The organism is Rodentibacter mrazii, assembly GCF_001998825.1.
Lineage (GTDB): Bacteria > Pseudomonadota > Gammaproteobacteria > Enterobacterales > Pasteurellaceae > Rodentibacter > Rodentibacter mrazii.
This window is the reverse complement of record NZ_MLHG01000020.1, coordinates 1-84,994: the sequence shown is the minus strand read 5'-3', so window position 1 is coordinate 84,994 and position 84,994 is coordinate 1. Positions and strand designations below refer to the sequence as shown.

Genomic DNA, 84,994 nt, shown 5'->3' with positions numbered 1-84,994 from the left:
ATCGGCAAAATTGACCGCACTTTGAGAAGATATTGCCCGATTATTCAAGATAATCCGCTTGTAATTGAAGGATTTCCGCACGACTGATACCAAGCTGTTGTTCGGCATAGTATTGAATTGAACCATATTGTCGCTCAATGGTATTGATCGATATTTCAATAAACTCAGGTTTGGTATCAATGAGCGAGTAAAGATAATTCAATACTTCTTGATCTTGAGTGATTTGACGATAAACCGCCATTTTCTGTCGATTGCGTTCTAAGCGATTGATATGGGTCAGCATATAATCATCAATTATTTGATTCTTATCGACTCCTAAAACCCCTAACAGTAACATTGCCCCAAAACCGGTGCGATCTTTCCCTCCACGACAATGCTGTATAAAAGCGCCACCTTTCAGATTAGCGGCAACTTTTAACATTGAAGCAAAAGCCTGTTGGCATTCCGGCTTTTCCACAAAATTTTTGTATTGCCTCATCACAATATCATCATAATGTACCAAACTACCGTTTTGTTTCTGCTCAATGATTTTATTCACTAAATTTTCATCTTCGTTTTCCTTTGATGAGGTGAATTGTGCTGCCAATTCTGCCGTATGGGCATTGGGATCAAATTGGTAAATTTGCTCCGTTCCAATAATCTTATTGGGGTATTTGGCAATTTCATTGGGGCTACGATAGTCAATTACCGCCTGAATGTTGAGTGGTTTTAACATTGCTATCCCATTTTCGCTCGTATTGTATAAATGATCGGAACGATAAAGCCGTTGCCATTTGACTTTTCGATGATCCCGTGTGAGATACCCACCCATATCACGAAAGTTATTCATTCCTTCTATGGAGAGGGTTCGTAATTGGGCTTGCTGTTGTAAATTTGCCGTCATTTTACTAATACTCCCAAATATACGAGGGCGATACAGAGTAGCATTGTGCCGATAATTAATGTGGCGGCATATTTACCATTGGTTTTCTTCAGTATTGAATAAATCCCCACCGTCACTAATAAACTGAACAAACCGGGCATCACTTTATCAAACATTTCTTGGAGTTTGATCGTATTTTCACCGACACTAAATTCGACACCGAATTTCACCCTCACAACCGAAGCGATTAAAGCGCCAATCACCATTAGCCCCACAACATTCGCCATATTGCTGACTCGTTGTAAAACATTGCTGTTACCGTTAATCATATCCATACCTTTATGGTAACCATAATGGATGCCGTAATATTTAGACGCAACATTCACAATATTGTAAAGCAGGAACATTAAAATTGGGCCTAATACGCTACCATTTAGTGCTAGTGCTGCACCGATACTGCCACAGATAGGTAACCAAGTGAATTTCAAAATACTGTCGCCTAATCCTGCTAGCGGTCCCATTAAACCGGTTTTTATTGCAGTGACCGTTTCTTTTTCACTTTCTTGGGTGGACTCTTCCACCGCTGCGGCAATACCTAGAATCAGCGCATCTGAATTGACATGGCTATTAAAGAATTTTAGGTGACGCTTCATTGCCTCTACTTTCTGTTCTTTAGGCTTGTCTTGATAGAGCCGTTTTAAAACAGGGATGAAACTTGATAGAAAACCGATTGCCTGCATAGATTGATAATTGTTGGTGACATTGAGTAACTGCATTCGCCAGAAGACTTTGTTTAAATCTTGTTTCGTAATTTGGTGTGACGTTTGTTCGGTCATAGATCATAATCCTCATCATTAGTATTTTGATTAGAAACTATCGCTTGAGTATTTTTATGAATTGCTAAGTCATAAATTAATGCTAACGGTAAAGCGATCAGAGTAATCGGCAAGACGGATAATTTAAGGTAAACGGCTAACGTAAAACCCGCGACTAAGAAAAGCCAAAGTTCTGCTTTTTTCAACATCATTAACATGAGTAAACCAATGCCTATAGAGGGAATGATTTTGCCGGCAACATTCAAACCGGTAATGATTTTATCCGGTAATTGCGCCACGATTTGTGCAATTAAATCCGCACCGAAATAGACGGCTAAAAAGGTAGGTACAGCTCGAATCAAGAAAGCGATTATCATCGGAATATATTGAATCCGAAAAATCTTATCGAAATCCCCTTCTTCTACCCAACGTTCTGCAATTGGATTTAGAGCCACAATGCCGGAACGGTATAAAATCAAGAGCTGCTGAGCAAGTAACGACGTTGGAACGGCAAGAGCGATAGCTGCTTCCGTACCTCCGGCGGCAATCCCTAATGCGGTGCCAATTGCGGTGCCTGAAATCATATCCGGTGCAGAATAAGCTCCAACATTGCCTACCCCCATCCACATCACTTCTAAAGTTGCACCAATTAAAAGTGCGGTTTGTAAGTCGCCCATAATCAAGCCGACAACTGTTGCGATCAATAGTGGTCGTCTAATCATTTGCGTACCAATATCGTCAATTGCACAAATGCCCGCCCATAATGCAACGAAAAGTGCAGCTATCATTTAATCACCTCCGTCAAGTTGATTTTTTCATCGTTCGGTACCATTTGAATAGTAACCGTAACCTCTTTATCCAACAGTTGTTGGAAAGCAGAACGCTCTTCGTTAGTCACCGATAAAGCTTTGGTTAATTGAGTTCTCCCCTCTTGAAAACGCATTCCGCCAACATTTAGTTCATTAATAGGAACGCCGGCATTGACGGTTGATAACACATCAATGCTGTTAGTGAACAACAACATTGTGCGTCTGCTGAGTCCTTTTGTTTGATAAATTTCTGCAAATTTTTCAATCGTAAGTACGACGACTTTGATACCTTGCGGTGCTGCCATGGTCAAAATATTTTTTTGGGTTTGATCTATCGCTAATTTATCGTTTAGCACCACAATTTGTTCCACTTTGAATAGATTGACCCAAGTTGTGACGACTTGGCCGTGAATCAAGCGATCATCAATACGACTAAAGCAAATCATCTTCATCCTCCTGTTTTTGTAGGTCATTGAAATCTCGAATGGTTAATCCGTTTTGATAGGCGTTTTTAATGAGTGATTTCATTTCATCAAATGGCAAATCACGATTCATGAGTACATCTAACAATAGTGGTAAATTTAAGCCACAACAGACCAAGATGTTTTCTTTCGTGAGTAAGTGAGAGGCCAAATTCATAGGGGTACCACCGAGAATATCGGTTAAAAAGATAATCCCCGATTGTGTATCTAATGCGTCAATTCTTTCTTGTAGCTCTTGTTTTAAATGAGCTACATTATCTACGGTAAATACTGATAAGGTATCGAAGTTAGTTTGTTTCCCTACAATTAACTCCGCACTTTCTATTGCAGCCTTAGCAAAATTTCCGTGGCTCATTAACATTAGGGCAATTTCTTTCGGCATTGTATTTTTCTCCATAAGTTTAAGTATTGATTACAATGTAGGAGAAAGTTGCTAGAGACTCAATTTTTAGCATTGCACGATATATCGTGCAAACTAAATCTTGGTGACAGAGAATGCAGAGTAGATTGAGAAATAGCTAATTGCCTTAAGTTGGTACAACTTTGCCAATAAAAAGAACTTGATGGAATCGTTGCCCAATATAATATTCTGTTCGCAATGCTGAATGAATGCTCTTAGCACCAAACAAATTTTCCTCATAAATAAAAGAAACCAAGTAGCCAGCATAGTCCATTAGAAATGGTAAACGTCCACCAAGTAAATAAAGTCAAGGCTTAATATCCCTCAAAATAGGGTTTTGCATTGAAATCAGTGTTTCGGTAGATTGAATTTCATCAATTAATTGAATTTTCGTGGCGAGAACAGAATGTAATTCAGCAATGGTGTGGGTCATGACTTTGATGAAAATTGAGTAATTTCCCGTTGTATAATAGGCTTCTACTACTTCATCAAAGGTTTCCAGCTTTTTAATCACTTTCTCATAATCCTTCGCACTTTTTAAAATGATCCCGATAAAGCAGCATACGTCATAGCCGAGTTTCCGTTCGTCAATAATCACTTTGGTGCCTTCAATAATGCCGGATTGTCGCATTTTTTCTACACGGACATGGATTGTGCCAGGGCTGACACCAAAATTTTTTGCCATTTCTGCATAGGGCGTGCGCGCATCTTTAGTCAATACGCGGAGAATTTGTTGATCGAGATTATCAATATTGTGCATAAAACAGCCTCCTTTAGAATTATTCTAATAAACTACAAATTAATTAGATATTATTCAAAGTTATTTGAAATGTAAACAAAATACTTGAAAAATAATTATGATTTATTGAATAATACGCAAAATTTTACTTATTGTTAAATAACAGGCGGAAAATATGAAGAAAACATTTATTTTACAGCAACAAGAAATTAGTTTTGTTAAAAATACCTTTACTCAAAACCTAATTGAACAACTCGGTATTATTGAGGTTCAAGGGCCAATTCTTAGTGAAGTGGGCAACGGAATGCAAGATAACTTGTCAGGTATTGAAAAAGCCGTTCAAGTAAATGTGAAATGTATTCCAAATGCCGTATATGAAGTGGTTCACTCTTTGTCAAAATGGAAACGCCATACTCTTGCCCGTTTTCACTTTAAAGAAGGAGAAGGGCTGTTTGTTCATATGAAGGCTTTGCGTCCCGATGAAGACTCTTTAGATCCAACCCATTCTGTTTATGTTGATCAATGGGACTGGGAAAAAGTAATTCCTGCCGGCCGACGTAACCTTACTTACTTAAAAGAAACCGTCAATTCTATTTATCGTGCCATTCGTTTAACAGAACTTTCGGTGGAAGCTCGTTTTGACATTCCTTCAATTTTGCCAAAACAAATTACCTTTGTGCATAGTGAAGATTTGGTAAAGCGTTATCCGAACCTTACCAGCAAAGAACGGGAAAACGCAATCTGTAAAGAATACGGGGCGGTATTTTTAATTGGTATCGGTGGTAAATTATCTGATGGCAAGCCACATGATGGGCGCGCACCGGATTATGACGACTGGACAACAGAATCCGAAAATGGCTACAAAGGTTTAAATGGTGACATTCTTGTCTGGAACGAGCAACTTAATACGGCATTTGAACTTTCCTCCATGGGAATTCGTGTCGATGAATCCGCACTTCGTTTGCAGGTAGCGTTAAGCGGCAAAGAAGATTGTTTAAAAATGGATTGGCATCAAGAGTTGCTAGATGGAAAATTACCTCTCTCAATTGGTGGCGGAATCGGTCAATCACGTTTAGCCATGTTCTTATTACGTAAGAAACATATTGGTGAGGTTCAATCGAGCGTATGGCCAAAAGAAATGTTAGAGCAATATCAACACATTCTTTAATTTGATAAAAAAAGTGCGGTTAAAATTAACCGCACTTTCATCTCAATATCTAATACAGCACGCGCGCACGGATTGTGCCATCAATTTCACGCAATTTAACCAATAACGGTTCTGCATTTTCGGTTTCCACATCCACCACGACATAACCAATTTTAGGATCGGTTTGTAAGTATTGTGCGGCGATATTAATATTGGCTTCCACAAAAATTTGGTTAAGCTTGTTCAATACGCCCGGACGATTTTCGTGAATATGCAATAAACGTTTGGTGCCTGCGTGTTCCGGCAAGGAGACTTCCGGAAAATTCACCGAGGATAATGTTGAACCGTTATCGGAATATTTCACAAATTTTCCCGCCACTTCAAAACCAATATTTTCCTGTGCCTCTGCCGTTGATCCGCCAATATGCGGCGTTAAAATCACATTATCAAATTCACGTAATGGCGAGACAAACTCTTCATTGATTGAAGCCGGTTCAACCGGGAACACATCAATAGCCGCCCCATGAATTTTGCCCACTTTTAAGGCGTGGGCAAGGGCATCAATATCGACGACCGAACCGCGTGCCGCATTGATTAAAATAGCCCCTTGTTTCAGTTGTGCAATACGTTCCGCACTCATTAAATTACGGGTCGAAGGTAACTCCGGCACATGTAAAGAAATCACATCACAAGAACCAAGCAATTCTTCTAAACTACGCACTTGTTTCGCATTACCGAGCGGCAATTTATTTTCAATATCATAGAAATGCACGTCCATCCCTAAGGATTCGGCAATAATACTTAATTGAGAACCGATATGACCATAACCGACGATGCCTAATTTTTTACCCCGAACTTCGTGCGAACCGGTGGCGGATTTATTCCATATACCGCGATGTACTTCCGCATTGGCTTGCGGAACATTACGCATCAAAAGCAAAATCTCACCTAAAACCAATTCAGCAACCGAACGGGTATTTGAGAATGGCGCATTAAATACCGGAATACCCCGCGCTTTTGCCGCATTAAGATCAACCTGATTGGTACCAATACAAAAGCAACCGATAGCAATAAGTTTTGGTGCGGCATCAATCATTGCCTCGGTTAAATGCGTACGCGAACGCAAACCGATAAAATGCGCGTCCTTAATCGCTGCTTTTAGTTCATCACCATCAAGGGCTTTTTTGTAATAATCAATATTGGTATAACCCGCCGCATGCAGCGTATCCAGCGCACTTTGGTGCACGCCCTCCAGCAATACAAATTTGATTTTTGATTTGTCGAGTGAAACTTTATTTGTCATATTTGCCTTCCTTACATTTATTTCTATAAATTATTCGATAATTTTTGCACCTTCAGGCGTACCGACAATCACAATATCTGCGCCACGTAGGGCAAAAATACCATTTGTTACCACACCGGCAATATTATTTAATTCTTTTTCCATTTCTAGCGGATTTAACATCGCAAAATTATGCACATCTAAAATCACATTACCGTTATCTGTCACCACACCTTCACGATATTCCGGCGCACCGCCAAGTGCGACTAATTTTCTCCCCACCTGCGAGCGTGCCATTGGAATGACTTCCACAGGCAATGGGAAAGTTGAACCTAACACATCGACTTGCTTACTTTCATCGACAATGCAAATAAATTTTTTCGCCAATGCCGCCACAATTTTTTCCCGGGTAAGTGCCGCACCACCGCCCTTAATCATCATTTTTTGTGGATTAATTTCATCTGCGCCATCCACATAAATATCCAATCCTGAAACCTCATTTGCGCTAAAGACTTCAATGCCTTGTTTGCGTAGCAACTCTTCCGACGTTTTCGATGCTGCCACAGCGCCTTTAATTTGATCTTTCATCGCTCCTAAGGCTTCAATAAAGCAGTTTACGGTAGAACCGCTACCCACTCCGACAATCGTATCCGCTTTCACATACTGTAAGGCTGCTTTTGCCGCCAATTTTTTCATTTCTAATTGATTCATTATTCTGCTCTTTCTTTTAAAAAGTAAACGATTGCGTTACTTTAATATGCACGCATTAAATAAACAAGTGCAAATTTTGATAAGTCATTATGAAAAAAATAACACTAATTAGTCTTCCGCTAGAAATAGTGTGAGTAATTCATTTAAAAACAATTTGCCGTGTTCGGTAATCTGCCAATATGCTTCGGTTTCTATGATGTAGTTCTGTTTAAGGGCAAAATCAATCTGGTTTTTGACCGCACTTTGCGGTAATCCGGTATAGTATTCAAATTCCCTTTTCGGTACAGGTTCCAATAAACGAAAACGGTTCATAAAGAATTCAAAAGGGCGGTCAATTTCAGGGACGTTTTTTTCTTCATAAAGATACTCACCCCGCAAATATCCCCGAGGATGCTTGGTTTTAGAAAAACGCCGAATCCCGCCGTTTGAAAAAGTTAATTTTCCGTGCGCCCCACAACCAATCGCCAAATAATCACCAAAACGCCAATAATTCAAATTATGTCGGCATTGAAAACCCGGTTTGGCATAAGCGGAAGTTTCATACTGTTGATAGCCTGCCGCAGTGAGAAGTTGATGGCCTTGCTCAAAAATAGTCCAAAGTTTGTCTTCATCCGGCAATTTCGGCGGGCGATAAGCAAACATCGTATTGGGTTCAATAGTCAGTTGATACCAAGAAATATGCGGCGGTGCCAGCTCAATGGCTTGGCGTAAATCATCTAAGGCTTCGGCAAGGGTTTGATTCGGCAAGCCGTGCATTAAATCCAAGTTGAAACTTTTGAGACCGGAAACTTTCGCTAAACCGACCGCTCTTTTGGCTTCCCGCACGTTGTGAATTCGCCCTAAGCGTTGCAATTTGTCATCATTAAAACTTTGAATTCCCATAGAAATACGGGTAACCCCAGCCGTTACATATCCCTTAAACCGCTCTGCCTCCACTGTACCGGGATTGGCTTCCAAAGTAATTTCGATATTATCTTGAAAAGAAATATATTTTTTTATTTCACTTAACAAATAAGCAATACTATCCGCTGAAAACAAACTCGGCGTGCCGCCACCGATAAAAATAGAATGTAGTTCCCGATCCTGAATACTTTCCTGAAAACGTGCTAAATCCGCTTTCAAATCCTGTAGCAAATGGTGAATATACTCTTGTTCGGGAATATCACTTTTCCGAGCATGGGAATTAAAATCGCAATAGGGGCATTTCTGTACACACCAAGGAATATGGATATAAAGAGAAAGTGGAGGAAGTCTAAGCATGATAATTAATAATTCAGAAGATATTTTATGCCATTATAAAATACAACGGAAAAATTTTTAAAGGATTGCTCTTTTGGTTATCGCTTTAATTTTGAATCAGTTAGAGACAGAGGAATGTTTTATTAGGAAAATAATAGGCTCTGTATTAAGAGCCTTATTATCGATAGTAATTTCAATATGCCGCTGAGTTATGGCGTTGAAAAATAAGTAAATGAGCCTGGCCCGACCGGTAAACCAAACACAAAAACCCAGAGGTAGAAAAGCGTTACCCAACCGACGATAAAAATAAATGAATAAGGAATCATCATCGCCATTAACGTACCCACTCCCGTATCTTTTTTGTAACGAACCGCCACAGCCATAATCAAGCCAAAATAACTCATCATCGGCGTGATAATATTCGTTGTTGAATCACCAATACGATATGCTGCCTGAATCACTTCCGGCGCATAACCAACCAACATCAGCATTGGTACAAAAATAGGCGCAGTTAATGCCCATTGTGCTGACGCGGAGGAAATCATCAAATTGATAAATGCACAAACTAAGATAAAACCGACAAAAAGCACAGGTCCTGTTAAGCCAAGATTAATAAGTAAATTAGCCCCTTTTACCGCAACAATTGAACCTAAATTTGTCCACTTAAAAAACGCTACAAACTGTGCCGCAAAGAATACCAGTACGATGTACATCCCCATTGAAGCCATACCCTGCGACATTGATTTTACGATATCTTGAGAAGATCTCATTGAACCGGTGACTCGTCCATAGATATAACCGGGAATGGCAAAAAAGATAAAAATAAAGACTACAATACCATGTAAGAAAGGGGAACCCGCTACAAGCCCTGTTTTGGTATTACGCAAAATGCCGTCTTCGGGAACAATGGTCCAGGCAAGTAGTAAGGAAAAAATTAACATTGCTATGCCAGCCCACATCAAGCCCTTTTTCTCATTAGGTGCCAATTTTTCCACTTTATGTTTAAGAATTGAAGGATCATCCGCTGCTTGGGGATCATAATTTCCTAACTGAGGTTCAACGATTTTTTCTGTGACCAAATAGCCCAAAATGCTCACTAAAAATGTACTAACAAACATAAAATACCAGTTTGCTTCAGGTCCGACGACATAATTTGGAGCAATTAAACGGGCAGCCTCTTGCGTAATTCCCGATAAAAGCGGATCTACCGTACCTAATAACAAATTAGCGCTATATCCGCCGGAAACACCGGCAAATGCAGCTGCAAGCCCAGCAAGCGGATGACGACCAAGTGCATGAAAAATCATTGCAGCAAGAGGAATTAGTACCACATAACCAAGTTCAGCCGCTGTATTTGAAATAACACCGGCAAATACAATAGTGAAAGTCACCAGTTTTTTCGGTGCGCCAACAACTAACCCTCTCAGCGCCGCAGAAATCATACCGGAAGACTCGGCAATAGATACTCCGAGCATTGCCACTAAAACAGTACCAAGTGGCGCAAAATCTGTGAAGTTTTTAACCAAACTGCTGACCATATAAGCCAGTCCTTCTTGGCTAAGCAGATTTTTCACGATAATGTCACCGGAGTGATTCGGGCGAGGATCCAAAACACTTACACCAAAGTAATGCAAAATGGCTGAAAGTACGATCAAAATACCGCACATCAACATAAATAAAATAATAGGGTGCGGCAGTAAATTTCCAAGCCATTCCACCCCTTTTAAAAAATGCCGAATTCGGCTGTTTTTTTGAGAAACTGTTGATGACATATGCACATCCTTTTGGATTGGTTAAATAATGAACTTCATATTCGCACATTTTTACCAAATACCAAAACAAAAATTTCATTTCAAAAACAACAGCATTACATTTTTTTAACCTTTGTTTGAATTGCCAAAAAATCAGAATTTAAAGCGATAAAAAAGGGCTTGTTTCCGCAAGCCCTAAAAAATACTCAATTAATTGACCGCTCTTGTTGTTTTCGTGACGGCTTTACGACGTGGTGTTTTGGGTTTGGCTTCCACCTTGACAAACTCCACGCCTTCCGGTGGATTTTCTAATGCCAAACTTAATACTTCATCAATAGTTTCCACTGCATGAATGGTGAGGTTTTCTTTCACGTTATCCGGAATTTCTTCCAAATCTTTTACGTTATCTTTCGGGATTAATACGGTTTTAATACCGCCACGGTGCGCCGCCAAAAGTTTTTCTTTTAAACCGCCGATTGGCAGCACTTTACCGCGTAAGCTGATTTCCCCTGTCATTGCCACATCCGCACGCACCGGATTGCCTGTCAAACAAGACACAAGAGCGGTACACATTGCGATACCCGCACTTGGCCCGTCTTTCGGTGTTGCACCGTCCGGCACGTGAATGTGAATATCGCGTTTTTCGTGGAACTCAGGGTTAATGCCCAGTTTATCGGCACGTGAACGCACCACTGTCATTGCCGCTTGAATGGATTCCTTCATCACATCACCAAGGGAACCGGTAAAAGTTAATTTACCCTTGCCCACCACAGATGCGGTTTCAATGGTAAGTAAATCGCCACCGACTTCCGTCCACGCCAAACCTGTCACTTCACCTACTCGGTTTTGCGTATCCGCTTTGCCAAACTCAAAACGTTTCACGCCAAGATAATCTTTTAAATTATCGGCATTTACCGTAATGGATTTCAGTTTAGGAGCCGCTAATAAATTTTTCACCGCTTTACGGCAAATTTTGGAAATTTCACGTTCTAAATTGCGCACACCGGCTTCTCTGGTGTAATAGCGGATAATATCCAAAATGGCACTTTCTTCCACCACTAATTCACCTTTCTTCAAGCCATTACGCTCAATTTGTTTTTGTAACAAATGACGCATAGCAATATTGAGTTTTTCATCTTCCGTGTAACCAGAAAGGCGAATCACTTCCATACGATCAAGTAACGGTCCCGGGATATTCATGGAGTTTGATGTCGCCACAAACATCACATCAGAAAGATCATAATCTACTTCTAAATAATGATCGTTAAATGTGGTGTTTTGTTCAGGATCAAGCACTTCTAATAAGGCAGAAGCCGGATCACCCCGCATATCCGATGCCATTTTATCGATCTCATCAAGCAAGAATAATGGATTTTTCACCCCGACTTTTGCCATTTTTTGAATGAGCTTGCCCGGTAATGCACCGATGTAGGTTTTGCGATGACCACGAATTTCCGCTTCATCACGCACGCCACCCAGCGCCATTCTCACGTATTTTCGACCGGTTGCATTGGCAATCGACTGACCAAGAGAAGTTTTCCCCACTCCCGGCGGTCCAACCAAGCAAAGAATCGGCCCCTTAATTTTATTGAGGCGCGCTTGCACCGCAAGATATTCTAAAATGCGTTCTTTCACCCGATCCAAGCCATAATGATCGGCATCTAAAACTTGTTGTGCTTTGGTAATATCTTTTTTCACTTTCGTGCGTTGATGCCATGGTACTTGGAGCATCCATTCAATATAGCTACGCACCACGGTGGCTTCTGCTGACATTGCCGACATCATTTTGAGCTTTTGCAGTTCGCTTTCCACTTTCTCACGCACTTCTGCCGGCATTCCTGCGGCATCCACTTTTTGACGAAGTTGTTCCACTTCATCAATGGTATCTTCATTTTCGCCATCGTCCATTTCTTTGCGAATCGCTTTAATTTGCTCGCTCAAATAATAGTTACGTTGGCTTTTTTCCATTTGTTTTTTGACACGACCACGAATGCGTTTTTCTACTTGTAGAATATCCGCCTCCGACTCCATCATCCCTAGCAAATATTCCAAACGTGCTTGCACATCAGCCAGTTCCAACACACTTTGTTTATGCCGAACACTCACCGGCAAATGCGCCGCCATGGTATCTGCAAGGCGATCCGTATCATCAATACGTTGTAGAGCGCCTAACACATCAGCCGGCACTTTTTTATTTAAGGTCAGGTAATTTTCAAATTCGGACAATACCGCATTTTTGACGATCTCTAATTCTTTTTCATCACCTCGGACAGTATCAATCGGAGTGATTTCTGCAGAGAAAAATTGCTCCCCTTCTTCGAGATGATTGATTTTTGCCCGTTGCTGCCCCTCGACAAGTACTTTTACTGTGCCGTCAGGCAATTTTAAAAGCTGGATAATATTGGCAATGGTGCCCACATCAAACACATCATCAACACTCGGTTCTTCTAAATCCGCCTGTTTTTGTGAAACCAAGAGAAGCTGTTTATTTTCATTCATCGCTTCTTCAAGGGCATTAATGGATTTTGCACGCCCCACAAAAAGCGGCATCACCATATAGGGGAAAACCACGACATCACGTAACGGTAGTACGGGCATCGTGCGTTGTGTTCTTTTGGCGTTCATATCTTCTCTCTAATTCTATTTCAACAATTTGGGATAATATGGGGATGGGTTTGATGAATTCAAGGGAATCGGGTTAATTAGGACATAAAGTGCGGTCGTTTTTCGCCGCACTTTTAGGAAAAATTAAAGAATCTTTAATAATTGACCAAAATCATCAAATACCCAATCCGGATTCGATTCGCTAATTGGAATATTGTAATTATAACCGTAGGTTAATCCGACAACAGCACAACCGGCAGCATGTGCTGCGATAATATCGTTTTTAGAATCCCCCACAAATAATACTTGTCGAGGCTCAACTCCAAATTTACCACACAAATAATAAAGCGGTCCCGGATGCGGTTTAATTGCAGGTAAAGATTGTCCGCCCAACATTTCGCTAAATAGATGATCAATGCCAAATGCCGACAACACCGGTTGAACGTGTTTAGTCGGTTTATTGGTAACCACCGCTAACGTATAACCTTTCGCTTTTAATGCTTCCAAGGTTTCTTTTACATTCGGATATAATCGGCTCACATTGCAAAGATTTTCGCCATAATAATAACTAAAGCGATCTTTCAATTTTTCTACATCCGCTTCACTTAATGTTTTACCGGTTTGTTCTTTTGCCCAATCCAATGCTCGAGCAATCAATACCGGCGCACCGTTACCAATCCAAGTTAAAACAAGGGCTTCCGGAGCTTGTGGCAAACCAAATTCTGCCAATGCCGAATTTACAGATAAAGCTAAATCCGGTAAGCTATTGACTAACGTGCCGTCTAAATCAAAACCAATGAGTTTAAACTGTGTTTTCATTAACGCTCTCTTCTCCATACTACAAAATGAGGAAATCCAAGATAAATTCTATCCTTGGATAGCCGCGAGTTGATGTCTCATTTGATCAATCACTTGTTTATAATCCGGTTGATCAAAAATTGCCGAGCCCGCCACAAACATATCCGCACCGGCAGCGGCAATTTCCGCAATATTATTCACTTTTACACCGCCATCCACTTCTAAACGAATATCAAAACCGCTGTCATCTATCATTTTTCGTGCCTGTTGTAGCTTTTTCAATGTGGCAGGAATGAAGGATTGTCCACCGAATCCCGGATTCACAGACATAAGTAAAATCACGTCCACCTTATCCATCACATAATCCAAATAACTTAGTGGTGTTGCAGGATTAAACACCAACCCCGATTTACAACCATGATCACGAATCAACTGTAAAGAGCGGTCAATATGCTCGGAACTTTCCGGATGGAAAGTAATATAATTCGCCCCGGCTTTGGCAAAATCAGGGATAATCCGATCCACAGGTTTCACCATCAAATGCACGTCAATCGGTGCGGTAATACCGTAATCACGTAAAGCCTGACAAATAGCGGGCCCAAAAGTCAAATTTGGCACATAATGATTGTCCATCACATCAAAATGAATCAGATCTGCACCGGCATTAAGCACATTTTGAACATCATCGCCAAGACGAGCAAGATCGGCTGAAAGAATGGAAGGGGCAATAAGGTAAGGTTTCATCGTCATCTCCTAGGGGTTTTCACCGCTCTAGTTTACTACGTTAAAACAGAAATTGCCTTGATTATTTATAGGAAAATTTCAATATTATGTAGCAGTTGCACAAAGTTGTTTTTTCTCTTGTAGGGACACACCGCGTGTGTCCAAATTTTAACCTATTGAAATAATTTGATTTTTATAACGGACACACGCAGTGTCTCCCTACGTTCTGTTAAAATTTCTGTTTTTGTGCATTTGCTACACATAATACCGGAAAATTTTGAAAAAAATAACCGCACTTTGAACATTCTTTTAGTAAAGAAAACAAAGTACGGTCGATAATCTCTCTTTATTTGCCTACTTGACTACCGATTAAACCACCTAATGCGGCACCACCCAATGTTGTTGCGGTATTACCTTTAATCATATAACCGGCGGCACCGCCAATTGCTGCACCGACAGCCGTATTTTGTTGAGTGCGGCTCATATTACTACAAGCTGCTAATGAAATAACTGTCATACCAATAACCAATGATTTTGTTATTAATTTCATAAAATCGCTCCGTATAAAATTAAAAACTATCCATCGTGATAGCACCTTATAAGACTGATACCACTGAATAAAAGTTCATTTTGAGAGAGAATCTTACATCATAATTAACGATTTCTTTGATCTAAAATTTCGGTGATTACTTTTAAATATTCGATAGCAAGATGTTGTTGCTCCGCACTAGCATTATAGACAAGATCTTCTGAAAGCACGCCACAAGGCTGAGTTTCCGGAATCTCACCTTTTTCATAGGCTTCAGAATCTGCAAGCCAATCGCCGTTAAAATAATAATGTTCCAAACGTTTCATTTTCGGTAAAAAGGCTTGCCATTTTTCAAGAAACGTCTCAACCTCTCCTAAAAATTCATTGGCTTCGTTCAGAATACTTTCCATTTCGGCTAATTGCGCTAAACGTGTTTGAGATAACATTTTTCTCTCCAAAATAATGTAAAAAGAAACCGCACTTTGCTTAAAGTGCGGTCAATTTATCCTAGATTTTACCTATTACACATCATAGGTTGTAGAGGCTGTGTTACCGCCACGCCCTGTCCAGTTAGTATGGAAAAACTCACCACGTGGTTTATCAGTGCGTTCATAAGTATGCGCACCAAAATAATCCCGTTGAGCTTGTAATAAATTAGCCGGCAAACGGGCAGACGTGTAACCGTCTAAGAAGGTGATCGCTGATGCCATACATGGCATTGGAATTCCTGCCTCAACGGATTTTGCCACTACTTTGCGCCAGTCGCTCATTGCATTTTCTAAAATGCCTTTGAAATAAGCGTCTGAGCCTAAGAAAATCAAATCCGGATTGGCTTCATAAGCATCGCGAATGTTACCTAAGAAACGGCTGCGGATAATACAACCTTCACGCCATAACAAAGCAGTGTTGCCGTAATTGATATTCCAATTAAAGTTTTCCGACGCTTCGCGAATCAGCATAAAACCTTGTGCGTAAGAAATGATTTTAGACGCCAATAATGCTTTACGCACGGCCTCAATCCAGACTTTTTTATCACCCTCTACTTTTCCGATCGTTTTATGGAATAATTGGCTTGCCGCCACACGTTGATCTTTAAACGCAGAGACACAACGGGCAAAGACCGATTCGGTAATTAAGGTCAATGGAATACCGAAATCAAGGGCATTAATTCCCGTCCATTTTCCGGTACCTTTTTGCCCTGCCGTGTCTAAAATTTTATCCACTAAACGTGTGCCGTCAGTATCTTTATAGCCTAAAATATCCGCCGTGATATCGATTAAATAACTGTCTAATTCGGTTTTGCGCCACTCATTAAAAGTCGCTTCCAATTCATCGTCGGATAATCCCACGCCTTCTTTTAAGAATTGGTAGGCTTCACAAATTAATTGCATATCGCCGTATTCAATACCGTTATGCACCATTTTGACAAAATGGCCCGCACCATCTTTACCCACCCAATCGCAGCAAGGTTCACCTTGTTCTGTTTTAGCGGCAATGCCTTGTAAAATCGGTTTCACAAATTGCCATGCTTCTTCGTTACCACCCGGCATAACGGAAGGTCCGTGTCTTGCCCCTTCTTCACCACCGGAAACACCCGTACCAATAAAACGGATCCCTTTTTCTCGCAATGCTTCTACACGACGATTGGTATCCGGATAATTGGAATTACCACCATCAATAATAATATCGCCTTCTTCTAAGTGCGGTAATAATGCATCAATAAATTGATCCACCACTTCGCCCGCACGCACCATTAACATCACTTTGCGCGGTTTTTCCAATTTAGACGCTAAATCTTCCAGGGAATATGCCCCAATAATGTTCGTTCCTTGCGCCGCCCCTTGCAAAAACTCGTCCACTTTAGATGTAGTGCGGTTATACGCCACCACTTTAAATCCGTGGTCATTCATATTTAAAATGAGGTTCTGACCCATTACGGCGAGTCCAATAACGCCGATATCGCCTTTTTGTGACATTTTTTTCTCCTGCTGGTGAGGTGCAATTTATGAGTTACACCGATTGAGTATAAACTTAGTGTTTTGGATTATTTTGTAATAAATCCTTTTCAGAAATTTGTTGTAAAGAAAATTGACGTTTTCCCACAATTTCTTCCACTTTATCAGCAGATAATCCTGCTTGTAATAGTTCTTGACGTAATCCATCAAGTGAACGATTAAAGGCTTCCCGTGCTCGTTGCACACCTTCTACAATAAATTGCGCATTAAAATCATCTTTTAATTCGTAAAACTGAATATTGGAAGCGCAGTGATAAAACCATTCAAATCTTGCGGCGACCTCTTGCAACGCAAGCGTGCCATGAGCTTGCTTAATACCTATATCGCTCAAATAAACCGTTCCTTGAATATTGCTAAAACCATGTTTTTTTAAAATACGTTGAATATCCGAATAAGCATTACGCCAACTGGAATTATGATAGTTTTCTTCCAAACAATGGGTATCCATATCAAAAACAATTAATGTACGATCCATTTTTTCTCCTTGTAAAGATATGATATCTCATACTTACTCCACCACAACCTCACTCTCGAATATTGGTAAATGCCAAAAGCCACCGCCAACACCTTTACATAATCCGCTTGTCCACTTTGAAGTGCGGATAAAAATTTTGCCATTCCAAACTGCCTTCTGACCAAACCAGCAATCACCAATTCCACGACCTTTATAAGATCCATTAACGGTTAAAAAATCTTTCTGTTCATCATAAAAGACTTCATTATATTGATGGGCTAATTGCTGTTCGACTCGGGTTAATTTATCATCCATCACCGCATAATAAGCTCCCTCTTGATAAGCGCCCATCCAACAAAGAGATTCTGCCAATACCTTACTATTAGTCAGCGGGTAAATGGTAATCCCATCAAGCCAATTATCATCCTGATGCAAAACAGGACAATAGCCATCGGATTATTCATCCGTGCCATTAGCTTGACGTAAAAGTGCCATTACTTCATCAAATTGTTTTGTTCCCTTTTTCAGGATATATTCTTGACGGTTTGGAATAGCTATAGCCGTAATTTTAGGCGCTGGGCGTGGGGCTAACACCGGTTTTGTGCTATTTCCCTTGCGTATCAGGGCTGAAGGCGTATTTAATCTCTGCTGAAATTCATCCATACGCAACATTGCCGCTGCCGCACCTTTATCCGATAATTTACCTTTAAACTCACCGGAAATAATCTGAATTTCGGTATCTTTTTTCAATGCGTTAAGTAGTGTCGTTATTTGGGTGTCCGTGAGAGAATATTCGGTGTGAATATCATCAACATTTTCTTTTTGCATTTTTCCTAAAGATTGCCCATTTATCAAAATTTCGGCAAATTTACCAATAGGAATGTTCTTCTCTTTTTCCTGATCGTATGCCAAAAAAGATAATTTCCCTGACACCTTTGCATTTTCCCCTGCCGGACGGGTAAATAAAACCGAAACGGGCATATCATCCCAATCATCTGATTGATAACCTGACATATAACAAGTGCCGGTATTATCACAAACTAAATCCCAATCTTGGTAATCTTCATTAATGCCCTTAATCGATGAAGCAAAAACACTAATCGGTAATAATGTAAACAATAGCAACCATTTTTTCATTTATTTCCTCCTATAATGAAAACTGCACTGCAATCTGCAAAACCAGCGCTAACACCGCCGGCAACCCTTGCTTTACAAAAATGCCCTTATTAGCGGTAATTGAGCCAAAAATTGCGGCAATTACCACACAAACTAAAAAGAAATAAATCACTGCTATTTGGTTTCACATAACCGAAAATAATTCCTGCTGCCAGAAAGCCATTGTATAGCCCTTGGTTGGCAAACATCACCTTCACTTTTTGCTGGGCGATAAACTCACCCGTTAAACCGAAAATGCGTTTGGCACGTTTTCCCTCAATAGCGAACATTTCTAAATAGAGAATGTAAAAATGTTCCAGCGCCACAAGTGCGGTCAAAATATGGGCTAAAATTTCCACTATAACAATGCTGCCGCCGCTTTATCCAAATACCACTCCGTTACGCCGTTTTTAGCTTTAATTTTCGCTGCCGGATAAGGTAGATTTTCAGCCGGTGTCGTTTGGATTTCTTTTAAAATGCCCGCTTTTCCTTCACCTGTCACAAGATAAGTGACGCGTTTTGCCTGTTCGATCATTTTTGCGGTTTTGGAAATTCGGATTTGCCCGCTTTCCGGATGTTTTGCAATAACTGCAAGATTTTTATTCTCAAAATTGGTTTGATGTGGAAATAGCGAAGCCGTGTGTCCGTCCATGCCCATACCTAAAATAATCCAATCAAAAACACCGTTAGGAATGACCGTACTTAGTTCCTCTTGAAAACGTTCCAGCTCAAAGTGCGGTTCATTTTCACCACAAATTCGGTGAATATTCTCAGTGGGTATTTGAATATGATCGAATAACAATTTTTTCACTTCACCATAATTACTTTCAGGATCTTGTGGTGAAACCATTCGCTCATCCCCCCACCAGAAATGCAGATTTTCCCAATGAACTTCCGTATTGTAAGGCGGTTCAGCTAAAGTTTTAAATAATAATTTTGGCGTGCTTCCGCCTGATAATGAAATATGAATCGGGCGTTGTTGTTCACTATATATTTTTAATTCTTGTGCAATTTTTTCAACCGCTTGTTGGACTGTATCAAAGATTATTGTGTTCATCAATTATACCTTTTTCTTCATCAATCCACTCGGTTTACGCCATACCTTGCCTTGTCTGGCAATGAGTTTATCCGCTGCTACCGGTCCCCAAGTACCGGCTTCGTATTCATGAATCCGTCCACCGTTGGCTTTGTAATCCAAAATTGGTTGAACGAATTTCCATGCGGCATGAACGGCATCCGTACGGGCGAATAGGGTTGCATCACCTTTCATCGCATCTAGCAATAAACGCTCATAGGCAGTCAAGACTTGTGCGCCGGCAAGATCCGCATAGCGGAAATCCATTGATACTTCTTTGGCTTCAAAGCCTGCACCCGGTTTTTTCAAACCAAAACGCATTGAAATGCCTTCATCCGGTTGAATACGGATAATGAGTTTATTTTCCGGTGCATTTTGACTGAATACCGGATGTGGTGTCGTTTTAAAATGAATCACAATTTCAGTCACACGAGCAGGTAAACGTTTACCCGTACGCACATAGAAAGGCACTCCGGCCCAACGCCAGTTTTCGATTTCACAACGCAGTGCCATATAAGTTTCCGTGTGTGAATCTGCCGGTACACCTTTTTCTTCTAAATACCCTTTCACTATGTTGCCATTCACTTCACCGGCAGAATATTGCCCAAGCACTAAATTATGCTCCACATCTTCTTGTGTGAGTGGGCGTAAACAGTGCATCACCTTTGCCACTTCATCACGCATTGAGTCCGCATTAATGATTGCCGGTGGTTCCATTGCCACCATCGCAAGCACTTGCAATAAGTGATTTTGGAACATATCCCGCATTGCACCGGAACCATCATAATAGCCGCCCCGCTCTTCAACACCAATGGATTCAGCACCCGTGATTTCCACGTAATCAATAAAATTACGATTCCAAAGGGGTTCAAACCAGCCGTTAGAAAAACGCAATACGAGCAAGTTTTGCACGGTTTCTTTACCAAGATAATGGTCGATACGGTAGATTTGATGTTCTTCAAAGAAACGGTGAATTTGCACATCCAACACTTGTGCGGTTTTTTCATCGTAACCAAAAGGCTTTTCTACGATAATACGTTTCCAGCCATATTCTTCTGTATTTAAGCCATGTGCCGCCAAACATTCGGGAATCACGCCGTAAAGACTTGGCGGGGTGGACATATAATAGAGCGTATTGCCGCAAGTTTGATATTTATCGTGTAATTCGTCCAAACGAGGGACTAATTTGCCATAATCATCGGCATCTGCCGTATTGACGGCTTGGTAATAAAGATGATGGCAAAATTCATCAAGGGTTTCAGGTGTGGTATCTTCATTCTTGATTAAAGCTTCACGCATTTTTGTACGGAAAGTTTCATCATTAAGTTCCGAACGCGCCACCCCAAGCACAGAAAAGTTCTCACCCAATCTTCCGATTTTGAAAAGATTATAAAGAGCCGGAATGAGTTTTCGGTGGGTTAAATCACCGGATGCGCCAAAAATGACGATACAGCTGTTCTCAGTTTGCATAATTATCCTTATAAAAATACCGAGTGAAATGACGGGCTATTCTAACGAAAATTCCTCCTCTAACCAATCAATTAAATCGAAAGATAGATGTCCAATTTATTGATTTATCCGCCACCATCACAAAAGCTGGATTAATTAAGGTTTCACGTTGGTTGTACGTCAACGGTGCAAATTGCGGATCAAAAATTTGCCCGTTCGTTTCCCCCAATAACACTTCCGCCCCTGCTGTATCCCATTCGCCGGTTTGCCCCAAACGGACATAGCAATCTACAATACCTTCCGCCACTAAACCGCTTTTTAAACTGCTCGACCCCATCACAACAAATTCACAAGGCAAATCTTTCGGTAAAATTGACCGCACTTTTTCCTGCGAGGTCGTTGCTCCCACTGCAATGCGTAATATTGGGGAACAAGAAGTGCGGTTAAAATCTGTGGTGTTTTTAGCCAATTTTTTGACTTGTTCACCCTGTTTTTTAAACGCACCAAAATCCTCCATCGCATAATAAGTGAGAGATAAAATCGGTGCATGGATAACGCTTAACACGGGTTTATTGTTACGGACTAGAGTGATTAAAACGGAAAATTGCTCGGTGCGATTAATAAATTGTTGCGTGCCATCGAGAGGATCGATGAGCCAATATTCTTTCCAGGTTTGGCGTTCCTCAAAAGGAATATGGCAGTTTTCTTCGGAAAGCACCGGCGTTTGGGGGAAAAGTGCGGTCAGTTTTTCCGTTAAAAATTGACTGACGAAAAGATCCGCTTCGGTGACCGGTGTATTATCTTCTTTAATTTGTACATCAATATGCTGCTGATAAAAACGTTGTAGATGCTTACCGGCTTGGTAAGCAATCAATAGAACTTGATTCAGTAAATGTTCATTGAGTGGCAACATAAAACCTCCCTACAAAATTTTTGATTATCATCATGATGATTTTGTTTTAGGCAATAGCCATGGCAATACAAATAAGGCATAAAATACCATACCGCAAGCGCTTAATATTCCTAATGTTAAACCGCCTTCGGTAAGCCATTGCCAAAATGAAGCGCCCTGCTCGCTCATAAACAATGAATAGAAATAGGAGGCGATATTACAATAAAAAACACTAATCAATGATGAACATAATACGATGGCTGCAATATTATGACGAATATAGCGAAACCTTGCGGCAACTAGGGCAATCAGAAAAGCCGGAATAGTCGCAAGGAAAAATGCAACCGTAAAATATCGACTAAATGGTGTCGGCTCTAAATCCGCTCCTAACAACCAAAATAGTGCGGTCACCAATCCTTGTGAAAGGAGAGGAAATAAAATTAATGCTTTAAGATAAGGTTTCATAAAAAATAGGCTATCGGAAAAGATAGCCTATTTTAAAGGAATTTTAAGGATTAATCAGATTTTTTCGCACGTAATACACGAGAAGCAAAAATAATGATCCCGGCAATAAATACCGTTAAACCTAATATTTCACTAATGCTACCCCAATTTTCAAGGTTAAGCGCCAATGGTGCTTCAGAACCGCCGGATGTGACGGAAGCCGCAATAACAAAGGCGAGAATCACTCCCATGAGACTTTCACCCACGATCAATCCTGCCGAGAAAAGCGTACCAAAACGTTCTGCTTTAGCCGAGATTTGTTTATCGCCGGTGCGTGCCGCATAGTTTGCAATATGGCGATTAATGAACCAGGCTAAGAATGCCCCAACAACAATCGGTGTATTAATAGACGGCGGTAAATAAATACCAATCCCTACCGCTAATACCGGTAATGCAAAGGTTTTATTACTCACTTTTTTCAAGAAGGCATCAATAATAATTAACACCGCACCTAAACCTACGCCGGTTAAGATATACGTCCATTCTAATTTATTAGTAAAAATACCTTGCGAGATCGTCGTCATAATCGTAGCTTGTGGCGCGGAAAGTGCTTGGGTTGGATCCATATCAGGACGTGGCAACGCACCGCTGAAACCGTAAGCGTGATATAAAATTTCCAATACCGGCGCAATCACCAATGCACCGACAAAACAGCCGATAATCAATGCCACTTGCTGACGCCACGGCGTGGCTTCAACTAATAAACCGGTTTTTAAATCCTGTAAGTTATCGTTAGAAATCGTCGCGGTGGTGAGGACAATAGATGCGGTAAAGAGCGTCAGTGCGGTTAAAAATTTCTGACCATCTGCCGTTTCAAATAGTCCCGTAGCATTACCAATAGAAACCAATGCGAGAGAAATCACAATCACTGAAATAATCCCGATACCGGAAATCGGACTCGATGATGACCCCACTAACCCAGCCATATAACCGGAAGCGGCAGCCACAAAAAAGCCGATAAATACCGCTAAGAAAGTACAAACCACCACCAATAAAATAGAAAGCTCCGGTGAAATAGGTGCTGCCGCAATAAAGTGATGTAATGAAATTACGATCAATACCACAGTAGCAATAAGGATATAAATCATGGTTTTTGGTGAGAGATCAATATCAATACGATGCTCCGATTCTGATTGACCGCTTTTCAACATACGGAACGAATGCACCATGCCTTCTACCATAGGTTTCATTAAAACCAATAATGTCCAGATTGCGGCAATACCGATCGTCCCTACACCAATAAAGCGAACTTTGGTTTTCCATGTACTCATGGCAAAGTCGATTAATCCCATATCTGTCGGCATATCACCTGACATGGTAAAGAACGGAACCGCTACTCCCCAAGTCAGCACCAAACCAACCAACATAGCGATACCGCCTACAATACCAATCAAATAACCTGCACCCAATAATGCAAGAGAGAATCCCATTGGTAATTGGAAAGCGGCTTTACTAGTTTGAATCCATGCACTCGCACCATCCGCCATGACACGTAAACCATTGGTTAAAAATGCGACAACACCGGCTAATAAACCACCATAAGCAATGTCCTTTACTCCTGTATCACCTTTATCATGATTTCCCGCCTTTAAAATTTCAGCAGCGGCCACGCCTTCAGGATAAGGTAAATCACTATTCACGACCATCGCGCGACGTAGTGGAATTGTAAATAATACGCCTAATGTTCCACCGGAAGCGCAAATTAACATGGTTTGCCAAAATGGAAAATCGTTCCAGTAACCCATCATTAACAAACCCGGTAAAACGAAGATAACAGAAGATAAAGTGCCGGCAGCAGAAGCCTGGGTTTGCACCATGTTATTTTCTAAGATACTGGAATCTTTAAAGAATTTTAACACCGCCATAGAAATCACAGCGGCAGGAATGGAAGAGGCAAAAGTCATTCCGACTTTTAATCCCAAATAGACGTTAGATGCGGTGAAAATCACCGTAATTAACGCCCCGAGAATTATCCCACGAAACGTGAGTTCTTTTAAATTTGAATGAGGCATAATTTTTCCCTAGGTTAAATAAAAAGCCCCTCACTTTCCCAAGAAACAGCAAAAAACTCAAGAATTATTTGAACATTTATGCAATTAAATTAGAAAATATTTAATAAATACGCTCTTTATTGGAAAAATTATTAATATCTTATTATCTTTGGCAGTTCAAATAATCTCTCAACGCATAAAGTGCGGTCAAATTTCTCGCTTCATTGAAATCGGGATTAGCAATTAATTCATCTAATTTATTCAAAGGAAAACGAACCAATTCTAAGGGTTCGGGTTCATCCCCTTCGAGCTTGCAAGGGTAGAAATCCCGCACAATAAAAATATGCATTGGGTTACGCATATAACTTGGACTGGTAATGACCGTGCGTAAAAAATAAATGTACTTTGCCCCAACGCCAATTTCTTCTTTCAATTCGCGATTAGCCGCTTCCTCCAGCGTTTCCCCCACATCTACGCCCCCCTTAGGAAACCCCAACTCATAACGTTCCGTACCCACAGCATATTCCCGAATCATTAAAAGCTCATCACCGTCAATCGGCACCATCATCACCGCCTGATGAGCACCCGGTTTAAAGCGTTCATAGGTTCGCTTTTCACCATTGCCAAATGCTAAATCCACAGCCTGAATTTCAAATAATTGTGATTTTGCAACAGTACGGGTGGAAAGAATTTGGGGTAATGGTTTTTGAGTGTCTGATAACATCGGTTTTCCTTTATTTTGTGATACTATGGGCACAAACTGTATCATAAATTGAGCAAAGAGAAATCGCAAATGGAAGAAAAAGACGTTCGCCTTGATAAATGGCTATGGGCTGCCCGTTTTTATAAAACCCGCAGTCTTGCTAAAGCTATGATTGAAGGGGGAAAAGTACATTACAACGGACAACGGGCAAAAGTCAGCAAAATTGTAGAAGTAGGTGCTATCTTAAAATTACGTCAAGGCAATGAAGAGAAAGAAGTTGAAATCTTGGCGTTAAGCGATCAACGCCGTGGCGCGCCCGAAGCACAGTTGCTTTATCGTGAAACGAATCAAAGTATGAAAAAACGGGAAGAAACGGCATGGGCAAGAAAAAACAACGCTCTTTCTATGCCTCACCCCGAACGCCGCCCGAATAAAAAAGAACGTCGGGATTTGTTGAAGTTTAAGCATCAGGAATTAAGTTGAATCTATTTTTGAATTGGATATAACCATGCCCATACCAAAAAAATCTCAAAATATCCTTGTCATTTCCTATTCCCAAACAGGACAACTTTTGCGTCTTGTTGAACATTTTCTTACACCATTGCAACGTGATGATATTCACCTAGAACATCACATCATTAAGCCGTGCGAACCCTATCCTTTTCCTTGGAAATTTATTCACTTTTTTAATCAATTTCCTGAATCGGTACATTTACAGCCCACCCCTATTGTGCCACCACAATTACAACGTGAAAAATATGATTTGGTGGTGATTGCTTATACGGTGTGGTTTTTATCTCCTTCCCAACCTATCACTGCATTTTTGCAATCAACACAAGCAAACATACTAAAAGACACACCGGTCATTACACTAATTGGCTGCCGCAATATGTGGTTAATGGCACAAGAAAAAATGAAGAAAATGATCGCGGAGAAAAGTGGAAAACTGATTGCTAATGTAGTGAAAACCGATCAATCCAGTACTTGGGAAAGTTTTATTACTACACCTGCATGGATGCTAAGTGGCAAAAAACGTTACTTTTCTTGGATGCCAAGTGCGGGAATTAGTGAAGCAGAAATACAAGATATGCAACGTTTTGGCGAGAAACTACTACTGGTTTTATCTAAAAATCGCCTACTTGATCATACCCTATTCCAAAAAATGGGCGCAGTGAAAATTGATGAAAAATTAATGATGAGCGAAAAAATAGGGCATCGCAGTTTTTATTTATGGGGGAAATTACTCATTAAGTGCGGTCAAATTTCACCACGTTTTCGCCAAAGTATGCTCTATTTTTATATCGCCTTTTTGATTATACTGATTCTGACTGTTGTGCCGATTTCCGCACTGATTAAAATCTGGCTAAAACCCTTATTAAAAGAAAAATTAACTAAACAAAAAGCCCACTTTGCCAAACCTTCAGGGGAATAATTTTGACTACTTTAACTGATGTTTACATTAACCGCGTTGCCGCTTTTTTGCCAAATGAACCCGTAGAAAACGATCAAATTGAACAAGTACTGGGGCAAATTGGCGAATTACCTTCTCGTGTACGTAAAATGATTTTACGCTCTAATGCCATTAAAAGCCGCTATTACGCCATTGATCCAAAAACCCGTAAAACCACCCATACCGGCACTGAATTGGCGGTGGAAGCCATCAAGGGATTATTCGCACAAGGCTTAAAAGCAGAGGATGTAACCTGTTTAGCTTGCGGTACATCTTATCCTGATCAAATTATCCCCGGACAAGGCGTTATGGTGCATGGTTTAATCCCTAATGCCCCACCTTATGAAGTGTTAACAACGGCCGGCGTTTGTGTGGCAGGCATGACGGCAATGAAACACGCTTATAACGCTATTCGCACCGGCGAACATCAACATGCCATTGCGGTTGCCTCCGAATCCGCCTCCGCCATTATGCGTAGCGAACATTTTGAAGCAGAAATTGATCAGAAAAAGCTAGACAACGCCCGACCTGAAATCGGTTTTGAAAAAGATTTTCTGCGCTGGATGCTTTCCGATGGTGCGGGAGCAGTTCATTTAAGCCATCGGCCTAACCCACAAGGGTTGAGTTTCAAAATTCATTGGATTGAGCTCATTTCTTATGCTAACGAGCTACCTGTATGTATGTACGCAGGGGCGGAATTGCAACATGAGCGTTTCATAGGCTGGAAAAATGTAGATAAACAAACCCGTGATACCCACAGTTTTATGGCAGTGAAGCAAGATGTCAAACTGCTCAATGAAAATATTGTCCGTTGCACCGTAGAAAATGCCCTACTTCGTTTAATTGATAAATACCATTTACATGCCAATGATATTGACTATTTTTTGCCACATTATTCATCAGGCTTCTTCCGCGATAAATTACTGGATGGTTTAAAAAATATCGATTTTGTGATCCCACAGGAAAAATGGTTTACGAATTTAGAAAGCAAAGGCAATACAGGCTCAGCCTCTATCTATATTATTTTGCAAGAATTTTTGGAAAAATTCCCGCTTATCGCCGGACAGAAAGTGTTATGTTACATTCCGGAGAGCGGTCGCTTTTCTTCTTGTTTTATGTTGCTGGAGGTGATAGATGGATGTGAATGAGATCCCACAGGACGACAGTAAAATTTTCAAAGGGCAACGGAAAGTCATTTACGCCACACAAAACGGCAGTTACCAAACCGCCACCTCTAATGGTTGGGATACGGAAACCTTCGCCACGGAACAAGCCGTAGAAGAATTGCAACAACTTGCAAACGAAGCCCTTAATGCGGTAAAACGTGGTGAAAAATCACCGCTCTTTTATTATATGTACCGCAACCGCTTCGATCTCACCAGCCTCGCCCAAGCCACCGGGTTCTGGCAATGGCGAATCAAACGGCATTTTAAACCAAGTGTATTTGGAAAATTATCAAATAAGGTATTGGGGCGATATGCCAAGGTGTTTGGGGTAAATATTGAGAAAATCAAAAATGGCAGAGAATAAATTACATTTCGGTTGTACGGATAAAACATCGGAGGAGCTTATTTCTTCAACAGATTAATGCAGAATTACCGAATATGACGCTTACAAATTTCCGAGGTTCGAAAGTGATAAAAAAGATGTTACTGTTGTAGCAAGAAACTATTTTAATGAACAAAAAATTACAGCGTTAAATAGAATTGTATCAATGTGGTTGGATTTTGCTGCAAATCAAACCAAGCGTAAAAATAATTTTCCTTAAAAGATTAGAAATAAAAATTAGATAATTTTCTTGCTTTTAACGATCTAAACATACTGAAAAATCGGGGTACTATTAGCAAATAAGCAAATGAATAATTTTAACCACCAACACACCGCCCATTGCGAAAGTGGCGTAATGTCCACACTTTTAAAGTCTCAAGGGGTAGATTTTAACGAAGCTATGGTTTTTGGTTTGGCATCAGCATTGACCTTTGTTTATATTCCGTTAGTCAAAATAAACGGGATGCCGTTGATTTCTTATCGTATGCCGCCACGTTCGATCATCAAAAAAGTCTCTAAACGGCTCAAAGTGCGGTTAAAAATCCAAAAATTTCGTACACCAAAAGCAGGGCAACAAGCTCTCGATCAAGCCCTTGATGAAAATAAGTTAGTCGGTTTGCAAACCTCTGTATTTTGGTTACCTTACTTTCCACCGGAAATGCGATTTCATTTTAATGCTCACAATTTGATCGTATATGGCAAAGAAGAAAATAATTATTTAATTAGCGATCCCGTGTTTGAAACTGTGCAACGTTGCCCCACAAGCGATTTACAAAAAGCCCGCTTTGCCAAAGGGGCATTGGCGGCAAAAGGATTGATGTATTATTTCGAGCAAATGCCTGATCTTTCTCACATTGACTTACCTACATTGGTGCAAAAAGCTATTCGTAAACAAGCGAAACAAATGCTTGCGCCGCTGTTTTTTGTCGGCGTGAAAGGCATTCGTACCGTGGCAAAATCGATTGAAAATCTCGCCGCTTGCAAAAAAGGCGAAAAATATAACCGCTTGTATCTCGGGCATATTGTGCGAATGCAGGAAGAAATCGGCACGGGCGGGGCAGGTTTCCGCTATCTTTATGCCTATTTCCTTGAGCAAGCCGCTGACATTTGTAATGAGCCGAAATTTAAACAGGCTTCCGAGCAGATGACGGAAATTGGCGATCAATGGAGGGAATTTGCTACTCTGTGCGTGAAACAATGCCGCAAGCCAAGTACAGAAGGCTATTGTGAGATCGCCGGTTTTCTGCGAGGAATTGCAGATAGAGAAGCATTGTTATGGCAGTATTTGAAAGCAGTTTAATGATTACGTAGACCATTCTATAAACATCAAAATGATAAAAATAGATAACATTCATCATCAATACCCAGACACACAAACGCTTGCACTTTATGATGTGAATTTACATATCAAACAAGGCTCTGCCGTAGGCTTACTCGGCCCTAACGGTGCAGGGAAAACCACGTTAATGTCATTAATGGCGGGATTACAAGAAGCACAATCTGGACAGATTTTGTTTGATGATGTCCCCTCTGAACGTTTAACCCAAAAACAACGCCATCAAATTTCCCTTGTGCCGCAGGATTTTGCGTTTTATCCGTTATTAACGGTATGGGAAAATTTGACATTTTTTGCCGCACTTTATGCTATTTCCGACAAACATTGGCTAGTGGAATTGTTGGAAAAAACAGGATTAACCACACACAAATCTAAGCTGGCAAAACATTTATCCGGTGGATTAAAACGCCGTTTAAATTTCGCTATTGGGTTAATTAACCGCCCTAAAGTAATTTTTTTAGATGAAATTACCGTAGGTATTGATCCACAATCCCGTCAATTTATTTTAAATAGCGTAGCAGATTTAACCGCTCAAGGCGTAACGGTAATTTATACCTCCCACTATCTGCAAGAGATTGAACAACTTTGTTCACAATTAGTGCTATTAAACGAGGGGAAGATTATTTATCAAGGCAATTTGCAAGAAATTACTGGAAATCAACCGCTTGAGAAGTTTTATTTAGACTTTTTGGATAAACAGATAAAAAGGTTCGCTAAGTAGCGAACCTTTTAGTGTCGTTTTAGGAAGAGTGGTTTATTAGATGGCAACTAATTGTGCTTTTTGCTCATCAGTTAAAGTATCTAAATATAAAATTTGTAATTGAGCTTTTGTTTTTCTTTTTGGACTCTGACTATTTTTATCTAAAGTTGTGCTAATACTTGAAGGGAGTTTATACATTGCTCCAGTAAGCGGATCAATAATCAAAGCACCTAAAGGACTAAGTAAAGCAATGTTGCCCATATACCAACCGTCTAGTGTTGCTGTAATAGTAACGGTTTTCTTCGCATAACCTTTTCTTTGGAAATCAAGGATATAAGTCGCAGGTTTAAAATAGCCTGCACTTGCTTTTAATCTGATTTCTTTTGGTGTTTCACCTTTCGCAACAACTTGCCCTTTACTATTTTTAATCGTAAAGGTTGCACCTACTGGCTCAGATTGAATATAAACAGGATAAGTACTTTTACTTACAATAGTGGCACAGCCTGTAAGTAACATTGTTAAAGATAATCCTATAATGTGAATAAATTTTTTCATTTTAACCTCATAAAAATAAATAAGCCTCTCGTAAAAGAGGCTTAAAAAATTAGAAACGATAAGCGACATTCAGAGCAATTTTATTCACTTTTGCTTTAATGTCTGATTCAACATTGCGTAATCTTGTTTGCGTATATTCTACGCCTGCTTCAAGTTTGTCGGTGAGTGCAAATTTAACACCTGCACCGTAGGCGACACCAAAGAGATTTGAACCTTCGACATATCGAGAAACTTCTTCGCCTAAATCAAAGGCGCTGACTTCAGCACCAATTTTTACATAAGGTAAAATGCTATCAGTCACACGATAGCCTTGTAAGTAAGCAATGCCAATATTGAATGTTTCTTTGGAAACAGAACCACCTGCATTACTGGTTTCAGAGCCGCCCGTTCTTAATTTGACTTCGCCAATGCCGACAAAATCTTTTGCAAAGTCAAAGCCATATTGGCCAAATACACCGATACTCGCTTTGTTTGAACTATTGGCACTCACCCCAAAACCCGGGATTTCAAAAGTATGTTTAGTTGAGCTTAATTCTGTACCAACTGCAAATCCTGTAAAATTGCCTTCCGCTACGGCAAAACTGCTAACCGAAACTGCCAGAATACCCACTAATGTTGTTTTTTTCATAGAAAAGCCTCGCTAAATGTGTGAAAATTGGTTCATATGGTTGCTCTTAAAAGCGATGGTCATTGTAAAAGAGTTGTCTTTTTTCTCCATTGACAGATAAGACAGAAAACCGCCTTTTTAATCCAAAAACAGCACTGAAAAGACAAATAGGTAACCGAATGAGTGTACAAGATAAAATCAGAGGATTGCGTGAGCAAAATAGGCTTTCGCAGGAAGAAATGGCTGAACGATTGAATATGTCGCCAAGTGGTTATGCAAAAATTGAACGAGGCGAAACCAAGTTATATTTAGAAAAACTTGAACAAATTGCACAAGTTTTTAATCTTGATATCACCGATTTAATTAACACAAAAAACGTCTGTTTTTTAATCAATGAAAATAGCCAATCCAGTTCAAATTATTATAATTCCGATGAAGCCTTAGTTATTGAAAATGAAAAATTAAAACTTTCGCTCTCTTTTCAAGAACAACTCATTGAGCAGCAAAAAAGAGAAATTGCGTTATTAAAAGAGATGAACGCACTGCTTAAAGCCTAAATAAATCGGCAATAATTATGTTAATTGCTTCAATCTGTAAAGAACTTCGCCTGTTAAGCCGTGATCTACACGGAGTTGCGGTGTTATTTATTATGCCGATTTTATTTATGTTTATTATGTCCGCCGCATTAAGTAATGAGAGTGAATTAAGTCAAGAAAAGCCGATTATGCTGCTATCGGAAAGGGAAAATCCGTTAAATGAGGCTTTATTTCAGGCTTTAAAAGAGGAAGGGCTGAGTGTAATGCAGGGTAATATTCAGTCGGAGCGGATAAAGGCAGAAAATGCATTAACAGAGGGCATATATTCTTTATTAATTATCAACTCTAACTCAAAATTGACTGCACTTTCCGGCGAAAAACCGTTGGAATTACGCTTAAATCCAAGTATCAATCGAGGCTGGTTGTTAGGTGTGAAAGGCATTTTACAAAAGCACTACACAAGATTACGTTTGGAACAATATTTAGCGGACAATCATATCAAGTTGAAAAATCGTCAGCAGAAGCAAATCAAAGAAATAGAGAAAAAAGTTAATCAGGATTTAGATAAAAAATTTGCGCAAATCAATGATTATTTAGCCAAAGCCCGCTGGCAAGAAGTCTATCTTAATCGTCAAGGAGAGCAAGTCGCAAAGCCCAATTCGGTACAACATAGTGTACCTGCCTGGCTGATTTTTGGCATGTTTTTTATTATGATTCCGCTGTCAAATGTAATGGCAATGGAACGCCAAACCAATACCATTACTCGCTTACGAATGGCTAGGGCTTCGGCATTAAATTTAATCGTAGCTAAATTGCTCCCCTATTTTTTGATTAACCAATTACAATTTATCGGTATGATCGCACTGGGCTATTTTGTATTGCCATACTTTGATATGCCGGCATTTTCTTTGAATGGTGAATGGTGGCAATATGCGGTGTTGTCAATGACGGTCAGCCTTGCTGCGCTTGGCTACGGTTTATTTGTGAGTGTCATCGCGCGCACAACTGAACACGCCGTGGTGTTAGGCGGCGGCGGAATTATCATTATGGCAGCTATCGGCGGTATTATGGTGCCGACCTATGTGATGCCCGATATAATGCAAACTGTTGCAGAATTTTCACCGATGGGATGGGCATTAAGCTGCTTTCAAAATTTATTGCTCAACCGATATGAACTAACGCAAATCGCCGATTATTTAATAAAATTGACCGCTTTCGGCATACTGATGATCGGATTGGCGGCAGTTCTCTATCAACAACAATTGAAAAAGCAAGTGAGATTTTAATGAATTATACTTTTACGCTTGAACCCGAATTACTTGAGTTTGAATTAAAAAAACTCATTTTGCGGGAATCGGAAAAAGAGGACTTTAAACCGAGTGAAATCACTGATGACGAACTGCTTTTTGGCGACCAAAGTCGTATTCAATTAGATTCCCTTGATGCACTACAAATTGCCGTAGCCCTTCAAGCCCATTTTAAGGTGCGGTTACAGGGAGATCGAATGGTACGTAAGCATATGATGAACGTACGTGGTCTTGCGGCTTTCATTCGTGAACAACACCAAAAATGACCGTCTATATCAATGCGGTTTCCGCCCGAGTTGCGGAAAAAATCGGGCGGCGAACCAGCCAAATGTTAAGGCAAACAACGACATTACCTTACTTCAATGCATTTAAAGAACCTCTGCTTTCCCTTGAACGGCTCTATGCTTATTTTGATGAGCAAATTGACCGCACTTTAAAACAACTAGGTTGGAATAAAACCGAAGTTAAAGATATTCCCATTTTGCTTGGCTCCACCGCTTATGTCATGAGTGATTGCGAAGCCCGCGTTGCCAATCAACAACCACTACCAAAAGAATATAGCTTAGCGCTGATAGCCGATCATTTACGAGAACAATATCAAACCCAAGTATTTAGCTTTGCCACATCCTGCACCTCTTCCGCCCAAGCTATTGGCTATGCCTATAAAATGCTGAAAAATAACATGGCAGAAAAAGCCTTGGTACTCGGTTTTGAAATGTTTAATCGCCTCACCTTTGAGCATTTTCAAGCAATGAATCTACTTTCCCAAGATTCATCTTATTTACCGATGAGCGCCTCCAATGGCATGGTTTTAGGTGAGGGTATGGGATGTATGGCGTTATCTATCCAACCCAATCACTCTTTTTGTTGCGAAATCTTAGGTGTTACGAGCGTAACCGATAATGAAAATCTGACAAACAGCAATGAAAGTTCATTGAAAACCTTGCTTAAACAATGCCTTAAAAAAGCAAACATATCAGCGGAACAAATCCAAGGTATCAAAATTCATGGTGTAGGCAGTAATAGTGATGAAATGGAAAAACAAGTGCTAAGCGAACTTTTCCCACAAACGGAATGGATTTTAATAAAACCTTATATCGGACACACACTCGGCGCAAGCGGTGTATTAGAGACAGTATTTTTTTATCAAAGTTTACAAGCTAAATGCCTTGCCGAATTACCTTGGCAAATAGAAAGTAAAAACCAGCGGCTAGCCCATGGAAAAGCCTTAAAGTGCGGTTATTATTTACATTATTTTTTAGGTTTCGGCGGCAGCCATATTGCATGGGTCATCAAGGTGGGAGAATGATTTATTTACAGCAAAAAAGTACCTTTATCGCAAACGGCACGGATAAAGCCCTCCGCCAACAACTACAAATAGAAGGCATTGATCCCCGTCGTTTTAGCCGTTTCACCCAACTCGCCTTGTTGGGCGCATTACCACTAAAAAATAATATTCAGCCAACTTGTGGCATTTATCTTGGTTCCCCCTTTAATTCACCAAGTAAATTTGACAAGATGTTTCATCAACTTAATGAATACGATATGCCAAGTCCATTAGATTTTATGGCGAACATCAATAATGCGGCGACGTTTCAACTTGCACAAATCTTTCAAACAACAGGAAATTCAATCTTCCTACCGATTAATCAAAAAACAATTTGGCAACCGCTTCAATTAGCCGAGCTAGATTTAATCAACGGTGATGTAGAACAAGCTTTGATTGGATGGGTGCGAGAGGGAGACTCAGAAAAACAAACGGAAGGTGCAGTGTTTTGGCTGGTATCCAAAGAGTCAGAAAGTGCGGTCAAAAAATTAGCGGTTTTGCCAAAAGGTGAAGATGTGCAACATTTGGATTTTTTGTCGATTGTGCAAAAAATTTAATTGGTCGGGTTTTATCCCGACCGGTTAAATTATGCTTTCCATCGTTTAAAAATCAACGAGGTATTCACACCACCAAAGGCAAAATTATTATTCATCACATAATCTGTGTGAATTTCACGCCCGTCCCCTCGAATATAATCTAACTTGCCACAGCGTTCATCAATATTATCTAAGTTTAGCGTTGGAGCAAACCAAGCATCCCTCATCATTTCAATGGAAAACCACGATTCCAAAGCACCACAAGCACCGAGTGTATGACCTAAATAGCTTTTTTGTGAACTCAGCGGAATTTTGCCGAATATAGCTTCGGTTGCGAGGGTTTCGGCAATATCGCCTTGTTCTGTCGCCGTACCGTGTCCATTCACATAACCAATTTTTTCGGGTGATAGATTGGCATCTTTAAGTGCTAATTCCATACAGCGTTGCATGGTGCCTTTTTGTGGACGGGTAACATGCGCTCCATCACTGTTTGCGCCATAACCGACCAGCTCGGCAATGATGTTCGCACCGCGTGCAAGGGCGTGTTCTAATTCTTCCAATACAAACATTCCCGCGCCCTCACCAATGACAAGACCGTCTCGATCTTTATCGTACGGACGTGGGGTTTGGCTTGGGTTGTTCACGTTTCGGCTTGCGGCATAAAGAGAGTCAAAAACATAGACTTCCGACGGACAAAATTCCTCACCGCCGCCAGCCAACATCATCGGAATAAGCCCATACTTAATCGCTTCATAAGAATAACCTATGCCTTGACTACCTGAAGAACAAGCACTTGAGGTAGGGATAATTCGTCCGGTTAAACCAAAGAAAATACCAATGTTTGCCGCAGTGGTATGAGGCATCATTCGGACATAAGTATTGGCATTGAAACCGTCCGATTTACCCGTCATCAAAAGTTCGGCAGCATCTTTGATATCATTGGTAGAACCGGTTGAAGAACCACAAGCCACTCCCATTCTGCCATCTTTGAGATAAGCTAAAATTTCGCCGTTTTCATCAAGTAAATTAGCGTTAGCCAAAGCACGCTCGCTAGCCTCCACAACAAACTGTGAAACACGCCCAAGGCTGCGTAATTGTTTACGCGTCCAATGCTTTGGCGGTTGGTAATTGTGAATTTCTGCGCCTAAACGTGCTTCTAATTCGGGGTAGCGTTCAACCCAATCTTCTTTAGTTTGCACGGCATTTTGTTTGCGTTGAAATGCAGACTTTACTTCTTGCCATTCTTTACCAAAGGCAGTAACAACCCCAATACCGGTGACAACAACTCGTTTCATCTTTGTTCTCATTATTCATTATAAAATGGACTGATACAAAATCAGCCCTTACACGGTTAGCACAAACCGCCATTTACGCCGATGACTTGTCGGGTAATATAGGCGGCTCTTTCATCCATCAAGAAATCAACAGCGTGGGCGACTTCATCGGGATTCCCCATTCTGCCGGTTGGGATTATTTTTAAAATTTCATCAATCGGTAGATTTTCATCTAAAATTTCCGTATCAATTAATCCCGGTGCAACGCAGTTGACAGTGATTTTACGTTTTGCCAATTCCACCGCAAGCGCTTTTGCCGCACCAATAATCCCTGCTTTTGAAGCACTATAATTCACTTGCCCGCGGTTGCCAATGATGCCGGAAACGGAAGTAATACAGACAATGCGCCCTGCTTTTCTACGGCGGATCATCGGCATCATAATCGGGTGAAGCACATTGTAGAAACCGTCTAAATTCGTGCGTAATACCACATCCCAATCTTCATTAGTTAGCGCGGGAAAGGCGTTATCACGGGTTAACCCGGCATTAAGCACCACACCATAATACGCGCCATGTTCCTCGATATCTGCCAATAATTTCTTAGCGGATTGCTCACGATTACTTACATCAAATTGTAGCACTCTTGCATTTTTGCCCAAATTTCTGATCGCTTGCGCAACATCTTCCGCCTCTTCAATACGGCTGCGACAATGTACAACAATATCAAAGCCCGATTGAGCTAAGCGCAAGGCAATTGCTTTGCCAATGCCACGGCTAGATCCTGTAATTAAAATGGTTTGGTTCATGGTATTCTCTTTTTATTTGAAAGTGCGGTTAATTTTTTGTGTGTTTTTCATCGGTGCTTATTTGAGGACGATAAACATTCAACGCTCCTTCAATTAAAATTTGCCCGGTGTCTAAATCCGTCAGGGAGCAATCGAACACGCCAAAGCCGGCGGCATCTTCAATGGAAAGTTGAATCCGAATCTGCAATCGGTGTCCTAATGTTACCAAAGGGGCGTGAAATTTTAGCTTTCGAGAGCCAATCCAATAACCTAAACTAATTGGCTGCCCTGCTTTCACACATTTACACCCAGCCCATGCAGCAATACCTTGCGCCATGATTTCGGCTGCCATGTAAGTAGGTAATTTTCCATGTTTAACCAACAAGCAAGATTCGGTTGGGGCTGTTTCTGCAATCAGAAAATCATCACCAAAATCGATAATTTTTTCCAACATTACCATTTTCCCACTATGTGGCAGTAAGGGAGATATATGGGTTATCGGACAAGTTAAATCAATCATCGGTTTCCCCCAAAATAAGTACCGTGTTATTACCGCCAAAGGCGAAAGAACTGCTTGCCCCTATACGTTTTTTATTGTTCCAATGGCTGTGGAAATCGGTTAATGCAATGTTTGGTAAATGAGGATCTCGTTGACTGTCCCATAATTGAGCAGGTAATTGTCCATCTGGATTTAATGTGCGGTCAATCATTCCCCATAAAATCGCCGCTTCAATTGCGCCGGCCGCACCTAAAGTATGCCCGGTATAAGGTTTTGTACTGGTACAAGGTGTTTGGCAGCCAAATATGGTATTCACAGTAAGAGATTCCATTTGGTCATTATGAATCGTACCTGTACCGTGTAAATTAATCCAACCGATTTGATGCGGTTCAACTTGTGCTGAAGCTAACGCTGTGTGAAAGGCGGAAATTGCACCTTCGCCCTCCGGATGCGGAGACGACATATGATAGGCATCACTACTTGCTCCATAACCTAATAGTTGCACGGACGTGTCATCAAGTTTTTCACGGCTCATTATAAACACGGCTGCGCCTTCACCAATATTAATGCCTTGACGATTAACAGAAAATGGGTTGGTTCTTGTATTTGATAATACGGAAAGTGAGTTAAAACCGTTTACCGTAAGCAACGAAAGGGTATCCACTCCCCCACAAATCACTGCATCACATAGATTAGCTTTGAGCAAACGCGCCGCTGTAATGAGAGCCTTTGCGCCTGATGTACAAGCAGTAGAAATACCATAAACCAAGCCTTTCAAGCCATATTGATGTGCAATGAAATCAGCGGGAGCAGAAAAATATTGTTGTTGTTGATTGAATTTTGCCCCGGACCAATCATTTGGGTGTGCAGCTTCATATTTAAACACAGGAATGTTTTCATCAACACCTGTGGTGGAAGAACCAATAACAACCGCAATGCGACACCTACCAAATTTTGTGATTGCCACCTCAATTTGGGGTTCAAGTTGCTGTAAGCAATGCCATAATACTTGGTTGTTGCGACTACGGTGTTCATCGGCTAAATTAACCGGAAAAGAACGTAAATCCGTATTGATCGTTCCGAGCATATAAGCAGATCCCTCAAGATTTTCCGCTCGGAATAGGTGATCAGATAACGTTAATGGTGAATCGACCTTTTCCAATAGGGATTGGACATGATGAGCAATACCCTCGCCCAGGCTGCTCAGAATAGCCGGACGACTTAAATAAAGTGCGGTCATTTTTAATTTAGTTCTTCAATGTGCCAATAACTCATATCAGGCAATTCAATGTCTATACCTGACAACCGGGTAATAATTCGCCAAACTTGTTTTTTATCCACAAAATAGAGAGTCGCTTGTGGTGTTCGCTCAATATGGCTAAATGCAAACAACTGTTTCGTATTAAGCGCCGTAGCAATTGCCGAAAATAACTGCTTGGCTTGCTGATTTGGCATGACAAAGCCATCATTTTGCCACCCTTTATTAGTTAAAATTACGCGGGCGATTGGAACACCCAAAGGATCGCTTTGCACCCATCGCCACGCCTGCGGTTGAGCGGATAAACTCAGCAAGCTGGTCTGTTTTAACTTGCCATTCACATCACGCTGCTCCACTTTAAATAACCGCTCTGTTTTTTGTTGCAACGGTAAAGTTTGAACCATAGGTAAGCTTGAACATCCCATTAAAAACAAACCGAACAAGCCCAACAAAAGGTATTTTTTCATCACTAATCTTGAGTCGCGACTCCGCACACTTCTGCCAGAATTTTTAAACGAGCTTCAGATTTCGCCACATAAGGATTATTGGTATCCCAAGCATAACCTGCCAAAATCGAAGAAATCATTTGGTGGATCTCCGGTTGAGGATTACGGGCATATACTACATCTTGGAATGATCCTTCATACCAACCTGTTACATAAGTTCTGAACGCATTTACACCAACCATTAACTCATCACTGAATTCAGTTTTCCAATCCACATTTTCTCCGTTTAATTGACGGATAATTAAACCTGTTGCCAAACGAGCAGAGTGTAATGCAATGGTTACTCCTGATGAGAAGACCGGATCTAAAAATTCTGCTGCATTGCCTAACAAAGCAAAGTGTTTACCGAATAAGGTTTTCACATTTGCAGAATAACCTTGAATACTGCGGAATGGAAATTCGTTTTCCCAATTTGCATTCACTAAAATGCGTTTTAGCATTGGGCATTCTAGGGCAAATTTTTTCAATACGGTTTCATTATCACCTTCAAGGGTTTCAGGTAAACCTACCACACCGATCGAACAACGGTTATCGGCAAATGGAATGAGCCATAACCACACATCACGGTGTACTGGGTGGGTAGTAATCAAAATTTTGTTACGGTCAAAATCAGGATCGGTGATATTGTCATCAATATGCGTAAAACGTGCCACACGGGCAGGCAAACATGATGGCGTTTCTAAATCAAGTAAACGGGGCAATACTCGTCCGTAACCACTGGCATCTAACACAAAACGAGCTGATAAGCGGTATTCTTCGCCGTTTTCTTTGCGAATGGAAAGCTCCGCATTTTCTTGCGAATTAGCGAACTCCAACACTTCCTCACCAAAGCGAACATCCACGCCTTTTTTCGCTACTTCATCAATTAAAATTTTATCGAAAATGCCACGACGAACTTGGTAAGTCGTGCCTGAACCGGGGGTGAATTTATCAGTGAAATCAAAATAGGTATAACGACTCCCCCAAGTAAATGCCGCACCGTTTTTGAATTGAAAACTTGGTTCTGCGTGAACGGCATCTACTAAGTCTGCTTCTTCTAATATATCCATACAATAAGGCAGCAAACTTTCGCCAATCACAAAGCGTGGAAAATGTTGTTTTTCAATCACACAAACCTTTAAGCCTTGTTTGTGTAATAAGGCAGCGGACACCGAACCTGACGGGCCTGCGCCAATGATGGCGACGTCGAATAATTCCATAGATGATTCTCCAAATTTAACGAAATAATTTAAATGTAATTGCTACGCTAAACAACACGCCGATACTGACGCTTAACCCAAACATTGCCACCGCCGGGGTGGAACTAACACCCAATAACATAAAAGAAATCAATGTAGTAAGTGTGGCTAATAATATCGCAATCCGCTTGTTAGATAAAGGCTCTTGAGCAGTTTGCATATAGGCGGTGTAATCCACCCCAATGGCGGAGACAAGCAACAAACCAAATAATGAAAATAGCCCTATTGGAAAACCGAACCAGCCGAAAACCGCAATCGTCATCAAAACAGCAAGTAATGGTGGTAATAACATCATCACACCACGTTTTACTCCCCAGAATCTCCACAGTAAAATACCTGCCAAAACAAAAGAAAACAGTTTCAGCCATGCCGCCTGATCACGGGTACGTTCAAAGGCTGCATTTAAATGAGCGCGTTTGTCTTGCCAGAAAATATCTTTACCATTGGCAAATTGTTCGGCTGATTGTCCCGTTTGTAGATTCACCCGTACTAAACTTGCTACCCGATTATCTTCCAACCCGCCTAAATAAAATCCTTGCCACCCTTGCCCTATTTGGGTTTTTAACGCTTCATCTAAAGATACGGTTTTAGCTGTTTTCAAATGCCGAATAGCTAGTTGGATCTCACCGATTGGCACTCCAATCCGTTCCATAACAGCATAACTTTCCGGTGATAATTGACCTAGTTTTTCTGCCCATGCTTGTTGCTGTGCTTTTGATATTATCCATTGGGAAAGCGATTGGAATGCAATGCCTTGTTGGAATAATTGTTCTGTAAGTACGCTCTCTTTTTGTAACAGTTGTTCATCATCAGACGCAGTCACCAACAAATATTGGCTACTTAAGTTAACCCCTGCCAACCTAGCGATTTGTTGGGTTTCTTTTAACATTTCATCAGGCAAAGCAATCCATTGACGAATATCGTCTTGCCATTGGGTTTGGTAAATGCCCGCAGCGGAAAAAAGCACTAAAATCAATACCGTGATTTTATGGAAAGCTCGGTTAAAAAACCTATCTAAAATTGACCGCACTTTGAGTAATAATGTGGAAGGGGAGGCAATTTGCCAATGCCGGAATAAATTCGGCAAGATAAACATTGTAGTTAAAATCGCCCCGATTAATGCCACCATCGAAAATAGTGCCGTTTGTTTTAAAATCGGCAAGTGGGTAAAACCAAGCAACGCATACCCCACAAGCGTAATCAGCAAACTAATCAAAAAGGTAAAACGTAGTGAATGCATTGCTTGCTTCGCTTGCCAATTTGCTGCAAACAGCGAAGAGGCAAGCCAATGTAGCGGGAAATCAATCAATACGCCAACAAGGCTTGTACCAATCACAATAGTAAGAATATGTACTTGTCCAAAACTTAAAATCACTGCACACACACCACTTAGCATACCAACCAAGATTGGCAAAAATAACCACACGATCCGCCATGTTCGGAATACAAACAGTAATAATATCAGTGTTAAAGAAATGCCCGATACACTCATGACACCGCTTTCGGTCTCTGCTTTTTGTTTTGCATCCGCCGCAAATAGGGCGGCACCACTCACTAAAAATTTTGCTTGTTTTGCTTCTGCCAAGATGCGATTTTTGTTCACCATATCCAACAAAGAATATGTCGGTTTTACTGCGTCTGTCGCTTGTGCTAGTTCACCACGCAACAACACCCAAGTAATGCCACTTTGTTCGGTGTAAAGCATACCGTTATCCGCATTCCACTGCATCGCAATGGCGGACGTGCTAAACACAAAACGCCCAAAACCAAGCCAATCTTGTTCTAATGGTAATAAATTCCCTTTATCAAAAGGGTTTACGATCTGTTCGGCGTAATCCTGAAAATAGCTTTCCGGTTGTTCGAGCAACTGCTTACGCACTGAGGCAGGCAAGGTAGCAGACTTCAATAAATTGAGCTCTTTTTGTAAAGTGGGTAAATCAGGCTGGATTTTGTCATAAATGAGTGAAAACAGACCGCTTGTTTGCCATTGCCGGGTAATCTCTGTTGCCAGCTTAAAGGCTTGTCCAGCATCTTGATGACCGACCATTGCGATTAACTGTTGATTAAAGCGGGCTTCTTGTTTTTGATCGGCTTGAACTTGGATTGGCTGCCAACCTTGTTCTTCCGGCAACAAGGCACGTAGATCTGTTTGCAACCGGTTATCTTGCTGAACCAGAAAAATAAACAAACCACAAATAGCGAATAAAAGGAGAGTTGAAAAAACGGAAAGAGCGGTCGATTTTTGCATTAAATTTCAAATTATTCTAACGCCTGACGCACAAAATCTGTCAGCGGTTGGTTGATCCGATTGTTTTTAAAGGTGATATCGGTTTTATCGCCTTGAATTTCATCAAGATGAATCATTTGTACCACTTCATCACCTTGAATCGTAATTTGATTAAAAATCTGTTTCATCAAAAGAGAATCCGGTGTTAGTGTGACTTTCCATTGTTTTGTCGTACCACTTAATGCCAATTTAAACTGTTTTTTCAACCCATTCACATCGCCCGAAAGTAAGCCTAAAAAAAGTCGGATTTGCGTGGCTTGCCCTAATTTGCCATTATTGACCCATTGTTTGCCGTTCCACTGCATAATGCCTTTTTCAGTCACGCGAAGTTGGGTGGAGAAGGGTTTTTCCATTTGCCATAACAACCCTTTATTTGCCACAAGAGTAAATGTTCCTTCCGTTGTAATCGGACGATTGAGGGCTTTAAGACGGCGTTCTTGCACAAAATCGCCTTGCACACTTTGCGGTTTCTGTAGTTGACTGATTAAATCTTGCTCGGAAAACCCATACGCCCAGGTACTTATCAATAAGCTCAAAAGAAAGATGATTTTCTTCATGATATTTGCTCCGTTTTAAAACTCGGGTGATTTTCGACCGCACTTCGCCAACAGGCTGGCGTTTGAAATTGCATTTCTCCACTTGCAATTTCCACCGCTACTTGAGTGGTACTGGCGGTAGTGAGTTTTTTTCCGGAAAGGGCATCTCGAATCACATAATCCATGCGAATACTGCTCTCATATTCCAACAAGCTCAGCTCAATACAGATTTTTTGGCGAAACAAGGTCGGACGAATATATTTCACATTGAGTTGCACAATCGGCCAAGCGTACCCTTGCTTTTTCATCACATCATAGGTGTAATGAATTTCCTCCAAGAAGGCACAACGAGCCATTTCCAAATATTTGACGTAATGCCCGTGCCACATAATATCCATAGAATCCACGTCAAAAAATTGAATCTCATATTCGGAAATATGGTGACATAAAATGTGTTTTTTCATTCGGATTTTTTCCAAAAATCGTAAAAATTAAACCAAAGAAGCGGATTAGCTTCACACTCTTTGGCAAGGCAATCGGCGTATTGTTGCATGGCTTGGCGAATATTTTCTTCCCTCACTTTTCCACGCCCCGTAATTTGTGGACAAAAACGCCGTAATTTTAAGCGGTAACGCCCTTGCTCTTTTAAACAAAAGACTGTGTTAATCTGCGCTTTTAACAGTGAAGCTAAAAACCATGCGCCTTGTGGGAAATCGGCCTCTTGCCCGAGGAAATTAATTTTCGCCATTTTATCGCCCCGTACAGGAATACGATCCGCAGCAATAGCAATCCACTCGCCCCCCTCCAAACGCTCGTGCAATTCCAACATTTTTTGGGCGTCCAAATCTTCCACTTGAATGAGTGATAACTCGCTTGCTCCCGCTTTTACTAAGGCTTGATTAAAGGCTTCTGCATGGCGACTATGCACCAATACATTCAAGCGAAAATCTGGATGATGTCCGTCGTCTGCCAAAGAACGGCAAACTTCAATGTTACCAAAATGGGAACAAACGAGTAACTGTCCGCGATGCTTTCGGCTTTCGCGGATATCTTGATAAAGGTTATCTGCATCATCAACGGTTAAATCTTTATAAGTAATCTTATGTTGCCATACCGCAAAGCGATCGGTAATAGATTCGCCAAAAGCTAAAAATTGTCGAAAAACCGAGAAGGTAGGGAGTTTTACTTTCGGATAACACCGACTAAGATTGTATTGGTAAGTGCGGATATTTTTACGGGTGTTTTTTGATGTGGCAAAGAAATAACACACCACCAAAAAGGTCACGACACGAATAGTAACTAACGGTAAATACTGCACAATCAAACGGGTAAGATTTAAGAAAAAATAATTACCACGCTCTTGTTGCCTAGCCCAATGATGCGAATGTCGTTCACTCATAACGGTTTTCCTGTAAACCAACGCACCAACATACTAAAGAATAGTTTAGTATGCATTTTGCTAATCAGCCAATTATCTGCCCACGCCCGAAAATGTGATATGCCCCCTAACTCATACCGCACCGGCGTGTCCACCCAAATAAACGGGATTTGATACCAATGAGCTTTAACCAGAATTTCAACGTCGAAATCCATTCTATCTCCAAGCGGTTCGTTGTTTAGTAAGTTTTGCAAAGGCTTAAGTGGGTAAAGGCGAAAACCACACATACCATCTTTAATGTCAAAAGAGTGGGTATGAATGGCATTCCAAAAATTCGTGATTTTACGTCCGTAAAGGCGTGATTTGGGTGCATCATCGCCGTAAATCGGGCGACCACAAATAAGTGCGGTCGGATTTTTTTGCATTTTTTCTAGCATTATTTTTACATCAGCAAGATGATGTTGCCCATCGGCATCCGCTTGTATGACATAATCAAATCCCATTTCTGTGGCACATTTGAAGCCACTTTTCATTGCTGCCCCTTTTCCTCCATTTTGTGAACGGAAATAAACAGAAACATCTTGTTGATTTTGTAAGGTTTGTAAGATTGCTTGGTGTTCGGGCATCGAACCGTCATCTACGACCAATACAGGTAAGCCGAGAGATAAAAATTGTTGAACCACATTGCAAATTGTGCCTGAGTGATTGTAGTGAGGGATTACCGCCAGTACCTTATACATTACAAGTTATCGTCCTTTTGGGTGAGAAAAACTTGGTTAAAATCCAACCGACTTATCTTAGATTGACTGTTGCGTGGTAGCTGTTGAGTGAAACGCCAAAACCGAGGAACACCCGCCATTTCCTGTGATTGCATTAGAAAATGGCGAAGTTGTTCAATCAATGCACCCCGTCCTTGCTGATGATAAGCACGCATGCCTGCCTCCGTTAAGGCTACCCATGCGGCAGGGCGTGCTTTCTCTGGGTGTTGGGCAATATAACAATCCGCGACCAAAGGTTGTTGGAGTAAATGCTGCTCAATATTGACGAGCGAAATTCGCTTATCCCCAAACTTTATAATGCGATCAATCCGCCCCAGTAGTTTAAATCGTTCACCGTGAAATTCTGCCGCATCGGCCGTTTGTTCTCTCTGATTAAGCCATTGGGAATCTACCCATAATGCGCCTTGTTCATTCAATCCCACTTGGGTAAGTGATGTCGGAGTCCAAAGTCCATCGTCCGTACGAAAAGCAATCGCCCCGGTTTCCGTACTACCATAGCACTCCACCACAGTTGTATTGAGTTTTTCCCGTAAAGCATTACCTACATGAACCGGCAATACACCACCTGATGAAATAATACCGCCAAGATTAAAACCAGCAAAACGCGAATCAGCCATATTTAAATGGCTTAATAAAGCAGGACTACTGATCCAAAGGCATTTTTTGGCATGTAGGCTCTCCGCCATCATATATTCGGGATAAGGTAACTGTTGACGACCAATTGTCCACCCCATTGCTAACGGCAACATAATACGATAAGACAATCCGTAATGATGTTGTGCTGAAACGCTTGAAACGACATGGAAATCCGGCGTATTAAAAGGAATGGAAGAAACAATTGCTTGTGATTCAATCCACATCTGTTGTGCTGTTTTGCATAGAATTTTAGGTTCGCCACTACTACCGGAGGTCTTCAACCAAATTTCTGTTTGATTTTTCCCATCAAAGAGCGGTCGATTTTCACTAACTTTTTGCAAAATACCGTAAGTTTCAAACCGCTTATCATCAAATAAAAAATCACTATGCTTGGCAATCCACTGTTGGTTTTCCGGTAATAAGTTAGGAGGGAGTAAAATGCGAACATTTGCATTAAAACAAGCCAACATAGTACAAGCAAAACTGGCAGCATCATCAAACCAAAATGCCACTGAATGCACATCATCTTGTCTGAGTTGTACCGCAATTTGTTGTGAACGTTCGGCAAAGTCTTGCCATTTCCATTCAGGGTTTAATGCAATTAATGTGTTAGGCGAAAAATTATTCTTCATGATGTTTCTTCATATATTGGCGAACAATCCATTCTCCCGCCATCAATATGCCCATTAAAAGATACGAAATAAAGCCATTATATAATGCCCAATAATCAAGTAAATTGGAATAAATCGTTATACCTGATACGGCAATGTTGAAGATAAAAAAGCCACACCAAATCCGTGTAACTTTACGAGTGTAACGCACTCCTTTTTCACTCAGGTTCGGTGTTTGCATACGGGCAAAACGTTCAATGATCGTCTGTTTTTGCCATAAACTTGTGCCGAAAATAATCAACATCAAGCCGTTTATAATAATTGGATAACCATACATCATCTCATTGGAACGGGTTATGCCAATTATCGTCAGTAATACGGTAATACCCCATGAGAAATGCCGCATAAAGGCTTGTTCATAAATGCCTTTTAACCCCCAAAAAAAACCGATAATAAAAGGCAGAAAAGCTAAAACTTGTGGATTTTTCCCCCATAACCAATAAATCGGGTAAGCAAGACTAACAAAAAATAACACTAAATTGACGATGGTTTTCATCAAAACCACCTAGTTTGCCAACACCGCCACACCACTACAACATACTTCATTTTCCGTGGTGAGTTGGAAAGTAACCTTACCTTTGGTCTCATCCCATTTAAGATTTAATATAAACTGATCCGCCGGGCGAAGGAATTTTTGGAATTTTAGTTTATCAATATGTGAACAAGCGTAATATTGTGGCACAAGTTTTATCATTTGCCCAAAGACCCATTGCAATTCTACTACACCGGGTACAAGTGGAAATTCAGCAAAATGATCTTTTAAGTAAACCAAATCTAACGGTACTTTACCCATAGCTTGAAATGTATTGCCTTCACGTTTTTCTTCCAGCCAAATAGGTTCCTTACAATCCTCCAAGAAAGTGCGGTTAAATTGCTGTTTGTTTATTTTTGATTGAGTATTACGAAGCAAAGCATCGGTAAAACGCCAAAAACGTGGAATTGCAGCCTCTTCCTGAGAATATTTAAGATATGTTTTTAAAACCTGAACCAATGCCCGATGACCTTTTTCACGTAAAAATGCAACGCCCTCTCGGTTCAATTCGACCCAAGACGCTAAGCGTTTTTGTTCCGGATGTTTCGCAATATAGCAATCACTTACCCAGTTGTGCTGAGTTAATGTATTTTCTACGCTAATCAAAGAAATACGTTTATCACCAATTTTTACAATACGATCAGAACGCCCCAGTAAGAGAAAACCATCATTTTCAAATTTTACGACATCAGCGGTTTGTTCTCGTTGGGAAAGCCAACTTCCCTCAATCCATAATTCCCCTTGCTCATTGGTGCCTAATTGACTTTCAGGTAAAGATTGCCATAAGCCGATATCTTCACGGATAGCGATTGGCCCTGTCTCCGTACTGCCATAAATTTCAATAAGCGGTACATAATGGCGGATAGTTTGCGATAAATCTTCCAGCAACATACCGCCCGATGAAATAATACCAATTATACTTTGTGGCAATTTAGTCTGTTGCCATTCTATACCTGCTAACATTGACGGACTACTCACTACCACCGCCGATTTGCACTGCTTCGCTTGAACAAAAATACATTCCGGATAAAACTGTTGAATACGTCCGATTTGCCAGCCTTTCACCAGCGCCATCATAATATGTACGGTTAAACCATAAATGTGCTGAATACTCACAGTGCTAATCACCGTTGTGGCATTACCATTCGCAAAAGGCAGACTTTGTGCAAGCACATTAGCACCAAGCCACATTTGCTGTGCGGTTTTAACAATGGTCTTTGCCTCCCCCGTACTCCCCGAGGTTTTTAACCAAATTTCAGTTTGATTGTTGAAATCAAAGAGCAGTCGATTTTGTGTAGGTTTTTGAAAAGGTGTCGCGGCAAATTCATCAAATTGAAAGGCGTTCTCTAATTCTACTTCGCGATCGGTAATCCAACATTGAGCGTGTTGATTTACCCATTGAATACTTTCTTCGATAAAATTAGGTGGAAATAATACACGAACATTAGCATGCCATGCCCCGAGTAACAGGCAGGCCAACTTAGCGCCATCTTCCATCCAAACGGCAATAGAACGAAATTGGCGGGAGCTGAGCTCCGCAGAAATTTGCAAGGCCTGTTGCTCAAAATCCGCATAAGTCCAAGCCGGTTGATTGGCAACAAGATCTGAAGGGAGATAAGCTAGCATTACACAGAATTTTGTTGTTTTAACACTGCTTGCACCACATCATCAACGGTACGCACATTGCGAAAATCTTCCGCCTGTAATTTATGTCCCGTTTTTCGTTTGATATGATCAATCAAGTCAATAGCATCAATGCTGTCAATCTCCAATTCTTCGTAAAGATTGGTTTCCGGTTTAATTCGCTCCAGTTCAATTTCAAACAGCGATTGAAGCGCTTCGCTGAGTAAATCTCTTATTTCTTGTTCAGTCACAATCACACTTCCCCTTTTTTACTACGAATAAATTGTGCCAGTGTTGCAACACTTTCAAAATGTTTACGTAATTGATTTTGTTCGCTATCCAACTGCAAACCAAATGTTTTTTGTACCGCTAAACCTAATTCCAGCGCATCTACCGAATCAAGCCCCAGCCCCTCATCAGAAAATAATACCGTATTGTCTTCAATATCATCTATAGAAACATCTTCTAGTGCAAGGCTATCAATAATTAGTTGTTTAAGTTGTTGTTCGAGTGTCATTTTCATCATCCTTAGTTTGAGAGTTAAAATAATGTTGTAAATATTCGGTTAATCGGCGAGAAGCAATCGGTAATGGCTTTTCCGCCAGCCAATCCTGTGGATTGATGTCTTCTCCCACAATGAGCTCATATTGAATACGTTTTTTCGGTAGTTGATACCAAGGCTGCCCTTTTTTAAAATTCAACGGATTCATTCTAATGACTATTGGAGTAATAACACTTGCACTACGCAAGCCAATAGATACGGCACCACGATTGAGTTTAACTTCACCATCCCAACCTGTTCTTGTACCTTCTGGGAAAAGCAAAAGAGCTTGTTCTTTTAGCACCTCATCACATTCTTCCAGAAGTTCCAATGATTCGGTATTGGGTAAAAAACCACATGCTAAAATTTGGTTTCTCATTGTAGGGTTATTCAGTAATTCTTTCTTGACAATACAATTCAGTTCGGGCGCTTTAGCGAGAACCAATACTACATCAAGTAGTGACGGGTGATTTACCAACACTAGTTGCCCCTGACAACCTAAACGTTCAAAACCTTGATATTTCACCTCAAGTACACCCGAAATTGTTAAATATCGGATGAAATATGCCCAAATCTTACTGACTAAACGACGAACCTTTAACTGGGTAGCCAAACTATTTTTTTTGTAATTTTTAGCATAAGGATAAAGATAAAGCTGAAATAAGGTGCCTGCCACGCCCCAAAAAAGAAAACCTAATGCAGTAGCAATAAAACGACGTAGCCAATCTAATTTTTTTCCCATTGCCATGTTCCTTTTGTACTACTTTTCGTTTGCCACGTTTTAACACCCAAATACTGATTTTTTACCCAAATTAATGCATTATCAGAACCCGAAGAATTCCCCACACCCTCATCCAATGCTAATGAATAATCATCGCCTCTCTCCACTAATAAACTTAACGCATAAGAAAAAGGTTGACGATATACAGGTGAAGCATTGTATGAATCTACTAAAGGCGATTCTGCCACAACAACTAACACCTGATTTATTCCTTCATTCAATAATAAATAGGCTTCTAATAAGGCGATCTCTAAATTATCTTGTTTGGCTGCCAATGCGGTGATTTCTGCCTTTACACCACCAAGTTCGGACCACTGTCCTACCAGAGCATTATGCACTGAAAGGCTAAAGGAAGTGGGTGAAACATCTCCTTCTGTCAATAAACTATGCCAAAGATCAAAATTACGATTAATTTCTCCATTTGAAGAGGCATAAACTACGGGAATATTTTTATTTTCTCCTAATAACTCCCATGCCGATTCAAAAAACAAACGGGCGAATGGGCTTAATCGGCGACGTTTTAACGGTGGTAAAAAAGCTAATTTAGGAGAAACTTCTTCAAAATTAACCGCATTTTTCAACCAAAAAATTTCCCCTTTTTTCCAATCGTCCACTTCTAGTTTTTTATTACAAACTATCGCCCAGTTTTTAATGTTGAATGAAAAGTGGCAGATTGGCATAATTAATAATCTTTGAATAGCTGATTAATCATAGTATCGGTTTGACCTTGCAAGCCGACTTCATCAACGCGATCTTTTTCGTCACCTTTGCGAACATAAAGAACAAAACCGACTTCACTTTGATTTTTAACTTCCATTAAACGCAGTTTTGCTTTTGCCACAATGTTACGGTTACCTTTTACACCAAAGACCAAGATATAATCACAGTTCGCATCACCGGCGTTCACAATAGATTCAGACATAATATTTTTCTTTTGCAGGCTCTTTTTTAAACTTGCAACAAATAGATCCGGCGCACCACGCGTACTCCCTTTTACACAAACATGTTTTACATTAAAAGCACGGTTTACAGGTTTTAAACTACTTTCATCAACCCCACCTGCAGAACATGCGACTAAGCAAAATGCCGTTAACCCTAAAATAATTTTTTTCATCCTCTTTCCTTTTCCACTTTAAATATTTAAAGTTAACTAATTTTACCTAGCTAATTCATTCAAAGCAATGTAGATAATTTTAAATTAGTATAAAAATGTTATACTGAACTTTGATCTGAAATAAAGATCCCGTTTTAACTCATTTACCTTGGAGAAACCCCTATGAAACTAAATGCAAAACTCGGCATCATTATATCAACTTTAGCCATTGCAGCCTGTGCTCCACGTGATACAACTCATCATTTATCTATTAGTGAGGCATTAAAATCACCGGAGGCTACAGAGGTACTGAATCCAAATATCAAACTTTATTTTGGTACACCGGCACCGGGTAAAGTACTTATCGCAAACACAGTAACAAATAAAAAAACTAATGCAGCAAACAAAAGTGATGAGAAAGCATGTCAACGGGCATTTTTATCCGCTGTAAAACAGTTACAAGATAAAGCGGCATCAAAAGGTGCGAAAAAGGTTGGAAATATTGTTAGTTATTATAAAAAGAATACATTTAAAAGTACGACAAAATATGAATGTCATGCGGGCCATATTATTGGCGGTGTAGCCCTTAAAGGGGATATTGTTAAATAAAATGGGATAACTGATCGCCCTATTTCTATAAACAAAGTGCGGTTGAAAATTTCTCTGTTTTTCAACCACACTTTCTTTTCAAGGGAGAATTAAACCACCGATTCCAACGCCCAAAGTTCTTGCAAACTTTCACGGCAGCGGATTAAGTGTGCGTTATCGCCATCCACTAAAACCTCCGCTGTGCGTGGACGGGAATTGTAGTTGGAGGACATACTCGCTCCATAAGCACCCGCAGAACATTGTGCAATATAATCGCCCTCCGCAATGGCAAGTTCACGCTGTTTGCCTAAAAAATCAGAGGTTTCGCAAACGGGGCCAACCACATCATAAACCGCTTTCGGGCGCGCCAAAGTGCGGTCAATTTCGACAATGTTCATATAGGCTTCATATAATGCCGGGCGAATCATGTCGTTCATACCGGTGTCTGTAATGGCGAAATTGCGACTTTCGTTACTTTTCAAATACTGGACTTTTGCTACTAAAATGCCGGCATTGGCGGTAATTGCCCGCCCCGGCTCAAGGATAATTTCAAGATCCTTGTAATCTTTTAATTTTTCCAACAAGGCTTTAGCATACTCGCTTGGATGTGGCGGATTTTCATCGGTATAAGTTACCCCCAAACCACCGCCTAAATCTAAATGCTGCAAAGCAATGCCATCTTGTTTGAGTTGCTCCATTAACACAATAAGACGATCTGTCGCATCTAAAAAGGGTTGTAATTCAGTGAGTTGCGATCCGATATGACAATCCATTCCAGTTATCGTCACATTCGGTAGGCTTGCTGCCAGCTTATAGACTTCACGGGCTTCGTCCACGCTGACGCCAAATTTATTTTCTTTTAAACCGGTGGAAATATAGGGGTGCGTGTGCGCATCTACATCAGGGTTTACACGCAAAGAAATCGGTGCAATTTTTCCCATTTCGCCAGCAATGAGGTTGATGTGGAGAAGTTCCGACACTGATTCCACATTGAAACAACGAATCCCCACTTCTAAAGCACGCATAATCTCTTCACGGGACTTTGCTACACCAGAAAAAACGACTTTCGAAGCATCCCCCCCAGCCACCAATACGCGTTCCAATTCACCTTGCGAAACAATATCAAAACCTGAACCTAATTTTGCCATAACACTTAATACCCCAATATTAGAGCAAGATTTCACGGCAAAACAAATTAAATGAGGATGTGAACCTAATGCATCGTTAAAAGCATGCCAATGGCGTTCCAGCGTGGCACGGGAATAGATATAAAGCGGTGTACCAAATTGCTCTGCAAGTTGTTGTACCGGCAATTGTTCTGCATAAAGTCGGTTATTTTGATATTGGAAAAAATTCATATTGTGTCTCACCAATTATTGATTCTGTTGAGTTTGGTCTTTTTCCGGAAAATACAATGGTCCTTTCACTCCACAACCTGTCGCTAACGCACAAACTGCACTTAATACTAAAATTGACAATAATTTTTTCATTTCTTCTCTCTCACTCATCGTTAAATCCGCCTTTCACAAGGGGGCAAAAGGCTTTATAATCTGCTGCATTCTATCAGATTTGAAAGGAAAAACTTTATGAATGTTGCAGAATTTCATCAAAATATTGAACAAATTTGGCAAAAAATTGAAGAAGAATTAGAAGAACAAGGCGCCGATGTGGATTGTGAAACTCAAGGTGCTGTGTTTACTATGACCTTTGGTAATCGCACACAAATTGTCATCAACAAACAAGAACCTTTATTTGAACTTTGGCTTGCCAGTAAATTAGGCGGTTTTCATTTTGCCTTCAAAAATGGTGAATGGATTTCCAACGACGGTAAAAATTTTTGGGAGAGTTTAACAGAGGCCTGTGCCGCACACGGTGAAGCTGTTCAATTCTAATATGTCCAATCTTTCTCCTTCCCCAAAAACACCGGAAAAACCCACCGCACTTTCCGTGCTAAATTCGGTATTTGGTTATCAATCTTTCCGCAAAGGGCAGGAAGAAGTGATCAATGCCGCAATTAATGGACAAGATTCTCTGGTGGTGATGGCGACGGGGAACGGTAAATCACTCTGTTATCAAATTCCGGCGCTCTGTTTTAATGGGCTTACGCTGGTAATATCCCCTCTCATTTCCTTAATGAAAGATCAGGTGGATCAATTACAGGCTAATGGTATTGAGGCAGATTTTCTCAATTCCAGCCAAACATTAGAACAGCAGCAACGAGTACAAAATAAGCTAATTTCAGGACAACTTAAACTCCTTTATATCTCACCGGAAAAAGTGATGACAAACGGCTTTTTCCAGCTGATTTCCTATTGCCAAGTCAGTTTCATCGCGATTGATGAAGCACACTGCATTTCCCAATGGGGACACGATTTCCGCCCCGAATATACCCAACTTGGCGGGTTAAAATCCAGTTTTCCGAATGCACCTATTATGGCACTCACCGCAACGGCGGATTACGCGACGCGCCAAGATATTCTTACTCATCTTAAACTGCAAAATCCTTACAAGTATATTGGTAGTTTTGATCGCCCAAATATTCGTTACACGCTGGAAGAAAAATTTAAACCCATGGAGCAACTTGCCCGTTTTGTGTTAGCTCAAAAAGGCAAAAGCGGTATTGTTTATTGTAACAGTCGTAATAAAGTCGAACGAATAGCAGAAAGTTTACGCCATAAAGGGATATCCGCAGCAGCTTACCATGCAGGAATGGAAACCGCACAGCGTGAGCGTGTGCAACAGGATTTTCAACGTGATAATGTGCAAGTCGTGGTGGCAACCATTGCCTTTGGTATGGGAATCAATAAATCCAATGTCCGTTTCGTAGCGCATTTTGATTTACCTCGCAGCATTGAATCTTACTATCAGGAAACCGGGCGTGCAGGACGGGATGACTTACCCGCCGAAGCCGTATTATTTTATGAACCGGCAGACTATGCTTGGTTACAAAAAATCTTACTTGAGAAACCGGAAACACCCCAACGACAAATTGAGCAACATAAATTAGAAGCCATCGGTGAGTTTGCCGAAAGCCAAACTTGTCGTCGCTTGGTGTTGCTTAATTATTTCGGTGAACATCGCCAAACACCCTGCAATAACTGCGATATTTGTTTAGATCCACCGAAAAAATATGACGGTTTAATGGATGCACAAAAAGTGATGTCCGCCATTTACCGTGTAGGGCAATGTTTTGGGGCACAATATGTGATTGGGGTATTACGAGGCATGCAAAATCAGAAAATCCTCGAACGTCAACACGATAAACTCAGCGTTTATGGCATTGGTAAAGATAAAAGTAAGGAACATTGGCAATCGGTGATTCGCCAATTGATTCACCTAGGTTTTATACAGCAGGTGATCGGAGAGTTTAACACCACCTTACAACTCACAGAAAATGCCAAACCCGTGCTAAAAGGAGAAGTGCCTCTGGAGCTTGCAATGCCGCGTATTTCTGCGATCAGTAAAATGGCTCATAACCCGCAACGAAGCACAATGGTTAATTACGATAAAGATCTGTTTGCCCATCTGCGCTTTTTACGTAAACAAATTGCCGATAAGGAAAATATCCCACCCTATATCGTGTTCAATGATGCAACACTACAAGAGATGGCACAATATATGCCGACCTCTAATATTGAAATGCTGCAAATTAACGGAGTGGGCACAATAAAATTAGAACGATTTGCCCAACCCTTTATAATGTTGATTAAAGAACATAAAGCGATTTTGGCGAAAGCTTAAGATAGAAGTCAAAAGTGCGGTCAAAATTGACCGCACTTTTTTTGGTTCCTATACCTCCATCGACATACAAAGTAAAGTCAAGGGGTGAATACAGGTGATATTGGAGGACATATCAATTTGCCATTTACAGGTTTGACATTCGGAAATGACATAATCAAATCCGCCTTCGTTGATATTATCAAACAAGGTTTTGCCGATAGATTGGGCGGTGTCGTAGTTTTCCGCTTTAAAACCGTAGGTACCGGCAATGCCGCAGCATTGTGACGGCAACATAATGATTTTCAAGTCAGGAATTTGTTTCAATACTTCTAATGTGTAAGGCGCCCAGCCGGCTTTTTCCACATGACAGGCTGTGTGATACGCCACTCTTAATTTCAGCGACTTAAGCGGTAAGGTTTTGCCTTCTTTAAAAAGCTGATATAGGAAAGGAGTCACCATATGAATATGTGGGCGGACTTTTGCATTGTCGATGCCTAAAATGTGATGATATTCATCCCGTAAATTTAACGCACAACTTGAGGCTTCACTAATCACCTCTAAGCCTTTTTCATCCACCATTTTGCCGATATAGTCGGTATTGAATCGGGCAATATTGCGTGCACGCTCAGGAAAGCCGTTCACGGTTAAAGGCAAACCGCAGCATTTTTCTTTTTCCAACAACATCACGCCGATCCCCATGGCATTGAAAACTTTAAGAAATTCCTTGCCCAGTTGGGGATTGTTATAGTTCACATAACAGCCGTGATAATACGCCACTTGACGTTCAAAGTTTTTCTGCTCTTCTAAGGCATTTTTCATATACCAACTGCGGAACGTGCCAAAAGCATATTTTGGTAAGGTTCTTTTTTTACTGATATTAAGGGTTTTCTCAAGCACAAATTTGGTAGCACTTAATCCGGTGACGGTATTCACAATAGGTGCAAGAGGCGTGTTGAGTTTCCCCATGATGTCGGTGTTACTTAAAATGGCATCACGCAATTTGTTCATCAACGGTTTTTTCTGTTGTGCCAGATGATTATTGCGCGCCCGAACAATAAGATCACCAATTTTTACATCGGACGGACAAGCCACTTCACAACGTTTACAGTTGGTGCAATATTTGAGGGCTTCGTCATAAAGTTCGGCAGATTTTAAACGTAAACGCTCACCATCAGGCCCCGACTGTTTCGGGCCGGGATACAGCGGATTATTACGTGAAACCGGACAAACTGCGGTACAGGCGGTACATTTAATACAGCTTTCAAAACTTTCATCAATATATTGATGGCTTACCGGCGAATTAAGGGACTGTTTCGCACTGTCAATTAATCGTTGAATATTCATACTCATATCGCCTCCTTATTTCGCCAAAATTTCTTCCGCTACCGTCAAGGCAGTTACCACCGCCACACCGGAACCACAGCCAAGCGCTAAAGCATTAAAACCACCGATGACGTTCCCCACCGCATATAAATTCGTTAAAAATTCACCGCTCTTTTGTACTTGGCAATGTTCGTTAATCACCACACCGGCTGATTGATAAGGCTGGGGGTTAGAAAAGCGACGATCTGTCCAGCTAAAGCGATCATTCGCCTCAAATCCTTTTGCTCCCGTAATATCCGAATAAAATACTGGTTCAAAAATTTTATCGAATTCTGCCACTAATCCCTTACTGAAGAAACTGCCTGATGCGAGCACGAAATTATCGGCAATCATTTCTTCGTCATTGTGTAAACGAGTCATCACACAACGCACTTGGTTACCGTCAAAATGTGCTTTTACGGCACTATCGCCATTCATCATTAGGCCCCCGAGGGATTCAAATTGGCGGCGTAATTGAATACGTTGCCGCATACCCAGTAGCGAAGGCGGAAGGGTCGGTAATTCAAATAAGGCGAGTTTTGTTGCCTTGCGAAGTGCGGTCATAAACTCTTGATTTTCTAGACCAAAACAAGCCGGTAAAAATACAGCGTCTGCGCCTTGTGCGGATTCCACAATTTCTGTTACTAAATCATCAAAAGCCAATTTGTGTTCTAAAAGTTGTGCGATATTCACACTGCGAAACTCCCGTGAATTTTCACGAAGTTCGTCTAATTGCGGGATATTCAAGAAACCACTGCACACCTCGCAATGAGCAAACTGTGGGTTAAGCACTAAATTCGCCGACAAAAGCTGGGGCTGAAAATCGTGATAGCCTTCAATACCAAGCACCGCAATATGTTTATATGGAAAAGGTTCATGACCCTCGACCGTAGGAACACTATTCGGAGAAAGCCATGTGCCACGCAAACTGCCAAGTCCAGTTACCCGCCAGTGATTTTTTTCAGCGGAGCCAATTAAATCAAGATTGAGGGATTGTGCCAAAACTTCAAACTCCCGCGCCTTGCCCATCACTTTTTCTGTCCCTAATAAACTATATGGGTGTGATGGTAAGGTTGAGCAAAGTGCGGTTAAATTTTCTTGCAAATTTTCCACCGCACTTCCTGACGGCATACGGCTTAATAGATCAAAAGAACCGGAGGCGAAATCCATTGCCGCTTGACCGTTATTGATAATCACACATTGCTTACCATGTTGTTGAAGGGCGATACCACAGGTTAAGCCGGCTAAACCGCCACCAATAATCACTACGTCAAAATTCATTGCTATCCGTCCCCTGTTGTGCTTGTTCATCAAGCGGTCTCACATCATTCAAACCCAATACACTACCATACATCCAAGAGGTAAATTCAGCTTCCCGAATGGCCTCTCCCCAAGCAATGGGTTCAATGCCACGCCAACGCTCTTCCATAAACGCATTGAGTTGGGTGGTCGATTGGCGCGGAGTGGCAACCTCAAAACGGCTCATTAATCCCGCGGCACGACAGGCGCAAAGTTCCGCTTGACATGTCCCCATCCCCACTCGGGTACGGCGGCGTAAATCCACTAGATTGTGAACATCTAGTTCATCTACCGCATAGCGTACTTCTCCGGCAGTAACCGCTTCACATTCACATACCATAGAACGGTCTAAACGCGCTTTGTCTAGCAAACGGGTAGCGCGAGAACCGTGGCGATACACGGCGGAATAACGAATCGTACTCGGTAACGAAATGACTTTTTGATTGGTTTCTTGACGACTTTCCGTTGAACCCGGCAGCGGTTGTTCTGCCGTCACACAACGGGCGGTTTTATTAAGTTTTTTGCAAACTAGATCCGTTGTCCATTCTGCCATTAAGCGATAGGTCATCAATTTACCGCCGGTGATAGTAATAAAACCGTCTAAACCATCACGTTCCGCATGATCCAGCAAAACAATACCGCGACTGACATTTCGACCGGAAGGGTCGTCATCCGTTGCCACTAACGGGCGCACGCCGGCATAAGCACGTAGCACGCGGGTATGCCGTAAACTTGGTGCGAGTTTTTCCCCTTCACGGAAAAGAATATCCACTTCTTCGGGTGTCACCTGCATATTATCGATTTGATCATAAGGAATTCTGCTAGAAGTTGTCCCAATCACACAAATGGTATCACCCGGCACGAGAATATCAGCGTCAGCAGGTTTACGGCAGCGGTTAATCACCATTTTATTGATACGATGCCCCATAACGAGTAACGCGCCCTTTGCCGGAAACATTTTAATTTTGAGATCGGCATATTCCGCAATCCCTTGCCCCCAGATCCCACTGGCATTAACAACGAGCGGCGCAAAAAATTGGCGTTTAATTTTGTTTTTATGATCATAAACATCCACACCAATGACTTTTCCGCCTTCCCGAATAAGATTTTTTACTTCGCAGTAGGTAAAGATTTTGGCACCGTTTTCTGCGGCATCCACCATATTAGACGCAGTTAAACGAAAAGGATCAATAGAACCGTCCGGCACCACAACTGCCCCCACTAAATGAGGATTAACGGAGGGTTCCATAATTTTTGCAAGCTTAGGATCAATAGCAACCGCCTCAATGCCGGATTTTGTACAGCTTTCAATGAAGTTTTTTTGATAGTCGAGGGAATCTTCAGGTAAAGTGATAAATAATCCCTCCGTTTCATCCACACAGTGACGTGCGATGTTGCGTAAGATACGATTTTCTTTAATACATTCTTCCGCCGATTCCTGATCGTTCACCGCATAACGCGCACCACTATGTAACAGACCATGATTACGCCCTGTTGCACCGGTGGCAATATCCCGACGCTCCAGCAAAATACACTTAATACCACGCAACGCACAATCACGTGCAATACCCGCACCGGTCGCCCCACCACCGATGATAATCACACCCGTGGATAAGGAGGAAAAGTCTCCAACATCTCGATATAAATTAGGTGATAATCCCATGTTTACCCCCAGATCCCACAATAAATAATAAAAAACAAACCCACTTCGTTTGATTGTAGAGAATAATGCCTAAATTAACAACATATTGAGCGAAAAAGAAAATATATTTGTGAGGAAGATCACATTATTTTCGTGTTCGCTCATATTGATGTCATTTTTTGTGAGATACTTCACATTTCTGAATTTGAAAACTTTCTTATTTTTTATTTTTCATTATTATGCGGGTTGCTCTTTCATTCAGAAAGGAAAATCATAATTACAAATGTTGGAGAAAAATTATGTTTGGACCATTTAAACCCGCACCGCATATTGCGGAGCTTCCTGCGGAAAAGATTGATTCTACCTATAAACGCTTACGTTGGCAGGTATTCGCAGGGATATTCTTTGGTTATGCCGCCTATTATTTTGTGCGTGCAAACTTTGACTTGGCTCAAAAAGGTTTAATTGAAGCCGGTATGTATAACAAGGCGGAGTTGGGTCTTGTCGGTACGGCAGCCGGTTTAGCTTACGGTTTGTCAAAATTCTTTATGGCGATGCTTTCGGATCGTTCTAACCCGAAAGTATTTTTACCATTCGGCTTATTATTATCCGGTTTATGTATGACCATGATGGGTTTATTCCCGTGGGCTACATCCGGTATCGTGATCATGTGGATTATGATCTTTTTAAACGGTTGGTTTCAAGGAATGGGTTGGCCGCCATGCGGACGTACTATGGTTCACTGGTGGTCTAAATCCGAACGTGGAACCATTGTTTCTATTTGGAATACCGCACACAACCTCGGCGGCATGGTGCCGGGTGCGATGGTACTTCTAGCCGGTGCAATTTATTTCAGCACACACGGTGTTGAAGCAACGGCAAAAGATGTATGGCAACAAGCGCTTTACTATCCGGGTATCGCCGCGATGATCATCGCCATTCCAATTTATCTTGTGATGAAAGATACCCCACAATCTTGTGGTTTACCGCCAGTTGAAAAATGGCGTAATGACTATCCGGACGACTATAACGAAAAAACTTACGAGCATGAGCTTTCTACCAAAGAAATCTTTATGACTTATGTCTTGAAAAACAAATTATTATGGTACATCGCCATTGCTAACGTGTTCGTTTACTTAATCCGCTACGGTGTGTTGAAATGGTCTCCGGTTTACTTAGGTGAAGTAAAACACTTCAATATTAAAGGTACGGCATGGGCATACACCATTTATGAATTGGCTGCGATTCCCGGCACATTATTATGCGGTTGGGTATCTGACCACGTATTCAAAGGTAAACGAGGATTAACCGGTTTTATCTTTATGATCTTAACCACAGTTGCTGTTGTGGCGTTATGGAAAAATCCCGCTACGCCTGAAGCAGAGATTGCCAATTACAGTGCATGGTATGAAAACCCATATCAATTAACCGACTTCATTTTAATGACCACTATCGGCTTCTTAATTTATGGTCCGGTGATGTTAATTGGTTTACACGCCCTTGAACTTGCACCGAAAAAAGCCGCAGGTACGGCAGCCGGTTTCACCGGATTATTCGGTTATTTAGGCGGTACCGTATCAGCCTCTGCCGTTGTCGGCTGGGCGGCTGAATACTACGGCTGGGATGGCGGTTTCTACGTGATGATCGCCGGCGGTATCTTAGCGGTGTTATTACTTCTCAATGTAATGATTGAAGAAGGCAAACACAAAGCAAAATTAGGTGATACCTACGGTACGAAATAATTCGTGTAAAAAAGGCGACAAGCAAATGCTTAGATCGCCTTTTTTAATAAATCTTTAATATAGATAGACTATATTGGCTCAACATGATTCATTCACAAAAATAGTCTTAAAATTAACCGCACTTCTTCAAGGAGAAATAGTTATGAAACTTAAAACATTAGCCTTTTCTTTACTGGCCACTAGTGTATTAGTCGGCTGTAGCAGTCAATCTTCAATGATGGCAAGTAATATGAAATCAGAAAAAATCATTATCGCTCACCGTGGTGCAAGCGGCTACTTACCGGAGCATACGCTGGAATCCAAAGCGCTTGCCTTCGGTCAACAAGCGGATTATCTAGAACAAGATTTAGCCATGACAAAAGATGGTCGTCTCATTGTCATTCATGACCACTTTTTAGACGGTTTAACCGATGTGGCAAAAAAATTCCCAAATCGTCATCGCAAAGATGGTCGTTATTATGTGATTGATTTCACCTTAAAAGAAATTCAAAGTTTGAATATGACAGAAAACTTTGAAACCAAAGCGGGTAAACAAGTTGCCGTTTATCCGAACCGCTTCCCACTTTGGAAATCCCATTTCAAAATCCATACCTTTGAGGATGAAATTGAATTTATTCAAGGTTTAGAAAAATCCACCGGTAAAAAAGTGGGTATTTACCCTGAAATTAAAGCGCCTTGGTTCCACCACCAAAACGGTAAAGATATTGCCGCCGAAACACTCAAAGTATTGAAAAAATATGGTTATGACAAAAAAACCGACAGAGTTTATTTGCAAACCTTTGATTTCAATGAGCTAAAACGTATCAAAACCGAATTACTACCGAAAATGGGGATGGATTTAAAATTAGTTCAATTAGTGGCATACACCGACTGGCACGAAACTGAGGAAAAAAATGCACAAGGCAAATGGGTGAACTACGATTATGATTGGATGTTCAAACCGGGCGCAATGGCTGAAGTGGTGAAATATGCAGATGGCGTAGGGCCGGGCTGGTATATGTTGGTGGATAAAGAAAAATCGAAGGTCGGTAATATTCAATACACACCATTAGTGAAAGAATTAGCACAATATAATGTGGAGCTACATCCTTATACCGTGCGTAAAGATGCCTTACCGGAATTTTTTACCAATGTAAATCAAATGTATGATGCCTTGCTGAATAAAGCCGGCGCAACGGGGGTGTTTACGGATTTCCCTGATACCGGAGTTGAATTTTTGAAAGGTAAACAATAATTTTCTGTGTACAACGAAAGAACCCAATCTATAAAAGATTGAGTTCTTTTTGTTTGAAAAAGTGCGGTTGATTTTCAACCTGTTTTTTACATTATCTACATCACCACCACATAAGCTACAGCCGCCAATAATGCTCCGATGATCGGCCCTACAATCGGTACCCAACAATATGCCCAATCCGGTTTAGTATTTAACTGACGACTGAGGAAAAGCCCTAAGGTTAAACGCGGCCCAAAATCCCGCGCCGGATTGATGGCATAACCGGTTGTTCCCCCTAAACTTAAACCAATTGCCCAAACAAGAATTGCCACCGGTAATGCCCCAATAGAACCTAAACCAATAGGCGTTACTTCCGTTGTGCCCGGTAATGTAATATCCGCACCGACGAGATAAAAAATCACAAATACCAATACAAACGTACCGATAATTTCACTAATAAGGTTGCTTGGGTAATGACGAATTGCAGGTTCTGTGCAGAAACAAGCACGTTTTAAACCTTCATTTTCTGTAGCTAAGAAATGGTTGCGGTACATTATATAAACCAACAACGCGCCCACCATACCGCCAAAAACTTGAGCGATTACATACCCCGCTACCAGCCCCCAGTCGAATGCACCTTTTGCGGCAAGCCCTAAGGTAACGGCTGGATTCAAATGTGCACCGCTGTAAGGTCCGACAACAACAACCGCCACATACACAGCAAATGCCCATGCGGTGGTAATCACAATCCAACCGGAACTTTGCCCTTTTGTTTTATCCAAGCAAACATTGGCAACCACACCATTCCCTAACAAAATCATAAGCGCGGTGCCAAAAAACTCTGCAAAATAAGCATTCATAAGAATCTCCATCGAATAGTTGAAGAAAGCATTTCTAAATAGGGTCTATAGCAACTGTTGCTGACAACGCTAAAAAACCCGCTAAGAAGTGCAAGTAAGCAATTATGTTCGTATTTTTTCAAACTTGAGAAACTCAATGTGAGCGCACTTATTATCTTCTAAAAACCCTACTCTTCAAGTAGGTATTCCAACTAAATTTTAGAAATGCGAACTTGATCACATAATCTATCGAAAAAGAAAATTTTTTTGTGATCATTGTCATAAAATTGCAAAATAGGTATTTAAATTCGGTGGTAATTCAATTAGCTTACGAGCGCAATTTGTTCGTTTTTAGTTCAAAACATTCGTTTACAATAAAAAAACGTATCATCAAGGAGTTTTATCATGACTGACAAAAAATACATTATTGCTTTAGACCAGGGGACGACCAGCTCTCGAGCCGTACTATTGGATCATAACGCCAACATTGTTGAAATTGCCCAACGCGAATTTACTCAAATTTACCCACGTGCAGGTTGGGTAGAACATAATCCAATGGAAATTTGGGCGACACAAAGCTCCACGCTCAATGAAGTCGTTGCCAAAGCCGGTATCACCTCTGATGAAATCGCTGCGATTGGTATCACCAACCAACGTGAAACCACGATTGTGTGGGAAAAAGCGACTGGTGTACCCGTTTATAACGCCATTGTTTGGCAATGTCGCCGTACTGCTGATATTACCGATAAACTGAAAGCAGACGGTTACGAGGATTATATTCGTCATACAACAGGATTGGTGGTCGATCCTTATTTCTCCGGTACCAAAGTAAAATGGATTTTGGACAATGTAGAAGGTGCGCGCGAAAAAGCAGAACGTGGTGAATTATTATTCGGTACCGTGGATACGTGGCTTGTGTGGAAACTGACTCAAGGTCGTGTTCACGTAACCGATTACACCAACGCTTCACGCACGATGTTATTTAATATTCACACCAAACAGTGGGATGACAAGATGCTTGAAATCTTGAATATCCCACGCTCCATGTTGCCTGAAGTGCATAATTCTTCTGAAATTTACGGTCAAACCAACATTGGCGGTAAAGGCGGTGTACGTATTCCGGTAGCGGGTATTGCCGGTGACCAACAAGCTGCGCTTTACGGTCACTTATGTGTGCATGCCGGACAAGCAAAAAACACTTACGGTACAGGTTGTTTTATGTTGCTCCACACCGGTGATAAAGCGATCACCTCAAAAAACGGCTTGCTTACCACCATCGCCTGTAATGCGAAAGGCGAACCGGAATACGCATTAGAAGGCTCGGTATTTATTGCCGGTGCCTCTATTCAATGGTTACGGGATGAACTCAAAATTGTTCACGATAGTTTCGATTCCGAATACTTTGCCCAAAAAGTACAGGACAGCAACGGTGTTTATGTTGTCCCAGCTTTCACCGGTTTAGGTGCACCTTATTGGGATCCTTATGCTCGTGGCGCTATTTTTGGGCTTTCCCGTGGTGCAAATCGTAACCACATTGTTCGCGCTACTCTTGAGTCTATCGCCTATCAAACCCGTGACGTATTAGAAGCCATGCAATCCGACTCCGGCGAACGCTTACAGTATCTCCGTGTCGATGGCGGTGCCACAAATAACAATTTCTTAATGCAATTCCAAGCGGATATTCTTGATGTGAATGTAGAACGCCCAGTAGTGAAAGAAGTGACCGCATTAGGCGCAGCCTATCTGGCAGGGCTTGCCACCGGTTTTTGGAAAGACTTGGACGAACTCCGCGATAAAGCACGAGTAGAGCGAACTTTCACTCCGGATAACGATAATGAAAAACGCGAACGCCGCTACAAAGGCTGGAAAAAAGCGGTAAAACGCTCATTAGAATGGGCGAAGGAAGATGCGGAATAGAACAAAAGTGCGGTCAATATTGACCGCACTTTTTTCATGTTTTCTCCTCCCTAAAAAAATCCTTTTACTTTTTAGCACAAGACCAATTTCAGCAGATTTGCGATCTATGGTATGCTTTACGCCACAATATCAAAGGAAAAATTATGTCTGAAATTAAACTGAATTATCACAAAACCCATTTTCTCACTAGCTCCCCGAATATCCGCTCAATTCCAGAAGATACAGGTATTGAAATTGCCTTTGCCGGTCGTTCAAATGCGGGAAAATCCACTGCACTTAACGCCCTGACAAACCAAAAAAACCTGGCTCGCACCTCCAAAACCCCGGGACGTACCCAGCTCATCAATTTATTTGAGGTCGAACCAAATTGTAAACTTGTGGATTTACCGGGCTATGGTTATGCCGCTGTACCGGAACAAATGAAAATCCAATGGCAAAAATCCTTAGGGGAATATTTACAAAAACGCGAATGTTTAGCAGGGCTTGTTGTATTGATGGACATTCGTCACCCTCTAAAAGATCTCGATCAACAAATGATTGAATGGGCGGTTTCCGCAGATTTACCCATTTTACTCTTGCTCACCAAAGCAGATAAATTGAGCCAAAGCGCACGGACCAAACAAGTAAAAATGGTGCGGGAAGCAATCCTTCCCTTCCTGGGCGATATTCAAGTGGAAGCCTTTTCTGCACAAAATAAAATTGGTATTGATAAACTTGCAACAAAATTAGACGGTTGGTTTTCACCAGTTTTTGCAGAATAAAATGTGAATTTTGCGAGGAAGATCGCAAAAAAAGCCAGTGATGAGAGATTTCATCACTGGCTTTTTTTATAGTATGAAAACTTTTTAGATTTTAACCGCACTTTTAGAATTCTTATGTCCCTTGCCATCGTTTATAGTCGCGCTTCTATGGGCGTACAAGCCCCACTTGTTACCATTGAAGTCCATTTGAGTAACGGAAAACCTGGGTTTACGCTAGTGGGATTACCTGAAAAAACAGTCAAGGAAGCGCAAGACCGCGTGCGTAGCGCATTAATGAACGCTCAATTTAAATATCCGGCAAAACGTATTACCGTAAACCTTGCACCCGCAGATTTACCCAAAGAAGGGGGGCGGTTTGATTTACCTATTGCCATCGGGATTCTCGCCGCCTCTGATCAATTAGATGCCTCACGGTTAAAGCAGTTTGAGTTTGTTGGTGAACTGGCACTTACTGGACATTTGAGAGGTGTCCATGGCGTGATTCCGGCTATTCTTGCCGCACAAAGAGTCAAACGGGAACTTATCATTGCCAAACAAAATGCCAACGAGGCATCATTAGTTTCAGAACAAAATACTTATTTCGCACAGACCCTCCTTGACGTGGTGCAGTTTCTTAATAATCAGGAAAAATTACCGACTGCCGCAACATTAACACAAGAAAGTGCGGTCAATTTTCACTATAAAAATCACTTAGACTTAACAGATATTATTGGACAACAACACGCCAAACGGGCACTCACTATTGCCGCAGCCGGACAACACAACTTACTTTTACTTGGTCCGCCGGGAACCGGTAAAACCATGCTGGCAAGCCGATTAACTGCACTTTTACCGGAAATGACTGATCAAGAAGCCATTGAAACCGCCTCTGTGACAAGCCTTGTGCAAAATGAACTCAATCTCCACAATTGGAAACAACGTCCCTTCCGTTCTCCACATCATAGTGCCTCACTACCCGCACTCGTGGGCGGTGGTACGATCCCTAAACCAGGAGAAATTTCCTTGGCGCATAATGGTGTGCTTTTTTTAGATGAACTACCGGAATTTGAGCGAAAAGTCCTTGATGCTTTACGCCAACCGCTGGAAAGTGGTGAAATTGTTATCTCACGAGCCAATGCAAAAATTCAATTTCCTGCACGTTTCCAATTAGTAGCAGCAATGAATCCAAGCCCAACAGGACATTATACTGGTACACATAATCGCACTTCACCGCAACAAATTATGCGATATTTAAATCGCCTGTCCGGACCATTTTTAGATCGGTTTGATTTATCCATTGAAGTACCACTATTACCACAAGGAAGTTTACAGGCGACAGGCGATCGAGGAGAAACCAGTGCACAAGTGAGGGAAAAGGTCTTAAAAGTAAGGGAAATTCAATTAGCCCGAGCCGGAAAAATCAATGCTTATTTAACTGGTAAAGAGATTGAACGAGATTGTAAATTAAAGGAAAAAGAGGCGTTATTTCTTGAAAATGCCTTGAATAAACTGGGGCTTTCCGTGCGTGCATACCATCGTATTTTAAAGGTTTCACGCACCATTGCTGATTTGAATGGAGAAAAACAAATTTCTCAAATCCACTTGGCAGAAGCATTGGGTTACCGTGCTATGGATCGATTACTGCAAAAATTAATTCATGCATAACCATAACCATGTCTTAAACAAACAATTAAGATAGGTCTAGAACCTCTTGTTATTACTGAAAGATTTAAGAGCGTATCCACGCCCTTAAATTAGAAATCTACAAATAACTTAATAATAAGAATGTTCTCCTCGCTGATGTTCGGTGACATCTTTTGCCCCTTTCAATTCATTTGGGAATAAACCAACTAATTGTTTTTCTACACCGTCTTTCAAGGTGACATCCACCATTGAACAACCATTGCAACCGCCTCCAAACTGTAAAACAGCATAACCATCTTCCGTAATCTCAATCAAAGTGATTCGACCACCATGGCTTGCTAATTGAGGATTTATTTGTGTTTGAATCACATACTCCACTCGTTCGATTAATGACGCATCATCTGCCACTTTACGCATTTTCGCATTCGGTGCTTTTAACGTGAGCTGCGCCCCTAATTCTTCTGTCACATAATCAATTTCAGCATCTTCCAAAAAAGGTAAACTCACTTCATCTACAAAGGCAGAGAAAGTGTCATACTTCATTTCTACATCGCTTTCTTCCACTGCATTTGGAGGACAATAAGACACTCCACATTCTGCATTTGGTGTACCGGGATTCACGACAAAAATACGAATATTCGTCCCTTCCTCTTGGGTATCCAATAATTTGCGAAAATGTTCCTGTGCTGCGTTTGAAATAGCAATTTGCTCCATAAATATTCCTTAATACTTGAGAAAATTTGTCAGAAATGATACGCCTACTACCGTATTTTTTCCACTTTTTTATCAAAATCGTACTTATTACTTAACCCAATTAGGCTCGAGCCAGTCCCCACACTTGAATATCCTGAACGCCTAGACTACGTAATAATTTAGCAATTTCATTAAGCGTACTCCCCGTAGTGATCACATCATCCACTAACGCCACACGTTGATAAGGAAAAGGCTTGAAAAACTCGATCTTAAAAGCGTTTTTCAAATTTTGACGACGTATTACAGCACTTAAGCCACGTTGAGCACGCGTATGTTTCACACGTTTAACAATATGGGATATACAGGGAATTTCAAGCCATCGGCTGATACTTTTTGCCAATAAATCCGCTTGATTATAACCTCGCTGCCACTGGCGAAGATGATAAAGTGGTACAGGAATAATCGCTTGAGGAAAGATTAAACCATGGTTACGCCTTGCATCATAAACAGCCAATAGAAGCAAGCGAGCCAAAGTACGATCGAGCCAAAATTGTTTTTGAAATTTGAAACGATGAATTAATTGAGAAAGCAATTCATCATAGCGTCCAACAACTACCATACGATCCCATGCAAATTCATTATGACCACAGCAACCACAATGGAGAGCAAAGTGTTGCAATGGCATACCACAACCGCCGCAATAGGTATATTGCCGGATTTTTTGCTGGCAAATTGAACATAATCCATTTTGACCTTGTTTTAAGGTTGCTTGACATAACACACAATTAAACTGAAAAAATGTATTAAAATCTAACCGCACTTTTACTTCCTTGCTTTGTCAGCTACTTTTTGTTTCAATCCTTCTAAAGGTTCTCCTTGTTTTAAAATACGTGGCGTAACAAAAATTACTAATTCACGCTTTTGATGTCGTTCACTTTCTTTACTAAACAAACGTTTTATCAATGGTATATCACCTAGCACAGGGACTTTATCAATACCTTTCGTAATCGTGTCATGAAACACCCCTCCTAACACGATAGTTTCTCCATCCTTCGCAAAAACCTGGGTGTTAATCTCCTGCTTATCAATAGACACAATCTCGTTATTTTGCTGCCCATAAGATATCCGATTACCCGGCGAGTTCTGACTAACCACTAAGTCAAGCAAGATATTGTTATCCTTGGAAATATGAGGTGTCACTTCTAAACCTAACACAGCCTCACGAAACTCAACGGTTTGTATATCGTTCTTACCCGTTACAACATAGGGAATCTCTGTACCCTGCTTAATACTTGCACTTTTCTTGTTAGTTGTCAGTAACCTCGGACTAGCAATAATTTCTACGTTATTTTCACGTTCAAGTGCGCTTAATTCTAAGTCTAATAATCGCCCGTTAATCTTGGCCACTTGTAATGCCAAAGAGCCTGCCGGTGTGGTGTTTGTCGCAAAATTAACATTTAAATTATCCGTTATATTGGCAAAACCACTCGCCGCAATACTACCACTCACGCGATGTGTATTTTCCGTTGGAGTAAAAATTCCCCAACGCACACCTAACTCCTTGAGGCTTTCATCCGTGATAGTGACAATTCTAGCCTCAATGGCAATTTGCTCAATGGGTTTATCCAGTTCGGCAATCAGTTTCACCAAATTTTTGACGGATTTTGCTTCATCTTGAATGATTAATACATTGCTCCGATCATCAAAGGCTATACTCCCCACCGCAGACAAAAGAGAGCCTGTACCGGTTGTGAGTGATTTCATCACTTCCGAAGCCTTCGCGAAATGCAATTTAACGGTTCGACTCACAAGAGTAGGATCATTCGGCTTTATATGATCCACGACCTCTTGTCCTGTGGGCAACGTCGCCATTGCCGCAGAAACCAATGCTTTTTTCCCTAAATAATAAATGCCCTCTTCCTGTCGTAAGGAAAGGTCCTTCATTTTTGCGACAGAACGCAACACACGATCAAAATCAACATTATCTAATTGTAATGAAAGCGAACCTTCCAATTCGTCATCAATGATTAAATTGGTTCCCTGCACCAATGCAAGTTCTTGCAAGCTTGATACAATTGGTGCTTGTTTAAATCGGATAGAAAAAACTTGATTATCTTTCAATTCTGCCGCCAACAAATCGCCACAATAAAAACTTAGCAAAAAGAGACCGCACTTTTTAAGCCATATTTTCATATCTTCTCCTAAAATCTAAGTTCTAAGGGCTCCGTTTGCTCACATTGCCCTGGTTTTGAATGTAACAATTTCACTCCATTTTTTTCAATCTGTTGTATCAAATAACCTTCCTGCCCTAACCGATAGCCTTGTTTAACAACTATCAATTGTTGCTGAGGATCTAAAAATAGCACTTCTGATCTATTTTTATAAAGCACCACACCCACTAATTTCAGCTGGTCAAAAGCACTTTCTGTGGCAAAAGAAGGTTCATTGAAAACACATTTTTCTTTCTGTATTTTGGGGAGATTCATTTTATTTTGTCCCGTTTGACGTTGTGAGCGATCAAAAGGATCCATTGCTACCGCATTAAGACAGAAAAACAGGCAACATAGCCCTAAAAAATGACGAGATACCCACATCCTTATTCCTCCCTTTTAAGTTGTAAAATAAGATGACTTTGCAGCTTTCCATTTTCTTTTTTTTCCATCGTAAGCTGCACGAAAGAAAGCGGGCTTTGTTGTGCTAACAGTGCGGTAAGAAAATGATATGAATATTGAAATTGCCCCTCTAATTGAATCTGTAAAATAGGTTGGGAGGAAAAATCCCATTGATAGACAATCAATTCAATTTCATCACCCAACAATCTGTGAATTTGTTCATCTAACGTTACAATTTGCTTTGTTAGCTGAGGCGATAATTCACGCTGATCAGAATGTTTTTTTAAAGTTGAAAGTAATTTTTCTTGATGAACTAATTCTGTTGATTGTTGTGCAATTTCCTGTTCTAACGTTTGCCGTTGCTGTTCATTTTTCCATCCCTCCAAAAGAACAGAAAAATTGACCGCACTTAAACAACAGACAAAAAAGCCCCAATGATATATTTTTGGTAATACCAACCACTTTTCAACAAAGGGTAGCGGCTTCTTAATCAGAGGTTTCATTTGCTACCTCCCGTCATCTCTAGAGAGAGATCAAACTGAAAAAACAAACGCCCTTGTTCTGTTTTAAATTGTGTCAGTTTAACTGTATTGAAATGAGAACTCAGAAATTCGTGTAACGATTCAAATTCCTGTTGTGACAGACAAAATCCATTAACCTGAATCCTTTCTTCATTAAGGTTAAATATTTCCAGTTCACCTTGTTGAAAAGGGAATCGAGGCAACAAAGACAAAACCTGTTTAACTGTATCGGATTCAATAGCTTGCAACTCGGTTAAATTTTGTATGGTTTGTTTCATTTTGGCAATATTTTGAACGGTTTGCGTTAGACGACTTTTTTGTTGTTCAAACCGTTTTAATTGCAGATTTAATGCCTCTTTTTGTTGGTATTGAAACCAACTCAGCACAGCATATAGCAAAAAAGCGACAGCCAACACGGCAAACATTTTGAGCAAAAACAAAAACAGTAATTGCCGATATTTTTCTAACCGCCAAGGAAGTAAATTAATGCCGTTCATTGAGTTTATCATTTAAAATCACCGTCGAAAAATCAGCATTATTTTGAAGCAAATTCCTTTGCCACAGTGCGTTGCCTAAGGCAATAAAAGGCAGATTCGTCGTAACCCGCCGCCAATTTTCCGGCAAATCCGTTTGTTCTGTATCAGCTGTTTGATACACATAAATACACTCAATCTCAACATCAAAACGCTGACAAAATTGAGCATAAAGTGCGGTTAAATTTTCCGATGTTTGTAAAAGTTGTTGGCTGTGAGACATATTCATAATAGCAACACAATGGGACTCGTCTTGGTATAAATACAATGCGTTTTCCTGTATTTCTTCTCCTAAAAGAAAATGGAATGTACGCATAATTGCATGATGAGCAACATCCAAAACATTAAGTAATAATTCATCACAGATCCTCTGGATTTCACATGCTGTTTGCTGACGAATAGCGTGAATATCAAGACGAAAACCTTGTTTTAAATCGGTGCAGGCATAATCAAACCAAAGCTCATCAAGAGGAATGGGTAATTCTTTTTGTAAAACAAAACTGCATTGTTGCTCACATTCTTGTGCATTTAATATGTGAGGAAGGATTAAGGTTTTTGACCAAGTAAGATGAGGAGAAACACAACCAATAAGACACAACTGCAAGCGGCTTTGTGGAAAAGTCTGTATTACTCGCGCCATTAGCTGCGTTTTGATATTTGTTTCACTAATCAAAAATGAAAGAAATTGAACTTGTTTTAAGTTATCTAACCAAACAAATTGTACATCATTTTGTTGTTGATACACGCCAACTTGTATGATTTTCCGTTTTTTATAAGACATCAACATGCGCTTTTCCTATTATTTAGGCGGTGAATCTTTTATACTTATCAGCCAAATCATAGTGTGATTTTGTTTATGATCATCAATCAAGAGAGAATTTTACGATGCGGATCGCAAAATTAATATTTAGTAGTATCTTAACCTTATGTATTTTAGGGTTAGTGATAGGAGGGGGATTATACCTCCACCTTAAATCTGAATTACCTTCAGTGGAAAGTTTAAAAACCGTTGAATTACAACAACCGATGCAAATTTACACGGCAGATGGGAAGTTAATCGGTGAGGTTGGCGAACAGCGCCGTGTTCCAGTGAAACTAGAAAATGTACCACAACGTTTAATAGAGGCATTTTTAGCCACGGAAGACAGCCGTTTTTATGATCACCACGGTTTAGATCCAGTGGGAATTACACGAGCACTATTAGTTGCAATAAGCAATGGAGGGGCTTCACAGGGAGCAAGTACCATTACACAGCAGTTAGCACGTAATTTTTTCTTAACCCCAGAAAAAACCTTGATACGTAAAGCGAGAGAGGCCGTACTTGCCATTGAAATCGAGAATGCATTAAGTAAACAGGAAATTCTTGAGCTTTATTTAAACAAAATTTTCTTAGGATACCGCTCTTATGGGGTTGCAGCAGCAGCTCAGACTTATTTCGGTAAATCCTTAAACGAGCTCACTTTGTCTGAAATGGCAGTGATAGCCGGTTTACCCAAAGCTCCTTCCACCATGAATCCATTATATTCGCCAAAACGGGCGGAAGAGCGTCGTAATATCGTTTTAGCCCGTATGTTAGATGAAAAATATATTACTAAAGAAGAATACGATGCAGCCCTCAAAGAGCCGATTAATGCAAGTTATCATGGGGCTAAGTTTGATTTTCGGGCGGATTATGTGACCGAAATGGTACGCCAAGAAATGGTAAAACGTTTCGGAGAAGAAAATGCCTATACTCGAGGCTATAAAGTTTTCACCACCGTGCTTTCTAAAGATCAAGCGGAAGCACAAAAAGCCGTGCGTAATAATTTGATCAACTATGATATGCGCCATGGTTGGCGTGGCGGTGCTCCGCTATGGAAAAAAGGTGAAACCGCATGGGATAATGAACGCATTGTTGCTTTCTTAAGAAAATTACCGAATTCCGAACCTTTTGTACCGGCTGCGGTCATTTCATTAAGCAAAAATGGGGCTGAATTGTTACTGGCAAATAACCAAACGATGACCCTTTCATCTAATGCGATGCGTTGGGCGGGAAAAGCACCGGTAAAAGTCGGTGATCAAATTTGGGTTCGCCAACGTGATAACGGCGAATGGATTTTAGGGCAAATTCCGGCTGCCAACTCTGCCTTAGTTTCCTTAAATTCCGATAATGGCGCAGTTGAGGCGTTAGTCGGTGGTTTTAGCTTTGAGCAAAGCAAATTTAACCGTGCGACACAATCTTTAGTTCAAGTGGGCTCTTCTATCAAACCGTTTATTTATGCCGCTGCTTTAGAAAAAGGTTTAACCCTCTCCAGCGTATTACAAGATAGTCCGATTTCAATATCCAAACCGGGACAAGCCGTATGGAACCCTAAAAACTCACCGGATCGCTATGATGGTCCAATGCGTTTGCGTGTGGGGTTAGGTCAATCAAAAAATATGATTGCGATTCGTGCCTTACAAACGGCAGGTATTGGCTTCACCGCTGATTTCTTACAACGTTTCGGGTTTAAACGGGAACAATATTTTGCCAGCGAAGCTTTGGCATTAGGCGCCGCCTCTTTCACCCCGCTGGAAATGGCTCGAGCTTACGCCGTCTTTGATAACGGCGGTTTTTTAATTGATCCTTATATTATTGAAAAAATTCAGGATAATACCGGTAAGGATTTATTTATCGCTAACCCGAAAATTGCTTGTATCACCTGTGGCAATATTCCGGTGATTTACGGCGAAACCAAAGATAAAATTGATGGTTTCCAAAATATCGCCGAAGTGGCAAAACCGGATGACTTAAAAGCCGCCAAAGGAAATACCAATACCGATACGGAAGAAGGCGATGTTCAACCAGAAAACGTACCGGATTTACCTGAATTGCAAGCGCAAGGCGGAGCATTAAATGATGATGCCATTGATTTAATGGCAAATGGCAAAGATGGTACATCAAAAGTAGAATATGCTCCCCGTGTTATCAGTGGTGAACTTGCTTTCTTAATCCGCAGTGCATTAAATACAGCAATTTACGGCGAACAAGGGTTAAGTTGGAAAGGGACAAGTTGGCGAATATCAAAAGAAATCAAGCAACGCAAAGATATTGGTGGCAAAACCGGTACAACGAACAACTCAAAAGTAGCTTGGTATGCAGGATTTGGCGCCAACTTAGTTACCACGACCTATGTAGGTTTTGATGATAATAAACGCGTATTGGGTCGTGGAGAATCAGGCGGAAAAACAGCCATGCCCGTATGGATTGCTTACATGAAAGTCGCACTTGCCGATATTCCGGAACGAAACCTTGATTTACCACCTAATATCATGGAAAAAACCATTGATAGTAGTTCGGGTTTACTTTCAGAATATGGTGGACGTAAGGAATACTTTATCGTGGGTACAGAACCAAAACGCACCTATATTGCCGAAATGATGGAACGTGGCTATTATGTACCGCCTGAATTACAGCAACGCTTAAATGGTGGCTCAGGGAAAACGCAAGATGCGGTGCCTGCAGCACAACCGGAAGAATTATTCTAATTATTTATCACAAAAGTGCGGTTAATTTTAACCGCACTTTTTTAACTCAAAAGGACAACCATGCTCAGTTATCGACACTCCTTCCATGCAGGAAATCATGCCGATGTGTTAAAACACATTGTATTAATGTTAATTCTAGAAAATCTAAAACTCAAAGAAAAAGGATTCTATTATTTAGATACCCACTCCGGTGTAGGGCGTTATCGCTTATCCTCAAATGAAGCCGAAAAAACCGGTGAATATAAAGAAGGAATTGGGCGTTTGTGGGAACAAACTGATTTATCCGAAGAATTAAACCGCTATGTTAATTTAATTAAAGATCTTAATAACAGCGGCAAAACGCTTCGCTATTATGCCGGCTCTCCAATGATTGCAGCACAATTATTGCGACCTCAAGATCGTGCATTACTCACAGAATTACACCCCAGCGATTTCCCCCTATTACGCAATAATTTTAAAGAGTTTAAAAATATCTCAGTAAAATGCGATAACGGATTCCAACAAGTGAAATCAACATTGCCACCTAAAGAACGACGAGGTCTAGTGTTAATCGATCCGCCCTACGAACTAAAGGAAGATTACGATTTGGTAGTAAAAGCGGTGGAAGAAGGTTACAAGCGCTTTGCCACCGGTACTTACGCAATCTGGTATCCAGTGGTGCTACGCCAACAAACTAAACGTATTTTTAAAGGTTTAGAAGCCAGCGGTATTCGCAAAATTCTAAAAATTGAATTGGCGGTACGCCCTGATAGCGATCAACGAGGAATGACTGCAAGCGGTATGATTGTAATTAATCCGCCTTGGACATTAGAAAGCCAAATGAAAGCCATTTTGCCTTATTTAGTGAGAACGCTTATACCGGAAGGAACCGGCAGCTGGACGGTGGAATGGATTACGCCTGAATAAAACAAGGAAGAATTTAACCGCACTTTAGATGTAAAAATCCCCGTAGCTAACGGGGATTTTTTCATTATTCCGCTTGTGCAGTGGCTTTTAATTTACTAATGGCTTCTTTATTAAAGAAATAATGGGTGCCACAACATTCGCATTGCATATCAATACTGCCTTTGTGTTCTTCCAAGATTTCATCAATCTCCTCATCAGAAATCAAGAGGAGCGCTGAGCCTGAACGTTCAGCCGAGCAGCCACAGAAAAATTGAATATTTTGCGGTTCATACACTTCCACCGTTTCTTCATGATAGAGCCGATAAAGCATTTCTTCTGCCGGTAGCCCGAATAATTCTTCGTCTTTTGCCGTTGCCGCTAAAGTGGCAAGATGTTCAAAATCCTCAGGCGAACCTTCACCATCAGGCATAATTTGTAATAACATACCGGCAGCGACCGGTTTGCCTTCATATTCACCAGTACGAATAATTAATTGGGTTTGCAACTGTTCGGAGCGAGCAAAATAGTCTTCCAAACATTCGGTAATGGTGGGTTTATCCAGCCCGATGACTCCTTGATAACGCTCGCCCTCTTTCGGTGCAATGGTGATCACCAATACCCCTTTACCGATCATTTCATGCAAGGTCATATCAGGCGAAATCTCTCCCTCTACTCGTGCCAAAGCGCGAATTTGTTGCTGATCGTTGCCATTCACTAATGCCAAGCGAAGGGGACCATCACCTTGAATTTGTACGGTTATATTGCCTTCAAATTTTAATGTCTCTGTGAGTAATGTGGTCACCACCATCATTTCACCCAATAAATTCTGCACGGGTTGTGGATAATGATGGGTATTTAAGGTATCGGCAAAACTTTGGTTTAGACGTACCCATTCCCCGCGAACAGCACGATTTTGGAAAAGATAGCGGTAAAGTTTGTCATTATCTTGTGTGTAATTCATTATTTGTTCCTTATTAAAGTGAGCTAAAAAGTGCAGTCACACGCAGTGTGTCCCTACATATCGTTGAAATTTCTATTTTTGTGCATTTGCTACATAATACCGATAATTTTTACCGCACTTTTAGCTTGTGCTGTATTATGGGGGGCATTTTAGACAATTACAATCCCAAAGAAAAAGCGAGCCGTTTCTGACTCGCTTTGAGATATAGATAAATTCAATTACCAGTACGCGCGTAAACCAACGACAGCAGCATAATCACGTTGTTTTACATCCTGTTCGTTTGCAAGATTTCTTACACGAACCACTTTACCTTCAACAAACGGTTTTAATTTTAGGCTATCGTTTTTGTAAACATAGTATTCAGTACCCAGCATCACTTCACTACGTTTTTCTGTTGTTGCTGACACTGTTGTATTTTTTAACTTGTTGTGACGATAAGCATACATCGCATAAGCATTCCAATCTTCATTTAATTCTTGGAATACCACTGCACGTGCTTCATATTGAGCACGTTTAACACCATTACCAAAATTCGTTGCAAGATTTGCAGTATTACGATGTTCTAAATCTAAACCTAATATGGTGTGATCAAAGCGGTATGCATTACCAAATGAATATGCTGTAACTTGACGACCGTTTGCAAATGTTTCACGAGAAAAACCTGCTGCCGTTGTCCAATCACGTAAATCATCAATACTATGTTTATAAACAGCACCACCACCCCAAACGTGATTACGATGCGGATCGATATCTAGCCCCTGTGTACCACGTGGACTTGTTGCACCATAATAAGCACCGAATTTTAAGTTAGGAAGAACGCCGCCACGGTTAGTATATTGAACCACACGACGAGCGTTATTATTTAATAAGCCATCACTCAAACTATAAGTGTTCGGTAAATCGGTTTGTTTAATTTCATCAGTGAACGTCGTCATATTACCGTAAACCAATTCACCATAGGTTTTGTGACCAAAACCGGCATAAAGTTGACGCGTATAAATATGACCAAAATTATTGTGGCGATTACTTGCTAAGTTAGGCTCTGCATCGGAACCACGATGTCCCGTATTATCGCGGAAACGCCATTCTACACGACCAACCGTATAGAAATCATTACCGAGGTTTTGTTTAATTTTGAAACCAAAACGGGAGCCGTTATTATCAATATCACCATGAGAAATATTCTTCGTGGTGGTCGCCCCTTCTGTTTTACGATTAATGTTTTCCCATTTCAAACGAAGGGAACCGCTGAAATCAATTTCAGTGCCGGTTTCTTCAATATTGAATTGATAGGCTTGAGCCGAGCTTGCTGCGAATGCAGCAACCATTAAAGCAAGAAGTGTCTTTTTCATAGCGCTTTCCTTCTCTTTCAAAGTAAAAATAAAATAAAAATTGAACCGTTTTGGAGTTTATTCACTCCAGATAGAACGTTCACTGCAAGATTACACCAATATTGCAAAAAAGAAACCGTTTTTGATAAAAATTAATCAAAAAAATAAACTTTACTTTTTCATTAGTCACTGTTTAATAATGATTCAAGCCTTGAAGAAACTTGAACAGCAGAAATTTCAGACATATTTGAAGCCGACAAATATTGTTGATTTTTACCATAACAACCGATTAATTTGGGATCCGTCGCGCCATAAAGGGTAATGTTCGGTTTATCTAATGCGGCGGTTAAATGCGCTAATCCCGTATCGACCGAAACCACGGCCTGCGATGCCACAATTTGCTGTGCGAGCTCCGTTAATGATAAACGGGGTAGTACCACCACATTGGCTTTACCTTGGGCTAGACGCTCCGCTCGGGCTTTTTCCTTTTCATTGCCCCAAGGCAAACGGATTTGCACGGGAAGTGCGGTCATGTTTTCGATTAAATTTTTCCATTCCTGCTCAAGCCAATGTTTCTCATCACGGGTGGTGGAATGAAAAAAAATCACATAAGGCTCAATGGCGGTGGAGGTAAAATATTGTGCAATGCCATAATCACCTTGCGAAGTGGGTAATTTATAATTAAGGCTTTGGGCAAACAACTGCCGAATCCGCTCAACAGCGTGTTGCTGATAAGAAATGGAATATTTTTCATCATAGAAAATTGAGGCAATTGGTTCTCGGATACTATTACGATCATAGCCGTGCTTTGTACCATTGACGAGACGGGTAGCGAAAAAGGCACTTTTAAATAATCCTTGGGCATCAATTACCGCATCATAGCGTTCTTTTTGGAGTAAAGTGCGGTAGGTTTTCCACTCATTTCTGGTTTTTACAGAAAAAGGGGATTTTCGCCAACGTCGAAGGGCAATGGGGATCACTCTCTTTACCGCCGAATGCCATTTGGGGATTTCTGAAAAATTTTCCTCCACGACCCAATCCACCTGCAAGTTCGGTATGACATTCAGGGCATCCGTTAAAGCGGGTAAAGTATGGATGACATCCCCCATAGAGGAAGTTTTAACTAAGCAAATTTTCATGATTGAATAATTCGTTCAATTTTTCCATCACCATTTGAGGAGTAATATCAATCAAACTTTGATGATACCCCTCTTTGCTGTCTTTGCTTTTACGCACTTTAATTAAATCCCCTTCAATTAAGCGAATAATCACGGCTTTATCAGAAAGCGGAGGTGTGTAAGTCGGGCTGGTTGGGCCGTAAAGGGCAACTAATGGGCGATTGGTTGCTGCCGCAATATGCATTAACCCACTGTCATTGCTCACCACAGCTGCACAATTTGCAATTAAATCCACTGCTTGATTGAGATTAGTTTGTCCGGCAAGATTTAAACAAAAAACCTGTTGCGTTTGTGGTAGGGCATTACGAATGCTTTCTCCCGCTTCCATGTCTTTCGACGAACCGAAAATTTCCACCGCATAGCCTTGCGCAATGACCATTCCCGCCAATTCAGCGTAATGATAATGAGGCCAACGTTTTGCAGGACCAAATTCCGCCCCAGGGCAAAAGCCAATAATCGGACGACCTTCCAAAAGTGCGGTCTGTTTTTCAAAAGTTTTTAAGGTTTCTGCCTGTTGCTTTTCATTTACGGTTAAATAAGGGGTTAATACAGGAATATTTGCCGCCTCGGGAACATTATTTTTTTCAAATGCGAGAGCAACATAACGTTGCACCATCATCGGATAATCTTTTTTATTGTTGCGTAAATCATTCAATAAAAAATAGCGACTTTCTCCTTTCCATCCCCGTCGTAAAGGAATTTGTGCAAAAAAGGGGATAAAGGCAGATTTTAACGAGTTCGGTAAAACAATTGCCATGTCATATTGTCCACGCAATGCTTTTCCCAGACGATAACGTTCACCAAGAGCAAAAGTGCCGTGTCCCAAAGGCATTTCAATGGCATTGCGTACTTCCGGCATGCGGGCGAGTAAAGGTTTACACCAATTCGGTGCCATGACATCAATGTTGCAATGAGGATATTGGATTTTGAGTTGTTGATACAAACTATGCGACATCATCATATCGCCAACCCAAGATGGGCCGATAACGAGAATATTCATATTTCACCTTGTAGAAAAGTGCGGTGAAAAACAAATGAATTTTTGACCGCACTTTTTAACCATCCCGATAAATTCAATCTAATTCGATTACTTTTTATTGAGCCATGCCATATAGGCTGCCGTCCCTTCGGCGACAGATTTAAATTCGCCTTTGTAACCGGCGGCACGTAATGCCGTTAAATCCGCTTGGGTAAAGGTTTGGTAGCGGGACTTGAGATGTTCTGGAAATGGGATCGTTTCAATTTGTCCTTTACCGTGGAATTTAATCACCGCCTCCGCAACGGCTTGGAAGGATTCCGCGTTACCCGTGCCAAGATTGTAAATGCCGGAAATCTGATTTTGCCACGCCCAAATATTGACTTTTGCCACATCTTCCACATAAACGAAATCACGTAAGAAAGTTTCCGAACCAGCAAATAATTTTGGATTTTCCCCTTTCAACATTTGATTATTTAAGTGGAACGCCACACTTGCCATCGAGCCTTTATGCTGCTCTCTCGGCCCGTAAACATTGAAATATTTGAAACCGCAAACCGGCGATTCTGCCACCGGTAACACTTTTCTCACATATTCATCAAATAAGAATTTTGAGTAACCATAGGCATTGAGCGGGCTTTCAAATTCACGTTTTTCGATAAAATTGTCGGTACGTCCACCGTAAGTGGCGGCACTTGAAGCATAGAAAAATGGGATTTGACGATCTAAGCAGTAATGCAACAATTCTTTGGAATATTCATAATTGTTTTGCATTAAATACTTGCCATCCCATTCCGTAGTAGCAGAACACGCGCCCTCATGGAATACGGCATCAATATCACCAAAATCATCACCGGCAATAATGGAAGCGATAAAATCTTCTTTGTCGCAGTAATCGGCGATATCCAAATCTACTAGATTAATAAATTTAGTCCCATCTTTTAAGTTATCGACGACTAAAATATCTTTACGCCCTATTTCATTTAATGCTTTGACAATGTTGCTGCCAATCATACCGGCGCCACCGGTTACAATAATCATAATCTTGCCCCTTCTTGTTATATAAAATTGTTGCCATTGTAATTGATTTTCAAGATAAGGTAAAAGCCACTCGTCTCTTAACTTAAAAACTCGGTGAAAAACAACCGCACTTTTAACCCCCAATAACTTGTCCAACCCGTCGTAGCAAGGTCCATTTTTCCTTTATTTAAAATAATGATTGTTGGCGTGACATTGATCTGCCACTTTTGTGCGAATTCCCCTTGAGGATCATTAACCGTCGTAAACCTGTAATGATGTTTGGCTAAATAATCTTCGACTTCCTTTTCATTTCCTGAACGTAGGGCAATAGAAACCACCGGATAACCTTCTTTTGCCAAATCATTAATCGCCGGTGAGGTATATCGACAATAACCGCACCACGTTCCCCAAAAATAAACCAATACAGATTTATCTTGGGCGATTTGTGGTAGAAAAAAACCATTACCTTGCAAATCATATAATGCCGTTGTATTGATTTCCGGTGGAATTTCAGGCTTACGGATAAAATCCAAAATACTACTCACGATAATGAACGTAAGCACAAGGGAAACGCTATTTTTGAGTAATTTTTTTAAATTCATAAAATACCCTAACGAGAAAAATGCGGCTAATTTATCATAAAAGTGCGGTCAAATTTCATAATATTTTGCTATCATAACCAAGCAAACTTTTATTATAAAGGAGAACAAAAATGGATAGCAAAACCCTTGCAAAATATATCGATCATACCGCACTCACCGCTGAGAAAAATGAACAGGATATTTTAACCCTCTGTGATGAAGCCATAAAATATGGTTTTTACTCTGTTTGTATCAATTCAGGTTATATCCCTTTAGCAAAAGAAAAATTAGCCGGATCTGACGTGAAGATTTGTACCGTTGTCGGTTTTCCTCTTGGCGCTAATTTAACATCAGTGAAAGCCTTTGAAACGCAAGAAGCCATCAAAGCCGGTGCCAATGAAATTGATATGGTCATCAATGTAGGTTGGATAAAATCTAACAAATGGCAAGCGGTAAAAGATGATATTCAAGCCGTGTTAAACGCCTGCAACGGTGTACCGCTAAAAGTCATTTTAGAAACCTGTTTACTAACTAAAGATGAAATTGTAAAAGCCTGTGAGATCTGTAAAGAAATCGGTGTAGCATTCGTCAAAACATCTACGGGATTTAACAAAGGTGGGGCTACTGTTGAAGATGTGGCGTTAATGAAAAAAACCGTTGGCAATATTGGTGTAAAAGCTTCGGGTGGAGTACGTGATACTGAAACCGCATTAGCAATGATTAAAGCAGGCGCAACTCGAATTGGTGCAAGTGCAAGCATTGCAATTATTGGTCACACTAATGATACACAAAGTGATTATTAAACAATAGCGAGAACTAGCTCGCTATTTTTTCTTCTCTTTTTACTTCATCCCATAGGATATCCATTTCAATTAAAGAAAGTGCGGTCAGTTCTTTCCCAATTTCCTTTGCTTTTTGCTCAACCTTACGGAAGCGTTGCTCAAACTTAGTATTTGCTTTGCGTAAACTTTCTTCAGCATTACATTTTAGATGTCGGGATAAATTAACCGTAGCGAAAAACAAGTCCCCGAGTTCTTCTTCAATTCTTTCAATATTTTGTGGAGTATTATTAAATTCATCTTTCACTTCTTGTAATTCTTCTTCTACTTTTGCAAAAACCGGTTCAATTTCACACCAATCAAAACCGATTTTAGCACAGTGTTTTTGTAACTTTTGTGCTCTCATTAATGCAGGAAAAGCAGAGGGAATATTATCTAGAATGGATTGATTCTGCACTTTAGATTTTTCTAAGGCTTTAATACTATTCCAGCGGGCAAGGGCTTCTTCTTCATTTTCTGCTTTCGCATCTGCAAATACATGTGGGTGGCGACGAATAATTTTTTCAGCCACACCGTTTAATACATCATCAAAATTAAAATAGTTATCTTCCGAGGCTAACTGACTAAAAAAAACAACTTGGAGAAGCAAATCACCTAATTCTTCACGCAAATTAGCAACATCTTTTTTCTGAATGGCATCAATCACTTCGTAAGTTTCTTCAATAAGGCAAGGAATCATTGATTCATAATTTTGTTTTAGATCCCAAGGACAACCTTTCTCTGGATGACGAAGTTGAGCAATTAATAGGATAAAGTCTTGAATTGAATGTGGCATAAATAAACCTCTAAAGTAAAAAGTCAGGCTAGTATAAAGTTTATTTATGAAAAAATGAAATGTATTTGATGGCAGGGGCGGAGAGGCTCGAACTCCCAACACCCGGTTTTGGAGACCGGTGCTCTACCAATTGAACTACGCCCCTATTGGTATGAAAAGATTGGCGGAATGGACGGGACTCGAACCCGCGACCCCCTGCGTGACAGGCAGGTATTCTAACCAGCTGAACTACCACTCCGCTAATGTGGTAATTGGCAGTGTCCTACTCTCACATGGGGAAACCCCACACTACCATCGGCATTACAATATTTCACTTCTGAGTTCGGGATGGATTCAGGTGGTTCTATTGCATTATGACTGCCAAAAAATCTTATTTCTTAAACTTACTCTTAGAATAAATTTAAGAAATAAAACCTGGCGGTGCCCTA

At 40.8% G+C, this 84,994-nt stretch carries 89 protein-coding genes, 2 tRNA genes, 1 rRNA gene and 2 pseudogenes; 24 read left to right on the top strand and 70 right to left on the bottom strand.

Annotated elements, in window-relative coordinates:
- Positions 1–40: 40 nt before the first annotated feature.
- From BKK47_RS04115 to asnC, 7 genes are all read right to left on the bottom strand, one after another.
- Positions 41–883 (bottom strand): tyrosine-protein phosphatase, encoded by an 843-nt coding sequence (locus BKK47_RS04115; protein WP_077493637.1) that lies wholly within the window; start codon positions 881–883, stop codon positions 41–43.
- The gene (locus BKK47_RS04110) at positions 880–1,698 is read right to left on the bottom strand and encodes a PTS system mannose/fructose/sorbose family transporter subunit IID (protein ID WP_077493636.1); all 819 of its coding nucleotides are present in this window, start codon (positions 1,696–1,698) and stop codon (positions 880–882) included. The genes BKK47_RS04115 and BKK47_RS04110 overlap by 4 nt, the downstream gene beginning before the upstream one ends.
- Positions 1,695–2,465, bottom strand: a complete 771-nt coding sequence (locus tag BKK47_RS04105; protein WP_077493635.1) for a PTS mannose/fructose/sorbose/N-acetylgalactosamine transporter subunit IIC — start codon at positions 2,463–2,465, stop codon at positions 1,695–1,697. Before BKK47_RS04105 ends, BKK47_RS04110 begins: the two co-directional genes overlap by 4 nt.
- Positions 2,462–2,932 carry a PTS sugar transporter subunit IIB gene (locus BKK47_RS04100; protein WP_059366059.1) on the bottom strand — a complete coding sequence of 157 codons (471 nt, stop codon included), beginning with the start codon at positions 2,930–2,932 and terminating at the stop codon, positions 2,462–2,464. Before BKK47_RS04100 ends, BKK47_RS04105 begins: the two co-directional genes overlap by 4 nt.
- A complete protein-coding gene (locus BKK47_RS04095) occupies positions 2,919–3,365 on the bottom strand; it encodes a PTS sugar transporter subunit IIA (RefSeq protein WP_244149106.1) in 447 nt (148 codons plus the stop codon). Before BKK47_RS04095 ends, BKK47_RS04100 begins: the two co-directional genes overlap by 14 nt.
- Before the next feature lie 130 nt (positions 3,366–3,495).
- Positions 3,496–3,642, bottom strand: a complete 147-nt coding sequence (locus BKK47_RS12420; RefSeq protein ID WP_158074747.1) for a hypothetical protein — start codon at positions 3,640–3,642, stop codon at positions 3,496–3,498.
- A 33-nt stretch (positions 3,643–3,675) separates the two neighbouring features.
- The gene (gene asnC / locus BKK47_RS04090; protein WP_018356952.1) at positions 3,676–4,128 is read right to left on the bottom strand and encodes a transcriptional regulator AsnC; all 453 of its coding nucleotides are present in this window, start codon (positions 4,126–4,128) and stop codon (positions 3,676–3,678) included.
- 154 nt (positions 4,129–4,282) lie between these two features.
- On the opposite strand from asnC, the gene asnA reads away from it, so the two are divergent.
- Complete coding sequence (gene asnA, locus BKK47_RS04085) at positions 4,283–5,275, top strand: aspartate--ammonia ligase (protein WP_077493633.1); 993 nt, start codon at positions 4,283–4,285, stop codon at positions 5,273–5,275.
- Positions 5,276–5,324: 49 nt separating this feature from the next.
- Here asnA and serA read toward each other — a convergent pair whose 3' ends face one another.
- From serA to nudE, 19 genes and pseudogenes are all read right to left on the bottom strand, one after another.
- Entirely contained in the window at positions 5,325–6,557 is a 1,233-nt protein-coding gene (gene serA, locus BKK47_RS04080; RefSeq protein ID WP_077493632.1) for a phosphoglycerate dehydrogenase, read from the bottom strand.
- 30 nt (positions 6,558–6,587) lie between these two features.
- Entirely contained in the window at positions 6,588–7,247 is a 660-nt protein-coding gene (gene rpiA / locus BKK47_RS04075) for a ribose-5-phosphate isomerase RpiA (RefSeq protein ID WP_077493631.1), read from the bottom strand.
- A 108-nt stretch (positions 7,248–7,355) separates the two neighbouring features.
- Entirely contained in the window at positions 7,356–8,507 is a 1,152-nt protein-coding gene (hemW, locus tag BKK47_RS04070) for a radical SAM family heme chaperone HemW (protein ID WP_077493630.1), read from the bottom strand.
- 188 nt (positions 8,508–8,695) lie between these two features.
- The gene (locus BKK47_RS04065) at positions 8,696–10,258 is read right to left on the bottom strand and encodes an AbgT family transporter (protein WP_077493629.1); all 1,563 of its coding nucleotides are present in this window, start codon (positions 10,256–10,258) and stop codon (positions 8,696–8,698) included.
- 189 nt (positions 10,259–10,447) lie between these two features.
- Complete coding sequence (lon, locus tag BKK47_RS04060) at positions 10,448–12,862, bottom strand: endopeptidase La (RefSeq protein ID WP_077493628.1); 2,415 nt, start codon at positions 12,860–12,862, stop codon at positions 10,448–10,450.
- A gap of 123 nt (positions 12,863–12,985) precedes the next feature.
- Positions 12,986–13,660: a phosphoglycolate phosphatase gene (locus tag BKK47_RS04055; RefSeq protein ID WP_077493627.1), complete on the bottom strand. Its 675-nt coding sequence runs from the start codon at positions 13,658–13,660 to the stop codon at positions 12,986–12,988.
- 48 nt (positions 13,661–13,708) lie between these two features.
- A complete protein-coding gene (rpe, locus tag BKK47_RS04050; protein ID WP_077493626.1) occupies positions 13,709–14,383 on the bottom strand; it encodes a ribulose-phosphate 3-epimerase in 675 nt (224 codons plus the stop codon).
- 325 nt (positions 14,384–14,708) lie between these two features.
- Positions 14,709–14,912, bottom strand: coding sequence for a glycine zipper 2TM domain-containing protein (locus tag BKK47_RS04045; RefSeq protein WP_077493625.1), 204 nt, complete (start codon positions 14,910–14,912; stop codon positions 14,709–14,711).
- A 104-nt stretch (positions 14,913–15,016) separates the two neighbouring features.
- A complete protein-coding gene (locus tag BKK47_RS04040; RefSeq protein ID WP_077493624.1) occupies positions 15,017–15,337 on the bottom strand; it encodes a DUF4298 domain-containing protein in 321 nt (106 codons plus the stop codon).
- 75 nt (positions 15,338–15,412) lie between these two features.
- Positions 15,413–16,867 carry a decarboxylating NADP(+)-dependent phosphogluconate dehydrogenase gene (gnd, locus tag BKK47_RS04035; protein ID WP_077493623.1) on the bottom strand — a complete coding sequence of 485 codons (1,455 nt, stop codon included), beginning with the start codon at positions 16,865–16,867 and terminating at the stop codon, positions 15,413–15,415.
- A gap of 55 nt (positions 16,868–16,922) precedes the next feature.
- Entirely contained in the window at positions 16,923–17,381 is a 459-nt protein-coding gene (locus BKK47_RS04030; RefSeq protein ID WP_077493622.1) for a virulence factor, read from the bottom strand.
- Positions 17,382–17,414: 33 nt separating this feature from the next.
- Positions 17,415–18,497: pseudogene (locus BKK47_RS04025) on the bottom strand (DUF1176 domain-containing protein).
- Between the two features lie 10 nt (positions 18,498–18,507).
- A pseudogene (locus BKK47_RS04020) lies at positions 18,508–18,805 on the bottom strand (DUF1304 domain-containing protein).
- A 68-nt stretch (positions 18,806–18,873) separates the two neighbouring features.
- On the bottom strand, positions 18,874–19,572 hold the full coding sequence (pgl, locus tag BKK47_RS04015; protein WP_077493621.1) for a 6-phosphogluconolactonase: 699 nt from the start codon (positions 19,570–19,572) through the stop codon (positions 18,874–18,876).
- Between the two features lie 3 nt (positions 19,573–19,575).
- Entirely contained in the window at positions 19,576–21,060 is a 1,485-nt protein-coding gene (gene zwf, locus BKK47_RS04010; RefSeq protein ID WP_077493620.1) for a glucose-6-phosphate dehydrogenase, read from the bottom strand.
- Between the two features lie 67 nt (positions 21,061–21,127).
- Positions 21,128–21,952 (bottom strand): 3'(2'),5'-bisphosphate nucleotidase CysQ, encoded by an 825-nt coding sequence (gene cysQ, locus BKK47_RS04005; RefSeq protein ID WP_077493619.1) that lies wholly within the window; start codon positions 21,950–21,952, stop codon positions 21,128–21,130.
- A 30-nt stretch (positions 21,953–21,982) separates the two neighbouring features.
- Positions 21,983–22,396: a hypothetical protein gene (locus BKK47_RS04000; protein ID WP_077493618.1), complete on the bottom strand. Its 414-nt coding sequence runs from the start codon at positions 22,394–22,396 to the stop codon at positions 21,983–21,985.
- Positions 22,397–22,446: 50 nt separating this feature from the next.
- Positions 22,447–24,447 (bottom strand): OPT family oligopeptide transporter, encoded by a 2,001-nt coding sequence (locus BKK47_RS03995; RefSeq protein ID WP_077493617.1) that lies wholly within the window; start codon positions 24,445–24,447, stop codon positions 22,447–22,449.
- A gap of 142 nt (positions 24,448–24,589) precedes the next feature.
- Positions 24,590–25,150 carry an ADP compounds hydrolase NudE gene (nudE, locus tag BKK47_RS03990; protein ID WP_077493616.1) on the bottom strand — a complete coding sequence of 187 codons (561 nt, stop codon included), beginning with the start codon at positions 25,148–25,150 and terminating at the stop codon, positions 24,590–24,592.
- Positions 25,151–25,219: 69 nt separating this feature from the next.
- On the opposite strand from nudE, the gene hslR reads away from it, so the two are divergent.
- From hslR to BKK47_RS03955, 7 genes are all read left to right on the top strand, one after another.
- On the top strand, positions 25,220–25,612 hold the full coding sequence (hslR, locus tag BKK47_RS03985; RefSeq protein ID WP_077493615.1) for a ribosome-associated heat shock protein Hsp15: 393 nt from the start codon (positions 25,220–25,222) through the stop codon (positions 25,610–25,612).
- A gap of 25 nt (positions 25,613–25,637) precedes the next feature.
- Positions 25,638–26,561, top strand: a complete 924-nt coding sequence (locus BKK47_RS03980; RefSeq protein ID WP_077493614.1) for a hypothetical protein — start codon at positions 25,638–25,640, stop codon at positions 26,559–26,561.
- Between the two features lie 2 nt (positions 26,562–26,563).
- Entirely contained in the window at positions 26,564–27,727 is a 1,164-nt protein-coding gene (locus BKK47_RS03975) for a beta-ketoacyl-ACP synthase III (RefSeq protein ID WP_077493613.1), read from the top strand.
- Positions 27,714–28,109 carry a DarG family dialkylresorcinol biosynthesis protein gene (locus BKK47_RS03970; RefSeq protein WP_077493612.1) on the top strand — a complete coding sequence of 132 codons (396 nt, stop codon included), beginning with the start codon at positions 27,714–27,716 and terminating at the stop codon, positions 28,107–28,109. The genes BKK47_RS03975 and BKK47_RS03970 overlap by 14 nt, the downstream gene beginning before the upstream one ends.
- 64 nt (positions 28,110–28,173) lie before the next feature.
- A complete protein-coding gene (gene rhuM / locus BKK47_RS12855; protein ID WP_077493641.1) occupies positions 28,174–28,347 on the top strand; it encodes a RhuM family protein in 174 nt (57 codons plus the stop codon).
- 87 nt (positions 28,348–28,434) lie between these two features.
- Positions 28,435–29,427, top strand: a complete 993-nt coding sequence (darH, locus tag BKK47_RS03960; RefSeq protein ID WP_077493611.1) for a BtrH-related acyltransferase DarH — start codon at positions 28,435–28,437, stop codon at positions 29,425–29,427.
- Positions 29,428–29,458: 31 nt separating this feature from the next.
- A complete protein-coding gene (locus BKK47_RS03955; protein ID WP_077493610.1) occupies positions 29,459–30,184 on the top strand; it encodes an ABC transporter ATP-binding protein in 726 nt (241 codons plus the stop codon).
- A 36-nt stretch (positions 30,185–30,220) separates the two neighbouring features.
- Here BKK47_RS03955 and BKK47_RS03950 read toward each other — a convergent pair whose 3' ends face one another.
- Positions 30,221–30,718 carry a hypothetical protein gene (locus BKK47_RS03950; RefSeq protein WP_077493609.1) on the bottom strand — a complete coding sequence of 166 codons (498 nt, stop codon included), beginning with the start codon at positions 30,716–30,718 and terminating at the stop codon, positions 30,221–30,223.
- Positions 30,719–30,767: 49 nt separating this feature from the next.
- Positions 30,768–31,346 (bottom strand): porin family protein, encoded by a 579-nt coding sequence (locus BKK47_RS03945; RefSeq protein ID WP_077493608.1) that lies wholly within the window; start codon positions 31,344–31,346, stop codon positions 30,768–30,770.
- Positions 31,347–31,504: 158 nt separating this feature from the next.
- Between BKK47_RS03945 and BKK47_RS03940 the strand changes: the two genes are divergently transcribed.
- Genes BKK47_RS03940 through BKK47_RS03920 form a run of 5 tightly spaced genes read left to right on the top strand, consistent with a single transcriptional unit; the run spans position 31,505 to position 35,052 of the window.
- Positions 31,505–31,882 (top strand): helix-turn-helix domain-containing protein, encoded by a 378-nt coding sequence (locus BKK47_RS03940; RefSeq protein WP_077493607.1) that lies wholly within the window; start codon positions 31,505–31,507, stop codon positions 31,880–31,882.
- Positions 31,883–31,899: 17 nt separating this feature from the next.
- The gene (locus tag BKK47_RS03935; RefSeq protein ID WP_077493606.1) at positions 31,900–33,147 is read left to right on the top strand and encodes an ABC transporter permease; all 1,248 of its coding nucleotides are present in this window, start codon (positions 31,900–31,902) and stop codon (positions 33,145–33,147) included.
- Positions 33,147–33,434, top strand: a complete 288-nt coding sequence (locus BKK47_RS03930; RefSeq protein WP_077493605.1) for an acyl carrier protein — start codon at positions 33,147–33,149, stop codon at positions 33,432–33,434. The genes BKK47_RS03935 and BKK47_RS03930 overlap by 1 nt, the downstream gene beginning before the upstream one ends.
- Complete coding sequence (locus BKK47_RS03925) at positions 33,431–34,477, top strand: beta-ketoacyl synthase N-terminal-like domain-containing protein (protein ID WP_077493604.1); 1,047 nt, start codon at positions 33,431–33,433, stop codon at positions 34,475–34,477. Before BKK47_RS03930 ends, BKK47_RS03925 begins: the two co-directional genes overlap by 4 nt.
- On the top strand, positions 34,474–35,052 hold the full coding sequence (locus BKK47_RS03920) for a beta-ketoacyl-[acyl-carrier-protein] synthase family protein (protein ID WP_077493603.1): 579 nt from the start codon (positions 34,474–34,476) through the stop codon (positions 35,050–35,052). Before BKK47_RS03925 ends, BKK47_RS03920 begins: the two co-directional genes overlap by 4 nt.
- A 29-nt stretch (positions 35,053–35,081) precedes the next feature.
- Here the strand turns inward: BKK47_RS03920 and BKK47_RS03915 are convergent, their stop codons facing one another.
- Genes BKK47_RS03915 through BKK47_RS03825 form a run of 19 tightly spaced genes read right to left on the bottom strand, consistent with a single transcriptional unit; the run spans position 35,082 to position 51,469 of the window.
- Positions 35,082–36,326 carry a beta-ketoacyl-ACP synthase gene (locus tag BKK47_RS03915; protein ID WP_077493602.1) on the bottom strand — a complete coding sequence of 415 codons (1,245 nt, stop codon included), beginning with the start codon at positions 36,324–36,326 and terminating at the stop codon, positions 35,082–35,084.
- A 56-nt stretch (positions 36,327–36,382) separates the two neighbouring features.
- Entirely contained in the window at positions 36,383–37,111 is a 729-nt protein-coding gene (gene fabG, locus BKK47_RS03910) for a 3-oxoacyl-ACP reductase FabG (RefSeq protein WP_077493601.1), read from the bottom strand.
- A 28-nt stretch (positions 37,112–37,139) separates the two neighbouring features.
- The gene (locus BKK47_RS03905) at positions 37,140–37,610 is read right to left on the bottom strand and encodes a hotdog family protein (protein ID WP_077493600.1); all 471 of its coding nucleotides are present in this window, start codon (positions 37,608–37,610) and stop codon (positions 37,140–37,142) included.
- A complete protein-coding gene (locus BKK47_RS03900; RefSeq protein WP_077493599.1) occupies positions 37,603–38,829 on the bottom strand; it encodes a beta-ketoacyl-ACP synthase in 1,227 nt (408 codons plus the stop codon). Before BKK47_RS03900 ends, BKK47_RS03905 begins: the two co-directional genes overlap by 8 nt.
- Before the next feature lie 2 nt (positions 38,830–38,831).
- Positions 38,832–39,314: a hypothetical protein gene (locus BKK47_RS03895; protein WP_077493598.1), complete on the bottom strand. Its 483-nt coding sequence runs from the start codon at positions 39,312–39,314 to the stop codon at positions 38,832–38,834.
- A 2-nt stretch (positions 39,315–39,316) separates the two neighbouring features.
- On the bottom strand, positions 39,317–40,552 hold the full coding sequence (locus BKK47_RS03890; RefSeq protein ID WP_077493597.1) for an NAD(P)/FAD-dependent oxidoreductase: 1,236 nt from the start codon (positions 40,550–40,552) through the stop codon (positions 39,317–39,319).
- Positions 40,553–40,568: 16 nt separating this feature from the next.
- Positions 40,569–42,839: an MMPL family transporter gene (locus tag BKK47_RS03885; RefSeq protein WP_077493596.1), complete on the bottom strand. Its 2,271-nt coding sequence runs from the start codon at positions 42,837–42,839 to the stop codon at positions 40,569–40,571.
- A gap of 11 nt (positions 42,840–42,850) precedes the next feature.
- Positions 42,851–43,435: a LolA family protein gene (locus BKK47_RS03880; RefSeq protein WP_077493595.1), complete on the bottom strand. Its 585-nt coding sequence runs from the start codon at positions 43,433–43,435 to the stop codon at positions 42,851–42,853.
- Positions 43,432–43,878 carry an acyl-CoA thioesterase gene (locus BKK47_RS03875; RefSeq protein ID WP_077493594.1) on the bottom strand — a complete coding sequence of 149 codons (447 nt, stop codon included), beginning with the start codon at positions 43,876–43,878 and terminating at the stop codon, positions 43,432–43,434. The genes BKK47_RS03880 and BKK47_RS03875 overlap by 4 nt, the downstream gene beginning before the upstream one ends.
- Positions 43,875–44,813, bottom strand: coding sequence for an LpxL/LpxP family acyltransferase (locus BKK47_RS03870; RefSeq protein WP_077493593.1), 939 nt, complete (start codon positions 44,811–44,813; stop codon positions 43,875–43,877). Before BKK47_RS03870 ends, BKK47_RS03875 begins: the two co-directional genes overlap by 4 nt.
- Positions 44,810–45,532 carry a glycosyltransferase family 2 protein gene (locus BKK47_RS03865; protein WP_077493592.1) on the bottom strand — a complete coding sequence of 241 codons (723 nt, stop codon included), beginning with the start codon at positions 45,530–45,532 and terminating at the stop codon, positions 44,810–44,812. Before BKK47_RS03865 ends, BKK47_RS03870 begins: the two co-directional genes overlap by 4 nt.
- Positions 45,532–46,839, bottom strand: coding sequence for an AMP-binding protein (locus BKK47_RS03860; RefSeq protein WP_077493591.1), 1,308 nt, complete (start codon positions 46,837–46,839; stop codon positions 45,532–45,534). Before BKK47_RS03860 ends, BKK47_RS03865 begins: the two co-directional genes overlap by 1 nt.
- Positions 46,829–47,377 (bottom strand): COG4648 family protein, encoded by a 549-nt coding sequence (locus tag BKK47_RS03855; RefSeq protein WP_077493640.1) that lies wholly within the window; start codon positions 47,375–47,377, stop codon positions 46,829–46,831. The genes BKK47_RS03860 and BKK47_RS03855 overlap by 11 nt, the downstream gene beginning before the upstream one ends.
- Before the next feature lie 6 nt (positions 47,378–47,383).
- Positions 47,384–49,036 carry an ApeI family dehydratase gene (locus BKK47_RS03850; protein ID WP_077493590.1) on the bottom strand — a complete coding sequence of 551 codons (1,653 nt, stop codon included), beginning with the start codon at positions 49,034–49,036 and terminating at the stop codon, positions 47,384–47,386.
- The gene (locus tag BKK47_RS03845) at positions 49,036–49,284 is read right to left on the bottom strand and encodes an acyl carrier protein (protein ID WP_077493639.1); all 249 of its coding nucleotides are present in this window, start codon (positions 49,282–49,284) and stop codon (positions 49,036–49,038) included. The genes BKK47_RS03850 and BKK47_RS03845 overlap by 1 nt, the downstream gene beginning before the upstream one ends.
- Positions 49,285–49,286: 2 nt before the next feature.
- Complete coding sequence (locus BKK47_RS03840; protein WP_077493589.1) at positions 49,287–49,550, bottom strand: phosphopantetheine-binding protein; 264 nt, start codon at positions 49,548–49,550, stop codon at positions 49,287–49,289.
- Positions 49,528–50,316: a lysophospholipid acyltransferase family protein gene (locus tag BKK47_RS03835; RefSeq protein WP_077493588.1), complete on the bottom strand. Its 789-nt coding sequence runs from the start codon at positions 50,314–50,316 to the stop codon at positions 49,528–49,530. Before BKK47_RS03835 ends, BKK47_RS03840 begins: the two co-directional genes overlap by 23 nt.
- Positions 50,301–51,035, bottom strand: coding sequence for a beta-ketoacyl synthase chain length factor (locus BKK47_RS03830; RefSeq protein WP_077493587.1), 735 nt, complete (start codon positions 51,033–51,035; stop codon positions 50,301–50,303). Before BKK47_RS03830 ends, BKK47_RS03835 begins: the two co-directional genes overlap by 16 nt.
- A gap of 2 nt (positions 51,036–51,037) precedes the next feature.
- Positions 51,038–51,469, bottom strand: coding sequence for a hypothetical protein (locus tag BKK47_RS03825; protein WP_077493586.1), 432 nt, complete (start codon positions 51,467–51,469; stop codon positions 51,038–51,040).
- A gap of 162 nt (positions 51,470–51,631) precedes the next feature.
- Here BKK47_RS03825 and BKK47_RS03820 point away from each other — a divergent pair, with 162 nt between their 5' ends.
- Positions 51,632–52,057, top strand: coding sequence for an excinuclease ABC subunit A (locus BKK47_RS03820; protein WP_077493585.1), 426 nt, complete (start codon positions 51,632–51,634; stop codon positions 52,055–52,057).
- 89 nt (positions 52,058–52,146) lie between these two features.
- On the opposite strand, the gene lysA is transcribed toward BKK47_RS03820, so the two are convergent.
- Complete coding sequence (lysA, locus tag BKK47_RS03815) at positions 52,147–53,394, bottom strand: diaminopimelate decarboxylase (protein ID WP_077493584.1); 1,248 nt, start codon at positions 53,392–53,394, stop codon at positions 52,147–52,149.
- 15 nt (positions 53,395–53,409) lie between these two features.
- A complete protein-coding gene (gene lptM, locus BKK47_RS12665) occupies positions 53,410–53,526 on the bottom strand; it encodes an LPS translocon maturation chaperone LptM (protein WP_077493638.1) in 117 nt (38 codons plus the stop codon).
- A 96-nt stretch (positions 53,527–53,622) separates the two neighbouring features.
- Here lptM and cyaY point away from each other — a divergent pair, with 96 nt between their 5' ends.
- Positions 53,623–53,928: an iron donor protein CyaY gene (gene cyaY / locus BKK47_RS03805; protein ID WP_077493583.1), complete on the top strand. Its 306-nt coding sequence runs from the start codon at positions 53,623–53,625 to the stop codon at positions 53,926–53,928.
- A 1-nt stretch (position 53,929) separates the two neighbouring features.
- Positions 53,930–55,777 (top strand): DNA helicase RecQ, encoded by a 1,848-nt coding sequence (gene recQ, locus BKK47_RS03800; RefSeq protein WP_077493582.1) that lies wholly within the window; start codon positions 53,930–53,932, stop codon positions 55,775–55,777.
- Positions 55,778–55,825: 48 nt separating this feature from the next.
- Here recQ and glpC read toward each other — a convergent pair whose 3' ends face one another.
- The 3 genes from glpC to glpA are packed head-to-tail and all read right to left on the bottom strand — an operon-like array spanning position 55,826 to position 60,080.
- A complete protein-coding gene (glpC, locus tag BKK47_RS03795) occupies positions 55,826–57,106 on the bottom strand; it encodes an anaerobic glycerol-3-phosphate dehydrogenase subunit GlpC (RefSeq protein WP_077493581.1) in 1,281 nt (426 codons plus the stop codon).
- A gap of 9 nt (positions 57,107–57,115) precedes the next feature.
- Entirely contained in the window at positions 57,116–58,399 is a 1,284-nt protein-coding gene (glpB, locus tag BKK47_RS03790) for a glycerol-3-phosphate dehydrogenase subunit GlpB (RefSeq protein WP_077493580.1), read from the bottom strand.
- Positions 58,389–60,080 carry an anaerobic glycerol-3-phosphate dehydrogenase subunit A gene (gene glpA, locus BKK47_RS03785; RefSeq protein WP_077493579.1) on the bottom strand — a complete coding sequence of 564 codons (1,692 nt, stop codon included), beginning with the start codon at positions 60,078–60,080 and terminating at the stop codon, positions 58,389–58,391. Before glpA ends, glpB begins: the two co-directional genes overlap by 11 nt.
- 278 nt (positions 60,081–60,358) lie before the next feature.
- Here glpA and glpT point away from each other — a divergent pair, with 278 nt between their 5' ends.
- Positions 60,359–61,801, top strand: a complete 1,443-nt coding sequence (gene glpT / locus BKK47_RS03780; protein WP_077493578.1) for a glycerol-3-phosphate transporter — start codon at positions 60,359–60,361, stop codon at positions 61,799–61,801.
- Between the two features lie 142 nt (positions 61,802–61,943).
- Positions 61,944–63,035: a glycerophosphodiester phosphodiesterase gene (gene glpQ / locus BKK47_RS03775; protein WP_077493577.1), complete on the top strand. Its 1,092-nt coding sequence runs from the start codon at positions 61,944–61,946 to the stop codon at positions 63,033–63,035.
- Between the two features lie 95 nt (positions 63,036–63,130).
- On the opposite strand, the gene BKK47_RS03770 is transcribed toward glpQ, so the two are convergent.
- Positions 63,131–63,874 (bottom strand): MIP/aquaporin family protein, encoded by a 744-nt coding sequence (locus tag BKK47_RS03770; RefSeq protein ID WP_077493576.1) that lies wholly within the window; start codon positions 63,872–63,874, stop codon positions 63,131–63,133.
- Positions 63,875–64,258: 384 nt separating this feature from the next.
- Here BKK47_RS03770 and glpK point away from each other — a divergent pair, with 384 nt between their 5' ends.
- The 3 genes from glpK (at position 64,259) to BKK47_RS03755 (ending at position 68,175) form a co-directional block, all read left to right on the top strand.
- Positions 64,259–65,770: a glycerol kinase GlpK gene (gene glpK / locus BKK47_RS03765; protein ID WP_077493575.1), complete on the top strand. Its 1,512-nt coding sequence runs from the start codon at positions 64,259–64,261 to the stop codon at positions 65,768–65,770.
- Between the two features lie 143 nt (positions 65,771–65,913).
- Positions 65,914–66,531, top strand: coding sequence for a ribosome biogenesis GTP-binding protein YihA/YsxC (gene yihA, locus BKK47_RS03760; RefSeq protein WP_077493574.1), 618 nt, complete (start codon positions 65,914–65,916; stop codon positions 66,529–66,531).
- Positions 66,532–66,645: 114 nt separating this feature from the next.
- Positions 66,646–68,175 (top strand): YifB family Mg chelatase-like AAA ATPase, encoded by a 1,530-nt coding sequence (locus BKK47_RS03755; RefSeq protein ID WP_077493573.1) that lies wholly within the window; start codon positions 66,646–66,648, stop codon positions 68,173–68,175.
- A 108-nt stretch (positions 68,176–68,283) separates the two neighbouring features.
- On the opposite strand, the gene nfuA is transcribed toward BKK47_RS03755, so the two are convergent.
- The 7 genes from nfuA to BKK47_RS03720 form a co-directional block, all read right to left on the bottom strand.
- The gene (gene nfuA, locus BKK47_RS03750; protein WP_077493572.1) at positions 68,284–68,868 is read right to left on the bottom strand and encodes a Fe-S biogenesis protein NfuA; all 585 of its coding nucleotides are present in this window, start codon (positions 68,866–68,868) and stop codon (positions 68,284–68,286) included.
- 100 nt (positions 68,869–68,968) lie between these two features.
- Complete coding sequence (locus BKK47_RS03745) at positions 68,969–69,667, bottom strand: amidophosphoribosyltransferase (RefSeq protein WP_077493571.1); 699 nt, start codon at positions 69,665–69,667, stop codon at positions 68,969–68,971.
- 2 nt (positions 69,668–69,669) lie between these two features.
- Positions 69,670–71,040, bottom strand: coding sequence for a type IV pilus secretin PilQ (locus tag BKK47_RS03740; protein WP_077493570.1), 1,371 nt, complete (start codon positions 71,038–71,040; stop codon positions 69,670–69,672).
- An 8-nt stretch (positions 71,041–71,048) separates the two neighbouring features.
- Entirely contained in the window at positions 71,049–71,441 is a 393-nt protein-coding gene (locus BKK47_RS03735; RefSeq protein WP_077493569.1) for a pilus assembly protein PilP, read from the bottom strand.
- A 2-nt stretch (positions 71,442–71,443) separates the two neighbouring features.
- The gene (locus BKK47_RS03730; protein ID WP_077493568.1) at positions 71,444–71,962 is read right to left on the bottom strand and encodes a hypothetical protein; all 519 of its coding nucleotides are present in this window, start codon (positions 71,960–71,962) and stop codon (positions 71,444–71,446) included.
- Positions 71,959–72,489, bottom strand: coding sequence for a PilN domain-containing protein (locus tag BKK47_RS03725; RefSeq protein WP_143529579.1), 531 nt, complete (start codon positions 72,487–72,489; stop codon positions 71,959–71,961). Before BKK47_RS03725 ends, BKK47_RS03730 begins: the two co-directional genes overlap by 4 nt.
- Positions 72,464–73,300: a pilus assembly protein PilM gene (locus tag BKK47_RS03720; RefSeq protein WP_077493566.1), complete on the bottom strand. Its 837-nt coding sequence runs from the start codon at positions 73,298–73,300 to the stop codon at positions 72,464–72,466. The genes BKK47_RS03725 and BKK47_RS03720 overlap by 26 nt, the downstream gene beginning before the upstream one ends.
- 98 nt (positions 73,301–73,398) lie before the next feature.
- On the opposite strand from BKK47_RS03720, the gene BKK47_RS03715 reads away from it, so the two are divergent.
- On the top strand, positions 73,399–76,020 hold the full coding sequence (locus tag BKK47_RS03715) for a penicillin-binding protein 1A (protein ID WP_077493565.1): 2,622 nt from the start codon (positions 73,399–73,401) through the stop codon (positions 76,018–76,020).
- Positions 76,021–76,080: 60 nt separating this feature from the next.
- Positions 76,081–76,926 carry a 23S rRNA (adenine(2030)-N(6))-methyltransferase RlmJ gene (locus BKK47_RS03710; RefSeq protein WP_077493564.1) on the top strand — a complete coding sequence of 282 codons (846 nt, stop codon included), beginning with the start codon at positions 76,081–76,083 and terminating at the stop codon, positions 76,924–76,926.
- Between the two features lie 64 nt (positions 76,927–76,990).
- Here BKK47_RS03710 and hslO read toward each other — a convergent pair whose 3' ends face one another.
- The 6 genes from hslO to BKK47_RS03680 all read right to left on the bottom strand — a co-directional run bounded on the left by hslO (position 76,991) and on the right by BKK47_RS03680 (position 82,973).
- A complete protein-coding gene (gene hslO, locus BKK47_RS03705; RefSeq protein WP_077493563.1) occupies positions 76,991–77,866 on the bottom strand; it encodes an Hsp33 family molecular chaperone HslO in 876 nt (291 codons plus the stop codon).
- A gap of 218 nt (positions 77,867–78,084) precedes the next feature.
- On the bottom strand, positions 78,085–79,218 hold the full coding sequence (locus BKK47_RS03700) for a porin (protein WP_077493562.1): 1,134 nt from the start codon (positions 79,216–79,218) through the stop codon (positions 78,085–78,087).
- Positions 79,219–79,379: 161 nt separating this feature from the next.
- Positions 79,380–80,336, bottom strand: a complete 957-nt coding sequence (rfaC, locus tag BKK47_RS03695) for a lipopolysaccharide heptosyltransferase RfaC (protein ID WP_077493561.1) — start codon at positions 80,334–80,336, stop codon at positions 79,380–79,382.
- Entirely contained in the window at positions 80,317–81,375 is a 1,059-nt protein-coding gene (waaF, locus tag BKK47_RS03690; protein WP_077493560.1) for a lipopolysaccharide heptosyltransferase II, read from the bottom strand. Before waaF ends, rfaC begins: the two co-directional genes overlap by 20 nt.
- A gap of 87 nt (positions 81,376–81,462) precedes the next feature.
- Positions 81,463–82,392, bottom strand: a complete 930-nt coding sequence (gene rfaD, locus BKK47_RS03685; protein ID WP_077493559.1) for an ADP-glyceromanno-heptose 6-epimerase — start codon at positions 82,390–82,392, stop codon at positions 81,463–81,465.
- A 77-nt stretch (positions 82,393–82,469) separates the two neighbouring features.
- Positions 82,470–82,973, bottom strand: a complete 504-nt coding sequence (locus BKK47_RS03680) for a protein disulfide oxidoreductase (protein WP_077493558.1) — start codon at positions 82,971–82,973, stop codon at positions 82,470–82,472.
- 110 nt (positions 82,974–83,083) lie between these two features.
- On the opposite strand from BKK47_RS03680, the gene deoC reads away from it, so the two are divergent.
- Complete coding sequence (deoC, locus tag BKK47_RS03675) at positions 83,084–83,755, top strand: deoxyribose-phosphate aldolase (protein WP_077493557.1); 672 nt, start codon at positions 83,084–83,086, stop codon at positions 83,753–83,755.
- A gap of 13 nt (positions 83,756–83,768) precedes the next feature.
- On the opposite strand, the gene mazG is transcribed toward deoC, so the two are convergent.
- From mazG to rrf, 4 genes are all read right to left on the bottom strand, one after another.
- Entirely contained in the window at positions 83,769–84,566 is a 798-nt protein-coding gene (mazG, locus tag BKK47_RS03670) for a nucleoside triphosphate pyrophosphohydrolase (protein ID WP_077493556.1), read from the bottom strand.
- A gap of 69 nt (positions 84,567–84,635) precedes the next feature.
- Positions 84,636–84,711, bottom strand: a tRNA-Trp gene (locus tag BKK47_RS03665).
- A gap of 16 nt (positions 84,712–84,727) precedes the next feature.
- Positions 84,728–84,804 (bottom strand) — tRNA-Asp (locus BKK47_RS03660).
- 11 nt (positions 84,805–84,815) lie between these two features.
- Positions 84,816–84,931: ribosomal RNA gene (gene rrf, locus BKK47_RS03655) — 5S ribosomal RNA — on the bottom strand.
- Positions 84,932–84,994 lie beyond the last annotated feature (63 nt).

What these genes read in the sequence shown, in the direction of transcription:
- BKK47_RS03715 (WP_077493565.1), top strand. Translation starts at nt 73,399, where the DNA reads ATGCGGATCGCAAAATTAATATTTAGTAGTATCTTAACCTTATGTATT.
- BKK47_RS03860 (WP_077493591.1), bottom strand. Translation starts at nt 46,839, where the DNA reads ATGAAGAATAATTTTTCGCCTAACACATTAATTGCATTAAACCCTGAA.
- BKK47_RS03880 (WP_077493595.1), bottom strand. Translation starts at nt 43,435, where the DNA reads ATGAAGAAAATCATCTTTCTTTTGAGCTTATTGATAAGTACCTGGGCG.
- BKK47_RS03755 (WP_077493573.1), top strand. Translation starts at nt 66,646, where the DNA reads ATGTCCCTTGCCATCGTTTATAGTCGCGCTTCTATGGGCGTACAAGCC.
- rfaC (WP_077493561.1), bottom strand. Translation starts at nt 80,336, where the DNA reads ATGAAAATTTGCTTAGTTAAAACTTCCTCTATGGGGGATGTCATCCAT.
- BKK47_RS03710 (WP_077493564.1), top strand. Translation starts at nt 76,081, where the DNA reads ATGCTCAGTTATCGACACTCCTTCCATGCAGGAAATCATGCCGATGTG.
- glpA (WP_077493579.1), bottom strand. Translation starts at nt 60,080, where the DNA reads ATGGGATTATCACCTAATTTATATCGAGATGTTGGAGACTTTTCCTCC.
- BKK47_RS04045 (WP_077493625.1), bottom strand. Translation starts at nt 14,912, where the DNA reads ATGAAATTAATAACAAAATCATTGGTTATTGGTATGACAGTTATTTCA.
- BKK47_RS03950 (WP_077493609.1), bottom strand. Translation starts at nt 30,718, where the DNA reads ATGAAAAAATTTATTCACATTATAGGATTATCTTTAACAATGTTACTT.
- BKK47_RS03915 (WP_077493602.1), bottom strand. Translation starts at nt 36,326, where the DNA reads ATGAAACGAGTTGTTGTCACCGGTATTGGGGTTGTTACTGCCTTTGGT.
- yihA (WP_077493574.1), top strand. Translation starts at nt 65,914, where the DNA reads ATGTCTGAAATTAAACTGAATTATCACAAAACCCATTTTCTCACTAGC.
- BKK47_RS03925 (WP_077493604.1), top strand. Translation starts at nt 33,431, where the DNA reads ATGACCGTCTATATCAATGCGGTTTCCGCCCGAGTTGCGGAAAAAATC.
- BKK47_RS03850 (WP_077493590.1), bottom strand. Translation starts at nt 49,036, where the DNA reads ATGCTAGCTTATCTCCCTTCAGATCTTGTTGCCAATCAACCGGCTTGG.
- rfaD (WP_077493559.1), bottom strand. Translation starts at nt 82,392, where the DNA reads ATGATTATTGTAACCGGTGGCGCCGGTATGATTGGCAGCAACATTGTC.
- rpiA (WP_077493631.1), bottom strand. Translation starts at nt 7,247, where the DNA reads ATGAATCAATTAGAAATGAAAAAATTGGCGGCAAAAGCAGCCTTACAG.
- BKK47_RS04095 (WP_244149106.1), bottom strand. Translation starts at nt 3,365, where the DNA reads ATGGAGAAAAATACAATGCCGAAAGAAATTGCCCTAATGTTAATGAGC.
- BKK47_RS03885 (WP_077493596.1), bottom strand. Translation starts at nt 42,839, where the DNA reads ATGCAAAAATCGACCGCTCTTTCCGTTTTTTCAACTCTCCTTTTATTC.
- waaF (WP_077493560.1), bottom strand. Translation starts at nt 81,375, where the DNA reads ATGAATATTCTCGTTATCGGCCCATCTTGGGTTGGCGATATGATGATG.
- lysA (WP_077493584.1), bottom strand. Translation starts at nt 53,394, where the DNA reads ATGAATTTTTTCCAATATCAAAATAACCGACTTTATGCAGAACAATTG.
- rpe (WP_077493626.1), bottom strand. Translation starts at nt 14,383, where the DNA reads ATGAAACCTTACCTTATTGCCCCTTCCATTCTTTCAGCCGATCTTGCT.
- BKK47_RS04030 (WP_077493622.1), bottom strand. Translation starts at nt 17,381, where the DNA reads ATGGATCGTACATTAATTGTTTTTGATATGGATACCCATTGTTTGGAA.
- hslO (WP_077493563.1), bottom strand. Translation starts at nt 77,866, where the DNA reads ATGAATTACACACAAGATAATGACAAACTTTACCGCTATCTTTTCCAA.
- pgl (WP_077493621.1), bottom strand. Translation starts at nt 19,572, where the DNA reads ATGAACACAATAATCTTTGATACAGTCCAACAAGCGGTTGAAAAAATT.
- lon (WP_077493628.1), bottom strand. Translation starts at nt 12,862, where the DNA reads ATGAACGCCAAAAGAACACAACGCACGATGCCCGTACTACCGTTACGT.
- BKK47_RS03995 (WP_077493617.1), bottom strand. Translation starts at nt 24,447, where the DNA reads ATGCCTCATTCAAATTTAAAAGAACTCACGTTTCGTGGGATAATTCTC.
- BKK47_RS03720 (WP_077493566.1), bottom strand. Translation starts at nt 73,300, where the DNA reads ATGTTGATGTCTTATAAAAAACGGAAAATCATACAAGTTGGCGTGTAT.
- BKK47_RS03940 (WP_077493607.1), top strand. Translation starts at nt 31,505, where the DNA reads ATGAGTGTACAAGATAAAATCAGAGGATTGCGTGAGCAAAATAGGCTT.
- glpB (WP_077493580.1), bottom strand. Translation starts at nt 58,399, where the DNA reads ATGAATTTTGACGTAGTGATTATTGGTGGCGGTTTAGCCGGCTTAACC.
- BKK47_RS04115 (WP_077493637.1), bottom strand. Translation starts at nt 883, where the DNA reads ATGACGGCAAATTTACAACAGCAAGCCCAATTACGAACCCTCTCCATA.
- BKK47_RS03875 (WP_077493594.1), bottom strand. Translation starts at nt 43,878, where the DNA reads ATGAAAAAACACATTTTATGTCACCATATTTCCGAATATGAGATTCAA.
- BKK47_RS03865 (WP_077493592.1), bottom strand. Translation starts at nt 45,532, where the DNA reads ATGTATAAGGTACTGGCGGTAATCCCTCACTACAATCACTCAGGCACA.
- lptM (WP_077493638.1), bottom strand. Translation starts at nt 53,526, where the DNA reads ATGAAAAAATTATTGTCAATTTTAGTATTAAGTGCAGTTTGTGCGTTA.
- BKK47_RS03700 (WP_077493562.1), bottom strand. Translation starts at nt 79,218, where the DNA reads ATGAAAAAGACACTTCTTGCTTTAATGGTTGCTGCATTCGCAGCAAGC.
- cysQ (WP_077493619.1), bottom strand. Translation starts at nt 21,952, where the DNA reads ATGTTGCCACTCAATGAACATTTACTGAATCAAGTTCTATTGATTGCT.
- BKK47_RS03735 (WP_077493569.1), bottom strand. Translation starts at nt 71,441, where the DNA reads ATGTGGGTATCTCGTCATTTTTTAGGGCTATGTTGCCTGTTTTTCTGT.
- BKK47_RS03900 (WP_077493599.1), bottom strand. Translation starts at nt 38,829, where the DNA reads ATGACCGCACTTTATTTAAGTCGTCCGGCTATTCTGAGCAGCCTGGGC.
- BKK47_RS03895 (WP_077493598.1), bottom strand. Translation starts at nt 39,314, where the DNA reads ATGAAAAAATACCTTTTGTTGGGCTTGTTCGGTTTGTTTTTAATGGGA.
- glpK (WP_077493575.1), top strand. Translation starts at nt 64,259, where the DNA reads ATGACTGACAAAAAATACATTATTGCTTTAGACCAGGGGACGACCAGC.
- zwf (WP_077493620.1), bottom strand. Translation starts at nt 21,060, where the DNA reads ATGCAAACTGAGAACAGCTGTATCGTCATTTTTGGCGCATCCGGTGAT.
- BKK47_RS04105 (WP_077493635.1), bottom strand. Translation starts at nt 2,465, where the DNA reads ATGATAGCTGCACTTTTCGTTGCATTATGGGCGGGCATTTGTGCAATT.
- deoC (WP_077493557.1), top strand. Translation starts at nt 83,084, where the DNA reads ATGGATAGCAAAACCCTTGCAAAATATATCGATCATACCGCACTCACC.
- BKK47_RS03980 (WP_077493614.1), top strand. Translation starts at nt 25,638, where the DNA reads ATGCCCATACCAAAAAAATCTCAAAATATCCTTGTCATTTCCTATTCC.
- serA (WP_077493632.1), bottom strand. Translation starts at nt 6,557, where the DNA reads ATGACAAATAAAGTTTCACTCGACAAATCAAAAATCAAATTTGTATTG.
- BKK47_RS03945 (WP_077493608.1), bottom strand. Translation starts at nt 31,346, where the DNA reads ATGAAAAAAACAACATTAGTGGGTATTCTGGCAGTTTCGGTTAGCAGT.
- BKK47_RS04065 (WP_077493629.1), bottom strand. Translation starts at nt 10,258, where the DNA reads ATGTCATCAACAGTTTCTCAAAAAAACAGCCGAATTCGGCATTTTTTA.
- BKK47_RS03725 (WP_143529579.1), bottom strand. Translation starts at nt 72,489, where the DNA reads ATGATAAACTCAATGAACGGCATTAATTTACTTCCTTGGCGGTTAGAA.
- BKK47_RS03770 (WP_077493576.1), bottom strand. Translation starts at nt 63,874, where the DNA reads ATGAATGCTTATTTTGCAGAGTTTTTTGGCACCGCGCTTATGATTTTG.
- BKK47_RS03905 (WP_077493600.1), bottom strand. Translation starts at nt 37,610, where the DNA reads ATGATTGATTTAACTTGTCCGATAACCCATATATCTCCCTTACTGCCA.
- BKK47_RS04100 (WP_059366059.1), bottom strand. Translation starts at nt 2,932, where the DNA reads ATGATTTGCTTTAGTCGTATTGATGATCGCTTGATTCACGGCCAAGTC.
- glpT (WP_077493578.1), top strand. Translation starts at nt 60,359, where the DNA reads ATGTTTGGACCATTTAAACCCGCACCGCATATTGCGGAGCTTCCTGCG.
- fabG (WP_077493601.1), bottom strand. Translation starts at nt 37,111, where the DNA reads ATGAACCAAACCATTTTAATTACAGGATCTAGCCGTGGCATTGGCAAA.
- hslR (WP_077493615.1), top strand. Translation starts at nt 25,220, where the DNA reads ATGGAAGAAAAAGACGTTCGCCTTGATAAATGGCTATGGGCTGCCCGT.
- BKK47_RS03740 (WP_077493570.1), bottom strand. Translation starts at nt 71,040, where the DNA reads ATGAAAATATGGCTTAAAAAGTGCGGTCTCTTTTTGCTAAGTTTTTAT.
- BKK47_RS03840 (WP_077493589.1), bottom strand. Translation starts at nt 49,550, where the DNA reads ATGACACTCGAACAACAACTTAAACAACTAATTATTGATAGCCTTGCA.
- BKK47_RS04055 (WP_077493627.1), bottom strand. Translation starts at nt 13,660, where the DNA reads ATGAAAACACAGTTTAAACTCATTGGTTTTGATTTAGACGGCACGTTA.
- nudE (WP_077493616.1), bottom strand. Translation starts at nt 25,150, where the DNA reads ATGTTATCAGACACTCAAAAACCATTACCCCAAATTCTTTCCACCCGT.
- nfuA (WP_077493572.1), bottom strand. Translation starts at nt 68,868, where the DNA reads ATGGAGCAAATTGCTATTTCAAACGCAGCACAGGAACATTTTCGCAAA.
- darH (WP_077493611.1), top strand. Translation starts at nt 28,435, where the DNA reads ATGAATAATTTTAACCACCAACACACCGCCCATTGCGAAAGTGGCGTA.
- BKK47_RS04000 (WP_077493618.1), bottom strand. Translation starts at nt 22,396, where the DNA reads ATGAAACCTTATCTTAAAGCATTAATTTTATTTCCTCTCCTTTCACAA.
- BKK47_RS03970 (WP_077493612.1), top strand. Translation starts at nt 27,714, where the DNA reads ATGGATGTGAATGAGATCCCACAGGACGACAGTAAAATTTTCAAAGGG.
- BKK47_RS03820 (WP_077493585.1), top strand. Translation starts at nt 51,632, where the DNA reads ATGAAACTAAATGCAAAACTCGGCATCATTATATCAACTTTAGCCATT.
- BKK47_RS03935 (WP_077493606.1), top strand. Translation starts at nt 31,900, where the DNA reads ATGTTAATTGCTTCAATCTGTAAAGAACTTCGCCTGTTAAGCCGTGAT.
- BKK47_RS03730 (WP_077493568.1), bottom strand. Translation starts at nt 71,962, where the DNA reads ATGAAACCTCTGATTAAGAAGCCGCTACCCTTTGTTGAAAAGTGGTTG.
- glpC (WP_077493581.1), bottom strand. Translation starts at nt 57,106, where the DNA reads ATGAGTATGAATATTCAACGATTAATTGACAGTGCGAAACAGTCCCTT.
- BKK47_RS03930 (WP_077493605.1), top strand. Translation starts at nt 33,147, where the DNA reads ATGAATTATACTTTTACGCTTGAACCCGAATTACTTGAGTTTGAATTA.
- BKK47_RS03830 (WP_077493587.1), bottom strand. Translation starts at nt 51,035, where the DNA reads ATGCCAATCTGCCACTTTTCATTCAACATTAAAAACTGGGCGATAGTT.
- gnd (WP_077493623.1), bottom strand. Translation starts at nt 16,867, where the DNA reads ATGTCACAAAAAGGCGATATCGGCGTTATTGGACTCGCCGTAATGGGT.
- asnA (WP_077493633.1), top strand. Translation starts at nt 4,283, where the DNA reads ATGAAGAAAACATTTATTTTACAGCAACAAGAAATTAGTTTTGTTAAA.
- glpQ (WP_077493577.1), top strand. Translation starts at nt 61,944, where the DNA reads ATGAAACTTAAAACATTAGCCTTTTCTTTACTGGCCACTAGTGTATTA.
- BKK47_RS03890 (WP_077493597.1), bottom strand. Translation starts at nt 40,552, where the DNA reads ATGGAATTATTCGACGTCGCCATCATTGGCGCAGGCCCGTCAGGTTCG.
- BKK47_RS04040 (WP_077493624.1), bottom strand. Translation starts at nt 15,337, where the DNA reads ATGTTATCTCAAACACGTTTAGCGCAATTAGCCGAAATGGAAAGTATT.
- recQ (WP_077493582.1), top strand. Translation starts at nt 53,930, where the DNA reads ATGTCCAATCTTTCTCCTTCCCCAAAAACACCGGAAAAACCCACCGCA.
- BKK47_RS03870 (WP_077493593.1), bottom strand. Translation starts at nt 44,813, where the DNA reads ATGAGTGAACGACATTCGCATCATTGGGCTAGGCAACAAGAGCGTGGT.
- cyaY (WP_077493583.1), top strand. Translation starts at nt 53,623, where the DNA reads ATGAATGTTGCAGAATTTCATCAAAATATTGAACAAATTTGGCAAAAA.
- BKK47_RS12420 (WP_158074747.1), bottom strand. Translation starts at nt 3,642, where the DNA reads ATGGACTATGCTGGCTACTTGGTTTCTTTTATTTATGAGGAAAATTTG.
- hemW (WP_077493630.1), bottom strand. Translation starts at nt 8,507, where the DNA reads ATGCTTAGACTTCCTCCACTTTCTCTTTATATCCATATTCCTTGGTGT.
- BKK47_RS04110 (WP_077493636.1), bottom strand. Translation starts at nt 1,698, where the DNA reads ATGACCGAACAAACGTCACACCAAATTACGAAACAAGATTTAAACAAA.
- mazG (WP_077493556.1), bottom strand. Translation starts at nt 84,566, where the DNA reads ATGCCACATTCAATTCAAGACTTTATCCTATTAATTGCTCAACTTCGT.
- BKK47_RS03680 (WP_077493558.1), bottom strand. Translation starts at nt 82,973, where the DNA reads ATGAATTTAAAAAAATTACTCAAAAATAGCGTTTCCCTTGTGCTTACG.
- BKK47_RS03955 (WP_077493610.1), top strand. Translation starts at nt 29,459, where the DNA reads ATGATAAAAATAGATAACATTCATCATCAATACCCAGACACACAAACG.
- asnC (WP_018356952.1), bottom strand. Translation starts at nt 4,128, where the DNA reads ATGCACAATATTGATAATCTCGATCAACAAATTCTCCGCGTATTGACT.
- BKK47_RS03920 (WP_077493603.1), top strand. Translation starts at nt 34,474, where the DNA reads ATGATTTATTTACAGCAAAAAAGTACCTTTATCGCAAACGGCACGGAT.
- BKK47_RS03825 (WP_077493586.1), bottom strand. Translation starts at nt 51,469, where the DNA reads ATGAAAAAAATTATTTTAGGGTTAACGGCATTTTGCTTAGTCGCATGT.
- BKK47_RS03835 (WP_077493588.1), bottom strand. Translation starts at nt 50,316, where the DNA reads ATGGGAAAAAAATTAGATTGGCTACGTCGTTTTATTGCTACTGCATTA.